The 99,313-nt window shown below is 69.9% G+C and carries 83 protein-coding genes, 4 tRNA genes, 1 other RNA gene and 2 pseudogenes (1 of these 90 running past the window's edge); 57 read left to right on the top strand and 33 right to left on the bottom strand.

Translation table 11 applies throughout. The features are described 5' to 3' along the window. Positions 1-180: 180 nt before the first annotated feature. From J4Z35_RS00725 to J4Z35_RS00715, 3 genes are all read right to left on the bottom strand, one after another. Positions 181-270 (bottom strand) — tRNA-Ser (locus tag J4Z35_RS00725). Positions 271-324: 54 nt separating this feature from the next. Then, positions 325-840 carry a LytR C-terminal domain-containing protein gene (locus tag J4Z35_RS00720; RefSeq protein WP_006945310.1) on the bottom strand — a complete coding sequence of 172 codons (516 nt, stop codon included), beginning with the start codon at positions 838-840 and terminating at the stop codon, positions 325-327. Beyond that, the gene (locus J4Z35_RS00715) at positions 837-1,130 is read right to left on the bottom strand and encodes a hypothetical protein (RefSeq protein ID WP_006945312.1); all 294 of its coding nucleotides are present in this window, start codon (positions 1,128-1,130) and stop codon (positions 837-839) included. Before J4Z35_RS00715 ends, J4Z35_RS00720 begins: the two co-directional genes overlap by 4 nt. 61 nt (positions 1,131-1,191) lie before the next feature. On the opposite strand from J4Z35_RS00715, the gene J4Z35_RS00710 reads away from it, so the two are divergent. Next, positions 1,192-2,754, top strand: coding sequence for a helicase HerA-like domain-containing protein (locus tag J4Z35_RS00710; RefSeq protein WP_074040930.1), 1,563 nt, complete (start codon positions 1,192-1,194; stop codon positions 2,752-2,754). Between the two features lie 97 nt (positions 2,755-2,851). Here the strand turns inward: J4Z35_RS00710 and J4Z35_RS00705 are convergent, their stop codons facing one another. After that, on the bottom strand, positions 2,852-3,658 hold the full coding sequence (locus J4Z35_RS00705; RefSeq protein ID WP_171969876.1) for a LytR C-terminal domain-containing protein: 807 nt from the start codon (positions 3,656-3,658) through the stop codon (positions 2,852-2,854). A 158-nt stretch (positions 3,659-3,816) separates the two neighbouring features. After that, a tRNA-Ser gene (locus J4Z35_RS00700) sits at positions 3,817-3,906 on the bottom strand. A gap of 124 nt (positions 3,907-4,030) precedes the next feature. Here J4Z35_RS00700 and J4Z35_RS00695 point away from each other — a divergent pair. Together J4Z35_RS00695 and J4Z35_RS00690 are read left to right on the top strand one after the other, a co-directional pair. Next, on the top strand, positions 4,031-5,386 hold the full coding sequence (locus J4Z35_RS00695; protein WP_006945313.1) for an MFS transporter: 1,356 nt from the start codon (positions 4,031-4,033) through the stop codon (positions 5,384-5,386). A gap of 291 nt (positions 5,387-5,677) precedes the next feature. Beyond that, on the top strand, positions 5,678-5,893 hold the full coding sequence (locus tag J4Z35_RS00690; RefSeq protein WP_074040918.1) for a hypothetical protein: 216 nt from the start codon (positions 5,678-5,680) through the stop codon (positions 5,891-5,893). Between the two features lie 161 nt (positions 5,894-6,054). Here the strand turns inward: J4Z35_RS00690 and ffs are convergent. Next, positions 6,055-6,149: signal recognition particle sRNA small type (gene ffs, locus J4Z35_RS00685), an RNA gene on the bottom strand. Positions 6,150-6,309: 160 nt separating this feature from the next. On the opposite strand from ffs, the gene J4Z35_RS14300 reads away from it, so the two are divergent. The 6 genes from J4Z35_RS14300 (at position 6,310) to J4Z35_RS00655 (ending at position 15,242) form a co-directional block, all read left to right on the top strand. Further along, positions 6,310-9,765 carry a DNA polymerase III subunit gamma and tau gene (locus tag J4Z35_RS14300; RefSeq protein WP_074040917.1) on the top strand — a complete coding sequence of 1,152 codons (3,456 nt, stop codon included), beginning with the start codon at positions 6,310-6,312 and terminating at the stop codon, positions 9,763-9,765. Between the two features lie 384 nt (positions 9,766-10,149). After that, positions 10,150-10,551 (top strand): hypothetical protein, encoded by a 402-nt coding sequence (locus J4Z35_RS00675; protein ID WP_171969875.1) that lies wholly within the window; start codon positions 10,150-10,152, stop codon positions 10,549-10,551. Positions 10,552-10,608: 57 nt separating this feature from the next. Beyond that, the gene (gene recR, locus J4Z35_RS00670) at positions 10,609-11,208 is read left to right on the top strand and encodes a recombination mediator RecR (RefSeq protein WP_074040928.1); all 600 of its coding nucleotides are present in this window, start codon (positions 10,609-10,611) and stop codon (positions 11,206-11,208) included. Between the two features lie 258 nt (positions 11,209-11,466). Next, positions 11,467-12,732, top strand: coding sequence for an aspartate kinase (locus J4Z35_RS00665; RefSeq protein ID WP_006947193.1), 1,266 nt, complete (start codon positions 11,467-11,469; stop codon positions 12,730-12,732). A 104-nt stretch (positions 12,733-12,836) separates the two neighbouring features. Continuing rightward, positions 12,837-13,880 carry an aspartate-semialdehyde dehydrogenase gene (locus J4Z35_RS00660; protein ID WP_006947191.1) on the top strand — a complete coding sequence of 348 codons (1,044 nt, stop codon included), beginning with the start codon at positions 12,837-12,839 and terminating at the stop codon, positions 13,878-13,880. A 273-nt stretch (positions 13,881-14,153) separates the two neighbouring features. Further along, complete coding sequence (locus tag J4Z35_RS00655; protein WP_074040915.1) at positions 14,154-15,242, top strand: aspartate-semialdehyde dehydrogenase; 1,089 nt, start codon at positions 14,154-14,156, stop codon at positions 15,240-15,242. Here the strand turns inward: J4Z35_RS00655 and J4Z35_RS00650 are convergent. Then, positions 15,184-15,606: a hypothetical protein gene (locus J4Z35_RS00650; RefSeq protein WP_074040914.1), complete on the bottom strand. Its 423-nt coding sequence runs from the start codon at positions 15,604-15,606 to the stop codon at positions 15,184-15,186. The genes J4Z35_RS00655 and J4Z35_RS00650 overlap by 59 nt on opposite strands. A gap of 281 nt (positions 15,607-15,887) precedes the next feature. On the opposite strand from J4Z35_RS00650, the pseudogene J4Z35_RS14295 reads away from it, so the two are divergent. From J4Z35_RS14295 to J4Z35_RS00640, 3 genes and pseudogenes are all read left to right on the top strand, one after another. Continuing rightward, a pseudogene (locus J4Z35_RS14295) lies at positions 15,888-16,583 on the top strand (transporter substrate-binding domain-containing protein); the annotation flags it as partial. A gap of 66 nt (positions 16,584-16,649) precedes the next feature. After that, entirely contained in the window at positions 16,650-17,273 is a 624-nt protein-coding gene (locus J4Z35_RS14290; protein ID WP_050786614.1) for an amino acid ABC transporter permease, read from the top strand. Continuing rightward, positions 17,270-18,127, top strand: coding sequence for an amino acid ABC transporter ATP-binding protein (locus J4Z35_RS00640; RefSeq protein ID WP_243754729.1), 858 nt, complete (start codon positions 17,270-17,272; stop codon positions 18,125-18,127). Before J4Z35_RS14290 ends, J4Z35_RS00640 begins: the two co-directional genes overlap by 4 nt. Positions 18,128-18,287: 160 nt before the next feature. On the opposite strand, the gene J4Z35_RS14285 is transcribed toward J4Z35_RS00640, so the two are convergent. The 4 genes from J4Z35_RS14285 to J4Z35_RS00620 form a co-directional block, all read right to left on the bottom strand. After that, positions 18,288-18,449, bottom strand: a complete 162-nt coding sequence (locus J4Z35_RS14285) for a hypothetical protein (protein WP_241724916.1) — start codon at positions 18,447-18,449, stop codon at positions 18,288-18,290. A 61-nt stretch (positions 18,450-18,510) separates the two neighbouring features. Then, the gene (locus J4Z35_RS00630; RefSeq protein ID WP_074040912.1) at positions 18,511-18,723 is read right to left on the bottom strand and encodes a type II toxin-antitoxin system Phd/YefM family antitoxin; all 213 of its coding nucleotides are present in this window, start codon (positions 18,721-18,723) and stop codon (positions 18,511-18,513) included. 129 nt (positions 18,724-18,852) lie between these two features. After that, positions 18,853-20,034, bottom strand: coding sequence for an acyl-CoA dehydrogenase family protein (locus J4Z35_RS00625; RefSeq protein ID WP_074040911.1), 1,182 nt, complete (start codon positions 20,032-20,034; stop codon positions 18,853-18,855). Between the two features lie 124 nt (positions 20,035-20,158). Further along, complete coding sequence (locus J4Z35_RS00620) at positions 20,159-21,325, bottom strand: cysteine desulfurase family protein (RefSeq protein WP_208065271.1); 1,167 nt, start codon at positions 21,323-21,325, stop codon at positions 20,159-20,161. Between the two features lie 264 nt (positions 21,326-21,589). Here J4Z35_RS00620 and J4Z35_RS00615 point away from each other — a divergent pair, with 264 nt between their 5' ends. The 4 genes and pseudogenes from J4Z35_RS00615 to J4Z35_RS00600 all read left to right on the top strand — a co-directional run bounded on the left by J4Z35_RS00615 (position 21,590) and on the right by J4Z35_RS00600 (position 26,496). After that, positions 21,590-22,417, top strand: a complete 828-nt coding sequence (locus J4Z35_RS00615) for a nitrilase-related carbon-nitrogen hydrolase (protein WP_208065270.1) — start codon at positions 21,590-21,592, stop codon at positions 22,415-22,417. 205 nt (positions 22,418-22,622) lie between these two features. Continuing rightward, positions 22,623-24,143, top strand: a complete 1,521-nt coding sequence (locus J4Z35_RS00610; RefSeq protein WP_208065269.1) for an amino acid permease — start codon at positions 22,623-22,625, stop codon at positions 24,141-24,143. Further along, positions 24,140-25,835: pseudogene (locus tag J4Z35_RS00605) on the top strand (FAD-dependent oxidoreductase). The gene J4Z35_RS00610 and the pseudogene J4Z35_RS00605 overlap by 4 nt, the downstream one beginning before the upstream one ends. 88 nt (positions 25,836-25,923) lie before the next feature. Continuing rightward, complete coding sequence (locus J4Z35_RS00600; RefSeq protein ID WP_115296922.1) at positions 25,924-26,496, top strand: XRE family transcriptional regulator; 573 nt, start codon at positions 25,924-25,926, stop codon at positions 26,494-26,496. Between the two features lie 104 nt (positions 26,497-26,600). Here J4Z35_RS00600 and J4Z35_RS00595 read toward each other — a convergent pair whose 3' ends face one another. After that, entirely contained in the window at positions 26,601-28,061 is a 1,461-nt protein-coding gene (locus J4Z35_RS00595) for an FAD-linked oxidase C-terminal domain-containing protein (protein ID WP_006947188.1), read from the bottom strand. 134 nt (positions 28,062-28,195) lie between these two features. Further along, on the bottom strand, positions 28,196-29,830 hold the full coding sequence (locus J4Z35_RS00590; RefSeq protein ID WP_050786612.1) for a sodium:solute symporter: 1,635 nt from the start codon (positions 29,828-29,830) through the stop codon (positions 28,196-28,198). Between the two features lie 184 nt (positions 29,831-30,014). On the opposite strand from J4Z35_RS00590, the gene speB reads away from it, so the two are divergent. Together speB and J4Z35_RS00580 are read left to right on the top strand one after the other, a co-directional pair. Continuing rightward, entirely contained in the window at positions 30,015-31,037 is a 1,023-nt protein-coding gene (speB, locus tag J4Z35_RS00585; RefSeq protein ID WP_006947199.1) for an agmatinase, read from the top strand. Beyond that, positions 31,034-32,785: a thiamine pyrophosphate-binding protein gene (locus tag J4Z35_RS00580; RefSeq protein WP_082740595.1), complete on the top strand. Its 1,752-nt coding sequence runs from the start codon at positions 31,034-31,036 to the stop codon at positions 32,783-32,785. Before speB ends, J4Z35_RS00580 begins: the two co-directional genes overlap by 4 nt. 146 nt (positions 32,786-32,931) lie before the next feature. Here the strand turns inward: J4Z35_RS00580 and J4Z35_RS00575 are convergent, their stop codons facing one another. Next, positions 32,932-33,426 (bottom strand): MarR family winged helix-turn-helix transcriptional regulator, encoded by a 495-nt coding sequence (locus J4Z35_RS00575; RefSeq protein WP_208065268.1) that lies wholly within the window; start codon positions 33,424-33,426, stop codon positions 32,932-32,934. Between the two features lie 85 nt (positions 33,427-33,511). Here J4Z35_RS00575 and J4Z35_RS00570 point away from each other — a divergent pair, with 85 nt between their 5' ends. Further along, the gene (locus J4Z35_RS00570) at positions 33,512-34,996 is read left to right on the top strand and encodes an MFS transporter (RefSeq protein ID WP_243754728.1); all 1,485 of its coding nucleotides are present in this window, start codon (positions 33,512-33,514) and stop codon (positions 34,994-34,996) included. Positions 34,997-35,407: 411 nt separating this feature from the next. Here the strand turns inward: J4Z35_RS00570 and J4Z35_RS00565 are convergent, their stop codons facing one another. The 3 genes from J4Z35_RS00565 to gabT form a co-directional block, all read right to left on the bottom strand. Then, a complete protein-coding gene (locus J4Z35_RS00565) occupies positions 35,408-36,793 on the bottom strand; it encodes an NAD-dependent succinate-semialdehyde dehydrogenase (RefSeq protein WP_208065267.1) in 1,386 nt (461 codons plus the stop codon). Between the two features lie 24 nt (positions 36,794-36,817). Then, complete coding sequence (locus tag J4Z35_RS00560; protein ID WP_006943997.1) at positions 36,818-38,272, bottom strand: NAD-dependent succinate-semialdehyde dehydrogenase; 1,455 nt, start codon at positions 38,270-38,272, stop codon at positions 36,818-36,820. A 139-nt stretch (positions 38,273-38,411) separates the two neighbouring features. After that, positions 38,412-39,749, bottom strand: coding sequence for a 4-aminobutyrate--2-oxoglutarate transaminase (gene gabT / locus J4Z35_RS00555; RefSeq protein ID WP_208065266.1), 1,338 nt, complete (start codon positions 39,747-39,749; stop codon positions 38,412-38,414). Positions 39,750-39,974: 225 nt separating this feature from the next. Here gabT and J4Z35_RS00550 point away from each other — a divergent pair, with 225 nt between their 5' ends. Then, positions 39,975-40,850, top strand: a complete 876-nt coding sequence (locus J4Z35_RS00550; protein WP_144707627.1) for a LysR family transcriptional regulator — start codon at positions 39,975-39,977, stop codon at positions 40,848-40,850. A 15-nt stretch (positions 40,851-40,865) separates the two neighbouring features. Here J4Z35_RS00550 and J4Z35_RS00545 read toward each other — a convergent pair whose 3' ends face one another. Beyond that, positions 40,866-42,938: an acyltransferase family protein gene (locus tag J4Z35_RS00545; protein WP_208065265.1), complete on the bottom strand. Its 2,073-nt coding sequence runs from the start codon at positions 42,936-42,938 to the stop codon at positions 40,866-40,868. Between the two features lie 97 nt (positions 42,939-43,035). Between J4Z35_RS00545 and J4Z35_RS00540 the strand changes: the two genes are divergently transcribed. The 10 genes from J4Z35_RS00540 (at position 43,036) to J4Z35_RS00495 (ending at position 53,869) form a co-directional block, all read left to right on the top strand. Beyond that, positions 43,036-43,284, top strand: coding sequence for a hypothetical protein (locus J4Z35_RS00540; RefSeq protein WP_208065264.1), 249 nt, complete (start codon positions 43,036-43,038; stop codon positions 43,282-43,284). Positions 43,285-43,616: 332 nt separating this feature from the next. Then, positions 43,617-43,693, top strand: a tRNA-Pro gene (locus J4Z35_RS00535). Positions 43,694-43,880: 187 nt separating this feature from the next. After that, positions 43,881-44,870, top strand: a complete 990-nt coding sequence (locus J4Z35_RS00530) for a cytochrome c oxidase assembly protein (RefSeq protein WP_208065263.1) — start codon at positions 43,881-43,883, stop codon at positions 44,868-44,870. 840 nt (positions 44,871-45,710) lie between these two features. After that, a complete protein-coding gene (locus J4Z35_RS14280; RefSeq protein WP_231729362.1) occupies positions 45,711-46,085 on the top strand; it encodes a hypothetical protein in 375 nt (124 codons plus the stop codon). Between the two features lie 96 nt (positions 46,086-46,181). Next, positions 46,182-46,283, top strand: a complete 102-nt coding sequence (kdpF, locus tag J4Z35_RS00520; RefSeq protein ID WP_197079011.1) for a K(+)-transporting ATPase subunit F — start codon at positions 46,182-46,184, stop codon at positions 46,281-46,283. Between the two features lie 11 nt (positions 46,284-46,294). Further along, positions 46,295-47,932: a potassium-transporting ATPase subunit KdpA gene (gene kdpA, locus J4Z35_RS00515; protein WP_006943959.1), complete on the top strand. Its 1,638-nt coding sequence runs from the start codon at positions 46,295-46,297 to the stop codon at positions 47,930-47,932. Next, complete coding sequence (gene kdpB / locus J4Z35_RS00510; protein WP_006943930.1) at positions 47,929-49,944, top strand: potassium-transporting ATPase subunit KdpB; 2,016 nt, start codon at positions 47,929-47,931, stop codon at positions 49,942-49,944. Before kdpA ends, kdpB begins: the two co-directional genes overlap by 4 nt. A gap of 1 nt (position 49,945) precedes the next feature. Continuing rightward, on the top strand, positions 49,946-50,518 hold the full coding sequence (gene kdpC, locus J4Z35_RS00505) for a potassium-transporting ATPase subunit KdpC (RefSeq protein ID WP_208065262.1): 573 nt from the start codon (positions 49,946-49,948) through the stop codon (positions 50,516-50,518). A gap of 37 nt (positions 50,519-50,555) precedes the next feature. After that, positions 50,556-53,195, top strand: a complete 2,640-nt coding sequence (locus tag J4Z35_RS00500) for an ATP-binding protein (RefSeq protein ID WP_062256084.1) — start codon at positions 50,556-50,558, stop codon at positions 53,193-53,195. After that, positions 53,192-53,869: a response regulator transcription factor gene (locus tag J4Z35_RS00495; RefSeq protein WP_074046341.1), complete on the top strand. Its 678-nt coding sequence runs from the start codon at positions 53,192-53,194 to the stop codon at positions 53,867-53,869. Before J4Z35_RS00500 ends, J4Z35_RS00495 begins: the two co-directional genes overlap by 4 nt. Before the next feature lie 18 nt (positions 53,870-53,887). Here the strand turns inward: J4Z35_RS00495 and J4Z35_RS00490 are convergent, their stop codons facing one another. Continuing rightward, the gene (locus tag J4Z35_RS00490) at positions 53,888-55,039 is read right to left on the bottom strand and encodes a metallophosphoesterase (protein ID WP_208065261.1); all 1,152 of its coding nucleotides are present in this window, start codon (positions 55,037-55,039) and stop codon (positions 53,888-53,890) included. A gap of 36 nt (positions 55,040-55,075) precedes the next feature. Here J4Z35_RS00490 and J4Z35_RS00485 point away from each other — a divergent pair, with 36 nt between their 5' ends. Then, a complete protein-coding gene (locus J4Z35_RS00485) occupies positions 55,076-55,546 on the top strand; it encodes a GatB/YqeY domain-containing protein (protein ID WP_006943945.1) in 471 nt (156 codons plus the stop codon). Positions 55,547-55,634: 88 nt separating this feature from the next. On the opposite strand, the gene J4Z35_RS00480 is transcribed toward J4Z35_RS00485, so the two are convergent. Next, complete coding sequence (locus J4Z35_RS00480; protein ID WP_082740484.1) at positions 55,635-55,967, bottom strand: WhiB family transcriptional regulator; 333 nt, start codon at positions 55,965-55,967, stop codon at positions 55,635-55,637. A 198-nt stretch (positions 55,968-56,165) separates the two neighbouring features. Between J4Z35_RS00480 and J4Z35_RS00475 the strand changes: the two genes are divergently transcribed. The 5 genes from J4Z35_RS00475 to J4Z35_RS00455 all read left to right on the top strand — a co-directional run bounded on the left by J4Z35_RS00475 (position 56,166) and on the right by J4Z35_RS00455 (position 61,049). Continuing rightward, positions 56,166-58,547 (top strand): transglycosylase domain-containing protein, encoded by a 2,382-nt coding sequence (locus tag J4Z35_RS00475; protein ID WP_208065260.1) that lies wholly within the window; start codon positions 56,166-56,168, stop codon positions 58,545-58,547. Positions 58,548-58,685: 138 nt separating this feature from the next. Further along, on the top strand, positions 58,686-58,841 hold the full coding sequence (locus J4Z35_RS00470; RefSeq protein WP_118914533.1) for a DUF4177 domain-containing protein: 156 nt from the start codon (positions 58,686-58,688) through the stop codon (positions 58,839-58,841). 3 nt (positions 58,842-58,844) lie between these two features. Then, complete coding sequence (locus tag J4Z35_RS00465) at positions 58,845-59,309, top strand: RidA family protein (RefSeq protein WP_144707617.1); 465 nt, start codon at positions 58,845-58,847, stop codon at positions 59,307-59,309. Positions 59,310-59,317: 8 nt separating this feature from the next. Further along, positions 59,318-60,214, top strand: coding sequence for an NUDIX domain-containing protein (locus J4Z35_RS00460; RefSeq protein WP_208065259.1), 897 nt, complete (start codon positions 59,318-59,320; stop codon positions 60,212-60,214). Positions 60,215-60,227: 13 nt separating this feature from the next. Next, positions 60,228-61,049, top strand: a complete 822-nt coding sequence (locus tag J4Z35_RS00455) for an MBL fold metallo-hydrolase (protein WP_208065258.1) — start codon at positions 60,228-60,230, stop codon at positions 61,047-61,049. A gap of 72 nt (positions 61,050-61,121) precedes the next feature. Here J4Z35_RS00455 and J4Z35_RS00450 read toward each other — a convergent pair whose 3' ends face one another. Then, entirely contained in the window at positions 61,122-61,799 is a 678-nt protein-coding gene (locus tag J4Z35_RS00450; protein WP_006943962.1) for a Crp/Fnr family transcriptional regulator, read from the bottom strand. Positions 61,800-62,014: 215 nt separating this feature from the next. On the opposite strand from J4Z35_RS00450, the gene nth reads away from it, so the two are divergent. Beyond that, a complete protein-coding gene (nth, locus tag J4Z35_RS00445) occupies positions 62,015-62,848 on the top strand; it encodes an endonuclease III (protein WP_006943929.1) in 834 nt (277 codons plus the stop codon). Next, on the top strand, positions 62,848-63,528 hold the full coding sequence (locus J4Z35_RS00440; RefSeq protein ID WP_243754727.1) for a CoA pyrophosphatase: 681 nt from the start codon (positions 62,848-62,850) through the stop codon (positions 63,526-63,528). The genes nth and J4Z35_RS00440 overlap by 1 nt, the downstream gene beginning before the upstream one ends. A gap of 127 nt (positions 63,529-63,655) precedes the next feature. Here the strand turns inward: J4Z35_RS00440 and J4Z35_RS00435 are convergent, their stop codons facing one another. From J4Z35_RS00435 to acs, 3 genes are all read right to left on the bottom strand, one after another. Next, complete coding sequence (locus J4Z35_RS00435; protein ID WP_006943992.1) at positions 63,656-64,060, bottom strand: phage holin family protein; 405 nt, start codon at positions 64,058-64,060, stop codon at positions 63,656-63,658. Positions 64,061-64,212: 152 nt separating this feature from the next. After that, on the bottom strand, positions 64,213-65,580 hold the full coding sequence (gene nhaA / locus J4Z35_RS00430; RefSeq protein ID WP_243754726.1) for a Na+/H+ antiporter NhaA: 1,368 nt from the start codon (positions 65,578-65,580) through the stop codon (positions 64,213-64,215). A gap of 310 nt (positions 65,581-65,890) precedes the next feature. Then, entirely contained in the window at positions 65,891-67,840 is a 1,950-nt protein-coding gene (gene acs / locus J4Z35_RS00425) for an acetate--CoA ligase (protein WP_208065256.1), read from the bottom strand. 223 nt (positions 67,841-68,063) lie between these two features. Between acs and J4Z35_RS00420 the strand changes: the two genes are divergently transcribed. The 7 genes from J4Z35_RS00420 (at position 68,064) to J4Z35_RS00390 (ending at position 73,553) form a co-directional block, all read left to right on the top strand. Next, positions 68,064-68,924, top strand: a complete 861-nt coding sequence (locus J4Z35_RS00420; protein ID WP_208065255.1) for a hypothetical protein — start codon at positions 68,064-68,066, stop codon at positions 68,922-68,924. A 406-nt stretch (positions 68,925-69,330) separates the two neighbouring features. Continuing rightward, positions 69,331-70,311 (top strand): hypothetical protein, encoded by a 981-nt coding sequence (locus J4Z35_RS00415; RefSeq protein WP_208065254.1) that lies wholly within the window; start codon positions 69,331-69,333, stop codon positions 70,309-70,311. Then, entirely contained in the window at positions 70,302-71,420 is a 1,119-nt protein-coding gene (locus J4Z35_RS00410) for a TadA family conjugal transfer-associated ATPase (RefSeq protein WP_231729428.1), read from the top strand. Before J4Z35_RS00415 ends, J4Z35_RS00410 begins: the two co-directional genes overlap by 10 nt. Then, positions 71,417-72,115, top strand: coding sequence for a hypothetical protein (locus J4Z35_RS00405; RefSeq protein ID WP_074046550.1), 699 nt, complete (start codon positions 71,417-71,419; stop codon positions 72,113-72,115). Before J4Z35_RS00410 ends, J4Z35_RS00405 begins: the two co-directional genes overlap by 4 nt. Beyond that, a complete protein-coding gene (locus J4Z35_RS00400; RefSeq protein WP_006943927.1) occupies positions 72,112-72,732 on the top strand; it encodes a type II secretion system F family protein in 621 nt (206 codons plus the stop codon). Before J4Z35_RS00405 ends, J4Z35_RS00400 begins: the two co-directional genes overlap by 4 nt. Before the next feature lie 78 nt (positions 72,733-72,810). Continuing rightward, positions 72,811-73,023 carry a DUF4244 domain-containing protein gene (locus J4Z35_RS00395; protein WP_006943941.1) on the top strand — a complete coding sequence of 71 codons (213 nt, stop codon included), beginning with the start codon at positions 72,811-72,813 and terminating at the stop codon, positions 73,021-73,023. Positions 73,024-73,232: 209 nt separating this feature from the next. Beyond that, on the top strand, positions 73,233-73,553 hold the full coding sequence (locus tag J4Z35_RS00390; protein ID WP_038569562.1) for a TadE family type IV pilus minor pilin: 321 nt from the start codon (positions 73,233-73,235) through the stop codon (positions 73,551-73,553). Positions 73,554-74,146: 593 nt separating this feature from the next. Here J4Z35_RS00390 and J4Z35_RS00380 read toward each other — a convergent pair. Beyond that, positions 74,147-76,687, bottom strand: a complete 2,541-nt coding sequence (locus tag J4Z35_RS00380; RefSeq protein ID WP_208065253.1) for a DEAD/DEAH box helicase — start codon at positions 76,685-76,687, stop codon at positions 74,147-74,149. 152 nt (positions 76,688-76,839) lie between these two features. On the opposite strand from J4Z35_RS00380, the gene J4Z35_RS00375 reads away from it, so the two are divergent. Beyond that, positions 76,840-77,190, top strand: a complete 351-nt coding sequence (locus J4Z35_RS00375) for an STAS domain-containing protein (RefSeq protein WP_038569554.1) — start codon at positions 76,840-76,842, stop codon at positions 77,188-77,190. Positions 77,191-77,259: 69 nt separating this feature from the next. Beyond that, positions 77,260-78,813, top strand: a complete 1,554-nt coding sequence (locus J4Z35_RS00370) for a class I SAM-dependent methyltransferase (protein ID WP_208065252.1) — start codon at positions 77,260-77,262, stop codon at positions 78,811-78,813. 104 nt (positions 78,814-78,917) lie between these two features. Here J4Z35_RS00370 and J4Z35_RS00365 read toward each other — a convergent pair whose 3' ends face one another. Continuing rightward, complete coding sequence (locus tag J4Z35_RS00365) at positions 78,918-79,730, bottom strand: class III extradiol ring-cleavage dioxygenase (RefSeq protein ID WP_208065251.1); 813 nt, start codon at positions 79,728-79,730, stop codon at positions 78,918-78,920. A 315-nt stretch (positions 79,731-80,045) separates the two neighbouring features. Here J4Z35_RS00365 and topA point away from each other — a divergent pair, with 315 nt between their 5' ends. Continuing rightward, positions 80,046-82,868 carry a type I DNA topoisomerase gene (topA, locus tag J4Z35_RS00360; RefSeq protein WP_074040161.1) on the top strand — a complete coding sequence of 941 codons (2,823 nt, stop codon included), beginning with the start codon at positions 80,046-80,048 and terminating at the stop codon, positions 82,866-82,868. A gap of 61 nt (positions 82,869-82,929) precedes the next feature. On the opposite strand, the gene J4Z35_RS00355 is transcribed toward topA, so the two are convergent. Next, positions 82,930-83,490: a dienelactone hydrolase family protein gene (locus J4Z35_RS00355; RefSeq protein ID WP_074045737.1), complete on the bottom strand. Its 561-nt coding sequence runs from the start codon at positions 83,488-83,490 to the stop codon at positions 82,930-82,932. 95 nt (positions 83,491-83,585) lie between these two features. On the opposite strand from J4Z35_RS00355, the gene J4Z35_RS00350 reads away from it, so the two are divergent. From J4Z35_RS00350 to J4Z35_RS00325, 6 genes are all read left to right on the top strand, one after another. Continuing rightward, positions 83,586-84,233: a hypothetical protein gene (locus tag J4Z35_RS00350; RefSeq protein ID WP_062256046.1), complete on the top strand. Its 648-nt coding sequence runs from the start codon at positions 83,586-83,588 to the stop codon at positions 84,231-84,233. Positions 84,234-84,266: 33 nt separating this feature from the next. Continuing rightward, positions 84,267-85,034: a MerR family transcriptional regulator gene (locus tag J4Z35_RS00345; RefSeq protein ID WP_074040166.1), complete on the top strand. Its 768-nt coding sequence runs from the start codon at positions 84,267-84,269 to the stop codon at positions 85,032-85,034. 236 nt (positions 85,035-85,270) lie between these two features. After that, complete coding sequence (gene tmk / locus J4Z35_RS00340; protein WP_074040167.1) at positions 85,271-86,077, top strand: dTMP kinase; 807 nt, start codon at positions 85,271-85,273, stop codon at positions 86,075-86,077. Further along, positions 86,074-87,255: a DNA polymerase III subunit delta' gene (locus J4Z35_RS00335; RefSeq protein WP_074040169.1), complete on the top strand. Its 1,182-nt coding sequence runs from the start codon at positions 86,074-86,076 to the stop codon at positions 87,253-87,255. The genes tmk and J4Z35_RS00335 overlap by 4 nt, the downstream gene beginning before the upstream one ends. Before the next feature lie 23 nt (positions 87,256-87,278). After that, positions 87,279-88,844, top strand: coding sequence for an alpha/beta hydrolase (locus J4Z35_RS00330; protein WP_083603862.1), 1,566 nt, complete (start codon positions 87,279-87,281; stop codon positions 88,842-88,844). A gap of 180 nt (positions 88,845-89,024) precedes the next feature. Beyond that, a tRNA-Thr gene (locus J4Z35_RS00325) sits at positions 89,025-89,098 on the top strand. 116 nt (positions 89,099-89,214) lie between these two features. Here the strand turns inward: J4Z35_RS00325 and J4Z35_RS00320 are convergent. From J4Z35_RS00320 to J4Z35_RS00300, 5 genes are all read right to left on the bottom strand, one after another. Then, a complete protein-coding gene (locus J4Z35_RS00320) occupies positions 89,215-90,936 on the bottom strand; it encodes an AMP-binding protein (RefSeq protein ID WP_115296947.1) in 1,722 nt (573 codons plus the stop codon). Between the two features lie 60 nt (positions 90,937-90,996). Next, positions 90,997-91,605, bottom strand: coding sequence for a response regulator transcription factor (locus J4Z35_RS00315; RefSeq protein WP_062256035.1), 609 nt, complete (start codon positions 91,603-91,605; stop codon positions 90,997-90,999). 55 nt (positions 91,606-91,660) lie between these two features. After that, positions 91,661-92,869, bottom strand: coding sequence for a sensor histidine kinase (locus J4Z35_RS14785; protein WP_200829302.1), 1,209 nt, complete (start codon positions 92,867-92,869; stop codon positions 91,661-91,663). Between the two features lie 106 nt (positions 92,870-92,975). Next, positions 92,976-93,824, bottom strand: a complete 849-nt coding sequence (locus J4Z35_RS00305) for an ABC transporter permease (protein ID WP_131941707.1) — start codon at positions 93,822-93,824, stop codon at positions 92,976-92,978. Between the two features lie 166 nt (positions 93,825-93,990). Next, positions 93,991-94,911 carry an ABC transporter ATP-binding protein gene (locus J4Z35_RS00300; protein ID WP_131941705.1) on the bottom strand — a complete coding sequence of 307 codons (921 nt, stop codon included), beginning with the start codon at positions 94,909-94,911 and terminating at the stop codon, positions 93,991-93,993. Between the two features lie 161 nt (positions 94,912-95,072). On the opposite strand from J4Z35_RS00300, the gene J4Z35_RS00295 reads away from it, so the two are divergent. Further along, on the top strand, positions 95,073-96,200 hold the full coding sequence (locus J4Z35_RS00295; RefSeq protein ID WP_208065250.1) for a hypothetical protein: 1,128 nt from the start codon (positions 95,073-95,075) through the stop codon (positions 96,198-96,200). A gap of 88 nt (positions 96,201-96,288) precedes the next feature. On the opposite strand, the gene J4Z35_RS00290 is transcribed toward J4Z35_RS00295, so the two are convergent. Continuing rightward, entirely contained in the window at positions 96,289-97,218 is a 930-nt protein-coding gene (locus J4Z35_RS00290; protein WP_243754736.1) for a bile acid:sodium symporter family protein, read from the bottom strand. A gap of 323 nt (positions 97,219-97,541) precedes the next feature. Between J4Z35_RS00290 and J4Z35_RS00285 the strand changes: the two genes are divergently transcribed. Then, positions 97,542-98,930, top strand: coding sequence for an MFS transporter (locus tag J4Z35_RS00285; protein ID WP_208065248.1), 1,389 nt, complete (start codon positions 97,542-97,544; stop codon positions 98,928-98,930). A gap of 38 nt (positions 98,931-98,968) precedes the next feature. Beyond that, positions 98,969-99,313, top strand: the 5' portion of a protein-coding gene (locus J4Z35_RS00280; RefSeq protein ID WP_208065247.1) for a TerD family protein. Its footprint extends 939 nt past the window's final position; 345 of the gene's 1,284 nt are visible here — the first part of the coding sequence; its start codon is at positions 98,969-98,971; the stop codon falls past the right edge of the window.

Genomic DNA, 99,313 nt, shown 5'->3' with positions numbered 1-99,313 from the left:
GTGGGTCAAGTGCGTGTCACGTGTGCGTCATGTGGCGGTGGGACTCCGTCGGCGGGGCGGGAGCTCGCTTCGCTCGCTGCCGCCTGCCTCCTCCCAAATCCCCCGTGCTCATTCTGAGATGCGGAAGACCCCCTCCGGGGCGACTTCGTCGCTGATCCCGGAGGGGGTCTTCCGCATCTCTGGCGGTGGCGGTGGGATTTGAACCCACGGTGGAGTTACCCCCACACACGCTTTCGAGGCGTGCTCCTTAGGCCGCTCGGACACGCCACCGGTAAGAACATTACAACAGCGATGCGTCGGAGCAAAAACGAGATGAACGAACCGTCACTTGCACACCGGCGACGGCGACGGCGACGCAGGCGCCGCAGCGATCGTCGGGAACGACGAACCGACGACGACATCCACACTGTTGCCGTCACGCCCGTCCTGCACGAGCTTCGCGCCCGGCACCAACGTCGCGACATACCGCTTCGCCAGCGCCGCGCCGTCAGGGCCGAAACGCACCTCGCCGACACCGTCCTCGCTGTGCTGATACGGGTCGTTGCCGACGACACCCATCCTGAACCCGTGCGTGCGCAACGCCTCCGCAGCCGTTCCGGCCGCACCCTTCGATCCGCTGGCGTTGTAGACGTTGAGCGTGAAAGACGCGATCTCCGGCGGCGCCGAACTCACCGTCCCGTTCGGGCACGGGCCGTTCTGCTTGCTCGGCGACGAGATGAACGTCGCCGCGAACACGATCGCGCCGAGCACGAGCAGCGCGCAGAAGACGAGGATGGCGATGGAACGGCGCTCGCGACGCTTGCGCGCCCGAGCGAGACCGTTGTCGCGGACATAACTCATAGGGACAAGACCCTTGCGTGGAAGGTGGCGCGCGACTGCAAGGCGGCCCGCAAGGCGCGATGCAGACCGTCCTCCAAGTACAACTCGTTCTCGTACGCGACGACATGCGCGAAGATGTCGCCGTAGAACGTCGAATCCTCCGACAATAGCGCCGACAGATCGAGCGTCGTACGAGTCGTCGTCAGATCCGCCAGACGCACCACCCGAGGCGTCACCGGCGACCAGTCCTTGGGCGTGACGAGGCCATGGTCGGGGTAGGGGCGCGAATCGCCCACGGCCTTGAAGATCACGGCCCTATTTTATGTGCCGACAGTGCTGGGCGCGCACGCGCCGGGCGGATACGCTCACGACGTGACCGAAAAGAATCAGCTCGAAGCCATCCGCAGCGGATACGCCTTCGACGGCGCCTCCCTCGAGCTCGGCGCAGCCGTCGAGGACAACACCGCCAAGCCCGACGTGCAGGTGCGCCTGCCGCTGTCGATGATGAACCGCCACGGCCTCATCGCCGGCGCCACCGGAACGGGCAAGACCAAGACGCTGCAGCTCATGGCCGAGCAGCTCGCCACCAACGGCGTGCCCGTCTTCATGGCCGACATCAAGGGCGACCTGTCCGGTCTCGCCGAACCGGGTGAGTCGAACGACAAGGTCGCCGCCCGCGCGAAGGACGTCGGGCAGGCGTGGGAGGGCAAGGGCTTCGACGTCGAATACCTCAGCCTCGGCGGCGAGGGCAAGGGTGTGCCTGTGCGTGCCACCGTCACCTCGTTCGGCCCGACGCTGCTGTCGAAGGTGCTGGGGCTCAACGCAACCCAGGAATCCAGCCTCGGTCTCATCTTCCACTACGCCGACGCCAACGGGCTCGCCCTACTCGACCTCAAGGACCTGCGCGCCGTCATCACGCACCTGACGTCCGACGAGGGCAAGGCCGACCTCAAGAACCTCGGCGGGCTCAGCTCGGCGACGGCCGGCGTCATCCTGCGCAACCTCATCGCGTTCGCCGATGGCGGCGCCGAGGTGTTCTTCGGCGAACCCGAGTTCGCCACGTCCGACCTCATGCGCACCGGCGCCGACGGGCGCGGCATCATCACCTGCCTCGAACTGCCGAGCGTGGCCGAGAAGCCCGCACTGTTCTCGACGTTCCTCATGTGGATGCTCGCCGACCTCTTCCAGGAACTGCCCGAAGCGGGCGACCTCGACAAGCCGAAGCTCGTGTTCTTCTTCGACGAGGCGCACCTGCTCTTCGACGGCTCGAGCAAGGCGTTCGTCGACCAGATCGAGCAGACCGTCCGCCTCATCCGCTCCAAGGGCGTCGGCGTCTTCTTCGTCACCCAGACGCCCAAGGACGTGCCGTCAGGCGTCCTCGGCCAGCTCGGCAACCGCGTGCAGCACGCGTTGCGCGCCTTCACGCCCGACGACCAGAAGGCGCTCACCGCGACCGTGCGCACCTTCCCCAAGAGCGGCTACGACCTCGAAGAGCTGCTGACGACGCTCGGCACCGGCGAAGCGATCGTCACCGTACTGTCGGAGACCGGTGCCCCGACGCCCGTCGCCTGGACGCGCATGCTCGCACCGACGTCGAAGATGGGCCCGGCCGCACCCGAGACGATGGACCGCATCGTGTCGTCGTCGCCACTCGCACCCAAGTACTCCGAAGCGATCGACCGCGAATCGGCCTACGAGAAACTGCAGGGACGCCTGACGCCCGACACAGCGGGTGCGGGGAGCGACGCCGACGCGGCGCAGAACACACCCGCTCCCGAAGCGCCCCACCCGCCCGCCAAGAAGGAGAAGGAAGACCCCGGCATGGTCAGCCAGGTCGTCCACTCCTCCGCCTTCAAGTCGTTCATGCGCTCCGCCGGCACCCAGATCGGCCGCGAGATCACCCGCAGCCTCTTCGGCACCGCCCGCCGTCGCTGACGATCAGCGCATCAGAGGCGCACGCACCCAAGACACACGAGGGACGCCCGACCAGGGCGTCCCTCGTGTGACTTCCACCTACCAGAGCTTGTTTCCCTCAGCAGCCGCCCGACGCTGACGGTGACGCACTCGGCGACGCCGTCGCCTGCGACAACGGCACGACCTTGCCGTCCGTCGGCCACTTCGAACCCAGATACAGGCGCACGGCCGAACCCTTGATGTCGACAGCGCCCTTCGTCTGCGTGTCCTGCAGCAACCGCGAACCGGGGATGCTCATCTGCAGGCGCTGCGCGTCGGGCAGGCCCTCCTCGTCGTACACGATGACGGCGGAGTCGTTCGGATAGTACGCCTTGTCGTTCGCCTCGGCGTCCGCGTGGAAACCCTGTTTGCCGAGCCGACCGGCGACGTCCGCCGCGAGGCCCGGCATGAACGTCGTGTTGAGGACGGTGACGGAGACGTCCTTCACCGCGCGCGGCGGGCGCGGCGTCAGCGAGAACTTGTTGCCGATGACGATGTCGATCGTCGGATCCGTGCGCTCGTCCTGATACAGGTTTGCGTGGGGGATCTGCTTGGCGACGTTGAGCGCGATCGTGCGGCCGTTCTTGCCGTACCGGATCTCGGCGAACTTGGGGGTCGGACGATCGTCGCTCAATGGGTCGTTCTTGACGTCCAGCGTGTGCATGCCGCGCCAGCCGAGCTGCTTCGCGACGGTGGCACCCTCACCGCTGCGGTCGCTCGCGTTGTAGACGTTGGCGTAGATGCTCGACCACGCGACCGTGCGTGACGGCGACGGGTTGCCGGGTGGGCACGTCGGCGCAGCCTGCTTCGGCTTGTCGCTCGAGCACCCCGTCAACGCACCTGCGGCAACGACGAAAACCGCTGCAGTGCTGGCGGTTCGGCGCATCATCACGATCCTTTCGACCCGGCTCGCACGACGACGAACCACCCCCGGAAGTGCCCAGTGTACGGCGGGCCGCGCACCCACGCCGACGGCGACCGTCCCTCGGCGCGCAGACACGACGATGCCCCGCCGGGCGAACCCGGCGGGGCATCGATCACGTGTGGCGGAGGATATGGGATTTGAACCCATGAGGGGTTTCATCCCCAACACGATTTCCAATCGTGCGCACTAGGCCACTATGCGAATCCTCCGCCGAGAACTGTACTGCACCGCGGCGCATGCGCCCAAGTCGGGCGGTGCAAGCAGCGTCGAGGGAACAGCCGGGGAACGACGGGTGCGCAGGGGCTCGTCGGTGCGGGCTGTCACCATGGGGGCGTGACGCACGACAACACGAGCCCCGACGACACCCGCGCAGCCCGTGTGCGCTGGAGCGACCTGCCGCTCGCGGCCAAGCTCATGCTCGTCAGCATCGTGTTCGACTTCATCGGCACCGGCCTCATCATGCCGTTCGGCGTCACCTACCTGCACGAGGTGCGCCACCTCAGCCTGCAGGTGACGGGCATCCTGCTGGCCCTGCCCGCGATCGTCGGGTTGCTCGCCGTCGGCCCCGGCGGTGTCGTCATCGACCGTGTCGGTGCGCGTCGCGTCGTCATCACGGCCGTCGGGCTCGAGATCGCCGGGCAACTGCTCATGGCCGGGGCGCACGACGTCGGGCGGGCCGCACTGGCATTGACGCTCTCCGGAATCGCGACGGGGGTGATCTTCCCGGCCGTGCAGGCGATGGTCGCGAGCGTCATGCCGTCGGACCAACGGCAGTTCTTCTTCGGTCTCAACTTCACGCTGCTCAACCTGGGCATGGGCATCGGCGGGGTGCTCGGCGGGGCCATCGTCGACGTGACGCGGCCGTCGACGTTCGAGCTCGTGTACGTCATCGACGCCGCGACGTTCCTCGTCCCACTCGCGCTGTACCTGGGTCCGCTGCGACACCACGGCGGACGCGTCGAGCACCCCTCGAGCCCTGACGGCGACGCGCCGCGCGGCGGTTACGCGCAGGTGCTGCGCGAGCCGACGATGCGGCTGCTCGTGCTGCTCGGATTCATCACGGCCTTCATCGGCTACGCGCAGTTCGGAGTCGGATTCCAGGCCTTCGCCCGCAGCGTGGCGCACGTCTCGACGCAGGTGCTCGGCTGGGCGTACGCGGCGAACACGGCCGTCATCGTCGTCGTGCAGATCCTCGTGCTGCGGCTCGTCTCCGGCAGGCGGCGCACGCGCGCGCTGCTGCTCATGTGCGGCCTGTGGTCGCTGTCGTGGACCGTGCTCGGCCTCGCGGGCTGGTCGGGGGAGCGCTCCGCGACGATGGCCGGCGTCCTCGTCTGCGCGTCGGCGGCGATCTTCGGCATCGGCGAGACGTTCCTGCAGCCGACGCTGCCCGCCATGGTCAACGACCTCGCCCCGGACGCCCTGCGCGGGCGCTACAACTCTGCCTCCGCGGGAGCCTTCCACCTCGCCGAGATCGTCGGCCCGCCGTTCGCGGGCCTGCTCATCGGGCACGCCCTGGCCGGCTGGTACACGCTCGCGCTCGTCCTCGGATGCGTGGGCGCGGCCGCCGTCACCCTCGCCGTCGAACGGCGCCTCAGCCCCGCCGTCAACGGGCTCGGCGCGCCGCGCGAACCCGACGTCGCGGGCGAGCTGGCCCTCGAGGTGCAGCGCGCCAAGCTGAGCGGAGAGTAGGTGCGTGAAAACCCCTTCGGTGATGAGCGGCGGCTCGTAGCCTGACGCCATGCCGCGACGCGTCGCCCGCCACGCCGCGCCGCTCGGCGACGGACGCGTCATGTGGCTGCTCGGCGACACGCGTCGCGCGCCCGGCCACGGGGCGACCATGGTGTCGAACTCGATGCTCATCAGCACGCGGGGGTGCTTCGCGCAGGTGCTGACGGGCGGCGCCGTCATCCCCGGTCCCGGTGTTGCGGGCGAGCGGTTGGCGGCGTGGCCGACCTGCGTCATCAGCCTTGATCGCGGTCGATGGAGCGAGCTTTCGTCTGCACCAACACGATCAGGCGGCACGGCGGGTTCTGGGGGTTCACGTTGCTCGGCACGTCGGTGACGCGCTTCGTCGTGCCGGACGGCGGGGCGGCGCGACGCCTCGAGACCGTCGCGCTGAGCGCAGACGACGACACGCTCGACCACATGACGTGGGGGACGGCGAGCGTCGCCGATGACGGGTGGATCGTCGTGTAGGGCACCCGTGCGCCGACGGGCGGCTTCGGACGCGAGGTGTACGTCGCGCGCACGCGTCCGGAGGACACCGAGAACATGGCGCTGCGGCAGTACCGCGGCGCGACGGGCCGGGGCCCCCGACGTCAGATGACGCCCGGGACGCGGCTGGGGCCCTGTGAGACGTGAGCGCCCCCCGCGTACCTGGAAGAGCTCTCCTACCCTTGCTGCATTCCTGCCCTGGGGGAGTTCGGAGAGGTACCACCACGCGGGGGGCTTGGCATGAGTCTACCGGGGACGCTGCGAGGGCGGTAATCGTGGGGTGGTCGGCGCTCCGGGCGGCGCTGGACGGGTGGTCGGGCGACGCGTGATCGGCCTGCTCGTAGGGCGTTCTCCGCGGGATCTCGGGGTTGTCGGCGCGCGCCACTAGTGTTGCTCGCATGACAACGGCCCTGTACCGCCGCTACCGCCCCGAGACGTTCGCCGACGTCATCGGCCAAGAGCACGTCACCGAACCCCTCATGCAGGCGCTGCGGACGGGGCGCGTCAATCACGCGTACCTGTTCAGTGGTCCGCGCGGGTGCGGCAAGACGACGTCGGCGCGCATCCTCGCGCGTTGCCTCAACTGCGAGCAGGGCCCGACGCCGACGCCGTGCGGGGTGTGCGACTCGTGCGTGGCGCTCGCTCGCGGCGGTGCCGGCAGCGTCGACGTCATCGAGATCGACGCGGCCTCGCACGGTGGTGTCGACGACGCGCGTGACCTGCGTGAGCGCGCGTCGTTCGGCCCGGCGAGCAGCCGCTACAAGATCTACATCATCGACGAGGCGCACATGGTGACGCCGCAGGGCTTCAACGCGCTGCTCAAGATCGTCGAGGAGCCGCCGGAACACGTGAAGTTCGTGTTCGCGACGACCGAGCCGGAGAAGGTCATCGGCACGATCCGCTCGCGCACGCACCACTACCCGTTCCGCCTCGTGCCGCCGAAGAAGCTGAGCGACTACATGGAGACGCTGCTCGACGCCGAGGGCGTCGCGTACGAGCCGGGCGTGCTGTCGTTCGTCACGCGCGCGGGTGGGGGTTCGGTGCGTGACTCGCTGTCGGTGCTCGACCAGCTCATCGCCGGGTCGGGGCCCGAGGGGCTGACGTACGCCGTCGCCGCGAGCCTGCTCGGCTTCACCGATGACGAACTGCTCGACGGCATCATCGAGGCGTTCGCGGCCGGTGACTCGGCGGCGGTCTTCCGGCAGATCGACCGCGTCGTCGAATCGGGCGCCGACCCGCGACGGTTCGTCGAGGATCTGCTCGAGCGTCTGCGCGACCTCATCGTCGTCGCGGCCGTGGCCGAGGGTGCAGGCGCCGTGCTGCGCTCGGTGCCGGAGGATCAGCTGGAGCGCATGCGCTCGCAGGCGGCCTCGTTCGGCGCGGGGGCGCTGTCGCGCGCGGCGGACGTCATCAATGCGGGCCTGACGGAGATGACGGGTGCGACGTCGCCGCGCCTTCAGCTCGAACTCATGTGCGCGCGCGTGCTGCTGCCCGGCATCGCGGGTCTCGACGGATACGCGGCGCGACTCGACCGGATGGAACGTCGCCTCGACATGGGCGAACTGCCGCCTCGTGCTGCCGCGGGGCCGGTGCCACATGCGCCGGCGATGCCTCCCGCCGGTGCATCGGCGCCGACGCAGGGCGGGGTCGGCGCGAGCGCCGGCGCGGCCTCTGGGGTGGGTGCGAATGCTGACAGGGCAGGACGCTCGGGCGGTTCCGCCGAGGACGCCGCATCGGCGACGGCGGGTGTGACAGGGGCGGCGGGCGCTCCTCAGCCGGCGACGGCACCGAGGTGGCAGAGCCCGAGTGCCGGTGCAGCGCAGGAGAACTCGTCGACCGGTGACGATCTGTCTCGCGCGCCGGGTGCCGGGGCGGGGGGTGGTCGTGCTGACACCGCCGGCGTTGAGGGCGGGGATGGTCGCGCGGGTCAGTCGGGTGCCTCTCGCCCGGCAGGTCACGGCGAGGCCGCACCCGAGCAGGGTCAGCGGGCCGCTGCGGCCGCGCGCGACGACGCGCGGGTCGAGCAGCCGCAGAGCGTCACGGGAGGCGTGAGCGAGGCCGAGCGAGAGCGCGCGCAGCGTGATTTCGATGCGACGCAGCAGTCCGGCGCCGCGTCGTCGCCGCAGCAGGGTTCCGGCGAGCGCGAGAGCGGTCAGCCGGCGCGCGGAGGCATGAGCACGGACGACATCCGTCGGGCGTGGCCCGATGTGCTCGACCGCATCTTCCGCATCAAGCGCGTCACGTGGACGTTGCTCAGTCAGAACGCTCAGGTGGCCGAGTTCGACGGGCGCCGGTTGATCCTGGGCGCGACGAGCGAGGGCCTCGCCGGCACGATGAGTCGCGGGCAGCACATGGAGGTCGTGCGTCAGGCGCTCATCGAGGCGATCGGCGTCGACGTCGCCGTCGAAGCCCGCGCCATGACGGCCGGTGCCGCGGCGCCGTCAGGTCAGGGCGGGGGTCATCAGTGGGCGGCCAACGCTGCGCAGGCGCGCCAGACGTGGTCGTCGCCGAACGCGTCGCCCGCGGGTGAGGGGCCGAACGCGCAGCAGTCTGCGCGGGGATGGTCGTCGCCGAACGCTGCCCCCTCGGGGGCGCAGGGTTCGTCCCGACCCCAGGGGGATGGTGGGCAGTCTGTCGCATCGGATGGCGGGTCGTGGGGTGACGAGCCCGCGCCGCATGACGCGCCGCCCGACGACAGGTCGCAGTTCGACGAGATGGCGCAGTTCAGCGCGTCGATCGATCCTTCATCGTCCGCCGGTGGGACGGCTGACGGGCGTGTGAACGTGCCAGCAGGCTCTCACCGTGGCGAGGGTGTTGACGCTCGCCGCCAGGGCAGCCCGGGCCATGATGGTGGTTCGCGTGGTGCGACGCAGGATGCGTCCGGCCAGAACGCGTGGGGCGATCCCGCCTCGGGAGGAGCGCGCTCTGCTGCGCCGCAGCAGGGTCGTCAGGGCCAGGGACGCCCCGGTGGGTGGCGCGATCGCACCGGTTGGAACGGGGCGCAGGGCGGCCATGCCCGCGTCGATCCGGCGCGGGCCGGCGACCCCGCCGAGGGCGTCGCGCCGCGTGAGGCTGATTCGCCGCGCCAGGACGCAGGCCTCGCGGCTGCCGCCGCGCAGAGCAGCGCGTGGGGTTCGGATTCGCGCGGCGACTGGGGCGCGCAGGCCGGCCCGGCGCCGTCATGGGCGAACGACGACGCGTCTCCCAGCATGCGCGGAGCCGGCCACGGTTCTGCGGACGAATCCTCGCGGAACCAGGGATCGGCCAACGGCGCCTCGAACAGGGGCGACGCGTCCGGTGGCGTCGCGAGGGTGGGCGCGAATCCTTCGGGGCGCTCGGTCGAGGCGTCGCCGGCTGACAACGGCGGCACCAGCAGCGGCGTCGGTGCCAGTGGTGTCGACGACAGTGCGGGTGCGCCCTCGAGCGCGGGGGAGCCCATTCCTGACTGGATGGAGGACGAGCCCGAGACCGACGTCGAGGCCGTCTACGATCCGCTGCCGCCTCGTTCGGGCGAGAGCGATCGAGCCGGTGCTCGCGAGCGCGCCGGCGATGGGCAGGCCGAGGCGGCCCACGACTCGGCGGCGGCGGGCAGCGTTGCGCCTGCGCCGCAGCCGACGCAGGGCGCCGTCGACGACGGGCGCGCGCTGACGCCGCGTCAGCGCGCCGAGAAGGCGGCGCGGGAGGCCGCGCAGCGTCAGGAGGATGCCGAGCGGGGCGGGCGCGGCCGCTTCGATGATGCGTCGGCGAGCGTCGACGACGAGGACATCGAGAACTCGGACGCCGTCGGGCTGCCGATCATCAAGTCGGTACTGGGCGGCACGGTCATCAAGGAAGAAGGCCCTGACGCGAACTGACCTGACACGGGCTGACGAAAGTCGTGGCAGCGCTGCGTGGCGCGACCGTCACGGATGCCAGGCCTTGGCCCGGGTTCTACCGGGCCGTAGGGCACGGGCCGGCTCGCGGGGCGCGTCAGCACAAGCGGGATGCGACGGCGACATGCCAGCAAGAGCGGGACGCGACAAAGACGCGGCAGTGAGAGCGGGCCGCACAGCAGACGCGTCAGCAAGAACCAGTCACGCGGGAGACGTCAGCAAGAGCGGGGCGCGATGGAGAGTGGGCGAGTGAGAAGAATGATGGGACGCATGGGACGAGCAGGGTTCGCCTTCAGGATCGACACGGCGTTGGCGCCGCATGAGGCATGGCGGCGCGTCGTCGACGTGTCGGCGCACGGCGAGGTCGTGCCGTTCACCACGGGTCGCGGGCCGGCTCCCGAGGACGCAGTCGTCGGGTCACGCTACGTCGCGCGGACACGGCTCGGGCCGCTTGGCTTCGACGACGTCATGGTCGTCCGGGAGATAGAAGCCGGCCGGCGCGTCGTGTTCGAGAAGGTCGGTCGCCTCCTCGGCGGTGTCGTGACGGTCGAGATCACCCCGGTGCGCCGGGCCGCCGGGCCCGACCGGGCAGACGGCGAGCGGGACCTCGACGGCGGTGCAGAGGTCGCCTGGGCGCAGAGCATCACCCTGCCGTGGGTGCCGGGTCGCCTTCGCCCCGCCGCCGCTTTCGTCACCCGCGTGGCGGCACCCGCTATCGGCGCAGGCTATCGCCGGGTGGTGACGAAGCTGCTCGATCCGCGCCGCTGACCTACGCCCCGCGCGCTCGATTGGGGTTGTCACCGGTGACGCGTAGGCTTGCCGATCGTGTATGAAGGCGTGGTTCAAGACCTCATCGACGAGCTCGGTCGGCTGCCCGGTGTCGGGCCGAAGTCGGCGCAGCGCATCGCGTTCCACCTGCTCGAGGCGGATGTCGATGACGTTCAGCGTCTCGCGGAGGTGCTGCTCAAGGTCAAGGAGACAGTGCACTTCTGCGAGGTGTGCTTCAACGTCGCCGAGACGAACCTGTGTCGTGTGTGCGCCGACCCGCAGCGCAACCCGGCGCTCATCTGCATCGTCGAGGAGAGCAAGGACGTCGTCGCGATCGAACGCACCCGCGAGTTCCGCGGGCGCTACCACGTGCTCGGCGGTGCGTTGAACCCGATCGAGGGCGTCGGCCCGGGCGACCTGCACATCACCGAGCTCATGGCGCGCCTCAGCGACACGTCGCTCGAGGAGATCATCATCGCGACCAACCCGAACCACACGGGTGAGGCGACGGCGAGCTACCTCGCGCGCCTCATCGGACCGATGGGCGTGACGGTGAGCCGCCTCGCATCCGGCCTGCCTGTCGGCGGCGATCTCGAATACGCCGACGAGGTGACGCTCGGCCGTGCCTTCGAGGGCCGCCGCGTCCTCGTGTTCTGACGCCCCGTGATGTGACGCATCCTTCGTCGCGGGCGTGCCGCCTCGACGAACATGAGTTCGGCCCGACGAATACGAGCGAAATGGTCGAACACGAGCGGCAGATCGCTCAGGTTCGACCATTCCGCTCGTACGGGCCGACAGCTGGTCATATGGCGCCCGTCGCGGCCGCAGAACCAGTATCTGAGCGCTCAGCGAGCCTGCAGGGCGCAGTGCCTAGACTCGCCGTGACCGACCGAAGTCGACCCCCGGAGCAACACCGTGAGCCTGATCGTCCAGAAGTACGGCGGTTCGTCCCTCGCCGACGCCGACAGCATCAAGCGTGTCGCGCGACGCATCGTCGACACGAAGAAGGCGGGCAACAGCGTCGTCGTCGTGGTCTCCGCGATGGGCGACACGACGGACGAGCTGCTCGACCTCGCCGCGCAGGTCAGCCCCGCGCCGCAGGCGCGCGAGATGGACATGCTGCTGACGGCGGGGGAGCGCATGTCGATGGCGCTCGTCTCCATGGCCATCGCGAACCTCGGCCATTCGGCGCGCAGCTACACCGGCAGCCAGGCGGGCGTCATCACCGACGAGGTGCACGGCAGGGCGAAGATCATCGACGTGACGCCCGGCCGCATCCAGCGGGCCGTCGACGAGGGGCACATCGTCATCGTCGCCGGGTTCCAGGGCGTCAGCCAGAGCACGAACGAGATCACGACGCTCGGACGCGGCGGTTCGGACACGACGGCCGTCGCGCTCGCCGCCGCCATCAAGGCCGACGTGTGCGAGATCTACACCGACGTCGATGGCATCTTCACCGCCGACCCGCGCATCGTGCCGAAGGCCCACAAGATCGACCGAATCACCAACGAGGAGATGCAGGAGATGGCGGCACAGGGCGCGAAGGTGCTCATGCTGCGCTGCGTCGAGTACGCCCGCCGATTCGACCTCCCCATCCACGTGCGTAGCTCCTTCAGCCACCACGAGGGCACCTGGGTCGTCAACGACAAAGAAGGAGACACCGTGGAAGACCCGATCATCGCCGGCGTCGCGCACGACCGCAGCGAAGGAAAGATCACGATCGTCGGCATCCCCGACTCACCCGGGCGCGCAGCCGCCGTCTTCCGCGCCGTCGCGGGCGCGGGCCTCAACGTCGACATGATCGTCCAGAACGTCTCCGCCGGCGAGGACAAGCGCACCGACATCTCCTTCACCGTGCCGAAGGACGAAGCGCCCAAGGGTGTCGCCGTCCTCAACGCGATGAAGGACGAACTCGGCTTCGACCGACTCCACTACGACGACACGATCGGCAAGCTGTCGCTCGTCGGCTCCGGCATGCGCTCCAACCCGGGCATCTCGGCGACGCTGTTCCAGGCGCTCGCCGACGCCGGCATCAACATCGAGATGATCTCGACGTCCGAGATCCGCGTCTCGGTCGTGACGAGCAGCGACGAACTCGACGAAGCCGTCCGCCTCGTCCACACCGCATTCGGGCTCGACGCCGACGGCGAGGCCGTCGTCTACGCCGGCACCGGCCGCTGACGGGCAACGTCTGCAATCGCGGAACGGCACCCGGTGCTGACGACGCGACGCCATCATCACAGCGGGGACGCTCGACGTCTGGCCGCGCGAAAGGAACGTCACCCATGAACAAGGAACTGAATCTCGGCGTCGTCGGCGCGACAGGCCAGGTCGGCCGCGTCGTCCTGCAACTGCTCGAGGAGCGGAACTTCCCGATCAAGAGCTTGCGGCTGTTCGCGTCGGCGCGCAGTGCGGGCAAGACGCTGACGTTCAAGGGCGTCGACTACACCCTCGAGGACGCGGCGACCGCTGACCCGAGCGGCCTCGACGTCGCGATCTTCTCCGCGGGCGGCGACACGTCGAAGGCGCTCGCACCGAAGTTCGCGGCGGCGGGCGTCACCGTCATAGACAACTCCTCGGCGTGGCGACGCGACCCCGAGGTGCCGCTCATCGTCAGTGAGGTCAACGGCGAGCAGATCGCGAACACGCCCAAGGGCATCATCGCCAACCCGAACTGCACGACGATGGCCGCGATGCCGGTGCTCAAGCCGCTGCACGACGCCGCGGGGCTGATGCGTCTCGTCGTCTCGACGTACCAGGCCGTCTCCGGATCGGGCGTCGCCGGGGTGGCCGAACTCGCCGGGCAGATCCGCAAGGCCGCCGAGGCCGACATGGAGAAGATGGCGCTCGACGGCGAGGCCGTCGACCTCGGCGCGCCGAACAAGTACGTCGCGCCGATCGCGTTCAACGTGCTCGCCATGGCCGGTTCGATCGTCGACGACGGCACGAACGAGACGGACGAGGAGCAGAAGCTGCGCAACGAATCGCGCAAGATCCTCGACTTGCCCGAGCTCGCCGTGTCCGGCACGTGCGTGCGCGTGCCGGTGTTCAGCGGTCACTCGCTCAGCGTCAACGCAGAGTTCGAGCGCGCCATCACGCCCGAGGAAGCTCGTGACCTGCTCGCCGACGCCCCCGGCGTCGAACTCGCCGACGTGCCGATGCCGCGCGTCGCCGCAGGCAAGGACCCGAGCTACGTCGGACGCATCCGCCAGGACGCCTCCGTCGCCGACGGCAAGGGTCTCGCGCTGTTTATCAGCAACGACAACCTGCGCAAGGGCGCGGCGCTCAACACGGTGCAGATCGCCGAACTCATCGCTGCCGCGGGCTGACCCCCGCCCCAACGGCGATTCCTGTCCCCATCGGCGAATCTCGTCCCCATCTGCGATTTTCGGTCACATGCAACGTGGGTTGGGTGGGGCGGTCAGGCGGGACGTGAAGCCACAGGTGATGGGGCGAGAACTGCGCCAGGCGTTGGGCTCACGGGATCGAACGGTGCAGACGGCGGGTGCGATCTCGCCCAATCATGTGAGTTTCCAATCGATCTGGCGTCAACCGGGCAGGCGGACGGGTTCGTCGTCAGTGACGGCGCCTATGCTCGGAACGTGACTGCGAACCAGCCCGAACGGCCCGTCCTCGCCGTCGTCGGCCCCACGGGGCTCGTCGGCCAGGCGGTGATCGACGTCCTCGCAACGCGCGCGGACGCGTGGGACGACGTGCGTCTCTTCGGCTCCGACCGATCCGTCGGACGCAGGATGCTGTTCGGCGTCGACGAACTCGAGGTCGAACCCCTCGACAGTGAGAGCTTCGCCGGCGTCGACGTCGCCATCTTCGCGACGCCCGCAGACGTGTCGGCGAAGTGGGCGCCGTTCGCGACGGCGTCCGACTGCCTCGTCGTCGACACCTCCGCCGCGTTCCGGGATGACGACGACGTCCCACTCGTCGTGCCCGAGGTCAACGCGGCTGCGGCGTTCGAGCACCCCCGCGGCATCGTCGCGATGCCGTCGGGCCCCGCGATCGTCATGCTTCCCGTCCTCGCGACGCTGCACGAGCACTGGAGCCTCACGCACGTGACGGCGACGTCGATGCAGGCCGTCACCGGCGCGGGCAAGCGGGGCGCGGAGCGTCTCTATGAAGAGGTATCGGCGCTCACCGGCCACCCGCGCATCGGCCAGATGCCCGGTGACGTCCGCCGCTACGTCGCCGATCTGCCCGACGACTCACCGTTTCCGGCCCCGATCGTCAGCAACGTCGTGCCCTGGGTGGGTGAGCACGTCGGCGGCGGCTGGTCGAGCGAGGAGAACGACATCGCGCACGAACTGCGTGACGTGCTCGCGCTGCCGCAGCTGCGCGTCGCCGTCACGTGCGTGCAGGTGCCGATCGTCACGACGCACATGTCGACGCTGCACGTGAGCTTCGACAAGAAGGTCAAGCCCGACGACGCGCGCCGCGCCATCGTCGAGGGCGCGAACGGGGCGATCGTCATGCCCGACGAAAACGGCGCCGACTGGCCGACGCCCGCCGACGCCGTTGGCACCGACCCCGTGTGGGTCGGGCGCGTGCGTCAGGTCGAGAGCAACCCGCACACGCTCGACTTCATCGTGTGCGGCGACAACATCCGCAAGGGCGCCGCGCTCAACGCCCTGCAGATCGCCGAGATGCTCGTCGGGGTCGGGCGCTACGCGCAAGCGTGAGGCCGGTCGCGTCGACGGCGTCGAGTTGCCGACCGAGCCGACGCATGAGCCACCAGCGCCGAATCCAGAAGACGGCATTGACGGTGAAGAAGGCGGCCGCGAGCCAGTCCCACCACGAACGGCGGCCATCGACGACGTCCAAGCAGCGCATCAGGGCAAGGCCGGTGAAGGCCAACGCACCCATCGCTCGCGCCCAGGGCAACTGCGCGACGCGGGCGCGTTGGATGTCGCGGTCGTGCGGGTCGTCGAGCATGCGGCCGGCGCCGGTGGCGGCGTCGATGCGGCGCTTCTCGGGCGCAGGCATCAGCTCCAGTTCGTTGAGGAGCTTCGATCGGTCCAGCTCGCCCCTCACGCGTCGCGTCACGCCGCGATTCTTGCAGTTCTTCGACGGCGCCGGTGGCCGCGTGAGGGGCGCCGCGCGAGGCCGGCTGGAAGTGGGGCGCCGATAGGCCCCCCGCGGGCGGTATGCACCATCGATGCATAACGGTGAGTTAGGCGACATGAAATAGGAGATTGTTTAATCGGGGCGTAATCTCGACTCTCGTGAAGACGCCCAACCGTGACCGTTTCGGGGTGCTGCGAGCCCGAAGCGTCCTCGTCGCGATCCTCAGCTTCGTCGCAGCCCTTCTCCTGGGTGGCCTGACGATGACCACCGCCGCCGCGCAGCAGGCCCCTGCCGTCACGAAGACCGACGACAAGCTGCCGGACACGATCAAGGTCGGCACCGAGGGCGTCTACGCTCCGTTCTCGTTCCACCAGGCGGGCAAGCTCACTGGCTACGACGTCGACTACTTCCGCGAGGTCGGCAAGCGGCTGGGGGTCAAGGTCGAGTTCGTCGAGACGCAGTGGGATTCGATGTTCGCCGCCCTCGACTCGGGCCGTATCGACGTCATCGCCAACCAGGTCGGCGCCAACGCTGAGCGTCGCGCCAAGTACGACCTGACGAAGCCATACGTCGAGAGCCACGGCGTCGTCGTCGTCAGGGATGGCTCGTCGATCAAGAACCTCGCCGACATCAAGGGCAAGAAGTCGGCGCAGAACATCACGTCCGACTGGGCAGGCGTCGCGAAGAAGGCGGGGGCGAACGTCGTCTCCGTCGACGGCATGGACAAAGCTGTCGAGCTGCTCTCACAGGGGCGCGTCGACACCTTCGTCAACGACGAACTCGCCGTCAAGTACTACCTCGCGACGCACGAGAACTCAGGGCTCAAGATCGCGAGCCGCACGAGCGACACCAGCCAAGAGGTCTTCCCGACGAAGAAGGGAAGCAAGCTCTCGCCCGCGATCAACACCGCCATCGATGAGATGAACGCCGACGGCACGAGCAAGAAGCTCTACGCCCAGTACTTCGAGACGGAGGCAAAGGGCACGAGCGTCACCGACACGATCAAGAACAACATCGGCCCGATGCTCGTGGCGACGCTCAAGGGCACGATTCCGCTGACGGCGGCGTCGTTCGCCATCGGCCTCGTCCTCGCCCTGGGCGTCGCGCTGGCACGCATGAGCGCCAACGCGGCCCTGTCCTGGCCGGCGCGCATCTTCATCTCGATCTTCCGAGGCACACCGCTGCTCGTGCAGCTCGCCATCATCTTCTTCGGCATGCCGCAGCTCGGGATCAAACTCAGCCCATGGCCGTCGGCCATCATCGCGTTCTCACTCAACGTCGCGGCGTACTCCGCGGAGATCATCCGCGCCGCCATCCTGTCCGTGCCGAAGGGGCAGTGGGAGGCCGCGGAGACGATCGGCATGAACCGGGCGACGGCGCTACGGCGCATCATCCTGCCGCAGGCGTTGCGTGTCGCCGTCCCGCCCCTGTCGAACACGCTCATCTCCCTCGTCAAGGACACGTCGCTCGCCTCGACCATCCTCGTCACCGAGATGTTCCGCCAGGCTCAGATCGCCGCCGCACCCTCGGGTGACTTCCTCGAGCTGTACGGTGTCGCCGCCGCGATCTACTGGGCTCTGTGCTTCATCCTCTCCCTCGTCCAGGGCAGGCTCGAAAACCGACTCGGAAGGCACGTCGCACGATGACTCCTCACGGTTCCACACCCGCCCGCCCCAGGGACGCTCGTTCCGCGGAGGCCGCGTCGACCTCGACCACGGACGCCCTCGTCGACGTCCGTGGTCTGACGAAGTCGTTCGGCTCGCTCGAGGTGCTTCGCGGCGTCGACTTCACCGTCCCGTCGGGGTCGGTGACGGTGCTGCTCGGCCCGTCGGGTTCGGGCAAGACGACGGTGCTGCGTTCGCTCAATGCGCTCGACCTGCCTGAGGCGGGCGTCGTTCGCATCGGGGACGCCGAGGTCGACTACGTCGACGTCCCGCGCGGGCGTGACGGCCGCGCGAAGGGTGACGCTGCCAAACGTGTCGGTGCGCTGCGGTCGAAGACGGGCATGGTGTTCCAGCAGCACAACCTGTTTCCGCACAAGAGCGTGCTCGAGAATGTCACCGAGGGTCCGATCGTCGTGCAGGGCGTCGCGAAGGCTGACGCCGACGCGCGCGGGCATGAGCTTCTCGCGAAGGTGGATCTCGACGACCAGGCCGACAAGTACCCCTACCAACTCTCGGGTGGGCAGCAGCAGCGCGTCGGCATCGCGCGCGCTCTGGCCCTCGCACCCGAGCTGCTGCTCTTCGATGAGCCGACGTCAGCGCTCGACCCCGAACTCGTCGGGGGAGTGCTGAGCGTCATGCGCGAACTCGCCGACGAGGGCCGCACGATGATCGTCGTCACCCATGAGATCGCGTTTGCGCGTGACGTCGCTGATCAGGTGTTGTTCATGGACGGCGGCGTCATCGTCGAACGCGGCGCGCCGTCACAGGTCATCGACCACCCGCGCGAGGCCCGCACCCAGGCGTTCCTCAAGCGCATCCTCGACCCGCTGAGCTGACCTCCGACGATGGTGGTGTGCCGGCATGAGAATGAGCTCTCACTGGTGCGCCACCACCATCAGCGGTAGGCGTCTCTGCGGTGTCGATGCGGAGGACGAAAACCTCATGAGCCGAGTCGTCGATGCGGTAGAGGACGCGGTAGGTGCCTCGCCGTGCGGATCACACACCGTCCAGTGCAGGTCGAAGCTCCTTGCCCACGCGATGCGGGTTCTCGCTCAACGCACCGAGGATGAACTTGGTGACGGCCGCCGCGACAGCTTCGGCCAGGGTTTCGCGGAGGGCCCGAGCCGCCGCAGGGGCTAGTGCGATCTCGTAGTCCATCGCCGTTTCAGCTTCGCAAGGAGCGGATCGCGTTCGCCCCACGCACGACGTCGTCGGATGCCTAAGCGGCGTCGCCGTCGCGAATGTCTCGTAAGGCCGACGCGTCGGCGAGCACCGCCAAGTTCTCCTCCAGCGCTGAAAGGTCCTCAGGGCTGACGGCGACGGCAACGGGCCGGCCGTTCTTGGTCACGGTGACGCGTTCGTGGTGCTGGTGGACGCGATCCACGACCTCACTGAAGTGGTTGCGCACGTCACGCAGCGGCTCGATGCTCATGGACACAACGGTGGCGTCCGTCGGGTGCGGTGCCAAGAGTGGGCGCGAGCCAGAGGCCGGTGAGAGTCAGTCAGGACTGACTCACCCAGCGCGAAGTGACTCACCTGGCCCTGCGTGGCGCGCACCAAGTCAGCGGAACGCCGACTGACCCGTCAGGGCATTGCCGAGGACGAGTTGATGCACCTCGCTCGTGCCCTCGTACGTCATGACCGACTCGAGGTTTCCGGCGTGACGGATGGGGGAGTACTCCGTCGAGATGCCGTTGGCGCCGAGGATCGTGCGGCACTCGCGCGCGATGGCGATGGCCTCGCGGCAGTTGTTAAGCTTGCCAAGGCTGATCTGCTCGGGGCTCACGCCCGCGCCGTCCTTGAGACGCCCCAGGTGCAGCGCGAGGAGCATGCCCTTGGAGACCTCGAGCGTCATGTCGGCGAGCTTGCCCTGCGTCAGCTGGTAGCCGCTGAGCGGCTTGCCGAACACCTGGCGGGACGCGGCGTAGTCGAGCGCCGTCTCGAGCGAATCGCGAGCGGCGCCCATCGCACCGAAGACGATGCCGAAACGCGCCTCCGACAGGCACGACAATGGCCCCTTGAGCCCGCGCACCTCGGGGAAGACGGCATCAGCGGGCAGACGGACGTCGGTCAGCGACAGCTCCGCCGTCACCGACGCACGCAGCGACATCTTCTTCGTGATCTCGCGCGCCTCGAAACCGGCGGTGTCCGTCGGCACGACGAAGCCGCGGATCTTGTCGTCGGTCTGCGCCCAGACGACGGCGACGTCGGCGATCGTGCCGTTCGTGATCCACATCTTCGTGCCGTTGAGCACCCAGTCGTCGCCGTCGCGCTTGGCGTGGGTGCGCATGCCGGCCGGGTCGGAACCGAAGTCGGGCTCGGTCAGGCCGAAGCATCCGACGGCGTCTCCCGCCGCCATCCGCGGCAGCCACTCAGTCTTCTGCTCCTCGCTGCCCCAGCGCCAGATCGCGAACATCGCGAGGCTGCCCTGCACGCTGACGAGTGAACGAATACCCGAATCGGCCGCCTCGAGCTCGTGACACGCCATGCCGTACGCGGTCGCGCTCGAGCCGGCGCACCCGTAGCCGTCGAGGTGCATGCCGAGCAGCCCGAGCTCGCCGAGCCCCTTCGCGAGCTCACGCGCCGGGACGCGCGCCTCGTCATACCAGGTCGGCAGATTCGGACGCACGTGGTCGTCGCAGAAGCGGCGGACGAGGGCCTGGACGTCGCGCTCGTCGTCGCTCAGGAGCCCGTCGATCGCGACCAGACGGTTGAGTTCAGGGTTGCGGGAGAAATCACTCACCCCACCATCGTGCCTCACGCCGTGCGCACCGGCCCCGTGTGCACCTCTGCGATCTGCGTCCCCATCCGCGATTTTCGTCCACGTTCGCGATTCTTGGTCACATTCGTCGGCGGCCCGGCGCTCGTCAGGCGACGTGGCGAAACGCCGCGACGAGGCTCGTCGTGGCGCGGTCGATGTCGGCGTCACTCGTCGTACGCCCCAACGTCAGGCGGATCGCGCCGAGCGCGACATCGTCGCTCGCTCCCATGGCGACGAGTGTCGTTGCGGGGGAGTCGATTCCGGCGTGACACGCGCTGCCGGTGGATGCTTCGACGTCAGGCGCTGCCTCGAGCACCTCGCGCCCCAGGCGCCCCGGCAGGGAGATCATCAGCGTGTTCGGCAGACAGTTCTGCGCGGGGCTGAGGCGAACGAGGCCGGGCACGGCCGTCGAGAGGCGGCGCCACAGCTCGTCACGCAGGCTCATCATGCGCGCGGCATCGTCGGCGAGGCGCGAGAGTGCGAGCTGCGCGGCCCGCCCGAGGCCGACGATGCCGGCGACGTTCTCCGTCCCCGGACGCAGCCCGCGCTCCTGGCCCGCGCCGACGACGAGGGGCTCGATCGGTGTGCCACGCCTGACGTACAGGGCGCCGACGGCCTTGGGGGCGTACAGCTTGTGGCCGGCGAGGCTGAGCAGATCGACGCCGAGGTCGTCGGCGTCGACGCCGATCTTCCCGACAGCCTGCGCCGCGTCGGTGTGGACGAGACCGCCCGCCGCGTGCACGCTCGCGGCGAACTCACGGACGGGTTGAATCGCCCCGGTCTCGTTCTGCGCGAGGATGATCGAGCCAAAGGCCACATGGTCGCGCGGCAGGGGTGCGAGGTCGACGTGGCCGGCTCGCGTCACCGGCAGCGTCACGACGTCCCAGCCGTCGCGCGCGAGAAGCGCCATGGGCGCCGACGTCGCCGGGTGCTCCACGGCCGACGTCACGACCGTCGAACTCACGTCGGCCGCGGGCGACGCGCCAGCGCGGCGAAGCGCCGCCGTCACGCCGCGGATGGCGAGGTTGTTCGCCTCCGTGCCGCCGGAGGTGAACGTCACCTCGTCCGCCGACGCACCGATGAGCGCAGCGACATGCTCGCGCGCATCGTCGACGGCACGGCGGGCCAGGCGCCCGGCCGGGGTCGCGCTCGACGGGTTGCCGCAGTGCTCGGTGAGATACGGCCACATCGCCTCGGCGACCTCCGGCGCGACGGGCGTCGTGCCGTTGTGATCGAGGTAGACGGGGCGGGCGTCGTCAGGCCGAGAACTCATGCTGACGATCCTGCCGCGACGCAGGGGCGCATCCAACTCGCGGTGCTGGTGCGGCCGTCAGGGGGCCTCACACGAGCCGAAAGTGGACGGAAATCGCGGATGTGACGGTGAATCGCGAAGGGGGACGGGATTCGCAGATGGGGACGAGAATCGCCAATGTGGACGAAAATCGCAGAGGGGGCAGGCGGGTCGGACGGTCGCCGCACGGGGGCATGGTGGTCGGATCGGGCCTCGAGTGCCGTCGCATCTGCCATCCTCGACGTCATGCGCATCGCCGTCATGCAGGACAAGGCCGTCGTCGGTGACGTCGACGCCAACCTCGCCATCATCGACCGTCGCGCTGGTGAAGCTGCCGCGCGCCGTGCTGACGTCCTCGTCACCCCCGAACTCTTCGTCACCGGCTACGCCCCGAAGCGGTTGCACGCCGGCGACCCCACCCAGCAGACCGACATCGCGGGCGCCCTCGCCGCCACCGCGGCGCGTCACGGCATCGCCGTCCTCGCGAGCTATCCCGAGGTCGCGACGGCCGACACTCCCGCCGCCCGCGGTGGCGGCGCGCCCGGTGAGACTGCTCGACACATCGCCGCCACGCTATTCGACACCGACGGCCGCCCGGTCCTGCATTACCGCAAGGTCAATCTGTTCGACGACGACGAAGCCGCCGCCTTCAGCTCCGGAACAGACGCCCCCACCACCGTCGAACTCGCCGGGATGCGGGTGAGCGTCATCATCTGCTTCGACGTCGAATACCCCGAGATGACGCGCGCCGCGGCGCTCGCGGGCGCCGACGTCATCCTCGTCCCGACCGCGCTCACCGCAGGGTTCGACGACGTCCCGGAGGTGCTCGTGCGGGCTCGTGCCCTCGAGAACGGCGTCGGCCTCGCCTATGCGAACCACGTCGGCGTCGAGGACGGGCTCACGTTCGGCGGCGGCAGCGTCATCGTCGGGCCTGACGGCGGGCTCCTCGCCCAGGGCGGCGACGGCGCCGAACTCCTCGTCGCCGACATCACCCGCGACGATGTCGCCGCAGCCCGTGACGCCGTCCCCTACCTGGCCAAGCTGCGCCGCGACACCTACGCGTCCTGGCGCTGACGTCAGCCACAGCCCCTCGGCGTGCCCGCGTCGGCGAGCAAGAACGAGCGGCATGACTGACCACGAGCGGCAGACCACTCGCATCCAGCCAGAACGCTCGTCTTCACCTCTCGCCACGTCGAAGCACATGCGTTTCCCAACACGAAACAACTCGGCGATGTGTGACATCGTGGTCTGGCCCACAGACCCCTTCGAGAGGTGCCCCGTGTCCTCATCGTTCGACGAGCAGGCGCGTTCGAGACTCCCGTTCGGCGCCCAGCTCCTGCGGCGCAAGCCGATCGGGCTGACGCTCGCGCAGGCCGAGGCGACCTCCGACGGGCGCAGCCTGCACCGCAGTTTCGGTGTCCTGCAGCTGACGATGATCTCGGTCGGGGCGACGCTCGGCACCGGCATCCTCGTCGTCCTCGGTGAGACGGTGCCCGAGGCTGGCCCGGCGATCTGGATCTCGTTCGTCATCGCCGGCGTCGCCGCGCTGCTGTCGGCGTTCTCCTACGCCGAGATGGCGGGCCTCGTGCCCGTCGCCGGGTCGAGCTACAGCTACACCTACGCGACGATGGGTGAGGGCCTCGCGTGGGTGTGCGGGTGGTGTCTCGTCCTCGAGTACGCGGTGAGCGTCGCGGCCGTCGCCGTCGGGGCGGGGCAGTACGTCAACGAGACACTCGACTCGTTCGGCCTGGGCCTGCCCGAGGCCGTCGCGAACCCACCCGGGGCGGGCGGCGTCGTCAACGTCCCCGCAGCCCTCGTCGTCCTGCTCGCGACGGCCCTGCTCGCACGCGGCGCGCGGGAGAGTGCGCGCGTCAACACGATCATCGTCGTGCTGAAGATCGCCATCCTCGTCTTCTTCTGCGCGGTCGCGTTCACCGCGTTCAAGGCGGGCAACTTCGCACCGCTGGCCCCGATGGGTGCCGCGGGCGTCTCCGCCGCCGCGAGCACCGTGTTCTTCTCGTACATCGGTTTCGACGCCGCATCGACGGCCGGTGAGGAGGCGCGCGATCCGAAGCGGGATCTGCCGCGCTCGATCCTGCTGTCCATGATCATCGTGACGGTGCTGTACGTCGCGGTCGCCGTCGCCGCCGTCGGAGCCCGCGAGTGGCACTGGTTCGACGGGCGCGAGGCGCCGCTCGTGCAGATCATGCGTGAGATCACGGGGGCCTCGTGGGTCGCGTTCATCTTCGCGGTGACGTCGGTGCTCGCCATCTTCAGCGTCGTACTGACGGTGCTGTTCGGCCAGATCCGCATCCTGTTGTCGATGTCGCGCGACGGCCTCGTGCCGCGCGTCTTCGGCGTCATCTCGCCGCAGACGGCCACGCCGGTGCGCAGCACCCTGATCGTCGGCGGCGTCGTCGCGGTGACGGCGGGCCTCATCCCGCTCGGTGAGTTGGCCGACGCGACGAGCATCGGCACGCTGTTCGCGTTCGCCCTCGTCAACGTCGCCGTCATCCATCTGCGCGTGCGCAACCCGAAGCTGCCGCGCGCATTCACGGTGCCGCTGTACCCGCTGCTGCCGGCCGCCGGCGCGCTCATCTGTCTCTACCTCATGGCCAACCTCAGTTCCTCGACGTGGATCGTCTTCGGTGTGTGGATGGCCGTCGGCATCGCCGTCTACCTCGGCTACGGCCGCCGTCACTCCCGCCTCGCCACGCTCGACCAGGCGACCTATGAGCGTCACCTCGAAGACGACCTCGACCCCGACCATCCACTCCGAGAAGGAGACACCCCGCGATGACCGCTGTCACCGAGTTCCCGCACGATCGCGACGAGCACGCGGGCGATGCGCCCGTCACGATGCTCAACCCCGACTTCCCGTTCAGCTACGACGAATACCTCGCCCACCCCGAGGGTCTCGGCAGTGTGCCGGAGGAGATGTACGGCACCGAGGTCGCCGTCGTCGGCGCCGGCCTGTCAGGCCTCATCACCGCGTACGAGCTGATGAAGCTGGGCCTCAAGCCCGTCGTCCACGAGGCCGACCGTATCGGTGGCCGGTTGCGCACCGACAGTTTCAGCGCCGCCCCGGACGTCGTCGCCGACCTCGGGGGCATGCGTTTCCCCGTCTCCGGCCGCGCGCTCTACCACTACATCGACGCGATGGGCCTCGAGACGGAGGCGTTCCCGAACCCGCTGTCGGACGTCACGCCGAGCACCGTCATCGAGCTCGGCGGCGAGGCGCACTACGCGCGCACGCCCGACGAACTGCCGCAGTTCTTCCGCGACGTCGCGGACGCGTGGAAGGCCGCCGTCGACGACGGCGCGCGCTTCACCGAGATGCAGGACGCCATCCGCGCTCGTGACACGAAGCGCATCAAGCAGATCTGGAACGAGCTCGTGCCGACGATGGACGAGCAGACGTTCTACGGCTTCATCGCCGCCTCCGAATCGTTCAAGAAGGCCGGTTTCGCGGCGCGTGAGGCGTTCGGTCAGGTCGGTTTCGGCACGGGTGGCTGGGACACGGACTTCCCGAACTCCATCCTCGAGATCCTGCGCGTCGTCTACACCGACGCCGACGATCAGCACCGCCGCATCCTCGGCGGAGCGCAGAAGTTGCCCGAGGCGTTGTGGTCGCACGCGCCCGAGAAGCTCGCCCATTGGCCGGCCGGCACCACCCTGGCGAGCCTGCACGACGGGGCGCCGCGCGGCGCCGTCGCCGCCATCCGGCGTCATGAGAGCGGCGACCTCGAGGTCACCGAGCGATGGGGGCGCAAGGCGACGTACCCGGCGCTCGTCACGACGTGCCAGTCGTGGTTGCTGTCGACGCGCATCACGACCGAGGAGGCGCTGTTCAGCCCGCAGATGTGGATGGCGATCGAGCGCAGCCACTACATGAGCAGTTCGAAGACGTTCGTCATGGTCGATCGCCCGTTCTGGAAGGACATCGACCCCGCCACGGGCCGTGACGTCATGTCGATGACCCTCACCGACCGCCTCAACCGCGCCACCTACCTGCTCGACGACGGCCCGGACCGGCCCGCCGTCATCCTGCTGTCGTACACGTGGAACGACGATGCGCTCAAGTGGCTCGCGCTCGATGCCGACGAGCGCGTCGAGCTCATGCTGCACTCGCTCGCCCAGATCTACCCGGACGTCGACATCGCGAGCCACATCATCGGTCAGCCGATCACCGTCTCGTGGGAATCCGACCCCAACTTCATGGGCGCGTTCAAGGCCAACCTGCCGGGGCACTACCGGTATCAGCAGCGGCTGTTCACCCACTTCGCCCAGGACGAGCTGCCGGAGCACCAGCGCGGTATCTTCCTCGCCGGCGACGACATCTCGTGGACGGCCGGTTGGGCCGAGGGCGCCGTCCAGACCGGCCTCAACGCGGTGTGGGGTGTGGTCCGTCACCTCGGCGGAAGTTCGTCTCCGGAAAACCCCGGGCCAGGGGGAGCTGCTCGACGAGTACGGCCCCATCGCCCTGGACTGACGGCGAAAATGGACTCTGACGGCTTTTCTGGGGAGAGCGGTGAGATCCGGCGTAGGGTTTACCGCAATACAACCAAGAGGGAGCCGGCGTGAAGTCACTACCAGTGCAAGGGGTGCGTGAGAACGTCGCCATCGGCGCCCGGTTGCGCAACGCCCGGCTGGCGCGCCGCTACACCCTCGAGCAGGCCGCGCAGCTCGCCGGCATGACGAAGGGGTTTCTCAGCCGCGTCGAACGCGACCTCACGTCGCCGTCCGTCGCCTCTCTCGTGACGCTGTGCCAGGTGCTGCAGATCGAGGTCGGCTCGCTCTTCGAGGCACCCCGCACGTCGCTCATCAAGCTTGCCGACGCGCCGGTCGTCGACATGGGCGGCACGGGCATCGACGAGCGCCTCGTCACGGGTCGTCAGGAACGTTCCGTGCAGATGCTGCGCGCCGTCATCCAACCCGGCGGGGACGGTGAGGCCGAACCGTACGCCATCGACTGCGAGCTCGAGATCTGGCACGTCGTCTCCGGCGCGCTCGACGTGACGCTGCACGACGCCACGCACCGACTCGAGGCCGGCGACACCCTCACCTTCCCCGGCCGCGAACCACACACCTGGCGCAACGCCGCCGACGGCGAGAGCGTCGTCATCTTCACCCTCATCCCCGTCGCGCGTTGACGGGGCTCAGGGCACCTGCACGTGGTTGTCACCCTCGACGCACTCGATGATGAGGGTGCCACCGACGGCTTCGAGGTAGCTGCGGATGCTGCGCGCGCTCGATATCAAGAGTGATCGCTCGCAAGGTTCACACCCGGGTTGAGGGTCCCATTCGGGTCGAAGACGCGCCGCAGTTCGCGCTGGATGCGCGTGTTCGTCTCGCCGAGCTCGACGGGCAGCATGCTCGCCTTGAGGCGCCCGATGCCGTGCTCACCGGTGATGGTGCCGCCGAGATCGAGGCCGAGCTGCATGATCTCCTCGAACGCGGCGTAAGCGCGACGCTTCTCGTCCACGGCCTCGGGAGTGTCGCCGGGGGAGTAGAGCACGGCGGGGTGCATGTTGCCGTCGCCGAGGTGGCCGGCCGTCGCGACGCGTACGCGGTGCTTCTTGCCGAGCGCCCGCACGCCGTCGACGAGTTCGCCGGTGCGTCGCAGAGGCACGCAGACGTCGTCGACGAGGTCGCGGCCCATCGCCTCGAACGCGTTGCCGACGAGGCGCCGCGCAGCGGTGAACTGCAGTGACTCCGCGACGGATTCGGCGACGAACACCTCCGCGCCGGCCTCCTCGGCGAGGCGCGAGAACGCCGCGAACTCGACGTCCTGACGTGTGGCGTCGTCACACCCGACGATGAGCATGCCGTCGACGGACTCGTCGAAGCCGAGATCGGCCATGCGCTGCACCGCGGCGAGCGTCGGGCCGTCCATGAACTCCAGCATCGACGGGCGCCCGCCGGCCTCGAGGTAGGTTGCCGCCACCTCGCACGCACGCGACGCCGAGTCGAACAGTGCGACGGCGACCAGTTCGTCGTCAGGCGCCGGGACGAGAGCGAGCGTCACCTCCGTGACGACACCGAGCGTGCCCTCCGACCCGACGATGAGGCCCGTGAGGTCGTACCCCGCGACGCCCTTCGCCGTCGGAGTGCCGGTGCGCATGACGCTGCCGTCGGCGAGCACGACCTCGAGCGCACGCACGAACTTCTTCGTCACCCCGTACTTGACGCAGCACAGGCCCCCGGCGTTCGTCGCGACGTTGCCGCCGATCGAGGAGATGCGCCACGAGCCCGGGTCCGGGGGATAGAACAGGCCCTGCTCACGCACAGCGTCCGACAGATCGCCGTTCAGCACACCCGGTTCGACGACGGCGATGCGCTCGGCAGGGTTGATGGTCTTGATCGCGTTCATACGGGAGACATCGAGCACGACGCACCCGTCGATCGCGTTCGCGCCACCCGACAGCCCGGTGCCCGCACCCCGCGTGATGACGGGCACGCCACGCTCGTTCGCCCACCGCAGCGTCGCGACGACGTCGTCACGGCACGTCGCGCGCACGAGCGCGATCGCCGCACCCACCTCTTCGACGGGGGATCGGTCACGGCTCGCGGCGTCGACGACGTCGGGGTCGGTGACGAGCGTGCCGCTCAGCTGCGCGGCGAGGGCGTCGAGGTCGTCCGCGTTCGGGACGGCTGGTGCCGTGGCCGCGGAAGCCTCGTCGGGGGTGGGCTGCTCGCGCTGATCGGGGGTGCTCATGCGGTCTCCTCGTGAGGTGGGCGGTCTTCGGGGCGCGATGGGGCGCGTCGTGACTCAGCAGGGACGCCGATGCCGCCGTCCGCTCCAGCGTGCGAGCGGACGGCGGCATCGTCAAGCCGAGGCGGGCAGGTGCCTCAGCGTGCGGTGGGCGTAGCGTCGAGTTCGACGTCGGCGGGGCGGTGGACGCGGGCGTCCCACTCGGCGCGCACCGCGTCGTCCGTCTTCGGCGTCGCGAGGGAAGCGACGACGAACGTGACGAGCGAGGCGATGAGGCCGTAGTAGATCGGCTCATTGGCGAGGATGCCGCTCAGGGTGTCGCCGAGCTTGTTCGCCTGGTAGACCATCCCGGCCACGGTGACGAGCGTGCCGACGAGCATCGAGATCGCGGCGCCCGTGCCGTTGGCGCGTTTCCACACGAAACCGCCGAGGATGGCGACGAGCAGGCCGCCGACGAGGATGTCGTACGCCACCGTCAGCGACGCGACGACGAGGTCGCCGCCGTTGTCGAGGCGCGCCATGAGGATCGAGATGAGCACCGTCAGCACGCCGAGGCCGAGGACGAACGCGCGGTTCTCGCGGATGTTCTTCTCACTGTGCGGGTCGGACGCATCATCGTTCGCGGCGTGCGAGCCTGTGCTCTTCAGGGCGTCGTGGTCGCTGTAGGCGTCGACGGCGACGTCGTCGACCGCGCGGGCACGGCCCGTCAGGAACGGGACGACGTCGTTGCGGGCCACCGTCGCGCACGCGATGAGCGCGCCGGACGCCGTCGACATCATCGCCGCGACGGCGGCGGCGAGCACGAGACCGCCGATGCCGACGGGCAGGATCTTGTCGGCGACCTCGGCGTAGACGTCGTTCTTCGCCTTGATGCCGTCGCCGAGGACGGCGTGCGCGCCCATGCCGATGATCGCGCCGGCCGCGCCGTAGAGGATGCAGTAGACACCGGCCATGGTGCCGCCGAGACGCGCTACCTTCGGGGTGCGCGCGGTGAAGACGCGCTGCCAGATGTCCTGGCCGATGAGCATGCCGAACATGTAGACGACGAACCACGTGATGATCGTCTGCGTGTCGGCGCCGACCTTGCCGCCGGCGATGGCGAAGTAGTCGTCGCCCAGGCGCTCGCGGATGCCGGAGAAGCCGTCGGCCTTGACGAGCACGAACGGCAGCATGAGCGCAAAGATGCCGATCGTCTTGATGATGAACTGCACCTGGTCGGCCAGGGTGATCGACCACATGCCGCCGATGACGGAGTACACGAGCACGACGGCGCCGCCGATGGCGATGCAGATCCAGCTGTCGAGGCCCGTCAGCACGTGCAGGACGGTGGCGTACGCGCCGGTCGAGGTGACGACGAGGAACATCGTGTAGAGCATCATGACGATGCTGGACGCGCCCGCGGCGCTCTTGCTGCCGTAGCGCAGTTTCAGCATGTCGCTGACGGTGTAGACGCGCAGCTTCGAGATGGTGCCGGCGAACAGCAGCGACAGCAGGAGCACGCCGACGCCGATGGCGACGACGAGCCACATGCCCGACAACCCCATCTTGTAGCCGAGGCCGACCCCGCCGACCGTGGAGGCGCCACCGAGGACGACGGCCGCCATCGTGCCGGTGTAGAGGAAGGTGCCGAGGCGGCGGCCGGCGACGAGGTAGTCGCTCGAGTTCTGGGTGCGCGAGCGGCCCCAGAACCCGAAGCCGAGCATGGCGACGAGGTAGAGGACGACGATCACGAGGTTGAGGTCCACGAGGGCCTCCTTGGATCCGGGTGGCATGGCTCTGGCATGAGTCCACGGTGAACCGTATGAATATACGAGATCGACTCGTGACAAACGAGAGATTCGCATCGGTAAACACGTCCGTTAATCTGATCGTGACCTGATGAGTGGCCGTTCGACGGCTCGACGGGGTGCTCGCACCGGGCGTGCGCACGCCTCGTCGGAAGAGGAAGAGGACGAGATGGATCACCCCCGCATCGAGGCCGGCGGCAACGTCGGGCCCGTCAATGCCGCCCTCACGCCGCGGTACGCCGGCCTCGGCACGTTCGCGCGCCTGCCGCGCATCGAGGACGTCTCGAAGGCCGACGTCGCCGTCGTCGGCATGCCGTTCGACACCGGCGTCTCCTACCGCCCCGGTGCGCGTTTCGGCGCGACGCACGTGCGCGAGAGCTCGCGTCTGCTGCGCCCGTTCAACCCGGCGCAGTCCGTGTCGCCGTTCGCGCAGATGCAGATTGCCGATGCCGGTGACATCGCGCTCAACCCCTTCGACATCGAGTCGGCGCTGAAGGAAGCGGAGGAGGGTGCACGTCAGTTCGTCGACGAGGGCACCTCGCTCATCACGATCGGCGGCGACCACACCCTCGCCCTGCCGCTGCTGCGCGCGCACGCGAAGAAGCACGGCCCCGTCGCGCTGCTGCACTTCGACGCGCACCTCGACACGTGGGACACCTACTTCGGCGCCGAGTACACGCACGGCACGCCGTTCCGCCGCGCGTTCGAGGAGGGCCTCATCGACTCCTCCGGCGTCTGCCACGTCGGCACGCGCGGCCCGCTGTACGGCACCCAGGACCTCGAGGACGACGCGCGCTTCGGCTTCGGTGTCGTGACGAGCAACGACGTCATGCGCATGGGCGTCGACGAGGTCGTCGGGTTCCTGCGCGAGCGCGTAGGCGACCGTCCGCTGTACGTCTCGCTCGACATCGACGTGCTCGACCCCGCGCACGCGCCGGGCACCGGCACCCCCGAGCCGGGCGGTCTGACGTCGCGTGAGCTGCTCGAGATCCTGCGCGGCCTGCGCGGCACGAACCTCATCGGCGCCGACGTCGTCGAGGTCGCACCGCCTTACGACCACGCCGAGCTGACGGGCCTGGCCGCCGCCAACGTCGTCTACGAGTACATGTCGCTGCTCGCGCTCGGTGCGGACGCCGCGCCCGGCGGGCCCGCGTACGGCGAGTCCGGCACGGTGTACGGGGCCCAGCGGTGAGCGAGCAGATCCGTCACCCCGAGCCCGAAGCCGTCGCGCCGACGGGCGAGGGCGAGAAGATCCGCAACGGTGGCGACCTCGTCGTCGAGACGCTCGAAGCGCTCGGCACGACGACGGTGTTCGGCATTCCCGGTCAGCATGCGCTGGGCCTGTTCGACGCGCTGCGCCGCTCGGGGCTGCACTTCATGAGCTCGCGCGTCGAGAACAACGCAGCCTTCGCGGCCGACGGCTACTCGCGCGTCTCAGGCAAGCCGGCTGCGCTGTTCCTGTCGACCGGGCCGGGTGCCCTGACGGCGCTGCCCGGGCTGCAGGAGGCGTACGCGACGAGCGTGCCGATGGTCGTCGTCGCCTCGCAGGTGCCCGTCTCGGGCCTCGGCGGCGCGCGTCGCGGCATGCTGCACCAGCTCGACGAGCAGCGCCGCGCCGCCATCGACGTGACGAAGTCGCAGCGCACGGTGACGCACCACGCCGCCATCCCGACGGCCATCGAGTCGGCGTGGGTCGAGGCGATGACGTATCCGCGCGGGCCCGTGTGGGTCGAGGTGCCGCAGGACGTGCTGCTCGCGAAGACGGAGATCCCGCCGATCCGCACGGCCGTCTCGGCGCCGACGCCGGAGGGGCCGCGCCCCGAACTCGTCTGGGCTGCAGTGAAGTTGCTCGCGGGCGCGAAGCGCCCTGCCATCGTCGCCGGTGGTGGCGTGCGCCGCGCCGGCGCCGAGAGGGCGCTGCTCGCCCTGGCGGAGAAGCTCGACGCACCCGTCGTCTGCTCGCCGGGTGGCAACTCGGGTTTTCCGGTCGATCACCCGTTGTCGATGGGGTCGTGGGTCGAGGACCGCGCCGTCACCGACCTCCTCGCGGACGCCGACGTCCTGCTCGCGGTCGGCACCTCGCTCGGCGAGGTGACGTCGAACTACTTCACGCTGAAGCCGGCAGGCAAGCTCATCCACGTCGACGCCGAGCCGCGCGTGCTCGAGTCGAACCACCCCGCGCTCGGCATCGCGTGCGACGCGAAGGCGGCGCTCGATGCGTTCGTCGCGGCGTTCCCGGCAGAGGCGCCCGCGGGGCGCGCGTCGGGAGCCGAGCGTGCTGCCGAAGTGCGCAAGGCGATCGTCGCCCGGCTCGACGGTCAGGATCTCGCCCACGAGCGCGCGTTCATGGACGCCATCCGCGCCGGCATCCCCGACGAGGTGCCGACGTTCTGGGACATGACGATCGCCGCCTACTGGGCCTGGAACTGCTGGGACGGCCGCTCCGGCGGCTTCCACTCGGGTCAGGGCGCCGGCGGGCTCGGGTTCGCGTTCCCGGCCGCGCTCGGCGGCGCCGTCGCGCTCGCGGAGAAGCGCGGCGCGAAGCTGACGGACGTCGACGCGGCGTTCTCCGTCGGCGGGCACGAGCGCGTCGTCGCCGTCGCTGGTGACGGCTCGTCGATGTACTCGATCGCCGAACTCGCGACGGCCGTGCAACACGGCATCCCCGTCACGTGGCTCATCGTCGACGACGGCGGCTACGGCATCCTGCGCGAGTACATGGAGGCGACGTTCGGCCAGGCGACGCACACCGAACTGGCACGACCAGACTTCGTCGCCTTGGCGGAGTCGTTCGGTGTCGAGGCTCAAGAGGTGGCTGTGGGTGACGAGGTCGGCTACGGCGAGTTGACGGACGCCCTGCGCGCGACGTTCGCCGCCGATGTCAACGGCCCGCGCGTCATCGTCGTCAAGACCCACCTCGAGATGTTCGCGATGAGCTGACCCCTCTGCGATTCCTGTCCCCTTCTGCGATTTTCGTCCACCTTCACGAAGGTGAACGAAAATCGCAGATGAGGACGTAGATCGCCGTTGGGTACGGGATGGCGAGAGTGAGGGGGGCGGCGGCTTCGCGGTGTGGCCGGGGACTCTCAGGGCGTGCCGGGGGCGCGCGGCGCGCCGTGGGGTGAGGGCGTCGGCGGTTCCTTGTAGGCGTCGATGAACGTCGCGAACGAGCTGACGAGACGTTCGCGTTCGCCGGCGGGCAGAGCGGCGAGGGCGTCGTCGACGCGGTCGAGGTGACGTCCGACGCTGCGCTCGTAGAGCGCCGCGCCGTCGTCGCTCGCCTCGAAGAGCCAGGCGTGAGACCCGGATTCGCGGAATCGCCGGACGACGCCGGCCCGCACCGCAGCGTTGACCTGACGGTTCGCCGTCGACTGCTCCAGCTCAAGTTCGCAGGCGATCTGCTTGAGCGTGCGCGGCGGGCCGTCGCCTGTCAGCAGCCACAACAGGCGGCCCTCGGCGATGCGCAACTCGCTCGCCTGCTCCTCGGCGCGGCGCATGATGTCGAAGCGAGAGAGCAGGCGCGCCATGGCGCAGGCGCCGTCGTCGACGGCGGTGTCGATGTCGCTCGCCACGTCTGCCACCAGCCCGTCACCCCACTTGTTGCTTCGTACAACTAAATGTATCCTCATCGGGTAGGTATGTAATTTACACAAACGGAGTGGTCAGTTGTCCTCACCCGCCGCGCCGACCGGGGCCGCCCCCGCGATGCGCTTCTCCCCGATGACGGTCGTCGCCGTCCTCTGCATCGGCAGCCTCAGCGGCGCGCTCATGCAGTCCCTCGTCATCCCGATCCAGCGCGAACTGCCGGAGCTGCTGCACACGTCCGCGAGCAACGCCTCCTGGGCGGTGACGGCGACGCTGCTCGCCGGCGCCGTGACGATGCCCGTCACCGGCCGCCTCGCCGACATGTACGGCAAGAAGCGAGTCCTGCTCGTATCGGCGACGCTGCTCGTCCTCGGTTCGGTCGTCGCGGCGCTGTCGAGCACCCTCGCGCCGTTCCTCGTCGGCCGCGCGCTGCAGGGCATGGCGATGGGCTACATCCCGGTCGCCATCAGTCTCGTGCGCGAGGTCGCTCCGCCCGCGCGTGCGACGGGCGCCGTCGCCGCCGTCAGCGCGACGCTCGGTGTCGGTGGTGCGCTTGGTCTGCCGCTCGCAGCGTGGATCGCGCAGGACTACTCGTGGCACGACCTGTTCTGGCTGTCCGCGGTGCTCGCCGCCGTCGTCGTCGTGCTGACGGCGTTCGTCGTGCCGCACATCCACGACGAGCACCCGGCGCACATCGACCCTGTCGGCATCATCGGTCTCGCCGTGGGTCTGGTCTCGGCGCTCGTCGGTGTCTCGAAGGGCTCCGAATGGGGGTGGGGCAGTGGGCGCACGATCGGCAGCATCGTCGCCGGTGTCATCGTGCTGCTCGTCTGGGGCGCGTACGAGCTGCGTCACCACGATCCGCTCGTCGACCTGCGCACCATGGCGCGCCGCCCGGTGTTGTTCACGAACCTCGCGGCCGTGCTCGTCGGATTCGGCATGATGGCGCAGTCCATCATCGTGCCGCAGCTGCTCGAGATGCCCGAGGCCACCGGGTACGGTCTCGGCCAGTCGATCCTGCACGCCGGGCTGTGGATGGCTCCCGCGGGCCTCATGATGATGGCGTTCGCGCCCGTCTCGAGCGCGCTCATCACGCACCGCGGTGCGCGGGTGACGCTCGCCACCGGTGCGCTCGTCATCAGCATCGGCTACGTCATCGCGCTGTTCCTCATGAACGCGCCATGGCAGCTCATGGTCGCCTCGTGCGTCGCGTCGGCGGGTGTCGGCATCGGTTACGCCGCCATGCCGACGCTCATCCTCGACAACGTGCCGATGCACGAGGCCGGCGCCAGCGTCGGCGTCAACGGACTCATGCGTTCGGTCGGCACGACCGTCGCCGGCGCCGTCATGGCCGCCGTGCTGACGAGCCGCACGACCGTCCTCGCGCCGGGGACGCCCGCCATCCCGACGGAGGGCGCGTTCAAGGTGTGCTTCATCATCGGGGCCTGCGCCGCCGTCGCGGGCGCCGCCATCGCGATGCTCGTCCCGCGACGTGTGCGCCCCGACGCCGAGGCCCAGCCGGCCGGCGTCGACCTCGCACCGGAGGGCGCCGTCGTCGCGGGCTGAACCCGTCGCTCACGGTGAGCTCGAACGTCGCCCGCGAACGCGTCACACATGACACGTTCGCGGGCGACGTTCGTCATGAATGGCTGACGTCGGATGCAGTACCCCGATGGCGCGACATGTCGCGCAAGTGGGGATGCTGTGACGCAAGAACGCCCCACTCGTGCGACGTGACGCACGAGTGGGGCGTTCTCAGGCCCCGAGGGTCAGGTGGGCGTACTTCGTCAGCCCGCGATCACTTCGGCGGTCCGACGCGCGCCCGAAGGGGGCGGGGCACATCCTCGCTTCGCTGCGGTGCACCCCGCCCCTTCGAGCTTCGTCAGCCCGCGATCACTTGGGCGGTCCGACGCGCGCCCGAAGGGGCCGGGGCACATCCTCGCTTCGCTGCGGTGCACCCCGCCCCTTCGAGCTTCGTCAGCCCGCGATGCGGATCATCCGCTTGTTGCAGAACTCGTCGAACCCGTACGTGCCGAGCTCGCGCCCGAAACCGGAACGCTTGACGCCACCGAACGGCAGCTCCGACGAAGAACCGGGGGCCTCGTTGATCGACACCATGCCCGACTCGAGCCGATCGGCCACGCGCAGCGCGGCGTCGACGTCAGCCGAGTGCACCGACGCGCCGAGACCGAACAGCGTGTCGTTCGCGATGCGCACGGCCTCGTCCTCGTCGGCCGCCTTGTACATGACGGCGACGGGGCCGAAGATCTCCTCGCTCCACGCGCGCATCTGCGGCGTGACGCCGGCGAGCACCGTCGGCGTGACGTACGCGCCCGGACCGTCAGGACGCTTGCCACCGACGACCACCTCGGCGCCCGCGTCGACGGCGTCGTCGATCTGCGCCTGAATACCCTTCGCGGCGGCCTCCGTGACGAGCGGGCCGATGTTCGTCGACTCGTCGTGCGGGTCGCCCATCTTCAACCCGGCGACGGCCTCGGCGAACTTCGGCACGAACTTGTCGTACGTCTCGTCGCCGATGAGGATGAACCGCTTCGCCGCGTTGCACGCCTGGCCCGAGTTCTCGAAGCGGCCGAGGATGCCGTCCTCGACGGCCTTGTCGATGTCGGCGTCCGGCAGCACGATGAACGGGTCACTGCCGCCGAGCTCGAGCACGGCCTTCTTCAGGTTGCGCCCTGCACGCTCACCGACGGCCGAACCGGCACGCTCCGAACCCGTCAACGACACGCCCTGCACGCGCGGGTCGTCGATGAGCATCGCGATCTGCTCGTTCGTCGCGTAGAGGTTCTGATAGACATCCTTCGGCACCCCGGCGGCGTGATAGATCTCCTCGATCACCTTCGCCGAACGCGGGCACTGCGGCGCGTGCTTGAGCAGGATGACGTTGCCGAGCAGCAGGTTCGGCGCCGCGAAACGCGCGACCTGGTAGTAGGGGTAGTTCCACGGCATGACGCCGACGATGACGCCGACGGGCTCCTTGCGCATGTACGCGCGCCCGTCACGCTCGCCCAGGTCGAGCTCCTCGTCGGCAAGCACCTCCGGCGCGTGCTTCGCGTTGTACGCGTGGATGTCGCCCGAGAGCCACACCTCACCCGTCGCGTCGCCGTAAGGCTTGCCCATCTCGTCACCGATGATGCGCGCCAGTTCCCCCTGACGCGAGTCGTACTCGGCCGCGACGCGCTCGATGATCGCGATCTTCTCCTCGAGCGGCACCTTGCGCCAGCGCTCGCGGGCGGCGTAGGCGCGCTCGAGGGCGGCCATCACCTCATCGTCGGTCGCGGTGGGGAAGGTCTCCTCGACCTCACCCGTCGCCGGGTTCGTCACCGTGTAGATGGCTTCACTCATCACATGCCCCTTCGTCGCAGGCGCTCAGAGCGCCATGCCCACGTACTTGGTCTCGAGGTACTCGTCGATGCCCTGGAAGCCGCCCTCGCGGCCGAATCCGGAGGCCTTGACCCCGCCGAACGGCGCGGCCGGGTTCGAGATGACGCCGACGTTGACGCCGACCATGCCGTACTCGAGCTTCTCGGCGACCCGCAGCGCCCGCGAGTAGTCCTTCGAGAAGAAGTACGCGGCGAGGCCGTACTCCGTCGAGTTCGCGCGGGCGATGACGTCGTCCTCGTCGGTGAACGTCTGGATCGCGGCGACCGGGCCGAAGATCTCCTCGCGCACGATGTCGTCGTCACCGGGCACGTTCGTCAGGACGGTGGGGGCGACGAAGTTGCCCTCGCTCGGCACCTGCTCGTCGCCGCACACCTTCGTGGCGCCCGCGGCGACGGCACCGTCGATGAGTCGCTGGACGTTCTTCACGGCCTTGCCGGTGATGAGCGGGCCGACGGTGACGCCCTCGTCCATGCCGTTGCCGACCGTCATCGCCTTCATCTTCGCGGCAAACTTCTCGCCGAACTCCGCGGCGACCGACTCGTGCACATACAGACGGTTCGCGGCCGTGCAGGCCTCACCGATGTTGCGCATCTTCGCCGCCATCGCGCCCTCGACGGCCGCGTCGACGTCAGCGTCCTCGAAGACCATGAAGGGCGCGTTGCCACCGAGCTCCATCGACACGCGCAGCAACTGCTCGGCCGACTGCTCGACGAGCTTGCGGCCGACAGCCGTCGAGCCGGTGAACGTCAGCTTGCGAGCTCGCGGGTCGCGAATGAGCGGCTCCATGACGCCGCCCGAATCGCTCGTCGTGACGACGTTGACGACACCCTTCGGGACGCCGACCTCCTCGAGGAGCGCGACGAGGGCGAGCATCGTCAGCGGCGTCTCGGCGGCGGGCTTGATGACCATCGTGCAACCGGCCGCGAGCGCCGGACCGATCTTGCGCGTGCCCATGGCGAGCGGGAAGTTCCACGGCGTGATCATGAGGCACGGGCCGACGGGCTGCTTCATCGTCAGCAGTCGCGATCCGCCCGCGGGGGCGGGCAGGTACGTGCCGTTGATGCGCACGGCCTCCTCCGCGAACCAGCGGAAGTACTCGGCGCCATAGGCGACCTCTCCCTTGGCCTCGGCGAAGGGCTTGCCCATCTCGAGGGTCATGAGCGCCGCGAAGTCGTCGGTGCGCTCGATGAGCAGCTCGAACGCCTTGCGCAGCAGTTCGGAACGCTCACGCGGTGTGGTGGCCGCCCAGCTCGCCTGCGCGGCGTGCGCGGCGGCGAGGGCTGCGTCGCCGTCAGCGGGGGAGGCGTCGGCGACGCGCGCGAGGACCTCGCCGGTCGCGGGGTTCGTCACCTCGAGCGTCTTGCCGCCCTCCGCGTCGCGCCATGCGCCGTCGACGAACAGCTGCTTCGGCACGTCGTTGATCAGAGCCTTCGTGTCCATGTGTCTTTCCTATCCCAGATTCGTGGTGTACCGGCGAGTACGGCGGGTGCAGCTGTGGAAGCGGCTGTGCCGGATCGCCCGGGGCGGGGCGATCCGACACAGCCTGTGGATGGTCGTGCTCGCTCAGGCGCTCAGGCGCTCAGGCAGTCGCGGAGTCGAACGCTTCGGCGATGATGTCGAGGCCCTCGCGCAGCAGGTCGTCACCGATGACGAGCGGCGGCAGGAAGCGCAGGACGTTGCCGTACGTGCCGGCCGTCAGCGTGACGACGCCCTGAGCGTTCGCGGCGGCCGCGATCTTCTTCGTCAGGTCGGCGTCGGGCTCCTTCGTGCCGGCCTTGACGATCTCGACGGCCATCATGCCGCCGCGTCCGCGGATGTCGCCGACGACGTCGTGCGTGTCGGCGATCTGGCCGAGGCGCTCGCGGAAGATCGCCTCGATCTCCTTGGCGCGCGCGGGCAGGTTCTCCGACTCCATCGTCTCGATCGCGCCGAGGGCGCCCGCGCAGGCGACGGGGTTGCCGCCGTAGGTGCCGCCGAGGCCGCCTGCGTGGACGGCGTCCATGATCTCGGCGCGGCCCGTCACGGCCGCGAGCGGCAGGCCGCCCGCGATGCCCTTGGCGGTCGTGATGAGGTCGGGCACGACGCCTTCGGCGTCGCACGCGAACCAGTCGCCGGTGCGGCAGAAACCGCTCTGCACCTCGTCGGCGATGAAGACGATGCCGTTCTCGCGGCACCAGTCGGCGACCTTCTTCAGCCAGCCGGCGGGCGGCACGATGAACCCGCCCTCACCCTGGATGGGCTCGATGATGACGACCGCGACGTTCTGCTCGCCGATCTGCGCGTGCACGGCGCTCGTGAACGCCTCGAAGGCGTCGGCAGTGATCGTGTCGGCGTTGCCGACCCAGCGGTACGGGTACGCCATCGGCATGCGGTAGACGTCGCCCGCGAACGGCCCGAAGCCCTGCTTGTACGGCATGTTCTTCGCCGTGAGCGCCATCGTCAGGTTCGTGCGGCCGTGGTAGGCGTGGTCGAAGGCGACGACGGCCTGACGGCCCGTGTGGACGCGCGCGATCTTGACGGCGTTCTCGACGGCCTCGGCGCCCGAGTTGAACAGCGCCGAACGCTTCTCGTGGTCACCGGGTGTCAGCTCGTTGAGCTTCTCGCAGACGGCCGTGTACTCCTCGTACGGCGTCACCATGAAGCAGGTGTGCGTGAAGTCGTCGAGCTGGTTCTTGGCCTTCTCGACGACCTTCGGCGCCGAGTTGCCGACGCTCGTCACGGCGATGCCGGAGCCGAAGTCGATGAGCTGGTTGCCGTCGACGTCGACGAGGATGCCGCCGCCCGCACGCTCGACGTAGACCGGCAGGCCGATGCCGACGCCCGCGGAGACCGCGCCCTTCGTCCGCTGGTGCAGTTCCTGGCTCTTCGGGCCGGGGATGGCGGTGACGAGCTTGCGCTCCTGAGGGACGGACGTCATGGCCGTGTCCTTTCGTCGTGCGGGATCGAACCGAGGTGCGAGTGATCAGGGTCGATCAGTGTTCTCCCTCACTCTGAGGCTTGGCGCCTATGCTGTCCAATATCAATTTTCGATGATTGGTATGCATGTTGGGAATAGGCCGCTGATGGGCTCTGGCCAGCCGCCGAGGGCGGTGAAAGTGACCGTAGATCGCCGATGTGGACGTAGATCGCAGAAGGGGACGGTATGGAGTTGAGGGCGGTCGAGTGCTTCGTCGCCGTTGCCGACGCCGGGACGGTGACGGCCGGCGCGGCGCGACTCGGCGTGGGGCAACCCGCCGTCACGCGTCAGATCCAGCAGTTGGAGCGGCAGCTGCGCATCCGCCTGTTCGATCGTGAGGACGGGCGGCTGCGCCTCACCTCCGCCGGCATCGACGTGCTGCCCGTCGCGCGTCGACTGCTGCGCCAGGCCGACGCCGTGAGTGACGCGGCCCGCGGCGTCGCAGCCGGCCGTCTGCAGCGGGTTCGTCTCGTCAGCCCCGGCACGACCCGCGACGACGTCCTCGCCCCCTGGCTCGCGACGTGGTCCGCCGACGCGCCGCTGCCGAGCATCGCCGAAGCGTCCGTCGACGACGTCTACGACACGTTGCGTCGCGGAGCCGACCTCGCCGTGGCGCCGCTCGCACCACCCCCGGCGTTGGGCAGCCGCGTCGTCGCGCGCCTGCCGCTGTGGGCGTGCGTCGCGCCGACCCATCCGTGGGCGCAGCGCGATGCCGTCGACCTCGACGAGCTCGCGGGTGCTGACCTGCTTCTGCTCGAACGCAGCTTCTCGGCGCGCCGCGTGCTCGACGCAGCCCTCGACGCAGAGCAGCTCGGCGTCGAACCCCGCGCGGAGTTCGCCTCACCCGTCGTCGCCCAGGCCGTCGCGGCCAGCGGGCGCGGCGTCTGCGTCCTCACCGACGACCCCCGCTTCGGCCTCGTGCCCCTCACGATCCGCGACGCTGACGGCGACGCTCTCGGCATCCGCCTCCACGCCGCGTGGGATCGTCGCCATCACGCCGCTGACGCGCTCGAACGGCTCGCGCAGGATCTGGCGCGCTTCACGCGGCGGAGGTATGCCTGACGAGTCGCGTCGCGGTCAGCCCTTCGAAGCCTTTTGCACGAGGCTGATGTAGACGGGCATCGCTGCGAGGGTGGGGTGGACGCCGTCGATGAAGTACTCGGGGTGGTCCTTGGAGGCGCCGTACCAGTCGACGAGGTGCACCCACGGCCGGCCCTTCGCCGCCTCGCGGATCGCATGCAGCGCCTGCTTCTGGGTGCCCAGCGTGGTCTTCGGCACCACGAGCACGACGCGTTCGTCCTTCAACGCGTCGAGGGTCTTGGCGAGCATCTCCTGCGGCACGACACCGTTGTCGCCGGTGTGGAGCAGGACGACGTCGCTCCTGATCGTCCCCGCCTTCGCAGCCGCCATGACCTGCTCGAGCACCGCGTTCGCCTGCTGGCTCTTCGCGGCGTGGTTGTCGACCGTGCGGTAGGCGTGCGGGAGCTGGTTGAGCGCGACGGACGCGGGGACGGAGTCGCCCCAGACACTGATGCTCATCTGCTTCGTGGCGCGGGTGTCGAGCCCGGCCGCGGGGGTGTTGCTCGACGACGACGGGCTCGCCGAGGTCGACGACGCCCCGGGGCGCCCCGGCGTCGGCGGGGCGGACGGCGCCGGGGTGGGCGTGGCGTCGATCCCGGGCGCGGGTGCCGTCGTCTCCGTCGACCCCTGACGGTGCGCGACGAGCTGTGTCGCCGTGACGACGAGCGCCGCCGCGAGTGCGAGACTCGCGACCATGGCGCCGACACGGCGGTCGACGACAGCACCCCGCGCGCGACGCAGGCAGGCGCGCACCCCGGCGCGACGCACGGGCATCTCGACGTAGCGGTAGCTCAGTTCGGCGAGCACGAACGTCGCGACGCTCAGCGCGATCGCAGGCAGCAGCCACGACGACTCCATCGCGTCGGTGACGAACGGCAGTGTCACGAGCGGCCAGTGCCACAGGTACAGCCCGTACGAGCGGTCGCCGACGTAGCGCAGCGGGCGCCACGACAACGCGCGGGCGAGTGGGCCGTCATGGACGACGACCCACACGAGCGTCGCCACGACGAGTGAGAAGGCGAGGAACCCGCCCCAGCGGTAGAAACCCATCGAGAGGAAGTCGAGCTGCGTCATCACGGCGGAGACGGCGACGAGCGCGGCGACGCCGGCGACCGTCATGCGGGTCGTCGCCGGCGTGAACGTGCGGCGCGAGCGGAACCCCCGCCCGTCGAGCAGCAAGGCGAGGGCGGCGCCGACGAGCAGGCCCATGACGTGCGTGTCCGTGCCGAAGTAGACGCGCGTGGGGTCGTCGGCCCAGCGGCCGGTCGACGCGAACGCTCCCGAACTCATCGCGACGCTCGAGGCGAGCGCCCCGCCGATCGTCACGGCCAGCAGGACGTGACGCCGCGTTCGTGTGGCGCGAACAGCGAGGAGCACCCCCGCCACCACGAGCGGCCACAGCAGGTAGAACTGCTCCTCGATCGCGAGCGACCACAGGTGTTCGAGGAACCACCACGAACCGAAGTCGCCGTACTGCCGTCCGCCGTACACGTACCACCAGTTCGACGTGTACGTCAGCGCCGCCGCCGAATCGCGCAGTTGCTGCGCGAGGCCGGACGGATGGAAACACGCCGTGACGAGCGTCGTCACGGCGAGCAGGAGCAGCGCGGCGGGCGCGAGGCGTCGTACGCGAGCGGCCCAGAACGCCTTCAGATCGATGCCGCGCAGCGGCCAGCGCGACCACAACTGGCTCGTGATGAGGTAGCCCGACAGGACGAAGAAGATGTCGACGCCCAGGAAACCGCCGCTGAACCCGGGCACCCGGAAGTGGAACGCCATGACGGCCAACACCGCGAGCGCGCGCACGCCGTCGAGGGCCGGCAGCCGGCCGCGCCGCGGAGTCGCGACGGTCGCTCGCGCGGCGTCGGAGGCTGGTTGCACGGCGTCGGAGGACGACGGGGCGCTCGTGTCGGCCGATGTGGTGGGGCCTGTGATGGCGTCAGTGCGAGCGGCGTCCGAGGACGGGGCGCTCGTGTCGGTCGACGTGGTGGGGTCTGTCGTGGCGTCCATCGCGTCGGTGACCACTGACGTCGCGTTGCTCGCCGCGGATTCGCGAGCCGGCGGGGCCAACCGTTCCGCGTGGTGGGGTGCCTGACGCGGGGGTTTCGCGAGCATGTCCGTGGGGCGTCTCCGAGGCCGAGAGCTCGCCTCGCGGGCCGCTCGGTTCGTGCGGTCGACCGACTTCCCGACGGTCGTGCGCGAGGCCGCCGCCGTCGCCGGCGTCTCGACGACGTCCCTCGACGGCTCGACGCGCAACGTGTCCGCGTCGTTCTTGACGCGCGCGCTCGGGGACGCTTCCCGAGATGCGGGAGAGGACGTTGCGGGAGCGTTCGCTGATCGCGGCGGGGACGTCAGCGGGTCGGCGCTGAACAGCCAGTCGGGCAGGTCATCGCTCGATGAGGGCACGCCGCCATGACCTGCGTTGCGGTCGCGACTGCCTGCCGCGCTCCCGCTCCGGCCTGCAGTCGCGGTGCCGTCGCGACGAGCCGTGCCGCGACCGCGAGGCGTGCGTGGCCCGTCGTGGTCCGTGCCCACGATTGTTCCCCCTGGCGTTCGTTCCTCCCTGACCTTTGATGGTATGACCTGGCCACCCCGATGGACGTGGCGACGCGCCCACGATGACGTAGCTCACGAACGGGCCGCCAGGGCGTCGGTGACGACGGTGCCCCGACGATTAGCGCCGACGCGCCGCGGCATGTAAGGTTTGGTGTCGCTGCCGATCGCATCGGTGGCGCACGACGAGAGTCGCGGGGTGTGGCGCAGCTTGGTAGCGCGCGTCGTTCGGGACGACGAGGTCGCAGGTTCAAATCCTGTCACCCCGACCAGCGTCAGCAAGGCCCTCATCGGTTCGCCGATGGGGGCCTTCGCCGTACCCGTCCGAATGCGGGCCCAGCCGTGTGCGTCGTGGCCGCAGTGCGCAGTTGCCCGATCCCGCGGCGACGCGAGCGCGTTCGAAACCGCCGCCGAGGCGAGTTCACCGCCCTCCCAGCCGACGCGCGCACAATGCCCGCTGTGAACGAACTGCATGCCTCGTCATGGCTGACCGACTGGCGACCGGGCTCATGGGGCACCCTCCTCGTCGCAGTCGTGACGATCGGCTACGTCGCCCCCTGGATCCGCGCACGCCGTCGCGGACGAGCTGACGTCTCGTGGCTCGCGTGGTTCCTGACGTTCGGCGCCGGCGCGCTCGCCTACACGCTGTGCGGGCCTGTCGAGGTGTGGTCGACGCGCCTCATGTGGGTGTTCGCGCTGCAGGTCGCGCTGCTCGTCGCCGTCATCCCGACCGGCTTCGCGCTCGCGCGCCCCGTCGACGTCATCGAGGGCGCGGCGGGGTCGACGGCGCTGCGCCGGATGCTCGGCGGGCGCCTCGGACGGGCGCTCATGTACCCGTTCGTCAGCTCGATCCTCGCGATGGTGAGCGTCATCGTCGTCTTCTTCACGCCCTACGGGCAGGCCGCGCTCGACTCGACGCCGATGCGCATCGTGCTCACCGTGCACCTTCTCGTCGTCGGCGTCACCGTCGTGCTGCCCCTGCTCGCCGGCGATCTGCTGCCCGCGTGGGCCGGGCCCGGCGTGCGCGTCCTGCTCGCCTGCGTCGACGGCCTGTTCGACGCGATCCCCGGCATCCTCGTCATGACGCACCACGATCTGCTCATGCCGCACTTCCCCGGCTTCGCAGCGTCCGCCTCCACCTACCGCGGCGACATGTCCGCCTCGCTCGATCAGAAGTTCGCCGGCGGAGCGCTGCTCGCCGTCGCCGAGAGTGTCGGGCTGCCCCTGCTCGCAGCCGTCTTCATCGAGTGGATGCGCGCCGACCGCGCGAGCGCCCGCCGCGCCGACGCCGAACTAGACGCCCAGTACGGCGACGGCCCCGGCACGACGACGCCGTGGTGGATCACCGCGGCGCCCGGCACGTCCGAGGGCAGCGCCGACGCCTCACCCACAGCCTCCGAGGGCGACGCCGACGCCGCGTCCGATCGGACGTCGACGCCCTCCACGTGACGCACACCACGATTCGGAGCGTTCTCCCAGCGGGGCTCACGGGCAATTCCCCAGATGAGTCCTCACCCTTCCTCCATGGGGTTGAACGGGACGTGGCTGCCGATCGTGCTCGGCTGCGCCGCGGCACTCGTTCTCGTCGTCATCGTCCGGGGAGGCTCGTGGGGGGGCGCAAGCCGTGGATGCAGGCGCTGTCGCGCCTCGGCCTGACGGCACTGTTCACCACGCTCGCGCTCGTCGGTGCCCTCTCAACAACGAGTAGGCGTTCTACACGAGTTGGGGTGACCTGCTCGGCGACTCGCCTGCGGACACGCCGCGTCACTACGGCGCGCCCACGCCGGCGCCCGCCCTGGATCAGCAGGCCCCTCCGCGAGCGCCACCCCGACGGCGCCGACGACGCCGCACGCCCTGCCCGCGCTGCCGCAGCCGGGTCAGCGCCTGCAGAAGTGCGAGATCCCGGGCCCGAAGAACGCCGACGGGCGCCCCACCGCGTCGCGCAAGGTGTACGTCCAGCTGCCGGTGGGGTACGACCAACACTCCGCGACGCGTCACCCCGTCATCGTCGCGATGCACGGATTGCCGGGCAGCCCAGAGACGTACAGCAAGCTCGACCACCTCTACACGCGTCGACAGGGCTGTCAGCGACCGCCGCATCGCCGCGCCCATCGTCGTCGTGCCGCAACTCAACCGCACCCTCGACGACGACACGGAGTGCAGCGACGACCCGCACGGCCTGCAGACCGAGACGTGGCTCGCCTCCACGCTGCCGACGTGGGTGAAACACACCTTCGCCGTCGCGCCCGGGCGCGGGTCGTGGGCGACGTGGGGGTACTCCCTCGGCGGATGGTGCGCCTCGATGCTGACGATGAAGCACCCCGCGACGTTCGGCGCCGCCGTCGCCTACCAGGGCTACTTCCGTCCGCAGTTCGACGGCCACCCGCCGTTTCCCCCAACTCGCCGCAGGCGCGCAGCTACGACCTCATCGCCCTGGAGAAAGCCAACCCGGTGCCCGTGTCGCTGTGGCTGTTCGCCTCCGACGCCGACAAGGTGAGCTACCCCTCCGTCAAGGAGTTCCTCACCGTGGTGAAGCGGCCCACCGACGTCACGGCGCGCATCGCGCAGGGCGGCGGCCACCGCCTGTCGGTGTGGACGCGCAAGATCCCGCGCTCGTTCGACTGGCTCGTCGAGGTGCAGCCCGGTTTCGCACCGCGCCCCTGAACGCCGGGGCAGCGACGCAGGGGAAGAGCCTGACGTAAAGAACGCGTCAAGACGCGACAAGGCGACCTCAAGACGAGCGGTGCGCCGCCGGGGCGGTTGCACGCTCGATCCATGATCGAAATCGTCATCGCGGGCATCATCGCCCTCGCACTGCTGGGGTACCTGCTGTACGCCCTCATCCGGCCCGAGAAGTTCTGAGGGCCGCGCACATGAACGTCACTCTTCAGGCGATCTGCATGATCGCCACCATCGCGCTGCTGCTGGCGTTCGTCCACGTGCCGCTCGGCACCTGGATGTACCGCTGCTTCACGGATGAGAATGACTGGGCGCCGGAGCGCCTCATCTACCGGGCCGTCGGCGTCGACCCGCGCGTCGAGCAGGGCTGGCGCACGTACGCCGTCGCCAGCGTCATGTTCGGCGTCGCGTCCGTCGTGCTGCTGTTCGCGCTCATCATGGCGCAGGGCGTCCTGCCCTGGGGCCTGGGGCGCAGCCAGGACTGGCACACGGCCTTCAACACGGCCGTCTCGTTCACGACGAACACGAACTGGCAGAGCTACGGCGGTGAGTCGGGCGCCGGGTACACCGTCCAGATGGCCGGCCTGAACGTGCAGAACTTCGTCTCCGCCGCGACGGGCATGGCCGTCGCCGTCGCCCTGTGCCGCGCGATCGCGCGCAGCAACGCCGCGACGATCGGCAACTTCTGGGTCGACCTCGTGCGCAGCTGCACCCGCATCCTGCTGCCCATCGCGTTCGTCGGCGCGCTCGTGCTCGTCGCGGGCGGCGTCATCCAGAACCTCAGCAGCCCGCACGACGTGACGACGCTCGTCGGCGGCAGCCAGACGATCCAGGGCGGCCCCGTCGCCTCCCAGGAGGTCATCAAGCTGCTCGGCACGAACGGTGGCGGTTTCTTCAACGCGAACTCGGCGCACCCGTTCGAGAACCCGAACGCGTGGACGAACCTGTTCGAGATCCTCCTCGTGCTCGCGATCCCCTTCTCGTTGCCGTGGATGTACGGCCTCATGGTCGGCGACCGCCGTCAGGGCGCGGTGTTCACGACGGCCATGGGCGCCCTGTTCACCCTGAGCGCCGGCCTCGGCATCTGGGCCGAGTCCAGCGGTGCGCTCGGCTCGATGGAAGGCAAGGAGCAACGCTTCGGCATCGTCGGATCGGTGCTGTTCGGCACCGCGACGACGGGCACCTCGACCGGTGGCGTCAACATGATGCACGACTCGATGAGCCCCCTCGGCGGCGGCCTCATGATGCTCAACATGATGCTCGGTGAGGTCTCGCCCGGCGGCGTCGGCACCGGCCTGTACAACATCATCATCTTCGCGCTGCTCACCGTCTTCATCGCCGGCCTCATGGTCGGACGCACGCCCGAACTGCTCGGCAAGGCCATCGGCCGACGCGAGATCACGTACTCGGCGCTCGCCGTCGTCGTCATGCCCGCGCTCGTGCTGATGTTCACCGCCGCCGGTGTCGTGCTGCCGGTCGCGAAGGACGCCCTGCTCAACCACGGCCCGCACGGCCTGAGCGAGATGATGTACGCCTACACGTCGGCGTCGAACAACAACGGTTCCGCCTTCGCGGGCCTGGCGGCCGACCAGCCGTACCTCAACCTCACGCTCGCGGCGTGCATGTTCCTCGGACGCTTCCTGCCCATCGTGCTCGTGCTCGCCGTCGCCGGCGCGCTCGTCTCGCAGCAGCGGCGCCCCGCCACGGCCGGCACGATGCCGACCCGCGGGCCCGTCTTCACCAGTCTGCTCGTCGGCATCATCGTCATCGTCGCCGGGCTGACCTTCTTCCCCTCACTCGCTCTCGGCCCGATCGCGGAGGCCCTCTCGTGAACGCATCACTCGCCCTTACGGCCCTCGAATCGGCGCCGGACGCCCTGCGCAAGCTCGACCCGCGCCACCTCGTGCGCACCCCCGTCATCTTCGTCGTCTGGGTGGGCTCGGTGCTCACGACGGTGCTGTCGATCATCCACCCGTCGGTGTTCTCGATCTCCGTCACGATCTGGTTGTGGCTGACGATCCTGTTCGCCAACCTCGCCGAGGCCATCGCTGAAGGGCGCGGCAAGGCGCAGGCCGACACCCTGCGTCAGACCCGCGTCGACTCCATCGCCCGCCGCCTCATGCCGCACGGCGGCGAGGAGCGCGTGCCCGGCACCGAACTGCGCGTCGGCGACCGCGTCGTCGTCGAGGCCGGCGAGGTCATCCCCGGTGACGGCGACGTCGTCGACGGTGTCGCGACGGTCGACGAGTCGGCCATCACCGGTGAGTCGGCGCCCGTCATCCGCGAATCGGGTGGCGATCGCTGCGCCGTCACCGGCGGTACGACGGTGCTGTCGGACCGCATCGTCGTCGAGATCACGAGCAAGCCCGGTGAGACGTTCATCGACCGCATGATCGCGCTCGTCGAGGGCGCCGAACGGCAGAAGACGCCGAACGAGATCGCCCTCGGCATCCTGCTGACGACGCTGACAATCATCTTCGTCCTCGCCGTCATGGCGATCTGGCCGATGGCGAGCTACTCGGGCCACGACATGTCGCTCGTCGTCCTCGTCGCGCTGCTCGTCTGCCTCATCCCGACGACGATCGGTGCGCTGCTGTCCGCCATCGGCATCGCCGGCATGGATCGCCTCGTGCAGCACAACGTGCTCGCGATGTCGGGGCGCGCCGTCGAGGCCGCAGGTGACGTCTCGACGCTGCTGCTCGACAAGACCGGCACGATCACCTACGGCAACCGCCGCGCCGGTGACGTCGTCCCCGTCGAGGGTGTCTCGCGCGCGGATCTCGTCCGCGCCGCTTGCCTGTCGTCGCTCGCCGACGAGACGCCCGAAGGCCGGTCGATCGTCGAATACGCTGCGGCAGAAGGGTTCACGGCGACCGAGATCGCGGACGTCGTCACCGTTCCGTTCACCGCGCAGACCCGCATGTCCGGTATCGACCTGCCCGACGGCAGCGCCATCCGCAAGGGCGCCGGCTCGGCCGTCGCCGCGTGGGTGCACGAGCTGGGCGGCCACATGGCGCACGACATCGACGCTCGTGTCGAGGCGATCAGCCAGGCCGGCGGCACGCCACTCGTCGTCGCCGAGCGTGACGCCGACGGCACCGCCCGGATGCTCGGCGTCATCCACCTCAAGGACGTCGTCAAGCCCGGCATGGCCGAGCGTTTCGCGCAGATGCGCGAGATGGGCATCCGCACCGTCATGATCACGGGCGACAACCCGCTGACGGCCGCCGCGATCGCGAAGGAGGCGGGGGTCGACGACTTCCTCGCCGAGGCGACGCCCGAGGACAAGATGCGCCTCATCAAGGCCGAGCAGGAAGGCGGACGTCTCGTCGCGATGACCGGTGACGGCACGAACGACGCGCCCGCCCTCGCGCAGGCCGACGTCGGCGTGGCGATGAACACAGGCACGTCGGCGGCGAAGGAGGCCGGCAACATGGTCGACCTCGACTCCAACCCGACGAAGCTCATCGACGTCGTCGCCATCGGCAAGCAGCTGCTCATCACCCGCGGAGCGCTGACGACGTTCTCGATCGCCAACGACGTCGCGAAGTACTTCGCGATCATCCCCGCGATGTTCGTCGTCATCTTCCCGGGCCTGAGCAAGCTCAACATGATGCATCTGCACAGCCCCGAGTCGGCGATGCTGTCGGCGGTCATCTTCAACGCCCTCGTCATCGTCGCGCTCATCCCGCTCTCGCTCAAGGGCGTGGCGTACCGCTCGCTCGGTGCCGCCGCGATGCTGCGCCGCAACCTGCTCGTCTACGGCGTCGGCGGCGTCATCGCGCCCTTCGTGGGCATCAAGCTCATCGACCTCGTCCTGTCCGTCACCCCGGGAGTGAAGTGACATGTTCGTTCTTCGTCAGGGTTGGGCCGCGCTTCGTGCGCTCCTCGTCCTCACCGTCGTCCTCGGCATCGCCTACCCGTTGCTCGTCACGGGCGTGGCGCGGGCGATGCCGGCCCGGGCGGACGGCTCGATCGTCCGCGCCGAGGGTCGCGAGGTGGGTTCCAGTCTCATCGACCAACCCACGAGCGACGCGAAGTGGTTCGCGGCGCGCCCGTCCGCCGTCGACGCCCCCGGCGCCGAGAGCGGCGGCTCGAACCTCGGCCAGAACGCCGACGAGCAGAAGAAGGCGATCACCGAGCGTCGTGCGGCGCTGACGAAGGCCAACCCGAACGCGACGGGCCCGATCCCGGACGACGCCCTCACCGCGAGCGGCAGCGGCGTCGACCCGGACATCAGCGTCGCCTATGCCCGCTGGCAGGCACCGCGGATCGCCGCGGCCCGCGGGATGAGCGTCGCCGACGTCGAGAAGGTCATCGACGCCCACATCGAGAAGCCGGCCCTGGGCTACCTCGGCGCCGAACGGGTCAACGTGCTCGACCTCAACATCGCACTCGCGCAACGCGCTGCTCGCTGAGCGGGCGGAAACCGCGACGGCAGAAGAAGATGGACGCATGACACGAGGCACGTTGCGCATCTACCTCGGTGCGGCCCCCGGCGTCGGCAAGACCATGGCGATGCTCGCCGAGGGCCGACGCCGGGCCGGGCGGGGAACGGACGTCGTCGTCGGTTTCTGCGAGACCCACGGGCGCACGGCGACGGCCGTCGCGCTCGAGGGCCTCGAGGTCATGCCGCGACTGCGGCGCGAGTACCGGGGCGCGACGCTCGAGGAGATGGACCTCGACGCCGTGCTCCGGCGCGCGCCGCAGGTCGCGCTCGTCGACGAACTCGCGCACACCAACGTGCCGGGCGGCCGCCACGAGAAGCGGTGGCAGGACGTCGAGGACCTGCTCGCGGCGGGCATCGACGTCGTCTCCACCGTCAACATCCAGCACCTCGAATCGCTCAACGACGCGGCGTTCGCCATCACCGGCGTGCTGCAGCGCGAGACGGTGCCGGATGTCGTCGTCCGGCGCGCCGAGCAGGTCGAACTCATCGACATGGCGCCCGAGGCACTGCGTCGGCGGATGGCGCACGGCAACGTCTACAAGCCGGAGAAGGTCGACGCGGCGCTCGCCAACTACTTCCGCCAGGGCAACCTGACGGCCCTGCGCGAGCTCGCGCTGCTGTGGCTCGCCGACCGCGTCGAGGAGAGCCTGACGGCCTACCGCAGCGACCATGACATCGTCGGTACGTGGCCGACACGTCACCGTGTCGTCGTCGCCCTCTCCGGTGGGCGCGAGGGCGCGACGCTGCTGCGCCGCGCCGCCCGCATTGCCGCGCGCGGCAGCGGCGGCGAGATGCACGCCGTCTTCGTCGTGCGCGACGACGGCCTGCGCACCGCCGAGGCCGACGTCGTCAGCGGCCTGCGACGCCTCACCGAAGAGCTCGGCGGGACGTTCCACACCGTCAGCGGGCCCGACGCGGCCGAGGCCGTCCTGCACTACGCGCGCGGCGTCAACGCCGACCAGATCGTCGTCGGCCTCAGCCGGCGCTCGCGGGCCCAGGCGATGCTGCGTCCCGGCACGGGCGAGCGCATCATCGCGGGTTCGGGCGAGGACATCGACGTCCACGTCGTCACCCACGAGCTCGCGCACGTGGGCTCGTCACCGACCGAACGCGAGGGGTTGTCGACGCGCCGGGTGCGGCTCGGCTTCCTCACCTCGGTGACCGCCCCGGCGCTGCTGAGCGCCCTGCTCGTGCCGCTGCGCTCCGGTGTCGGGCTGCCGCTCATCGTGCAGCTGTACCTGCTGCTCACCGTGGTCGTCGCGCTCATCGGCGGGATGGCGCCCGCGATCACGGCCGGTGTGCTGTCGTCCCTGCTCATCAACTGGTTCTTCACCCCGCCCATCGGCACGCTGACGATCTCCGACCCACAGAACGTCGTCGCGCTCGTGCTCTTCGTCGTCATCGGCGCCGCCGTCTCGCTCGTCGTCCACGCGAGCGCCCGCCGGGCCGCCGACGTCAGCGCCTCGCACCAGGAGGCGACGGCGCTCGCCGAACTCAGCCACACGATGCTGTCCTCCGCCGACCAGCTCGCGCTGCTGCTCACGCGCTCGCTCGAGATGTTCGACCAGGACGCGGCGGCCGTCGTGCGCACCCGCGGGCCGGGTCGCAGCGTCATCGCCTCGACGGACGGCTACAGCGACGTCGCCGCGCAGGCGCTGCCGCGCGAGAAGACGACGGTCGAGCGCATCGACGACGAGCACGACCTCGTCCTCGTGGGGCGCCCCGTCCCCGCCGAGCGGCAGCGGCTGCTGGGGGCGTACGCGATGCACGCGGCGGCCGTGCTGCACCGTCGAGCGCTGCTCGACCTCGCCGAGTCGGCCGACACCCTCGTGCGCGACAACAAGGCGCGCACCGCGCTGCTGTCCGCCGTCTCCCACGATTTGCGCACGCCCCTGGCCGGCATCAAGGCCGCCGTCGGCAGCCTGCGCAGCGACGAGGTGACGTTCTCGCCGGAGGACCAGGCGGAACTGCTCGAAGCCGTCGAGACGTCGGCCGATCGGCTCGATGCGCTCATCGGCAACCTGCTCGACGCCTCACGGCTGCAGACCGGCGCGCTCGTCGCGAACCCGCGCGAGATCGACCTCGCCGAGGTCGTCACACCCGCGGTGCGCGCCCTCGAGACACCCGATCGCGTCACCTGGCACCTCGACGACGCCGCGCGCCACGTCGTCGCCGACCCCGGCCTGCTCGACCGCGTCCTCGCGAACGTCCTCGAGAACGCCCTGCGTCACGGCGGCAGCGACGGCGTTGTCGTGACGACGAGTGCGCTCGGCCCGCGCGTCGAACTACGCGTCGCCGACCACGGCCCCGGCATCCCCGACGAGGCGCGCGAAGAGATATTCCGGCCCTTCCAGCGCTACGGCGACGCACCCGCGGGTGACGGCATCGGGCTCGGTCTCGCCGTCGCGCGCGGCCTGACGGAGGCGATGGGCGGCATGCTGGAGGCGGAGACCACTCCCGGTGGAGGTGTCACGATGGTCATCGTCCTGCCGGCCGTGGCGAACGCAGCGGGTGCGACGAGCGAGGCCGAGCCCGGCGCTGAATCGGAACCCGAGTCGGCGCCCGAGGCCCGGCCCCAGGACGCTGAGGCCGACCAGCCGGTCGATACCCGGTTCGCAGACGCAACCACGCGCGGTGAGTCATGAGTGAACGAGTGCTCGTCGTCGACGACGACCCGACGATCGCGCGGACGCTGCGCATCAACCTCAAGGCGCGCGGCTTGGACGTCGAGACCGTCGGGTGCGGCCTCGATGCCCTCAGCACGTGCGCAGACGCGATGCCCGACCTCGTCGTCCTCGACCTCGGCCTGCCCGACCTCGACGGCGTCGACGTGCTGCGCCGACTGCGTCAGAGCTCGAGCGTGCCTGTCATCGTGCTGTCGGCTCGTCAGGAAGCCGATGACAAGGTCGAGGCGCTCGACGAGGGTGCCGACGACTACGTGACGAAACCGTTCGGCATCGAGGAGCTCATGGCGCGCGTGCGGGCCGCGCTGCGGCGAGGCGGCGCCGAACCGTCCGGCCCGGCGCCCGTCGTCACCGCGGACTTCTCGCTCGACTTCACGACGTACGAGGCGAGCGGGCCGACGGGGGCCGTCCACCTCACGCCGACGGAGTGGCGCCTGCTCGCCGAACTCGCGCGCCACCGCGGGCGCGTCGTGCCGCACGAACAACTGCTGCGCGCCGTGTGGGGGCCGCAGTACGGGCGCGAGTCGAACTACCTGCGCGTCTACTGCGGGCAGCTGCGTCGCAAGCTCGAACCCGAACCGTCCCTCCCGCGCTGGATCGTCACCGAACCCGGCATCGGCTACGTGCTGCGCTGACGCGCCGCGCAGGGCTCGTCAGTGCGCCTTCGCCGTCAGCGTGATGAGTGTCGCCTCGGGACGGCAGGCGAAGCGCACGGGCGTGTACTTGTTGTGTCCGAGCCCGGCGGAGACGTGCAGCCACGCCGCGTCGTCGGTCGCGGCGGACGACGGCAGCGCGGTGCGGCGCCGTTCGCGCGCCGTAGCCTCCGAGCGCGAGACCGAGTCGTTGTGCACGCGGTGGGCGTCGAGGACGTCGAAGCGCTCGCCGATCTCGGCGGCGGAGTCGAGGGGCGAGCCGTCCGTTGCGAGCGCACCCGGCCCGATCGGCACGGCCTGCGTCGAGTCGACGCCGGACGCGCCGGGCCACCAGCGCGAGACGCCCTTGACGCGCGAGGTGTCGAGGTCGCAGTTCGTCACGAGCGCGCCGTGGAACGGCACGCACAGCTGCCCGCCGTGCGTGTGACCGGCGATGACGGCGTCCGCGCCGTCGGCCGTCATCGCGTCGAGCACGCGCGTGTACGGCGCGTGGACGACGCCGATCGTCGCGGCCACCTCACCTCGGCGCGACGCGGCCTCACCGGCGACCTGCGGGTAGTCGTCGTACTCGAGGTGCGGGTCGTCGACGCCGAGAAGCTCCAGCGCCACGCCGTCAGCCCCCACCCGCACCCGCTCGCGTCGATGCGTGAGGTCGAGCCAGCCGCCCGCGGTGAAACCGTCACGCAACTGGGCGATGTCGAACTCACCCGTCTGCATCGCCGCGCCCTTGGCATGCGAGTCGTCGAAGTAGCGCAGGGGGTTCTTGAGCTTGGGGTAGAAGTAGTCGTTCGAACCGAAGACGAACGCGCCGGGAAGCTCCATGAGCGGCCCCATCGCGCGCAGCGCAGCGGGGATGGCGTGCTCGTCGCTGAGGTTGTCGCCGGTGTTGATGACTAAGTCGGGTTCGAGCCGCGCGAGCTGACGCACCCACTGGATGCGTCGTTCCTGACGCGGCACGATGTGCAGGTCGCTGACGTGCAGCACCCGCAGCGGCGCCGTCCCGGGGGCGAGCACCGGCATCTCGACGCGGCGCAGCGCGTACCAGTTGCGCTCGATGAGCGAGGCCCAGGCCAGCGCCGCCGTACCGCCGGCGGCCGTGCCTGCAGCGGCCAGCGACAGCGCGCGGGGGAGGGGGCGGGCGGGGAAACTCATGCGGGGATTCTCGCACCGGGGTGGAAGAATGACCGCATGAACGCAACCGGTGCCACCACCTTGAAGGCCACTCTCCACACCGACCTGACCGACGCGATCCGCGAGCGCGATCAGGTGCGTAGCGCGACGTTGCGCATGGTCCTGACGGCCGTGTCGAACGCCGAGGTCGCAGGCAAGGAGCACCGTGAGTTGAGCGATGACGAGGTGCTCGCCGTCATCGTCAAGGAGGCGAAGAAGCGCCGCGAGGCGGCTGACGCCTACGTCGGCGCCGGGCGCACCGAGCTCGCCGAGAAGGAGAACGCGGAACTCGCCTGCCTCGAGGGGTACCTGCCGAAGCAGCTGAGCGACGACGAGATCGACGCGATCGTCGCCGAGGCCGTCAGCGCCACGGGCGCATCCGGCATGAAAGACATGGGCAAGGTGATGGGCGTCGTCAAGCCCAAGATCGGCGAGCAGGCAGAGGGTGGGCGCGTCGCGGCGGCCGTCAAGAAGGCGCTCGCGGGCTGATCACTTGCTGCGGGCTCAGGTGCCCGAATGGCGGTGAGGGCCGTGCCGACCCCAGCGGTCGGCACGGCCCTCAGCGTTCGTGCACGTCTCAGCTCGCGCGGCGGATGCCTGCGGCGGCCTCGTCGGCGCGCGCCATCTTGAACAGGGTCGCCCACGACTTGACGTCCGGACGGCGACGCAGCAGCGCGCGGCGCTCACGCTCCGTCATGCCGCCCCAGACGCCGTATTCGGTGCGGTTGTCGAGCGCGTCGGCGAGGCATTCGGCGACGACGGGGCAGCGCTGACAGATCGTCTTCGCCGACTGCTGAGCAGCCCCCTTGGCGAACAGGTCGTCAGGTGCCGCCGCGGCGCACTGGGCGCGGGCGGCCCAGTTGTCGTCCCAGACGGGCGTCTGCGTCTCTTCTTCGGCCATGATCGTCATCGGTGCCCTCCCCTTGTTGGTGCGGATGACGGTGTGGCGTGCGCCACGTGCAAAAGTTGCTATACGCACAGTAGGCGTGGTTACTGGTGAGTTTCCATGGGGATTGAGTACCAAAAACGTTAGTACACGCGGTCGGCGCGGGGCGCGCCGAACCGCGCCTCGAAGGCTTTGACAGGCTGCTCCGATACGCTAAGCGGCATGCGTGGAAAGTCTCCTGGCCCCGATGCGTCGGCGAAGAAGCAAGCCTGGAAGAAATCTGACGGTGGCGGTCAGCGTTCTGCGATGGGCTCGGTTCTCAGCCTCCTCGGCGCGTTCGTCGCCACCTCGATGGCGCTGGGCCTGCTCTTCGCGGGCCTGCTCATCCCCGCCACGGGCCTCGCGGGCGCGAGCGTCAAGGGTGGCGTCAAGGAGTTCGACGACATGTCGGGCACGCTCACCGAAAACGCCTTGAGCCAGCAGTCGAAGATCCTGGCGAAGGACGGCTCCGTCATCGCCGCCCCGTACGACGAGAACCGCATCGTGGTGCCGTCGTCGGCCATCCCCAAGGTGATGAAGGACGCTCAGGTCGCCATCGAGGACGAGCGCTTCTACGAGCACGGCGCCCTCGACCAGCGCGGCCTCGCACGCGCCGTGGCCTCGAACCTCGTGTCGTCGAGCACGCAGGGCGCCTCGACGCTGACGCAGCAGTACGTCAAGGTCGCGGCCCAGCGCGCCGCGATCGAGAGCGGCGACAAGGCAGAGGCTAAGAAGGCCGTCGCGCAGCACGGCACCGACGCCTACGTCCGCAAGATCAAGCAGCTCAAGATGGCGGTCGAGCTGGAGAAGACGCACACGAAGGATCAGATCCTCACGAGCTACCTCAACCTCGTCTTCTTCGGTGACGGCACGTACGGCATCGAAGCCGCCTCCCAGCATTACTTCGGCCACCCGGCGAAGGATCTGACGCTGCCCGAGGCCGCGACGCTCGCGGGCGTCGTCAACCTGCCGGGTTCGACCGACCCGGTGCACAACCCGAAGGCCGCGGTGAAGCGCCGCGACATCGTCCTGCAGAAGATGATCGACCAGGGCAAGGTGAGCGAGGCCGAGGGCAAGGCGGCCATCGCCAGTCCACTCAAGACGAACGTCACGAACGTCGCCGGTGGCGGTGGCTGCCAGGGCAGCAAGTACCCGTACTTCTGCGACTATGTCACCGACTGGGTCGCCGACCAGCCCGCGCTCGGCGCGAACCGCAAGGAGCGCCTCGCCAAGCTGAAGACCGGCGGCCTGACGATCCAGACCTCGCTCGACCCGAAGAAGATGTCGGCCCTCGACTCGAACCTCAAGAAGCGCGTTCCCGTCGGCAACGGCGCGGACGTGCAGGCAGCGGGCGTCATCATCGAACCCGGCACAGGTCTCGTCCAGGCCATGTCGCAGAACGCCAAGTACGACGTCGCCGGATCGAACCACTTCTCCACGTCCGTCGACTGGGTCCGCTCGGGCTTCCCCATCGGCTCGACGGCGAAGATCTTCGCCATCGTCGAGGCGATGCGTCAGGGCCGCGCCGTCGACTCGACGGTGAACGTTCCCGCCATGAACGGCACGAAGGGCGGGCGCCCGGTCTACAACTTCACGTCGAAGACGTTCCCCGGCCAGTGCGGTCAGGGTGCCGGCAACTGGTCCGTCGGAAACGACCACCCGGTGTCGCCCGGCCCGATGAGCCTGAGCAAGGCCACTGCCGAATCGGTCAACACCGCCTTCGGAGCCCTCGTGGCGTCGCTGGGGCCGTGCAAGGTGCGGGACACCTTCAAACTCATGGGTGTTCAGGCCCGTGACCTCAACACAGGCGGGTGGCGCGACATCCGTCGCGACCCCTCGTCGATCGTGCTCGGCTCCGACTCGTCCTCGCCGATGATGATGGCCAACGCGTTCGCCACCGTCGCGGCGGACGGCAAGTACTGCGCACCCCGCCCCGTCGTCTCGATCAAGCAGGCGAACGGCAAGCCGGTGGCGCTCAAGGTCGAGGCGTGCAAGCAGGTCATCAGCCAGCAGGAGGCTCGCGGAACGGCGAAGATCTTCACACACGTATTCGACAGCGACGGCACCGCCTCTGATGCCAAGCTGGCCGACGGGCGGGAAGCTTTCGGCAAGACCGGTACGGTCGACGGATCCCTGCACACGTGGTTCGTCGGCTCGACGAAGCAGCTCTCCACGGCCGTCTGGGTGGGGCGCGGTTTCGACAACAAGAACCCGATCAAGAATGTCTCCATCGGGGGCAAGCACATCGGCACCTTCCTGTACGGCGGTGACATCGCGGCGCCGGTGTGGAAGGAGACGATGGACACGATCTCGAAGGGCATGCCCAAGGCGAAGCTCGCCGAACCCGACAAGGCGACCAAGCAGGGCGACGAGGTGAGTGTCCCCGACGTCAAGGGCAAGAGCGAGGCGGAGGCGAAGTCGACACTCGAGAAGGCCGGTTTCCTCGTCACCGTGTCGAAGCAGAACTCCGGTGACGTCTCCGGCGGGCAGGCGTTCAAGACCGACCCTGCGGCCGGCCAGAAGCTCGGCAAGGGCAAGAAGATCACGCTGTACGTCAAGCCCTGATCGTCAGGTGCTGGGCGCCGACTGACGCAGGCTCGCGAGGCCCACCCCGTCCTGGGGTGGGCCTCGCGCCGCCAGGGGGTGGGGTCTGCCTCGGGGCGCTTCGACCGTGATGGTGGTGGGTGGCTCTAGGGTGGAGGCATGCAGAAATGGGAATACTTCACCGCGCCGATCATGATCCACGCCACGCAGCAGATCCTCAACAACTTCGGTGAGGACGGCTGGGAGCTCGTGCAGATCGTGCCCGGCCCCGACGGCAACGGTCTCGTCGGCTACTTCAAGCGCCCCAAGGCCTGAGCGATGAGCGCGATCGAGAAGCGTCTCGCGGAGCTCGGGTTCGAACTGCCCGAGGTCGCAGCGCCCGTCGCCGCGTACGTCCCGGCGGTTCGTGACGGCGACCACGTCCACACCTCCGGCCAGTTGCCCATGGTCGCCGGCAAGCTGCCGCTGACGGGCAAGGTCGGTGCCGAGGTCAGCGCCGAGCAGGCCAGCGAGCTCGCTCGTACGTGTGCGCTCAACGCGCTCGCGGCGATCAAGAGCGTCATCGGCGACCTCGATCGCGTGACGCGCGTCGTCAAGGTCGTCGGGTTCGTCGCCAGCGACCCGTCGTTCACGGCCCAGCCGGGCGTCGTCAACGGCGCCTCGCACCTGCTCGGCGATGTCTTCGGCGACGCCGGCGTGCACGCGCGCTCGGCCGTCGGCGTGGCCGTCCTGCCCCTCGACGCACCGGTCGAGGTCGAGATCACCGTCGCCGTTCGCGACTGAGGGACCCCGTGACCACGTCGTCGCAGGTGCGCGAGTTCCCGATCGGGCCGTTCCGCGAGTCGGCCATGCGCTGGCTCGACGCCGTCGGCCGGGGCGAGCCGGGCGACGAGGCGACGCCCTCGCAGGCGGCTACCGTCATGCTCGTGCGCGGTGAACCGCTTGAGGTCTTCATGATCGAGCGCGCCTCGACGATGGACTTCGCGCCGTCGACGTGGGTGTTTCCCGGTGGGCGGGTCGACGCAGCCGATGAGGACGTCGTGAAGGCCGGGTTGCTCGACGGTTTCGACGCCGAGGACGCGGGGCGCGACCTCGGGATCGACGCCGACGCGGCAGGCGCCGTCGTCGTGTGCGCCCTGCGGGAGTTGTTCGAGGAGGCGGGCGTGCTGCTCGTCGACACGAACGTACGCGGGAACGCAGTCGGCGACGGAGCCGACGCTGGGCTCGCAGCTGAGACGGATGGCCCAGCCGAGGCTGCGGGGCCTGACGTCGAGCTACGCACGCGCCTCGAGGCGCACGAGGTGACGTTCGTCGACGTGCTCGCCGGGCGGCGACTGCGCGCCGACCTCGTCGCGGCCGTCGACCGCTGGATCACCCCGCCGTTCGAGAAGCGACGCTTCGACACGTGGTTCTTCACGGCGTTGCTGCCGGAGGGCGCCGTCGCCGATGCCGTCTCGCGTGAGTCGCAGCGTGGCCGCTGGGTGCGCCCGCGGGAGATGCTCGACGAGATGGCGGCCGGTCACGTCCGGCTCCTGCCGCCGACCCGCACCGGTCTGGAGAGGCTGACGCGCGCCGTGAGCGCGTCCGAGGCCCTGACGCAGGCGCGAGCTGCAGCGTTCGAACCGACCCGTCCCGAACCGCTCATGGGCCCCGACGGCCCGTACCTGCGAGCCCGTATCAACCTCTGAGGGAGCACCTTCCGTGACCGACCAGGCGACCACGCATCCACTGCCCCCTGGCGTGCTTCACGTGCGCTGCGACAACCCGAGCGCAATGACGCTGAGTGGCACGAACAGCTATGTCATCACGCGAGCTGACGGCGTTGCCGACGGCGGCGAGCGCGCGCTCGTCATCGACCCGGGGCCGGACGAGCACGGGCACGTCGGTGCACTCGTCGACGCGGTGCGCGGCGTGAGTAACGTCGGCGTCCTGCTCACGCATCATCATGACGATCACGAGGGCGGCGCGGCGAGGCTCGTCGAGCTGCTGTCCGAGGCGGGGGGCTCGGCGCGCGTCTGGGGCGGCGACCAGGGTATCCCGCTCGTCGACGGGCAGATCTTCGACGACGTCCAGGTCGTCTTCGCGCCCGGTCATACTGCGGATTCGGTCGGGTATGTGCTCGAACGCGACGGCGATGTCGTGCTGTTCAGCGGCGACACGCTGCTCGGCGGCAGCAGTTCGTTCATCGCCCACCCCGACGGCGACCTCACCGACTACCTCGTGACGCTCGACGTGCTCGAAGCGGCCCTCGAGGCAACCCCCGGCGCCGTGCTGGCACCCGGGCACGGCGACGTCGGCGGCGACGCCCTCGCCGTCATCGACGCATACCGGCATCACCGCAACGAGCGGCTCGACGAGGTGCGGGCCGCGCTCGCCCAGGCACCGTCCGACGCTGATGACGCCGCGCGCGTCGACGCCGTCATCGACGGTGTGTACGGCGGCGTCGACGCGGCCCTGCGCCCCGCCGTCGAAGCCGTCGTCGCGGCGCAGTTGGCGCATCTGATGCGTATTGGCGAAGTCTGAATCAAGCGCTGACGGACGTCGAAGGCCGCCCCACCGATTCGGTGGGGCGGCCTTCGCCGCGTGGGGGAAGCCTCAGCGAGCGCGTCGCTGCAGACGCTCGACGTCGAGCAGCGTGACGGCGCGTGCCTCGAGCTTGAGCCAGCCGCGTCCGGCGAAGTCGGCGAGGGCCTTGTTGACCGTCTCGCGCGAGGCACCGACGAGTTGCGCCAGCTCCTCCTGCGTCAGGTCGTGTGCGACGAGGACTCCACCGTCGACCTGACGGCCGAAGCGGCTCGCCAGGTCGAGCAGCGCCTTGGCGACGCGGCCGGGAACGTCGGTGAAGACGAGGTCGCCGAGCGCCTCGTTGGTGCGGCGCAGGCGGCGCGCGATCGAACCGAGCAGCTTGACGGCGACCTCGGGGCGCGTCGAGACGAACTCGGTGAGCTCGGCGTGCCCGAGCCCGACGAGGTCGGTGCCGGCGACGGCGGTCGCCGTCGTCGTGCGGGCGCCCGGGTCGAAGAGGCTGAGCTCACCGAACATCTCGCCGGGGCCGAGTACGGCGAGCAGGTTCTCGCGGCCGTCGGGGGAGCGGCGGCCGAGCTTCACCTTGCCGGAGGTGATGACGTAGAGCCGATCGCCGGGCTCGCCCTCCTCGAACAGCACGTCACCACGTTCGATGCGCGCACGCGACATGCGCTGAAGAAGAGCCTGCGCATCCTCGTCGCTCAGCGCAGCGAAGAGGGGGGCCTGACGCACAACATCGATGTCCACCTCTCCATCCTGCCACGTTTCGCGTGACGGGCCGCACAGCACAGCTGTTTACTGCTGGGCGACGTGATGTGACGGCCCCCACCCACGGGCCGTCGGAGGGGGTTGTCAGCGCTGCGTTCTAGGGTGTGAGCATGAGTTCTTCCCCGTCCGTTCCGGCCGGCGACGCTGGCCCGGCGGCCTCCTCGTCAGGGCCCTCGACGTCGCCCGCGCGCAGGATGCCGCGTCGTGCTGCCGCGCGCCCCGAGACGCACACGGCGCTCGTGCGACAGGCGCGTCGCATCTACCGCACGCTCATCGCCCAGTACCCGTACGCGCGAGCCGAACTCGACTTCGAGTCGCCGCTCGAACTGCTCGTCGCCACCGTCATCTCGGCGCAGACCACCGACGTCGGCGTCAACAAGGTGACGCCGGTGCTGTTCGCGCGCTACCCCGACGCCGCGGCGCTCGCGGGCGCCGATCCGGCCGAGATGGAGGAGATCCTGCGTCCGACGGGGTTCTACCGGGCCAAGACGCGCGCCGTCATCAAGCTGAGCCAGGACATCGTCGAGCGCTTCGACGGTGAGGTGCCCGGCCGGCTCGACGACCTCGTGACCCTGCCCGGCGTCGGCCGCAAGACGGCGAACGTCGTGCTCGGCAACGCGTTCGGCGTGCCCGGCATCACCGTCGACACGCACTTCGGGCGGCTCGCGCGCCGGTTCGGGTGGACGACGTCCGAAGACCCCGTCAAGGTCGAGGCCGAGGTAGGTGCGCTGTTCCCGAAGAAGGACTGGACGATGCTCAGCCACGTCGTCATCTTCCACGGCCGACGCATCTGCCACGCCCGTCGCCCGGCGTGCGGGGTGTGCCCGGTGGCGCAGTGGTGCCCGTCGTTCGGCGAGGGGGAGATCGACGCCGATGCAGCCCGCAAGCTGCTCAAGTACGAACTGGCCGTGCCGAAGGGCGGTGAGGCCCTCGTCGGCCTCCTCGTCGACGGCGCCGAACCTGACGCCTCGTTCTCGACCGGGCATCGAGGAACTCCGACCGTCCCGCGGCACTCGGGGCTCGCGTGATGACGGACGCGCCCGAGGCGCCGGCTTGGTTGCATCGCGTCCACGAGCTCGGCTCGTCGGACCGGCTGCGCGGTGCCTGGCCGTCGCCGGAGCCCGGGGCCCGTGAGTCGGCCGTCCTCATCCTCTTCGGGCCGACGGACGGCGCGCTGGCGGGGCTCGAGTCGCTCGACGAGCAGGGCGGGGGCGTCGATGTCGTCCTCACCCAGCGCGCGGATGCGATGCGCACGCATGCGGGGCAGGTCTCGTTTCCCGGCGGGGGAGTCGAGCACGACGACGCAGACGCCGTCGCCACAGCGCTGCGTGAGGCGCACGAGGAGATCGGTCTGTCGCCGGCGGGCGTCGAGGTGCTCGGAGCGCTGGCACCAGTCGCGCTGACGGTGACGAACTTCGCCGTCACGCCGGTGCTGGCGTGGTGGCAGCAGCCGTCGCCGGTCGCCGCGCTCGACCCGATCGAGGTGGCACACGTCGCGCGGGTGCGCGTCAGCGACCTCGTCGATCCGGCCAATCGCCACACCGCGACGCATCCGCGCGGTTTCGCCGGGCCGGCGTTCACCGTCGACGGGCTGTACGTGTGGGGTTTCACAGCGTTCCTGCTCGACGCCGTGGTCACCGCTGCGGGGCTCGCCCGCGCCTGGAACACCGGTGACCGCCGCCAGGTGCCGCAGCGGTTCCTGCGCTGACGTCGGCGGTCGCCTGGAGCGGTGGCGTTCCTGGGGGCGTCCAGATCATGCGGGTATGACGAAGGCGGCCCCCCGCATGGGGAGCCGCCTTCGTCGAGCGTCCGACGTGAGGGTCAGACGTGGTGGATCACTTGGCGGGCTTGATGGCCGCGACCGTCGCCTGCGCGTTCTCGATCGTCTTCTCGGGCTTGCCCTTGATCTTCTTGAGGGCCTTGATGCCGATGAGCGCGAGCACCGCGGCGACGACGGCGAGGATGCCGGCGACGATGAGGAATCCGGCCCACGGGTTCCAGCCGAAGATGTTCGACAGGCCGTAGGCGAGGGACGTCAGCAGGAAGCCGAGCATGAAGAGTGCAAGGACGCCCGCCGCAGCGAGCATCCCGCCGCCCTTGCCGGCCTTCTGCGCATCCGCCTTGATCTCGACCTTCGCGAGGTCGATCTCACCCTTGACGATGTTCTGCAGGTCGGTGGTGGCGTCCGAGACGAGCTGACCCAGCGTGCGCTCGGTGCCTCGCGTGGTGTTGAGAGCCATGGGGTTTTCTCCTGTCAGCAGGCACTCGCTCGAGCTCGAGTGAGGTGGCCTGGCGCGTCAGACAATTCGTACTTGCCCCACAGACTACCGATTCGTGGGGTTTCGCGCCCACCGGGCCACAGGATGAGGCGTGTCGGTGGGCTGCGGGCGGGTCAGGCAGTGCTGGGGCGCTGGTAGACGTCGGGGATGCCGTCGTGGTTGTCGTCCCGCTCTTCCTCCTCGGCGAGCTGGGCGTAGACGCGGTTGCGTCGTGCCAGCACGATGCTGGCGAGCGCAGCCGACAGCAGGCTGCCGAGCAGGACGCCGATCTTGACGTGGTCGTCGGAGGAACTGCCTGATCCGAACGCGAGTTCACCGATGAGCAGGCTGACGGTGAAGCCGATGCCGCCGAGCAGGCTGAGGCCGAAGACGTCGCTCCACGTGAGGTTGTCGTCGAGTTCGGCGCGTGTGAACTTGCTGACGAGGAACGTGCTGCCGAAGATGCCGACCGCCTTGCCGAGCACGAGCCCGGCGATGACGCCGATCGTCACGGCGTCCGTCAGCGTGTCGGTGATGCTCGTGCCGACGACGGTGACGCCCGTCGAGAAGAACGCGAAGACGGGCACCGCGAAACCGGCGGAGTAGGGGTGCAGGCGCTGCTCCATGCGGTCGGCGATCGCGTGCTTGCCCTTGACCGGCACGAGCAGGCCGAGGACGACACCGGCGATCGTCGCGTGGATGCCCGAGTTGAGCACGCACACCCACGCGGCGATGGCGAGCACTCCGAGGACGACGGGGTTCTTGAGGCCCCGCTGAACGGCGACGCCGAAGAGCGCGATCGGCACGATGGCCGCGACGAGCCACGTCAGCGAGAAGCCGTGGCTGTAGAAGATCGCGATGATCGTGATGGCGATGAGGTCGTCGACGACCGCGAGGGTGAGCAGGAACGAACGCAACGCCGTCGGCAGGTGCGAGCCGATGACGGCGAGCACCGCCAGCGCGAACGCGATGTCGGTGGCCGTCGGGATCGCCCACCCCTGCGCGCCGTCGCCACCGGCATTGATGGCGGCGTAGATGAGAGCGGGGACGGCGACGCCGCACACGGCCGCGATGACGGGAACCGCCGCAGCCGAGGGGTTCTTGAGATCGCCGACGACGAACTCGTGCTTGAGCTCGAGGCCGACGACGAAGAAGAACAGTGCGAGCAGACCGTCGGCCGCCCAGTGCGCGACGGACATGTTGAGCCCGAGGAAGTTCGGGCCGATGTGCGCGTCGCGCAGCACCTCATAGCTGTGGCTCCACGGCGAGTTCGCCCACGTCAGCGCAGCCACGGCAGCCATGAGCAGCAGGACCCCACCGATGGTCTCCGTCTGGAGCAGTTCCTTGACGCGCCTCGCCTCGGGCCACGTGCCGCGGGTGAACATTCGCTTGGCCATGCGACCTGCCGTCGCGACGGGGGCTTGGTGCGCGTAGGTCTTGAAGTCCTCGAACTCCGGCGGCTCGTCACTCATCGGAGGGAGGGGGTTCTTGTTGCCGGGCATGGGCGGCTCCTCGGGGGTAGCGCTGAGCAGGGGCACCCGGTGGCTCGTGAGCACTCCTCGGGCGGCCGACCAGACTTCCCGGCACACCAATTGCTGAGAATTCTAGGGGAGTTCGCCCCACGTCCGATCCGACGTCCGGTGCGCGGGACGCCCCTGCCCCCGTCCAACTGGCCCCACCACGCGATGGCGGGTAACTCAACGCCGGCAGGCAAGTGCCCGCCTACCTGTGAGTTACCCGTCATCGTGAGCCGGTGAGCCGGTGAGCCGGTGAGCCGGTGAGCCGGTGAGCCGGGGTGCCGGAGGCGAAGAGCTACTTCTTCAACCCCGCCTGGATCTGAGCCATGACGCTCGGGTCGGCCAACGTCGTGGCGTCACCGGCTTCACGGCCCTCGGCGACATCCTTGAGCAGGCGTCGCATGATCTTGCCCGAACGGGTCTTCGGCAATTCGTCGACGACGAGCACCTGTCGCGGCTTCGCGATCGGCCCGATCTGATGACCGACGTGCGTGCGCAGCTCCTGGACGAGCTCGTCGCGGGCTGCGTCTACGGCGTAGTTCTCACGCGATTCTTCGCGCAGGATGACGAACGCGCAGACGGCCTGGCCGGTCGTCTCGTCCGCGGCGCCGACGACGGCGGCCTCCGCGACCGTGTCGTGGCTGACGAGCGCCGACTCGATCTCGGAGGTCGACAGGCGGTGACCGGATACGTTCATGACGTCGTCGACGCGGCCGAGCACCCAGATGTTGCCGTCCTCGTCGCGCTTCGCGCCGTCACCGGCGAAGTACATGTCGGGGAAGCGCGACCAGTACGTGTCCTCGTAGCGCTGACGGTCGCCCCAGATGCCGCGCAGCATCGACGGCCACGGGTCGCGGATGACGAGGTAGCCGCTCTCGCCGTTCGGCACGCTCTTGCCCTCTTCGTCGACGACGTCGGCGGTGATGCCGGGCACGGGTGCCTGCGCCGAACCGGGCACGAGCGCCGTGACGCCGGGCAGCGGCGACATCATGATCGCGCCAGTCTCCGTCTGCCACCACGTGTCGACGATCGGGGCCTCACCCGCGCCGATGACGTCACGGAACCACATCCACGCCTCAGGGTTGATCGGCTCGCCGACCGAGCCGAGCACCCGGATGCTCGACAGGTCGTACTCCTGCGGGATCTCCTCGCCCCACTTCATGCATGTGCGGATCGCCGTCGGCGCCGTGTAGAAGATCGACACCTTCTTGTCGGCGATGATCTCCCACCAGCGACCCTGATGCGGGGTGTCGGGCGTGCCCTCGTACATGACCTGCGTCGCGCCGTTCGCGAGCGGGCCGTATGTGATGTAGCTGTGGCCGGTGATCCAGCCGACGTCGGCGGTGCACCAGTAGACGTCCGTGTCGGGGTGGACGTCGTGGACGACGGCGTTCGTGTACGCCGCCTGCGTCAGGTAGCCGCCCGAGGTGTGGAAGATGCCCTTCGGCTTCCCCGTCGTGCCCGAGGTGTAGAGGATGAACAGCGGGTGCTCCGCATCGAAGTTCTCGACCTCGACGACGGGTTCGGCGGCCTCGAGCGCCTCGTCCCACCACATGTCCTTGTCACCCATCGTGACGTCCTCGCCGGTGCGCTTGACGACGAGTACGCGCTGCACGCTCGTCTCCCCGCTGACGGCCTCGTCGACGGCCGGCTTGAGCGCGCTCGGCTTGCCGCGGCGATAGCCGCCGTCAGCGGTGATGACGACCTTCGCCTCACCGTCGGCGATGCGGGTGCGCAGCGCGTCCGCCGAGAAGCCGCCGAAGACGACGGAGTGGACGGCGCCGATGCGCGCGCACGCGAGCATCGAGATGACGGCCTCGGGGATCATCGGCAGGTAGATCGCGACGCGGTCACCCGCTTCGACGCCGGCGGCGCGCAGAGCTCCGGCGGCGCGCTGCACGCGCTCGGTGAGGTCGGCGTACGTGATGGCCTGCTCGTCGCCCGGCTCGCCGACGAAGTGGATGGCAACGCGCTCGCCGTTGCCCGCCTCGACATGGCGGTCGGCGCAGTTGTAGGCGACGTTGAGCTCACCGCCGACGAACCACTTCGCGACGGGCGCGTCGGACCAGTCGAGGACCTCGTCGAAGTCCGTGCTCCAGGTGAGGCGCTCGCGGGCCTGCTTCGCCCAGAACGCGAGGCGGTCGGCGCCGGCCTCTTCGTACAGCGACGCCTGGCCCACAGCCTGGGCCGTGAAGGCCTCGCTCGGGGGGAAGGGGCCGGGCGTGGGGTCGGGGGTTTCGCTCATGGCGGGCGCTCCTTGCTTCGTCTCGGACACTCCGGCGTCGGCCGCCGAGCGGGCGGGCGCCGGGCCTGCTCGCGCTCGGATCGGGGGAGGCCCCGGATCGTCGGCGCGATGAGGTGTGGATCACAGGCGTCATGCCTTTTCTATCGCATCGCCCGGGTGGCGCGTCGAGGGCGGTTCGCATACTGACGAGTAGCAAACGTGGGGCGCTGAGTACGCTTGCGCCATGACTGCGACCGTCGACGCCGTGCGTGCCCTTGCCGACCTGCCCGAGGTGGGCGAGAGCGTCGATCGTGCCCGTGAAGCCTGCACCGAACTGCGCTGGCACAACGCGTTGCGACGACGCATCCCGCAGGCCGCCGCCGAGTCGCGTGTGCGCGGGGCGCGGGCCAGCGCCGCGCTGGACGGCGCCGAGGTCTCCGTCGACGTCGTGCGTGAGCTGGTCGTCGGGCTGACGTCGTGGCCCGAGGAGCCCGACCCTCTCGAGCGGGCGCTGCGCGGCGCGGTGCAAGCCACCGCCGAGACCGAGCATGCCCGGGACCTCGTGCTGACGTCCCCCGCTCAGGCCCTCGCGCGCCTCCACGTCGCCGTCGCGGGGTCGTCGGCGGGTGTCGATCTGTCGCCCGACGCCGTCGGTCGACCCCGTCGTGATGACGAGGTGTGTGCCGAACTCGTCGAGGTCGGAGCGCCCGTGCCGGCGCTGGAACTTCCCGCGCGGCTCGGGGGTCTCTATGAACTCGTCGCGTGCCATGACAAGGCGCCGGTGGCGGTGGTCGCCGCCCTCGTTCATGCGGAGATCGCGACGATGCGGCCCTTCGTGCGCGGCAACGCGATCGTGGCGCGAGGTTTCGAGCGGGCCCTCGTGCAGGCCGCCGGGCTCGACCCGACGGGAGTCTGCGTGCCCGAGGTCGGCCATCTGCGCGAGGCGAGCGCGGGATACGTCGGGGCGCTCGCGGCGTATGCGACCGGCTCGGCGGACGGGGTTCGCCTGTGGCTGACGTTCTGCGTCGGCTCGTACGAGCGGGGCGCGCGTGAAGGCATGCGCATCGCGGACGCGGTCCTCGCCGGGCGGCTCGGCGAATTCTAGGCAATTGTCACCCACTTCAGGGTGGAGTCTTGGTTTAATGTGGGTGAAGTCTCAGTAAAATCAACAGGTTCGGGCTTGGATTAGTGTGCCCACCGTGACATATTGAGAGAGTGCGCTCCCTTCGGGTTGAGCGCTGGCGTGCATGCCGCACCCCCAAGGGTATGCACGCATAGACAGCCCCCGTCGTCCCCCCGACGGGGGCTGTCGCTGTTCCTGGCCGGTGGGTGCGGCGGGGGCTGGAATTCGGCGGGCCCCCCCGACGGAGGCGCTGAGGCCGCGACGGGCGGGTGCGTCATCCACAGGCTGTGACGGCTACGGCCCGTTTTCGCCCTCGCCTGCAGGCTGATCCACAGGTTCGGCTCTCGCGGCCTTGGCCCGGGCTGGTGCCGGCGGTGACGGTGGAGCCATGAACGCATGGGACGACGCGGGGGCGAGATTCGAACTCCCCGGGCGGCATCGAAGCCGCCGTGAAGAGCAGTCCGCCGAGTCGGCGCGAGGCGATGGAGCGCGTGATGCCTGGCCGGATGGCGAGGTGTTCGCCGCCGACGTCGATGATCTGGCCGGTTCGGGCGGTGGCATTGTCGGCGTCGACGTCGGGGATGGGGCCCTCGAGGCCCCGCTCGTCCGTGGACGTCGCATCGCGGTCATGTGCCCCGATTCGAGCATCGACGGTGCGTGCTTCGGGGCTGCGCTCGCGGGGTATCTGGCGAAGGTCGCGGCGGCCAGCGGCTCGTCGAGACCGCCGGTGGCACTCGTCGACGGTCAACCCGGGACAGGTGGGCTCGACGTGCTGCTCGACCTCGAGACGACGCCCGGTGCGCGCTGGCCGGCCCTGCGTGGCGCGGGATCTCACATCGACGGTGAGCGGCTGCTCGCCGCCCTGCCGCAGCGCGACGGGGTGGCGGTGCTCAGCCACACCGCCTCTCCCGCCGTCGTCGACGAGGAGTCGAGGCGCGCGACGCACGAGGCGCTCGCCCACGTCGCGGGGGACGTCGTGCACTGCCTGGCCGCGCATCCGCTGCCACGCCCGGGGGAGTTCGACGTCATCGTGCTGCTCGTGCGCGGCACGCTCGCGTCGACGGCTGCAGCGCAGCACACGGTGCAAGCGCTCACGGAGCTCGCGCTGGACGAGCCGGGCGGCTCGGGCATCGCGCCGGTCGCGCTCGTCGCGCTCGAGACGCCGGTGCGTACGCGCTCCGTGCTCGCCGAATCGCTCGGTGCCCCGCTCGTCGCGGCCGGCCCGACGCGGTGGCGCATGAGCGCCCACTGCCCGGCCGACCTGCTCGCGGGCCGATGGCCGGGGCAGCGTGAGACGACGATGACCCGCCTCGTGCGCGACGTGTCGATGTTCGTCGCGCGCCTCGAACGGGAGCCGTCATGGGCGTAGCCGAAGGCATGTGGAAGGAGATCCACGCCGGGCGTGCACCGAGCGCGCGCTCGCTCGAATCGCTCGTGAAGCTCGACGCGCCGGTGTTCGGGCAGGAGCAGCGCGTCGCACTCGAGGCGCGCCTCGACGCCGATGTCCTCGGCGCCGGGCCGCTGCGTGAAGCGCTCGAACTCCCCGGGGTGAGCGACGTGCTCGTCAACGGCACCCGGGGTGTCTGGGTCGATCGCGGATGCGGCGTCGAACGGATCGCGCTCGACCTGGGCGGCGAGGAAGACGTGCGGCGACTCGCCGTGCGCCTCGCTGCCGCAGCGGGCCGGCGCCTCGACGACGCGAGCCCCTACGTCGACGCCGTCCTGCCCGGCGGGGTGCGACTGCATGCGGTGCTGCCGCCGCTCGTCGACCACGGCGCACACCTGAGCCTGCGTGTGCCGGGCGGCTTGCGAATCGGTCTCGGCGACCTCGTCGCCCGCGGCGCGATGGACGACGAGGTGGCCGCGCTGCTGCTCGCCCTCGTGCGGGCCAAGGTGTCCTTCGTCATCAGCGGTGGCACCGGAACGGGCAAGACCACGCTGCTCGCGGCGCTGCTGCGTCACGTGCCCCACGATGAACGCCTTCTCGTCGTCGAGGACGTACGGGAGCTCGCCGTCGAACACCCGCACGTGGTGCGACTCGAGGCGCGCTCCCCGAACGTCGAGGGGGTCGGCGAAGTGCCGCTGGCCGCGCTCGTGCGGCAATCCCTGCGCATGCGGCCCGATCGGATCGTCGTCGGCGAGGTGCGTGGCGCCGAGGTGCGTGAGCTCATGACGGCGCTCAACACGGGCCACGAGGGTGGGTGCGGCACCGTTCATGCCAACGCGGCGGCCGACGTGCCCGCGCGTTTCGAAGCGCTCGGCGCGCTGGCCGGCATGAGCCCCGAAGCAGTGCGCACACAGCTGCGGCCGGCGATCAGCGTCGTCATCCACGTCGAACGCGTCGACGGGATGCGCCGCGTCGCGAGCGTCGGGGTGATGGGGGGCGACCATCACGGCTTGCGGGTCGAGGCAGCCTGGCAGCGCGGTGTGCGCGCGGGTGCCTGGCCCGCTCTGTGCGACCTGGCAGGTGTGCGATGAACGTCATGACCTTGGCGCTCGCCGCTGCCGTCGCCGTCATCGCTTGGCCGGCTCGGGTGCAGGCTCTTCCGCGGGAGGACCGGCGGCCGGTGCGAGGGGTGCGGCGCCTGAGCAGCAGCGATCCCGAGGCCGAATGCCTGCAGGTCGTGGACGCTCTCGTCACGGTGCTGCGCGCCGGGTCGGCCGTCACGCCGGCCCTCATCATGGCGCTCGATGGTGTGGGGGCCACCTCGGCGGGTGGGAGCGCGACGAGTGCCGGGTGGCAGCGGCTGCGCCTCGAAGCGGTGCGCGACGGTGATGTCGTGCAGGTCTGGCGCGACCTCGGACGCTTGTGGCGCAGCGCCGCGTTCGAGGAGGTCGCCGCGGCCTGGCAGCTGTCGGCGCGGCACGGATGCCCACTCGCCGACGCGATGGAGGGTGCCGCCCGCAGTGTGCGAGCACGGCGCTCGCATCGTGCGTGCGTGGACGGTGCGACGGCGGGTGCGAAGGCAAGCACGTCGGTGCTGCTGGGCCTGCCGGTGCTCGGGGTGGGCCTCGGGATGCTGCTGGGCGTCGACATGCTCGGTTGCTACAGCGGCTTCTCCGGGCTGGTGACGCTGTGGCCCGGGATTGCGCTCATGTTCGTCGGGGCGCGGTGGTCGCGTCGCATGACGGCGTCCGCGCTCAAGGCACCGACCGAGGCGGCGACGTCATGACGGTGTGGGTGCTGGTGGCGGCGAGCGCCGCTGCGATGGCGTTGTGGCCGAGTTCGACGCGGGCCGAGCGGCCCGTCCTCGTCACGAGCGACGAGAGCGACACGGCGGATCATCCGTTGGCGGTCGCCTCCTCCATCGATCTGCTCGCCCTCGCACTGGAAGGCGGGGCGCCCGCCGTCGTCGCGCTCGAGGCCGTGGGAGCGGCGCAGCGGGGAGGGCCGTCGACGGAGACGGCGTTTCGGGATGCCGGCGGGCTCGAGCTGCCGAACAGCGCAGGCTCGCCGGGGAACGCGGCCGGTGGCGTCAGTACGGTCAGCCGCGTCGCGGCGGCGCTGCGCTGGGGCGTGGACGAACGTAGCGCTTGGGCGCTCGCGCCGCCCGTCTGGCGTCCCGTCGCGACAGCCTTCGAACTGGCCGGACGTTGCGGCGCGGCGCCGAGCTCGCTGCTGCGGCAGGCGGCCGACGACCTGCGTCGCTCCGAGGCCGAACGTGTCACGCAAGCGGGCGCGAAGGCCGGCGTGCGCATCGTCCTGCCGCTCGGCTTGTGCTTTCTGCCCGCCTTCATCCTCATCGCCATCGTTCCGCTCGTGCTCGGGCTCGTGAAACTGCCCGCCTGAGTGCCCACACACTCCGTCGCCGCCGGCGCCGGGACGTCCACTCCGGACGACAACCGCACCACCTTCAAGGAGACAACCATGATCGCCACCACCCGCCGTACCCGTGACGAGCTGCTGCGCCGCTGGCGCGCCGCGAGCGAAGCCGCCGAGCACGGCATGTCGACCGCGGAGTACGCCGTCGGCACCATCGCCGCCGTCGCGTTCGCCGCTGTGCTCATCGCCATCGTCAAGTCCGACACCGTCCGATCCGCGCTCGAGGGCATCTTCTCCTCGGCACTGTCGACGCGCTGACGGCGAGGGCGACGATGACCACGCGGGCGACGGCGCTGGGGGTGGCGAGGGCGACCTCGTCGCGGGCGACGCTCACGGCGACGAGTGCTCCATCGACTCGAACGGCTCGGCCTGCGGCCGGTCGGGCGTCGACGAAGCCTGCGTCCGCGACCATGGGATGCAATCTGCCCACATGGTTGCGCCGTCGTTGGTTGGTCGACGAATCAGGCATGGCTACAGCGGAATTCGCCGTTGCGCTGCCCGCCGTTGTTGTCGTCGTCTCGCTCGTCGTCGCCCTCACGCAGTTGTTGTTGACCCATCATCGGACGTGGAACGCCGCCTCCGTCGCCGCCCGTTCGGCCGCCAGGGGTGACGGCGACGACGCCGTACGTCGCGCCGTCGCCGCGACGGGCGTGCCGGCGACGTTGAGCGTCGCTCGCGACGGCGGGTGGGTGACGGTCTCGCTCGTCGCCCGCCCGCCGTCGCCCCTCGGCTGGGTGTTGCCCGATGTCACGGCCCGTGCGGTGGCCGCTCAGGAAGAGGGCCCATGATCTGGCGATCCCGACAGCCGCGTCTACCCCAGCACGGGTCGACGCGTTCGTCGCAGCCGTCCCATCTGTGGCGCCGGCTGCCGCGCGCGTGTCGACGGACGTGGTCGCGGTCGTCCGCGCAAACACAAACACCGACACCGGCAAGGTCACGGACACCTGATCCGCGCGCACCTCGGACTCCGAGCGAGCGTGGTGGTGCGAGCGTCGTCATGGTGGGCGTCGTCGGGATGCTCGTCGCGCTGTTCGCGGGTGTCGCGACGTATGCGCGCATCGCCGTCGACGCCGAGCGCGTGAGGCTCGCGGCGGATCACGCGGCGCTGGCGGGTGCGTCCGTCGTGCTCGGCGCAGCGCGCCTGCCGGCAGGGGACGCCTGCGCGGCCGCCGGGCACAGTGCTCGCCTCAACGATGCGACGCTCACGACCTGCACCGAGTTGTCGACGGGGGTGCAGGTGACGGCGCGTCGTGCCTCGGCCCTCGGGCACGAGGTGACAGCGACCGCCCGAGCCGGCGCGCCCGAAGACCACTCGGCCAGACAGACGTCGGCACCCCCGTCGCCGGTGTCAGGGCCGCACTCGACGGGTCGACAACCGGCCTCAGCCGCCCGCGAGGCGACGCGAGTCGTCGTCAGGCGCGTCGGCGAGGACGCACTCGAGCAGCGTGAGGGCGCCGGCCTTGTCGAGCGGGGAGTTGCCGTTGCCGCACTTGGGCGACTGGATGCAGGCCGGGCAGCCGTGTTCGCAGCCACAGGAGGCGATGGCGTCCTGTGTGGCGCGCAGCCACGTCGCCGCCCGTTCGTAGGCGCACTCGGCAAAACCCGAGCCGCCGGGCAGGGCGTCGTAGACGACGACGGTGGGCATGTCCGTGTCGGGGTGCAGCGCGGTCGAGACGCCACCGACGTCCCACCGGTCTCCCTGCGCGACGAGCGAGATCAGCCCGATCGAGCAGTGCTCGGCCGCGTGCAGAGCCCCGGGCGCGCTCTCTGGTGTCACGCCGGCGTCGAGCAGGTGCTCCTCGGGAACCGTCCACCACACACCCTTCGTCATGAGAGTGCGCTCGGGCAGATCGAGCGGGTGCTCACCGATGACCTCGCCCGAGGGCAGCCGTCGCAGAAAGCTCGTCACCTGCGTGCGCACCCGAATGGTGCCGTAGTGGACGCCGACGGCACCCCATGTCTGCGACCGATCCTCCTCGAGGATGTCGAACGAGCTGACGGAGCGAGCCGCCGTCGACCACCCCGGGTTGCCGCGCACGACGTGCGCACTGCCGTCGTCGAGGTCGAGGGACGTCACGACGAACGTGCGCCCTTGATGGACGTACACCGCGCCCGGGAAGACGCTCGAGTGGGCGCGCTCCCCGTCGACCGTGCCGAGCACGGCCCCGGTACGCGACTCGACGATGCGCACGTCACTGCCGCCGTCGCCCCGCAACGAGACGTGGTCGCCGGGCCGGTCGTCGCGCGCCCAGTACCAGCCGCTCGGACGCCGACGCAGGACGCGCTGCGCGACGAGCGCCTCGACGAGCGGCCACATGCTCGCGCCGAAGAGAGCCTCGTCGGCGGCCGTCAGGGGCAGTTCGGCGGCGGCGCTCGCGAGCTGCGGCCCGAGCACGTACGGGTTGCTCGGATCGACGACGGTCGCCTCGACCGGGCGGTCGAAGAACACATCGGGATGATGGACGAGATAGGTGTCGAGCGGATCGTCGGCGGCGACGAAGACGGCGAGCGCGTCACGCCCCGAGCGCCCCGCCCGCCCGCTCTGCTGACGCAGCGACGCGACCGTCCCCGGCCACCCGGCGAGCAGGACGGCGTCGAGGCCGCTGACGTCGATGCCGAGCTCGAGCGCGCTCGTGGCGGCCACCCCGGCGAGGGTGCCGTCGCGCAGCCCGCGTTCGACGGTGCGGCGTTCCTCGGGCAGGTAACCCCCGCGATAGGCAGCGACGAGGTCGGGGTCGAACCCGTGGTTCCACAGGCGGTTTCGCGCCATGTCGGCCATCACCTCGACCCCCACACGCGAGCGCGCGAACGCGAGCGTCTGCACGCCGAGCCCGACCAGTTCGCCGAACAAGTCGGCCGTTTCGGCGACGGCGCTACGACGCCCGAGGTCTTCGACAGTGAGGTCATCGTCCACGCCGCCTTCCTGGGCGGCGCCACGATCCTGGGCAGCGCCAGGAGCAGCCTGGGCCGCGCCGGCATCCCGCGCGGCGTCGCCATCCTCGTCGCTCATCGCATCTGTGGCTGCCGCCACGGCCTCACCCATGGCCTCTGCCGCGCCCGGAGGCGGGCCGGGCTCCCACAGCGCGAACGTCAGGGCTGGGCTCGGCGAGCCGTCGTCGGTGACGGCGTCGACGTCGAGGCCCGTCAGAGCGCGGGCGTGTGCGGCGGGTTCACCGGAGGTCGCGGAGGCGAGCACGAACGTCGGGTGGCTGCCGTAGCGCGCGGCGACACGGCGCAGACGTCGGATGACGCCGGCCGTGTGGGCGCCGAACACGCCGCGATAGACATGACACTCGTCGATGACGACGAGGCGCAGCGAGCGCCAGAAGATCGACCAGCGTTCGTGAGCGGGCAGCATCGAGTGGTGGAGCAGATCCGGGTTGGTGAGGATGATGCCGGCGTGGTCGCGGATCCAGCGTCGCTCGTCCGGGGGGGTGTCACCGTCGAGCGTCGCGATGCGCGCACCCGGGATGGCGAGGGCGTCGAGGCGCGCGCGTTGGTCGGCGGCGAGCGCCTTCGTGGGCGAGAGGTAGAGCGTCGTGGCTCCGCGGATCGCCGCGAGCGCGCTGACGGGTGGGTCGCCGGGGCGGCGCGCGAAGTCGGCGCCGTCGACGGCAGCCGTCAGCATCGGCACCTGGTAGGCAAGCGACTTGCCCGAGGCGGTTCCGGTCGCGACGACGACGTGGCGGCGCTCGAACACGGCGTCGAGTGCGGTTCGTTGGTGCGACCACAGGTGGTGGATTCCCTTGCCCTCGAACGCAGCTCGAACCGCAGGCGCCACCGCGTCGGGCCACTCGGCGAGCGAGGCCTCACGGGCGGGGCGCGTGCGCACGTGGGTGACACCACCGGTGCCGGCGTCACGCAGCGCGTCGAGCCATTGCTCGGGGCCCGCACCGTCAGTGCGCGTGACCGCAGAACTCATGCGCACCCTCCACCCTGGATCTCACCTCGAAGGAGATGAATGTGAAATCAACTTGCATTGACTTTTCGGCTTCCTGTGACAAAACTGAATTCCCAGAGAGCAGGCCTCGCCTGCGCCAGGATGAACCGTCGAGCAGCAGGAGCCCGGGCCGCGTGGAACTCAGAGTGAACCTTCGCCGGGACGACGGCATCGCCGTCATCGCCTTCGCCGGGGAGGTCGATGTGTACACCGCCCCCGTTCTGCGGGACGCCATCTCGAAGGTACTCGCCGCCGGTGACAAGGCGATGGTCGTCGACATGAGCGAGGTGAGCTTCCTCGACTCGACCGGCCTCGGTGTGCTCGTGGGCCGCCTCAAGGCCGTACGGATGCTCGAGGGGGTCATGCGGGTCGTCATCACCAATCCCCGGGTGCTCCGCAACTTCCAGATCACCGGCCTCGAGAAGATCTTCACCATCGATTCCACCGCCGCTGACGCCGTCGCGGCGGTCAAGGCGGGCGCCTGACGCTCCGCCGGCGCGCGCCGGTCCTCATGGGGTCGGCGGCGTGCACCACGTCAACGTCATACTGGGGTCATGTCTTCCCCGGCCCCTCACGTCGACGATTCCACGCGCGATCAGCTCGCCGCTCTGCGCGCTGACCTCGCTGCGGCGCCCTACACCGTCGAGGCGGTCGCCGACGTCCTCGGCCCGAGTGCGTCGGCCGCGCTGCACCGCGAACAGCCGACGGCTGCTCGCCGCATCCTGGCCGACGATGACAGTCCTGTCGCGACGATCGTGGCACTGTTCACGCTCGGTGGGCGCATGAGTCCGGCGCGGATCGAGGCGGCCTTCCCCGCCGCGGGGGTCGACGGTCTCACGGCGCTCGGGCTGCTCGCCGACGACGACACCCTCGAGCAGATGCGCGGCGACGGGGACGACCGTATTCTCGTCGCTACGTGCGACCTGCGCCCGTACGGCGACGAGACGTCGTCATGGTGGCTGGCATCGGATCTCTCGGAGATCGCGACGGGGCAGGTGCTCGAACCCGATCATGTGCTCGGCATCGGTGGCGCGTCGACGACCCTCGCAAGATGGACCCCGCGACGCACCGTCCGCAGCGCCCTCGACCTCGGCACCGGCTGCGGTGTTCAGGCCGCGCACCTCGCGGGCCACGTCGAGCACATCGTCGCCTCGGACCTCGCGACACGCGCGCTCGCCTTCGTCTGCTTCAACGCCGCCCTCAACGATCTCGACGTCGAGGTGCTCGCCGGTTCGATGCTCGAACCGGTCGCCGGCCGCCGATTCGACCTCATCGTGAGCAACCCGCCGTTCGTCATCACGCCGCGTCGCCCCGGCATGCCCGAGTACGAGTACCGCGACGGCGGTGCGGTGGGTGACGCCGTCGTGCGCAACCTGGTTCGCGACGTCGGCGCCCACCTCGAACCCGGTGGTGTCGCACAGTTCCTCGGCAACTGGGAGATGCGCGACGGCGAGACGTTCGAAGACGTCTGGGAGCGATGGCTCGACGGCGTCGACCTCGATGCGCTCGTCGTGCAGCGCGAGGTGCAGGATCCGTGTGAATACGCCGAACTGTGGGCGCGTGACGGCGGCGCGCCCGTCGGGTCGCCCGAGTACGACGCGATGTACTCGGCATGGCTCGACGACTTCGCGGCGCGCGGCGTCGAGCGCATCGGCTTCGGCATCATCACGCTCCAGAGGCCGGCCGAACCCCGTCCCACGTTCACCGATCTGCTCGACGAGCGCGGCTCTGTCGCCGCCGCCATGGGCCCGACGATCGACGCAGGTCTCGCCGCGCGGGCGTGGATGGCGCGTGTCGGAGACGACGCGATGCTCGACTCGTTCTGGCAGGCCGCGCCGGACGTCACGGAGGAGCGTCACACGAAGCCCGGAGCGAGTGACCCGAGCGTCATCATGATCCGTCAGGGCGGCGGGTTCGGCATGTCGATCCACGCCGACACCGTGCTCGCCGCGTTCCTGTCGGTCTGCGACGGATCGATGACGGCGCGCACGGCGCTGGAGGCCATCGCAACGCTTGTCGACGTGCCCGCAGACGACGCCGTCCGCGGCACGCTGCCGCTGCTGAAGCGCCTCGTCGCCAACGGTTTCCTCACCCGCGTCGAGCGCTGAGCACTTCTGTGATCCCTGTCCCCTTCTGCGCTTTTCGTCCACATTCGAATGTAGACGAAAAGCGCAGAAGGGGAGGTAGATCGCAGTTGGGTACGGCCGGGGCGTCAGGCCAGCTGCCAGCTGCGCTTGCTCAGGCCGTACCAGAAGCCGTCGACGGTGGTCTGCGCTGACGCCGACGCCGCTCCGTCCGGGTTGGCGGCGCCGAGCGCGACGTAGAGCGGTGCCCAGTGCTCGGTGCGCGGGTGCGCCTCATGGGCGGCGGGGGCCTTCGTCATGAAGTCGAACAGCGCGTCGAGGTCGCCGCTCGCCATCGTCTCGGCGGCCCAGTGGTCGAACTCCGACGACGGCGCTGGCGGGGCGCCGTCAGCGTCACCACTCGGACGGAACCACCGCACGTTGTGGGTCGTGAACCCGGAACCGATGATGAGCGTCCCCTCGTCGCGCAGCGGCGCGAGCTTGCGGCCCAGCTCGAACAGCTCGACGGGGTCGAGCGTCGGCATCGACATCTGCAGGACGGGCACGTCGGCGTCGGGGAACATCTCGACGAGGGGGACGTACGCGCCGTGGTCGAGACCGCGTGATGGGTCCTGGTGCACGGGCCGCTCGGGTGTGCCGACGAGGCGGGCAACCGATTCGGCGAGTTCGGGCGCGGCGGGCGCGTCGTACGTCACCTCGTAGTACTTCGGCGGGAATCCCCAGAAGTCGTAGGTGAGCCCGGCGCCGCTCGTCGACGACACCGTGACGGGCGCGTTCTCCCAGTGCGCCGAGACCATGAGGATCTGCTTCGGCTTGGGCAGTTCCTTGCCCCAGGCGGCCAGTTCGGCGGTCCAGGTCGCATCGTCCGCGAGGGGCGGCGCGCCGTGGCTGAGATAGGTGACGGGGAGTCGGTCGTCGGTGGCCTGTGTGGAGGTGCTCATACTGATGAAACTAGTTGACGTATCAACTTTATTCCAGTGGGTCCTCGAGTAGCCGGAACACCGCTCTCGGCCGTCCTCGACATTCCGCTCCGCCCTCGGGCGTCGGTGCCGGGCGGCGCTGTGGGTGCGGGGCCGGGGCGGGCGTCACGCGGCAGGACCCGTCACGTCTGAGTCGCGGTGCCCCTCCCGCGTCGCGACGGAGGTGCCCCCGCTGCCCCACGACCGGCTGTCGGTCCCGTCGGGTACGGTCTAGACGACCGCACGCGAAGGCGACGACGAATCCGTGGCCCGTGCGCGAACCGAAGGAGCACCCCAGTGGCGTCAGGCAAGAAACTCGTCATCGTCGAATCGCCCTCGAAGGGCAACAAGATCGCGTCTTATCTGGGCAGCGACTACGTCGTCGATGCCAGCGTCGGGCACATCCGTGACCTGCCGACGCCGAGCGAGATGCCGGCCGACATGAAGAAGGGCCCGTACGGCAAGTTCGCCGTCGACGTCGACAACGGTTTCGCGCCGTACTACGTCGTCGACGCGAACAAGAAGAAGAAGGTCGCCGAGCTCAAGCGCGCTCTGAAGGACGCCGACGAGCTCTACCTCGCCACCGATGAGGACCGCGAGGGCGAGGCCATCGCGTGGCACCTGCTCGAGACGCTGAAGCCGAAGGTGCCGGTCAAGCGCATGGTCTTCCACGAGGTGACGAAGGAAGCCATCCAGCGCGCCGTCAACGACACGCGCGAGCTCGACATGCAGATGGTCAACGCGCAGGAGACGCGCCGCATCCTCGACCGTCTCTACGGCTACGAGGTGTCGCCGGTGCTGTGGCGCAAGGTGCGTGCGGGCCTGTCGGCAGGGCGTGTGCAGTCGGTCGCGACGCGCATGGTCGTCGAGCGTGAGCGGGAGCGCATGGCGTTCCGCGCCGCGTCGTACTGGGACGTCGAGGGCGAGTTCGAGGCGAAGTCGAGCCAGGCGTTCACCGCCAAGCTGACGGGCGTCGACGGCGAGCGGGTCGCCTCCGGCCGCGACTTCGGCGACGACGGGCGCCTCAAGAGCTCGGGCGTGCGCCACCTCGACGGTGCGGCGGCCGAGAAGATCGCTGAGGCGACGCGAGCCGGCCACGCCGAGGTCAGTGCCGTCAGCGAGAAGCCGTACTCGCGCAAGCCGAGCGCGCCGTTCATCACCTCGACGCTGCAGCAGGAGGCCAGCCGCAAGCTGCGTCTGGGCTCGAAGGACACGATGCGCGTCGCGCAGCGCCTGTACGAGAACGGCTACATCACGTACATGCGTACCGACTCGGTCGCCCTGTCCGAGCAGGCCATCAGCGCCGCGCGTCAGCAGGCGCGCGACCTGTACGGCGCCGAATACGTGCCGGACGCTCCCCGCCGATACGCGGGCAAGTCGAAGAACGCGCAGGAGGCGCACGAGGCGATCCGCCCGGCCGGTGATCGCTTCCGCACGCCCGCCCAGGTCGCCGGTGAGCTGCGCGGCACCGAGTTCGCGCTGTACGAGCTGATCTGGAAGCGCACCGTCGCCTCGCAGATGGCGGACGCGAAAGGTTCGACGGCGTCGGTGAAGGTCGCCGTCGGGGTCGAGAGTTCGGGTATCGCCAAGCGCGCCGAGTACTCGGCGAGCGGCACCGTCATCACGTTCCGGGGCTTTCTCGCCGCATACGAGGAGGGCCGCGACGCCGATCGTTACTCGAACGATGACGGCGAGCGTCGCCTGCCCAAGCTGTCCGAGGGTGTCGGCCTCGACGTGCTGCGCGCCGAGGCGTTGGGGCACGAGACGTCGCCGCCCGCGCGTTACACCGAGGCGACGCTGACGAAGGCACTCGAGGAGCGCGGCATCGGCCGCCCGTCGACGTACGCCGCGACGGTCGGCACGATCCAGGATCGCGGGTACGTGCGAACGCGCGGCAGCGCGCTCATCCCGACATGGCTCGCGTTCGCGGTGACGAACCTGCTCGAGACGCACTTCCCCAGCCTCGTCGACTACGACTTCACCGCCTCGATGGAGGAGGGGCTCGACCGCATCGCCGCCGGTGACGAGGAGCGCGCGGCCTGGCTCACGCGCTTCTACTTCGGCGACGAGGGTGAGTCGGCCGAGGGCCTCAAGCAACTCGTCGACGACCTCGGCGACATCGACGCACGCGAGATCTCCACCATTCCGATCGGCGAGGGTCTCGTCGTGCGCGTCGGGCGGTACGGGCCGTACGTCGAGGAGGAGGTGCCGAACGGCATCGACCCGGCGACGGGTGAGGTCAAGGAGGGCTTCGACCCCGAGAAGGTCGGCGAGAAGCCGCGGCGCGCGTCGATCACGGACGACATCGCGCCCGACGAGATGACGCCTGCGAAGATCCGCGAGCTGCTCGACGCCTCCGACGACGACGGCCGCGTCCTCGGCACCGACCCCGAGTCGGGCCACGAGATCGTCGCCAAGTCGGGACGCTACGGCCCGTACGTCACCGAGGTGCTGCCGGAGGTGACGCCTGCCGACGGTGAGAAGCCGAAGAAGAAGGCGGCGAAGCCGAAGCCGCGCACGGCGTCGCTGTTCAAGGACATGGATCTCGCGACGATCGAGCTCGACACCGCCCTCAAGCTGTTGTCGCTGCCGCGCGTCGTCGGCGTCGTCGAAGAGAAGGCGACGGCCGAAGACGGCACGGAGACGACGAAGCAGGTCGAGATCACCGCGCAGAACGGGCGCTACGGGCCGTACCTGAAGAAGGGCACCGACTCGCGCTCGCTCGAGAACGAGGCGCAGCTGTTCACGATCACGCTCGAGGAGGCCGAGGCGATCTACGCCCAGCCGAAGCAACGTGGCCGCGCCGCCGCGAAGCCGCCGCTCAAGGAGTTCGGCGCCGACCCGACGTCCGGCAAGCCCGTCGTCGTCAAGGACGGCCGCTTCGGCGAGTACGTCACCGACGGCGAGACCAACGCGACGCTGCGCAAGGACGACGACGTCGAGACACTGACGGCCGAGCGGGCCTACGAGCTGCTCGCCGAGAAACGCGCCAAGGGCCCCTCGACGCGCAAGAAGGCCGCCAAGAAGTCGACGAAGAAGGCTGCGACGAAGAAGACCGCCGCCAAGAAGACGACGACGAAGAAGACCGCTGCGAAGAAGACGACGGCCAAGAAGGCCTGACGACTCGCAGCAGCGTCATGACGCCCCGGTTCGAGTGTTGCTCGAGCTGGGGCATCGTCTGTCAGCGGATGAACGCGTCGAACGCGGCGATGCTCGCGTCGCATGCGGCGGCGTCACCGTCAGGGGTGGCGAGGTCGGTGAAGAGGTGGCCTTCGCCGGGTGCGACGACGTCGTCGAACGGCGCGCCCGAGGTGGTGACGGCGTCGCGCAGCGCGGTGACGTCGGGTTCGCTGATGAACGGGTCGACGGCATGGCGATGCACCTGGACAGGGACGCCGCTCCAGGTTCCGTCGCGCGGCGCTTCGACGTTGTGTAGGAGCACCGCGGCACGCGCGTCGGGTCGCTTCGCCGCGAACGCCTGAGCGAAGAACGCGCCGAGCGAGAAACCGGCGAGGACGGCGTCGGCGGGCGCGTCGTCGAGTGCCGTGCGCGCATGATCCATGAGGGCGCGAACGCCCACGGCGTCGCGGTGGGCGAGCCCGTCGTCGGTCGAGACGAACACGTGCCCGTCGTAGTAGTCGGGGGTGACGACGACGTGGCCGAGCCCGCGCAGGGCGTCAGCGAAGTCGAGGACGGCCGTGCGCAGGCCGAGCGCTGAGTGGAACAGGACGATGTGAGCCATGGTCCCAGTGTCGTTCTTGAACGTGTTCAAAACATGCGAGGATGGGTGAGAGATGCGGCGCCGATGGGCGCGGCAGGACGACCGGGAGAGACATCGTGGCGAAGATGCTCGGCGCAGGAATGACGGGGGCGGGCGCGTCGAGCGCCGGCTCGCTTTCGGGGTCGCGAACGTCCGTGTGGCACACGGGCGGGCGGGCCGCCGTCATCGGTGTGGGGTCTGTGGCGGCGGGTTTCGTCGTCTCGTCGGTCGCTGTCGCCGTCGCCTGGGTCCGCGGCCCTGCCGATGCCTACTCGCCCGCGAACTGGCTGAGTGACGCCGGGCTGGCGCTGGCGCTGCCGTGCGCCGTCATTGCGTGGGGCCTCGCGGCGTGGTCGTTGCACCTGACACGGGGGCTCACGATGGGGGCGCGGCAGTTCTCGCTCGTGCTGTGGGGCGCGGCGACGCCGTGCGTCTACGGCTTTCTCGCGATGCTCTCGTTCGGTGTGTTCGGTGGCGACTGGGCCGGTGGCGGGCTCTTCTGGTCGGCGACGACCCTGATCGGCTTCTGCATCTGGTTCGTCACGTTGACGCCGATGTTCATCATGCTCATCGCACGGCCTCTGCTCTCGCGCGACCCGGCGACGGTGCCAGACTTGCCCGGGGCCGCTGCGGTGAACGGTCGCGACGAGCGCGACGAGGACATCGAAACCGGGATGATTGGCGCGCGCGCCTGCCTGCGAGAGGTCTTTCGGCGCGAACCTTGACCCTGACTTGACGTGAGGCGATGGAGTGAGGTCATGACCGACGAACTGACGGTGGGGCAGGTGGCGGCACGTTTCGGCGTCACCGTCCGCACGCTGCATCACTACGACGCGATCGGGCTCGTGCGTCCGAGCGAACGTGGCTGGAACGGATACCGGCTGTACACGCCGGCGGACGTGCAACGCCTCGCTCGGGTCGTGCTGCTACGGCGCCTCGAGATGCCGCTCGCGGACATCGCCGAGGCGCTCGACGAACCGGCCGTGCTGGCGGCACTCCTCGTCGAGCACAGGGAAGCGGTCATGGCCAGGCGCGACGAGCTCGATGCGCTGGTCGACGCGATCGACACCGCACTCACATCGGAGGCAACCATGAGCAAATATCAGATCAGCAGCGCCGAGATGAAGGAGATCTTCGGCACCGGTTACGACGAGGCGTACGACGTCGAGGCGCAACAGCGTTGGGGTGGGACGGAGGAATTCGCAGAATCCCGGCGCCGCGCCAAGAGCTACGACAAGGCGACCTGGCATCGCATCAAGGCCGAGTCGGACGAGGTGTTGGCGGCATTCGCCACGGCGATGCGTGACGGCGCGGCACCCGGCAGCGCGCAGGCCGACGCCGCAGTTCAGGCGCACCGCGACCAGATCGAACGCTGGTTCAATCCGGTGCCTCTGCCGATGCTCCGGGGGATGGGCGCCATGTACAGCACCGACCCACGCTTCGCGCAGACCTACGACGACGTCGAGCCCGGCCTTGCCGCGTACGTCACGGAGGTGGTCGCCGCCTACTGTGACAGCCGGGGCTGACGGTCGACACGCGTCCCTCTCGCCGGGGCCGTGCTGCCGGCGGGCGTGGACCGCTGCCCGACTTTTGTGCATCTGCACGAGGAATGTGCCGCATATTCCTCGTGCAGATGCGCAAAAGTCGCGCAGCTGGCAGGCGGCGCTTGTCGCGACCCCGTACGGTGGCCCAGCGACGCTCCCCAGCAGGCGATTTCTGCGAGTTTCCGGGGTTGTCGGACGCACTGGGTAGGGTGAGCGCCATGCCCGACGACCTGCGCCTCGACGTCGAAACGCTGCGCGCCTCGAGTGACGTCATCAGCGACGCCACGACCGACGCCGTCGCAGATGTCGACGCCAACACCAAGGGCGCACCAAGTGTCAGCACCGCAGCCGGCGACGAGGTCGCGGCCGACGTGGCCGCGCACGGGCTGTTCGTCACGTTCGAAGGTGGTGACGGCGCGGGCAAGACGACGCAGATCGAGCGTGCCGCTGCGTGGCTGCGTGAACTGGGCCGTGAGGTCGTCATCACGCGTGAACCGGGCGGTACCCCGCTGGGCGTGGAGATCAGGCGGCTCCTGCTCCATGGCGACGACGTCGCGTCGCGCGCCGAGGCCCTGCTCTACGCCGCCGATCGGGCGCACCACGTCGAGACGCTCGTGCGACCGGCCCTCGCGCGCGGTGCGGTAGTGCTGCAGGATCGCTACATCGACTCCTCGATCGCCTACCAGGGCGCCGGTCGTGCGCTGGCCGCCGACGACGTCGAGTCCATCTCACGCTGGGCGACGCGCGGGCTGACGCCGGACGTCACGGTGCTCATCGACGTCTCGCCCGAGGTCGCGCGCGAACGTCGCGGCGCGCGCGGTGCCGAAGACAGGCTCGAACGTGAGGCCGACGACTTCCACACCCGCGTGCGCGAGCACTTCCTCTGCCTCGCCGCGCGCGACGAGGCGCGCTACCTCGTCCTCGACGCGGGTCGCTCGCGCGACGACCTCACCGCCGCCGTCCGCACACGACTCGAACAGCTCCTCGAGAGCGGCACGACGCGCGCATCAGGCGGCCCCTCATGAGTGACGTCGCGACGACCCGCCGGGTGCCGGGCGTCGGCGAGGGCGTATGGCGTGATCTCGTCGGTCAACAGGAGGCGGTGCGCACGTTGAGCGAGGCCGTCGGCGACGCCCGTCGCATGACGCATGCGTGGCTCATCACCGGCCCGCCCGGCTCGGGCCGTTCCAACGCGGCTCGCTCGTTCGCTGCCGCGCTCGAGTGCCCGCAGGGCGGGTGCGGGGAGTGTCGCGAGTGCCGGACGACGATCGACGGCTCCCACGCCGACGTGCAGATCGTCTCGACGAGCGGCCTCACGATCCAGGTGCGCGAAGCGCGCGATCTGGCGTTGCAGGCGCAGTCGTCGCCGACGGTCGGGCGCTGGCGCGTCATCGTCATCGAGGACGCCGACCGTCTCACCGAACGCGCCGCCGACGCGCTGCTCAAGGCGCTCGAAGAACCCGTCCCGCGCACCGTGTGGCTGCTGTGCGCGCCGAGCGTCGAGGACGTCATCGTGACGATCCGCAGCCGTTCACGCCACGTCCGCCTGCGCATCCCGCCGCCCGACGACGTCGCCGAACTGCTCGTGCGCCGCGACGGCGTCGACCCCGCCATGGCGGCGTACGCGGCACGCGCGGCGCAGTCGCACATCGGCATCGCGCGGCGCCTGGCGCGTGACGAGGGGGCGCGCATCCGGCGGCGCGAGACGATCCTGCTCGCGCTGCGTATCCGCGGGCTCGGCGACGCCATGAAGGCGGCAGCTGATCTCGCCTCGATCGCCGAGGACGAGTCGGGCGCATCGTCGGGGGAGCGCAACGCCGCCGAGAAGGCCAAGCTGATGGAGCAGCTCGGCGCCGACCCGAGCGCGCGCACGCAGCCGCCGCACGTGCGCTCGGCGATCAACCAGCTCGAGAAGGAGCAGAAGACGCGGGCGACGCGTTTCGGTCGTGACGTCATCGACCGCGCCCTCGTCGATCTCGCCTCGATATATCGCGACGCGCTCGTGGTGCGCTGGGGCGATCCGGTGCCGCTCGTGAACGCCGACATCGTCGACGACGTCGGCCGGCTCGCGCGCGCGTTCACCCCCGAAGGGCTGCTGCTCGCGCTCGACGCCATCAGCACCGCGCGTGAGCGCATCGCCGCCAACGTCCCCCCGCTGCTGGCCCTCGAAGCCATGTGCATCTCGCTCGAACTGCCCTCATGAGGCAGCCGGATAGGAGTCGCCCCGTGAAGCACATCGCGCGCTCGCGCCTGACGCAGGTGGCCGCGCTCGCGGCTGCGTCGATGCTCGCCGTCGGTGGGTGCAGCACGTCGTCTCCCACCTCGTCGGCGTCGTCGGACCCATCGGGCGGCGGCGCTGCGTCCGCCTCGTCGGCCGCGGGAACGGCCGCGACCGGTCCGCTCAGTGCGTTCTACACGCAGCAGCTCGACTGGAAGAGCTGCGACGATGGCGAGTGCGCGAAGCTGCGCGTGCCCATCGACTACGCGAAGCCGAGCGGCCCGAGCATCGAGGTCGCCGTCAACCGCATGAAGGCGACAGGGACGAAGAAAGGCTCACTCGTCGTCAACCCCGGCGGCCCCGGTGGCTCGGGCGTCGACTATGCCGCGGCGGCCGACCAGATCGTCAGCAGGTCGGTGCGCGACAGCTACGACATTGTCGGGTTCGACCCGCGCGGTGTGCAGCGTTCGGCCGCGATCACGTGCGTCGACGACGCGACGCTCGATCAGTTCATGGGTTCCGACCCCTCACCCGACGACAAGAGCGAGCAGAACGCGCTGCTGGCCGGCGACAAGAAGCTCGCCGACGCGTGCAAGAAGAACGCCGGCCCGCTGCTCGGCCACGTCAGCACCGAGGAGGTCGCGAAGGACATGGACGTCCTGCGCGCGGCTCTCGGCGAGCAGAAGTTGAACTTCCTCGGCAAGTCGTACGGCACGATGCTCGGCGCGACGTACGCCGACCTGTTCGCGAAGAACGTCGGGCGCATGGTGCTCGACGGCGTCCTGCCGCCCGATCTGACGATGCAGCAGATCAACGAGGGGCAGGCGACCGGCTTCGAGAAGGCGCTCGACGCCTACCTCGCCGATTGCGTCTCGGGCGGCAAGTGCCCGCTCGGGTCCGACGCCGCGTCCGCGAAGAAGAAGCTGCAGACCTGGCTCGCCGGCCTCGACGCCAAACCCATCAAGGCGAGCGGCGACAAGCGGCTCAGCACCCTGACGGAGGGCTGGGCGATCAACGGAATCGCCGCGTCGCTCTACGACCAGGCGAAGTGGGGTGAGCTGACGCAGGCGCTGCGCAGCGCACTCGGTGGTGACGGCACGCAGCTGCTCAACGCGGGCAAGAGCTACGCCGAGCGCAACGACGACGGCACGTACCAGAGCAACATGATGCAGGTGCTCAACGCCGTGACGTGCCTCGATCGGCCCGCGCCGACCGGCGGCGTGGCCGAGTACGAGAAGGACGCGGAGGCGTTCTCGAAGAAGGCGCCGACGTGGGGCAGGCAGATGGCGTGGGCCGGCGCGGTGTGCGCCGACTGGCCGGTCAAGACCACGGGCAGACCGCACGAGGTGAAGGCGGCCGGGTCGGCGCCGATCGTCGTCCTCGGCACGACCCGTGACCCCGCGACGCCGTACGAGTGGAGCGAACGCCTCGCCGGTGAACTGCAGAACAGCCGTTTCATCAGCTACGACGGTGACGGCCACACCGCCTACGGGCGCGGCTCCCAGTGCGTCGACAATGCCGTCGACCACTACCTCGTCGACGGCTCCGATCCTGCGAAGAAGACCACCTGCTGAATCGGGCTGACGGCGCGTCCTACGCCGGGCGCACCGAGCCGCCGTAGGCGCCCAACCATGGGGAGGCGCCGCGGCTGCTGGGGTTGGTGCCCCCTGGGGCAGCGAGCGGGCGGGATTGGCGCCCCCCGCGCCGCTCGTGTAAAGTTTTGCCTCGCTGCCGGAGATATCCGATCAGCGGTTGCCGCTTTAGCTCAGTCGGCCAGAGCGTCTCACTCGTAATGAGAAGGTCGTCGGTTCGATTCCGACAAGCGGCTCCGAAGAAAGGCCCCCGAAGATTCGGGGGCCTTTCGCGTGCCCGGGCCGGCCGGCGATCCAGCCCGCCCACGAGAAGCACCGGTACAGCGGCGAGCGCCACGTCGGCCGTCGCAGGTCAGTGCTCGAAGTCGTCGTCGCGGAACTCGCCGTCGGGGCGCACGTCGTTGCGGGCGAGGTCGTTCTCACGACCGCGGAGTTCGACGCGGCGGATCTTGCCCGAGATCGTCTTGGGCAGCTCGGCGAACTCGAGTCGGCGCACACGCTGCCAGGGCGCGAGTCGCTCGCGGGCGAAGGCGAAGATGCTCTCGGCAGTCGCCGCATCCGGCGAACTGCCTTCGACGAGAACGAGATACGCCTTCGGGACGGCGAGTCGCACGGCGTCGGGGGCGGGCACGATCGCCGCTTCGGCGACGGCAGGGTGCTCGATGAGCACCGACTCCAGCTCGAACGGGCTGATCTTGTAGTCGCTCGCCTTGAACACGTCGTCGGTGCGCCCGATGTAGCTGATGTACCCCTCGTCGTCGATCGCGGCGACGTCGCCCGTGTGGTAGAAACCGCCCGCCATCGCGTCGGTGTTGCGGGCCTCGTCGCCGAGGTAACCCGTCATGAGTGGCAGGGGGTGGGCGGCGAGGTCGAGGCAGATCTCGCCCTCACCGGCGCCGTCGAGCCGTTCGCCGCTCAGCGGATCGACGATGACGACGGGCACGCCCGGCAGCGGGCGTCCCATCGACCCGGGCTTCACCGCCGAGCCGGGCGTGTTGCCGACGGCGGCCGTCATCTCCGTCTGGCCGTAGCCGTCGCGGATCGTCAGGCCCCACGCCCGTTCGATCTGCGTGATGACCTCCGGATTGAGCGGTTCACCCGCGCCGATCAGTTCGCGCAGCGCGCCGCGCCCACCGGTCAGGTCGGCGTTGATGAGCATGCGCCACACCGTCGGCGGCGCACAGAACGTGGTCACCTCGCGGGCGCGCAGTTGCTGCAGCAGGGCGGCGGGGGAGAAGCGCGTGTAGTTGTAGACGAAGATCGTCGCCTCGGCGATCCACGGCGCGAAGAAGCACGACCATGCGTGCTTCGCCCATCCCGGGCTCGAGATGTTGAGATGGACGTCACCGGGGCGCAGACCGAGCCAGTACATCGTCGACAGGTGACCGATCGGGTAGGAGGCCTGCGTGTGCTCGACGAGCTTGGGGCGACTCGTCGTGCCGGAGGTGAAGTAGTACAGCAGCGGATCGCCCGGCGCGGTGCCCGGGTGCTCGGTGGGCGGGACGTCGCCGACGCGGCGATACGCCCCGTGCAGGTCGGACCACCCGTCCGCCGCGCCGACGCTGAGCCGCGTGTACTCGCCCGGCACGCCCGAGAACTTGTCGACGTCGCCCGCGTTGGCGACGACGTGCCGCACCCCGCCGCGCGCGATGCGGTCGCGCAGATCGGCGGGCCCGACGGCCGTCGTCGTCGGCATGATGATCGCGCCGAGCTTCATGACGGCGAGCATGAGATCCCACAGTTCGATCTGGTTGCCGAGCATGAGGACGACAGGGTCACCGCGCCTCACGCCCTGCTCTGCGAGCCACGTGGCGACGGCGTCGGAGCGGCGCGCCATCTCGTCGTACGTCACTTCGAGCGACGAACTGTCCTCCTCGACGATGACGATGGCTGTGCGGTGGTTGCCGCGCGCGACGGTGTCGAACCAGTCGATCGCCCAGTTGAAGCGGTCGCCGACATCGGGCCACGTGAACGTCGCCACAGCGTCGTCATGGCGTCCGCGCAGCTCGAGGAGTGAGTCGCGCGCGGCGCGGTAGGCCTCGGTGGGGGAGAGGTTGGAGGCGGTGGTCGTCATGGGACGACATTGCCAAATGCGAGCCCGGTTACTGCGTGGTACGTGTGAAGTGGGTCACGTTCACAGCCACCCGTTCTCCTGCGCGATGCGCACGGCATCGGCGCGGGTGCGTCCGCTCGTCTTGCCGATGGCTGACGACAGGTGGTTGCGCACCGTGCCCTCCGACAGGAACACGGCGCGGGCGATATCGGCCACGGTGCCGCCGGCTGCGGCGGCGCGCAGGACGTCGAGTTCGCGTGCCGTCAGCGGTGATTCGCCGAACACGAGACTGTCGGCGGCGAGCTGCGGGTCGACGACACGCAGGCCCGCGTGGACGCGGCGCACGGCGTCGGCGAGTTGCGTCGCCGGGGTGTCCTTGACGACGAACCCCTGCACCCCCGCCTGCATCGCGCGCCGCAGGAAGCCGGGCCGACCGAACGTCGTGACGATGAGGATCTTCACCGCGGGCAGCGCCTGACGCAGCGCGGCGCTCGCCTCGAGGCCGTCCATGCCGGGCATCTCGACGTCCATGAGGACGACGTCCGGCGCGTGCTCGCGGCACGCGTCGAGCACCTCGTCACCCCGCCCGACCTCGGCGACGACCTCGAGGTCGCTCTCCAGATCGAGCAGTGCCGCGAGCGCGCCACGCACCATCGCCTGATCGTCAGCGATGAGAAGTCGGATCGTCATGGTCGGCCTTTCGTCGTCGTTCCCCGCAGGGCGAATCCACCTGCGTAGGCGCGCCTCACTCGACGCCCCGTCGCTCGGCAGCTGCGCCGTCGTCGGTGCCCGAGGCCGGCGCATCACGCGTCAACACGTCCAGCGTGAACCCGTCGTCGCTGCGCGTCTCGACGACGGCACCGACGGCCGCGGCGCGTTCGCGCAGACCCGTGAGCCCGTTACCGTCGCCGGCGTTCGCAGCAGCGCCACGACCGTCGTCGCGCACACTCAGACGCGTCGGGGAGAGAGCGATCGTCACGTGCGAGGCGCCCGCGTGGCGGATGACGTTCGTCGTCGCCTCGCGCACGGCCCAGGCGAACAGTTCACGCAGGTCGGGGGAGACGTCGTCGACGTGGCGGGGCAGGTCGACGGCGATACCGGCGTCGGCGAATGCCCTTCTCGCCCGGGCGAGTTCGCCCGACAGCGACATCTCGCGATACCCCGAGACGGTCGTGCGCACGTCGGCCAATGCCCCGCGCGCCAGCTGCTCGAGCTCCGCGATCTGCGTCTTCGCCTTCTCGGGATCGACGTCGACGAGCTTGCCCGCGAGCTCCGCCTTCATCGTGATGACGGTGAGCGAATGACCGAGGATGTCGTGCAGATCGCGCGCCATCCGGTTGCGCTCGTCCTGCACGCGCAGCAGCGCTGCATCCTCGCGGGCCGCTTCCGCGTCGCGTGTGCGTTCGGCCGAGAACGCGCCGAGCCCGGAGGCCAGCCCCGACGCCACGGCCGCGAACAGCAGGCCCGGCTGCAGCGACGAACCGGTGAGCGCGTGGCTGAGCGACGCCGTCGCCGTGACGACGCTGAGCGCGAGCGCCGCGCCGAGCAGCGGCGTCATCCCGAGCATGAAGATGACGAGCGAATACGGCAACAGTGCGAAGGCGTCCTGGCCGATGAGGGGCGCTGCGCTCAGCATGCAGGCGGCGACGACGAGCGCCGACGTCGCGACGACGGCCTGCGTCGAGCGGGTGCGCGGGGTGCCGCTCCAGAGCCGACGCATCGTCGCCGCGATGACGGGGACATAGACGGCCGCGCCCGCAAGCAGCAGCAGGGCGCCGGCGGTGCGGCGGCCGCCGTCGGCGATGTTCTCCGTGACGGGTTGCACGAGGAAGATCAGCCAGAACACGACCCAGAACCAGGCGAGCATGCCGCGGGTGCGCGCGCGCCGGGCGCCGACGTTGCGGGTGCGGGCCTGCTCTCGAGGCCAGGCCAGGGCGGGTCGTCGCGGGCTCACGTGGCCCAACCTATCCGGGTCGCACGGGCCTGGTGGCGGATCGTGCACGCCGCCGTGCTGGCCGGCAGAGTCTCGATCCGGCACCGGGCGTCGGGGTACGCGTTGCTCACACGCGCGCCGTGTCGCGACGGAAGCTCCAGGCGGCGCCACCGATGAACAGCAGGCCCCACGCGACGAGGTTGAGCGCCCACACGAGGTGGAAGCTGCCGTGACCGCCCGACGTCGTGAGCGACAGCGGCCACTGGGCGAGCTTGCCGATGCCGTACATCGGCGTGAACTGGGCGAAGTGATCGAACGTCGAGCCGTCCTTGATCGGGAAGAAGATGCCGCCGAGCATCGACATGATGGCCATGAGCCCACCGAGCATCTGCATGACGGAATCACTCGGCAGCAGGTATCCGAGCAGCAACCCGAGCGCCGCGAACACGAGCGAACCCGCGACGATGACGGCGCCCGCCTCGAGCCACGACAGCACGTCGGCGTGCGCCTTGCCCGAACCGAGACCGGCCGCGAACGTCACGCTGACGGCGATGAGCGCCATGACGATCGCGGCGATCATCTTTATGACGATGTACGCGACCGGTTGCAGAGGCGTCAGGCGCAACTGCCGGGACCACCCCGCCGCGCGCTCGATCGAGACGCTCGCGCCGGCGCTGGTGGCCGCCATGATCGCGCCGTACAGCGCCATGTTCACCATGAGATAAGCGTTGACGTTCGCGACCACACCGTTGCCGATCACCTGATCGCCCTCGGAGATCGAACTCGCGACGAAGACGAACATCGCGATGGGGAAGATGAGCGTGAAGATCAAGCTGCGCCTGTTGCGCAGCACCCGCCTCAGCTCCAGGCCCATGACGCGGGCGTTGAGGCCGCTGCCTCGCGGCGCTCGACGCTCCGACGGGTCGAGGGGCGCGCCGTCGAGACGCGGGGTGAAGGTGCTCGTCGTGGTGGACATGGCAGACCTGCTTTCGAGAGGGGCGCTCGTCCTCTGCGTGCAAATGCACCCGGGTGCATCTGCACGCAGAGAACAGGGTGCCGACGTGGTCGGGATGGGGAGCGAGAGGTGAAGTGAGGAAGCGCGAGAGAGGGTGAGAACCCGAAGGGGTGAGGGGGAAAGGCCGTCAGCGGGACACGGTGGCGCCCGCTTCGGACGGCGAGGTCAGCTCGACGAAGGCGTCCTCGATGCCGCGCGAGGTGATGTCGAGGCTGTGCGCCGTTGTGCGCGTGAGGAGTTCGCGTGCGACGGCGTCGCTGTCACTCGTGTGGACGACGATCTGGTCGCCGTGGACGTCGACGCCCGAGACGCCCTCGATCGCCTCGACGAGGGCGATGTCCGCGTCGGGCCAGGTCGCGCTCACGCGTCGGCCACCGCCCGCTGCGCGGATGTCGCTGCTCGAGCCGTCGGCGACGATCTCGCCGTCCCGCATGACGACGACGCGGTCGGCCCACGCGTCGGCCTCCTCGAGGTAGTGGGTGGCGAACAGGATCGTTCGGCCGCGCGCGGCGTCGGCATGGATGGCCTCCCAGAAGGCCCGGCGGGCGTTGACGTCCATGCCTGTCGTCGGTTCGTCGAGCACGATGAGCGCGGGGTCGGGCACGAGCGCCATCGCGAACCGCACGCGCTGCTGTTCGCCCCCGGAGCACTTGCCGAGGCGCCGGTCGGCGAGGTCGGTGATGCCGGCGGTGGCGAGGACGTCGTCGACGGGCCGGGCGTCGGGGAACAAGGCGGCGACGTACTCGACGCTCTCGCGCACCGTCAGATCCTTGAGCAGTCCGCCGGTCTGCATGACGGCGGCGACGAGGCCACGCGCGACGGCCGCGTGCGGCGTCATGCCGAAGACGGTGACGTTGCCCGTCGTCGGTTCGCTCAGGCCGAGGATCATGTCGATCGTCGTCGTCTTGCCCGCGCCGTTGGGGCCGAGGAACGCGACGACCTCGCCGGGCGCGATCTCGAGGTCGACCCCACGGACGGCCTCGACGCGCCCGTGCTTGCCGGGGAAGGTCTTCGTCACGCCGGTGAGGGTGATGGCTGCGTTGTTCATGCCTCCAGCCTCGTCGCGGTGGGCGGAGCGGGCCTCGGGCGGACGTCACGACCGCGCCATGACAAGTGTCACGAGTCGACGCTGCGGCGGCGGCCGGCCGTCAGTATCGGCGGTTCAGGGGTCACGCTTCACCGCGAGATCGCGCGTGACAGAGTGAAGGCATGCCCAGTCCGCCGACGAAACCGACGCGTAGCCCTGTGACGAAGGCGGGCGCGGGCACCGCTGTCGGCTGGATGAGTGTCGCCGCCGTCATCACGATCCTCGTGACGCGCGGCTACCTGCTCGCGACGGGTTACCCGCAGGTTGGCGGCGAGATCTTCCACATCGCACACGCCGTGTGGGGCGGGTTGCTGCTCATGATCGCGTTGACGGTCGTGCTGTCCCTGGCCAATCGGTGGGCGACGGCGTTCGCCTCGATCGCGGGTGGCATCGGCGTCGGGTTGTTCGTCGACGAGATCGGCAAGTTCATCACGAAGGACAACGACTACTTCTTCCCTCTCGCCGCGCCCCTGTGCTACGCGATTCTCGCGGCGCTCGGGGTGGCCGCGATGCGGGTGGGCTCGCAACGGCCGCCCCACGCTCGCAATCACCTCTACGCCGCGCTCGAACTCATGAAACCGGCGGCTGACGGGCCGCTCACGCGCAGCCAGGTCGAGACGATCGAGGGTCACCTCGACGCCGTCAGGCGCGACGAGCCGACGGGGCAGGAGCGCGCCATCGCCGAGGGGCTGGCGCAGGCTCTCGACGTGGCGCGAAGCCAGGCCGTCCCCGATGACGAGCGTCGCGTCGGGCGGATGATGGAGCGTCTCGACGCGGTCGAGGAGCGGCTGCTGCCGCCGAGCCGTCAGCGCAAGCTGAGCCGTCTCGCGCTGGGCGTGCTCGCTGTCGTCGGTGTCTTCGCCGGTCCGGGCGTGTTCGTCTACTCGCTGTGGCAGGCCTACGGCCCGGACGCCGTCAGCGGCCACAACAGTCTCCTCGGCGACCACCCGGGCAAGGTCGCGTGGACGGCCGCGAGCGTCGCCGCGCTCATCGGCACCGTCGCCGCGTTCTTCGCCTGGCGAGCGGTGAAACGACTCGGTGACGGCAGCAGCAGCCTCGCCGACGGCGCCCGCTGGGGCATCGCGGCGCTTTTGCTCATGCTCGGCGGCGTCAACCTGCTCAACGCCTACTTCAACCAGTTCCTCGTCTTCATCAATGCCTGCCTCGAGGCGGGTGTCGTCGGGCTGCTCGCCCGCGTGAAGAGCCGCGCCGACAAAGCCGCGAAGACGTTGGGGCACGACCACTCCTGACGGCGGCCGGACTCCGTGGTAGCGCGCTTGCACGCACGAACGGAGACGGCCGGGCGCACCTGCCCGGCGCGCCCGCGGGCCGACGGTGTCAGCCCTGGGACGGCTCGCGTTCGCCGACCGGCTGGCGCGCGAACCACGCCGCGAGGATGGCGCCCGAGACGTTGTGCCACACCGAGAACACCGCCGACGGCAGGGCGGCCAGCGGCGAGAAGTGCACCTTGGCCAGCGTCGCGGCGAGGCCGGAGTTCTGCATGCCGACCTCGAACGCGAGCGCGCGGCGCGCCTTCACGTCGAGCCCGGCGAACCGGGCCGCGATGTAGCCGAGCAGCAGCCCGAAACCGTTGTGCAGCACGACGGCGAGGAAGACGATGCCGCCGACCTTCGCGAGCTTTCCGGCGCTGCCGGCCACGACGATCGCGACGATCCACGCGATGACGAACGCGCTGATCCACGGCAGCGCGGGCGCGATGGCGCGTACGCCCTCGTCGCGGATGACGAGCCTGACGACGACGCCGAGCACGATCGGCACGAGCACCGTCTTGACGATGTCGACCATCATCGACCCCGCATCGACGTGCAGGTACGACCCGGCGAGGAACGCCGTCAGCAGGGGTGTGACGATGGGTGCGACGAGCGTCGAGACCGTCGCGACGGAGACGCCGAGGGCGACGTCTCCCTTCGACAGGAACGTCATGACGTTCGACGCCGTCCCGCTCGGCGCGCAGCCGACGAGGATGAGCCCGACGGCGAGCTCGGGGGAGAGGTTGAGTGCGTGCGCGATGATCCAGCCCGCTCCCGGCATGATGACGTAGTGCGCGGCCAGCCCGATGAGCACGGCCCACGGGCGGCGCAGGACGGCGGCGAAATCGCGCGGCGTCAACGTCAGCCCCATCGTGAACATGACGACGCCGAGCAGGTACGGCACCCACGACGCGTGTGACGTGAACGTTGACGGGCTGTTGTACCCCCACAACCCGGCGATGACGACGACGATCGGCAGCACCGTCACCGCGACCATGGCGGCGCGACGCTGCGCGGGCGTCTCGACGGCCTCGGCGCCGCTCGTCGAGTCGGTGGTGGCTGAGTCGGTGGTCGCCGAGTCGGTGGTCGCGGGAGTGGGGTGCTGCTCGTTCGTCACATTCGTCAGAGTAGAGGCGGGCACCGACAGCAGTTGGCGATGTTCACGCAGCGGGTCCAGCCGTGCCGACGGTGCGAGGTGGGAGGGGCGCGAAAAGCGTTGCCGTCCGGACCTGCTCAGAGCGTCGTGGCTGCGGCGGGGTCGCTCGCATGCGTGGAAGCCTCGGCGAGCAACATCGAGAACCGAACTAAACTGGCGTCACCATGACGTCCCACACCGCCGCGCCCGTTGACACGCCCACCTCGAAACTTGTCGCCCCGCTCGGTGGGCGACGCGCCTGGGCGATCTGGACCGCGGCGGTGAGCGTCTACGTCCTCGCCGTGTTCCACCGCACCTCGCTCGGGGTCGCCGGCATCCTCGCGGCGCAGCGTTTCGGTATCTCGTCCGGACAGCTCGCGACGTTCGCGATGGTGCAGCTGCTCGTCTACGCGGCGATGCAGGTGCCCGTCGGCGCGATGCTCGACCAGTTCGGTTCGAAGAAGCTGCTGGCCGCCGGAACGCTGACGATGACGCTCGGGCAGGCGTGGTTCGCGTTCGCGTCGACGTTCGCGCAGGGCATCGGCGCGCGCGTCCTCGTCGGCATGGGCGACGCGATGATCTTCGTGTGCGTCCTGCGCATCGCGGCCTTGTGGTTTCCGGTGCGACGCGCGCCGATGGTCACGCAGATCACCGGGTTCGCCGGCCAGCTCGGCTCGCTCCTCGCGGCAGGGCCACTCGCCGTCAGCCTGCACAGCCTCGGGTGGCGCACGACGTACCTCGGCGCGGCGGCGTTCGGCGTCGTCCTCGGCGTCGTCATGTGGTTCGTCGTCATCGACTCGCCGACGCACGACGAGCGCCGCGACTCGATCCGCCTGCGCGCCGTCGGGCAGACACTCGCGCAGGTGTGGCGCGAGCCCGGCACGAAGTTCGGCCTGTGGGCGCACTTCACCGCGCAGTTCTCGATGAACGTGTTCATGCTGCTGTGGGGTTTCCCGTTCCTGACGAAGGGGCAGGGCCTGTCCGAGGGTGCCGCCAGCGCGCTGCTCAGCATCATGGTGCTGACGATCATCGTCACGAGTCCGATCATGGGTACGTTCACCGCACGCTTCCCGCATCGACGGTCGGTCGCCGTGTTCGCCGTCGTTCTCACCGTCATCACGCTGTGGACGATCGTGCTGCTGTGGCCCGGCCGTGCACCGTTGTGGTTGCTGGTGCTCCTGTGCATCGCAATGGCGTTCGGCGGACCGGGCTCGATGGTCGGCTTCGACGTCGCCCGCTCGTTCAACCCCGCCGCACGCATCGGCAGCGCCAACGGCATCGTCAACGTCGGCGGCTACGTCGCGTCCGTGACGTGCATCGTCCTCATCGGTCTCGTGCTCGACCACGTCGCCCCCGGCGGCCCGGCAACATACGACGTCGAGGCATTCCGCAAGGCGATGAGCGTGCAGTACCTCGTGTGGGCGCTGGGCCTGGCGATGATGTGGCACTACCGCCGCCGCACCCACGACGTCGTCCTCGCCGACGACGACTACGCGCACCTGCGCGCAGGCGTCTCCCGCCGCCGCACCGAGCGCGCCGGGGCGGACGAACACCGAGGTGCTACCCGCGCGTAAGCCCCTCCGCGGTCGCGAGCCTGTGCCAGGGTGGCGGAATGAACGAGTTGAGCAAGGGGGCCAACGCGCCCCTCGGCGGCACCGGCCTCGCCATCACGGTCGTCGGCACCCAGCCGGGCACGGTCGACCTCATGATGCTGCAACTGACCGCAGACGGGGTCGTGCGCACCGACGACGACTTCGTCTTCTACAACCAGCCCCGCTCACCCGAGGGCGCGGTGCGTCTCGATGGTGGTGACATCACCGTCGACCTGTCCGCACTCCCGCCGCAGATCGAACGTCTCGCCGTCGCCGTCGCGATGGATGACGCGGCGCCGGGCTCGCTCGCCTCGTCCCCGCAGCTCGCCGTCACGATCGACGCGCACGGTGAGCAATACGCCGTC

Origin of the sequence: Dermacoccus sp. NHGro5, assembly GCF_017565385.1 — a bacterium.
Classification (GTDB): domain Bacteria; phylum Actinomycetota; class Actinomycetes; order Actinomycetales; family Dermatophilaceae; genus Dermacoccus; species Dermacoccus nishinomiyaensis.
Note: the sequence above shows the minus strand (reverse complement) of the source record. Positions and strands in the feature narration are given on the sequence as shown.

What these genes read in the sequence shown, in the direction of transcription:
- J4Z35_RS00720 (WP_006945310.1), bottom strand. Translation starts at nt 840, where the DNA reads ATGAGTTATGTCCGCGACAACGGTCTCGCTCGGGCGCGCAAGCGTCGC.
- J4Z35_RS00705 (WP_171969876.1), bottom strand. Translation starts at nt 3,658, where the DNA reads ATGCGCCGAACCGCCAGCACTGCAGCGGTTTTCGTCGTTGCCGCAGGT.
- J4Z35_RS00690 (WP_074040918.1), top strand. Translation starts at nt 5,678, where the DNA reads ATGGAGCGAGCTTTCGTCTGCACCAACACGATCAGGCGGCACGGCGGG.
- J4Z35_RS14300 (WP_074040917.1), top strand. Translation starts at nt 6,310, where the DNA reads ATGACAACGGCCCTGTACCGCCGCTACCGCCCCGAGACGTTCGCCGAC.
- J4Z35_RS00660 (WP_006947191.1), top strand. Translation starts at nt 12,837, where the DNA reads ATGAACAAGGAACTGAATCTCGGCGTCGTCGGCGCGACAGGCCAGGTC.
- J4Z35_RS14290 (WP_050786614.1), top strand. Translation starts at nt 16,650, where the DNA reads ATGCTCGTGGCGACGCTCAAGGGCACGATTCCGCTGACGGCGGCGTCG.
- J4Z35_RS00640 (WP_243754729.1), top strand. Translation starts at nt 17,270, where the DNA reads ATGACTCCTCACGGTTCCACACCCGCCCGCCCCAGGGACGCTCGTTCC.
- J4Z35_RS14285 (WP_241724916.1), bottom strand. Translation starts at nt 18,449, where the DNA reads ATGGACTACGAGATCGCACTAGCCCCTGCGGCGGCTCGGGCCCTCCGC.
- J4Z35_RS00630 (WP_074040912.1), bottom strand. Translation starts at nt 18,723, where the DNA reads ATGAGCATCGAGCCGCTGCGTGACGTGCGCAACCACTTCAGTGAGGTC.
- J4Z35_RS00620 (WP_208065271.1), bottom strand. Translation starts at nt 21,325, where the DNA reads ATGAGTTCTCGGCCTGACGACGCCCGCCCCGTCTACCTCGATCACAAC.
- J4Z35_RS00615 (WP_208065270.1), top strand. Translation starts at nt 21,590, where the DNA reads ATGCGCATCGCCGTCATGCAGGACAAGGCCGTCGTCGGTGACGTCGAC.
- J4Z35_RS00595 (WP_006947188.1), bottom strand. Translation starts at nt 28,061, where the DNA reads ATGAGCACCCCCGATCAGCGCGAGCAGCCCACCCCCGACGAGGCTTCC.
- J4Z35_RS00590 (WP_050786612.1), bottom strand. Translation starts at nt 29,830, where the DNA reads ATGCCACCCGGATCCAAGGAGGCCCTCGTGGACCTCAACCTCGTGATC.
- speB (WP_006947199.1), top strand. Translation starts at nt 30,015, where the DNA reads ATGGATCACCCCCGCATCGAGGCCGGCGGCAACGTCGGGCCCGTCAAT.
- J4Z35_RS00565 (WP_208065267.1), bottom strand. Translation starts at nt 36,793, where the DNA reads ATGAGTGAAGCCATCTACACGGTGACGAACCCGGCGACGGGTGAGGTC.
- J4Z35_RS00560 (WP_006943997.1), bottom strand. Translation starts at nt 38,272, where the DNA reads ATGGACACGAAGGCTCTGATCAACGACGTGCCGAAGCAGCTGTTCGTC.
- gabT (WP_208065266.1), bottom strand. Translation starts at nt 39,749, where the DNA reads ATGACGTCCGTCCCTCAGGAGCGCAAGCTCGTCACCGCCATCCCCGGC.
- J4Z35_RS00550 (WP_144707627.1), top strand. Translation starts at nt 39,975, where the DNA reads ATGGAGTTGAGGGCGGTCGAGTGCTTCGTCGCCGTTGCCGACGCCGGG.
- J4Z35_RS14280 (WP_231729362.1), top strand. Translation starts at nt 45,711, where the DNA reads ATGGTGCGCCTCGATGCTGACGATGAAGCACCCCGCGACGTTCGGCGC.
- kdpA (WP_006943959.1), top strand. Translation starts at nt 46,295, where the DNA reads ATGAACGTCACTCTTCAGGCGATCTGCATGATCGCCACCATCGCGCTG.
- kdpC (WP_208065262.1), top strand. Translation starts at nt 49,946, where the DNA reads ATGTTCGTTCTTCGTCAGGGTTGGGCCGCGCTTCGTGCGCTCCTCGTC.
- J4Z35_RS00500 (WP_062256084.1), top strand. Translation starts at nt 50,556, where the DNA reads ATGACACGAGGCACGTTGCGCATCTACCTCGGTGCGGCCCCCGGCGTC.
- J4Z35_RS00495 (WP_074046341.1), top strand. Translation starts at nt 53,192, where the DNA reads ATGAGTGAACGAGTGCTCGTCGTCGACGACGACCCGACGATCGCGCGG.
- J4Z35_RS00490 (WP_208065261.1), bottom strand. Translation starts at nt 55,039, where the DNA reads ATGAGTTTCCCCGCCCGCCCCCTCCCCCGCGCGCTGTCGCTGGCCGCT.
- J4Z35_RS00485 (WP_006943945.1), top strand. Translation starts at nt 55,076, where the DNA reads ATGAACGCAACCGGTGCCACCACCTTGAAGGCCACTCTCCACACCGAC.
- J4Z35_RS00480 (WP_082740484.1), bottom strand. Translation starts at nt 55,967, where the DNA reads ATGACGATCATGGCCGAAGAAGAGACGCAGACGCCCGTCTGGGACGAC.
- J4Z35_RS00475 (WP_208065260.1), top strand. Translation starts at nt 56,166, where the DNA reads ATGCGTGGAAAGTCTCCTGGCCCCGATGCGTCGGCGAAGAAGCAAGCC.
- J4Z35_RS00470 (WP_118914533.1), top strand. Translation starts at nt 58,686, where the DNA reads ATGCAGAAATGGGAATACTTCACCGCGCCGATCATGATCCACGCCACG.
- J4Z35_RS00465 (WP_144707617.1), top strand. Translation starts at nt 58,845, where the DNA reads ATGAGCGCGATCGAGAAGCGTCTCGCGGAGCTCGGGTTCGAACTGCCC.
- nth (WP_006943929.1), top strand. Translation starts at nt 62,015, where the DNA reads ATGCCGCGTCGTGCTGCCGCGCGCCCCGAGACGCACACGGCGCTCGTG.
- J4Z35_RS00440 (WP_243754727.1), top strand. Translation starts at nt 62,848, where the DNA reads ATGACGGACGCGCCCGAGGCGCCGGCTTGGTTGCATCGCGTCCACGAG.
- J4Z35_RS00435 (WP_006943992.1), bottom strand. Translation starts at nt 64,060, where the DNA reads ATGGCTCTCAACACCACGCGAGGCACCGAGCGCACGCTGGGTCAGCTC.
- nhaA (WP_243754726.1), bottom strand. Translation starts at nt 65,580, where the DNA reads ATGCCCGGCAACAAGAACCCCCTCCCTCCGATGAGTGACGAGCCGCCG.
- acs (WP_208065256.1), bottom strand. Translation starts at nt 67,840, where the DNA reads ATGAGCGAAACCCCCGACCCCACGCCCGGCCCCTTCCCCCCGAGCGAG.
- J4Z35_RS00420 (WP_208065255.1), top strand. Translation starts at nt 68,064, where the DNA reads ATGACTGCGACCGTCGACGCCGTGCGTGCCCTTGCCGACCTGCCCGAG.
- J4Z35_RS00415 (WP_208065254.1), top strand. Translation starts at nt 69,331, where the DNA reads ATGAACGCATGGGACGACGCGGGGGCGAGATTCGAACTCCCCGGGCGG.
- J4Z35_RS00410 (WP_231729428.1), top strand. Translation starts at nt 70,302, where the DNA reads ATGGGCGTAGCCGAAGGCATGTGGAAGGAGATCCACGCCGGGCGTGCA.
- J4Z35_RS00405 (WP_074046550.1), top strand. Translation starts at nt 71,417, where the DNA reads ATGAACGTCATGACCTTGGCGCTCGCCGCTGCCGTCGCCGTCATCGCT.
- J4Z35_RS00400 (WP_006943927.1), top strand. Translation starts at nt 72,112, where the DNA reads ATGACGGTGTGGGTGCTGGTGGCGGCGAGCGCCGCTGCGATGGCGTTG.
- J4Z35_RS00395 (WP_006943941.1), top strand. Translation starts at nt 72,811, where the DNA reads ATGATCGCCACCACCCGCCGTACCCGTGACGAGCTGCTGCGCCGCTGG.
- J4Z35_RS00390 (WP_038569562.1), top strand. Translation starts at nt 73,233, where the DNA reads ATGGCTACAGCGGAATTCGCCGTTGCGCTGCCCGCCGTTGTTGTCGTC.
- J4Z35_RS00380 (WP_208065253.1), bottom strand. Translation starts at nt 76,687, where the DNA reads ATGAGTTCTGCGGTCACGCGCACTGACGGTGCGGGCCCCGAGCAATGG.
- J4Z35_RS00370 (WP_208065252.1), top strand. Translation starts at nt 77,260, where the DNA reads ATGTCTTCCCCGGCCCCTCACGTCGACGATTCCACGCGCGATCAGCTC.
- J4Z35_RS00365 (WP_208065251.1), bottom strand. Translation starts at nt 79,730, where the DNA reads ATGAGCACCTCCACACAGGCCACCGACGACCGACTCCCCGTCACCTAT.
- J4Z35_RS00355 (WP_074045737.1), bottom strand. Translation starts at nt 83,490, where the DNA reads ATGGCTCACATCGTCCTGTTCCACTCAGCGCTCGGCCTGCGCACGGCC.
- J4Z35_RS00345 (WP_074040166.1), top strand. Translation starts at nt 84,267, where the DNA reads ATGACCGACGAACTGACGGTGGGGCAGGTGGCGGCACGTTTCGGCGTC.
- tmk (WP_074040167.1), top strand. Translation starts at nt 85,271, where the DNA reads ATGCCCGACGACCTGCGCCTCGACGTCGAAACGCTGCGCGCCTCGAGT.
- J4Z35_RS00335 (WP_074040169.1), top strand. Translation starts at nt 86,074, where the DNA reads ATGAGTGACGTCGCGACGACCCGCCGGGTGCCGGGCGTCGGCGAGGGC.
- J4Z35_RS00320 (WP_115296947.1), bottom strand. Translation starts at nt 90,936, where the DNA reads ATGACGACCACCGCCTCCAACCTCTCCCCCACCGAGGCCTACCGCGCC.
- J4Z35_RS00315 (WP_062256035.1), bottom strand. Translation starts at nt 91,605, where the DNA reads ATGACGATCCGACTTCTCATCGCTGACGATCAGGCGATGGTGCGTGGC.
- J4Z35_RS00305 (WP_131941707.1), bottom strand. Translation starts at nt 93,824, where the DNA reads ATGTCCACCACGACGAGCACCTTCACCCCGCGTCTCGACGGCGCGCCC.
- J4Z35_RS00300 (WP_131941705.1), bottom strand. Translation starts at nt 94,911, where the DNA reads ATGAACAACGCAGCCATCACCCTCACCGGCGTGACGAAGACCTTCCCC.
- J4Z35_RS00295 (WP_208065250.1), top strand. Translation starts at nt 95,073, where the DNA reads ATGCCCAGTCCGCCGACGAAACCGACGCGTAGCCCTGTGACGAAGGCG.
- J4Z35_RS00290 (WP_243754736.1), bottom strand. Translation starts at nt 97,218, where the DNA reads ATGGTCGCGGTGACGGTGCTGCCGATCGTCGTCGTCATCGCCGGGTTG.
- J4Z35_RS00285 (WP_208065248.1), top strand. Translation starts at nt 97,542, where the DNA reads ATGACGTCCCACACCGCCGCGCCCGTTGACACGCCCACCTCGAAACTT.